Here is a 110,929-nt window from a genome sequence, read left to right on the forward strand (position 1 = left end):
ACCCAGGCATCGTCGACTTTGGTCTGCGCCGACACCTGGAAGGCCAGGCCGAGCAGGGACAGTGCACATACGGTGCGTTTGAGGTGATTCAGAACGGGATGCATCAGCAGACCTCCATAACAGTAAGCAAATCTTCCGTGCACTCTTGGGCTGTCAGCGAAGTGGACAGGCCCAGGCGCAACTCACCACGCGAGTCGTAGACGTAGCTGGTGGACGTATGGGAGATGGTGTAGGTGTCGCCGGCGGGGACTTTCTCGTAGAACACGTCGAATTCCTTGGCGGTGGCCTTGGTTTCCTCAAGTGTGCCGTACAGCGCGACGAAGCTCGGATCGAAGGCTTTGACGTAGGCGTCGAGGATCTGCGGCGTGTCGCGCTCAGGGTCAAGGGTGATGAACACCACTTGCAGGCGGTCGCCGTCGCGGCCCATGAGTTTCTTGATCTGCGCGGCGCGGGCCAGGGTGGTGGGGCAAACGGCCGGGCATTGGGTGAAGCCGAAGAAGATCATCGGCATCATCCCGCGAAAGCTCGACAGCGACATGGTTTCGCCTTCGGGGTTCTTCAGCTTGAAGGTGCGTCCGAGGATCTTGTCGCTCAGATCCTTGCCGTACTTGTACGACAGTTGGCCACGTGTGTCGCAACCGGCGAGCAGGCCGAGCCCGAGCACGCCCATTCCCGCAAGTACCTTGCGGCGAGTCAACAAAGCCGTCATCTAATACCGCCTTTTGCAGCCCGCGAGTCGGCAGGACTGGCGGGGGGTTAACCGTAAAAGCGCCGCATGATAGCAAACTGAGGCTGATCGCCGGCTGCCGATCGCCGCGCGGTGCGGGATCGGACGACAAAAGGTGTAAGAAGAAATGACGAATAAGCGATGCGTTCGCCGCGACCAAACTTGATTTAAATAGTATGACGATTGGAGGCGAGCGCAGAAACACGTACTCTTGCCGCTGCGCTGCAAAGACCAAAACAACAACAGGAGTCTGTAATGCAACCGATTCGTCTCGGCCTGGTGGGCTACGGCAAGATCGCCCAGGATCAACACGTCCCCGCCATCCTCGCCAACCCGGCGTTCCAGTTGGTGGCGGTCGCTACCCAAGGCAAACCTTGCGTCGGCGTGGAAAACTTCCAGTCGCTGGGCGAACTGCTCGAAAACGGCCCGACTGTCGACGCAATTGCGTTCTGCACGCCGCCACAGGGGCGCTTCGCACTGGTGCAACAGGCGTTGGCGGCCGGCAAGCACGTGCTGGTGGAAAAACCGCCCTGTGCGACATTGGGCGAGGCTATGGCCCTGGTCGATCAAGTCGCCGATCAAGGCGTCAGCGCTTTGTTCGCCTGGCATTCACGCTACGCACCGGGCATCGCCGCCGCCCGTGACTGGTTGGCCAGCCGCACCCTGCAAAGCGTTCGGATCGACTGGAAGGAAGACGTACGCAAGTGGCATCCGGGTCAAGCGTGGATCTGGCAGCCGGGCGGCCTCGGCGTCTTCGACCCGGGCATCAACGCGCTGTCGATCGTCACCCACTTGCTGGCGCTGCCGCTGTTTGTCGAAGCCGCCGAACTGCGCGTGCCGAGCAACTGCCAGTCGCCGATTGCTGCCTCGATCAAAATGTCCGATGCGCAGCAGTTGGACGTTCGCGCCGAGTTCGATTTCGACCATGGCCACGACGAACTGTGGAGCATCGAAATCCGCTGCGTCGAAGGCGTCCTGCGTCTGGACAATGGCGGCGCGGTGCTAAGCATCGACGGCGTGAAGCAAAGCGTGTCGGAGGAGGGCGAGTACGCAGCGGTCTACCGCCACTTCCAGCAATTGATCGGCGACAAGGCCAGCGACCTCGACCTGCAACCATTGCGCCTGGTAGCGGACAGTTTCTTTGTCGGCAGCCGGGCGTTGGTTGAGCCGTTTTACGATTGAAGTGGATTGTCCGGTTTGAGTGGACGGTGTAACCCTTTTCAAGCGATTTATCCCTTTGCTGTGCGTCAGTAATCTGTACCCAACTTGAACGCAACAACAAAACTCCAAACTTGAAAAGGGACGCACACCATGACCACTCCAACCTACAACCGCCTGAACAAAGACGACGCTATCGTGCTGCTGGTTGACCACCAGACCGGTCTGATCTCGCTGGTGCAGGACTTCTCGCCGAACGAGTTCAAGAACAACGTGCTGGCGCTGGCGGATCTGGCCAAGTTCTTTGACCTGCCAACCATCCTCACCACCAGCTTCGAACAAGGCCCGAACGGCCCGCTGGTACCGGAGTTGAAAGAGATGTTCCCGGACGCGCCGTACATCGCTCGCCCAGGTCAGATCAACGCTTGGGACAACGAAGACTTCGTCAAGGCAATCAAGGCCACCGGGCGCAAGCAGATCATCATTGCCGGTGTCGTAACGGATGTCTGTGTAGCGTTCCCGACCCTGTCGGCGCTGGCGGAAGGTTTTGATGTGTTTGTGGTGACTGATGCGTCCGGCACCTTCAACACCACTGTTCAGCAAGCCGCGTGGAGCCGCATGACTCAGGCTGGCGCGCAGATGATGAACTGGTTCTCGGTGGCCTGTGAGCTGCACCGCGACTGGCGCAACGATATTGAAGGTCTGGGTAACCTGCTGTCGCAGCGTATTCCCAACTACCGCAACCTGATGAACAGCTACTCGGCGCTGACGCAGCAGAAGTAAGCCTCCCATCCAAAGCTAAAGCCTGCCTCGAAAGCAGGCTTTTGCGTTTTCTACAGAACGCCGTTCGTCCATTGCCGGGCACTTGTCACGCGCCGGCATTTCACACGTTCAGGTACCTATCGCTGAATCACATCGGAGACCGACATGGACATTGATGAAAACGCACCGGGCAACCAGTCGCAACAAGCCGTGACGCGCACCACCGACAACGAGACGGGGCACGATCCCAAGCGGGAAAATCCCGAGGTGCCTTTGCCGCCGGACGATGAGGCACCGGTCGAGGAAGATATGTCAGATGTGGATGCGGCCAACTCGGTGTCAACCGAACATCCGCCGTCACGCTGATCGAGCGATTTAATCGATGCCTCCCACTCTGGAATTAGAGTGAGAGGCTCTCCCGCGCACCCTTATGCAGTTCAGTCACCGACATCGTGAAAACCAGTATCGACCGGCCAGGGTTGGAATATCCGTGCGCTAAATCCCCGGTGGGAGCGAGCCTGCTCGCGAAGACGGCGACACATCCAGCATCTTTGCCGACTGACCCAGCGCTTTCGCGAGCAGGCTCGCTCCCACAATGTTCCGTGTTGTCCATTGATTTGGTTGCGCCACAAAACCCTGTGGGAGCGGGCTTGCCCGCGAAGACGGCGGCACATCCAGCATCTTCGCCGACTGACCCAGCGCTTTCGCGAGCAGGCTAGCTCCCACAATGTTCCGTGTTGACCAATTATTTGGTGGTGCCACAAATCCCCGGTGGGAGCGAGCCTGCTCGCGAAGGCGGCGGCACATTCAGCATTTTCATTGACTGGTCTACCGCTATCGCGAGCAGGCTCACTCCTACAGTTGATTGTGATTCATCTGGTCTCAGTAAGGGCTCGCGGTCGGGCGCACGATCAGTTCGCTGACGTCGACATCCGCCGGTTGTTCGACGGCATACGCAATCGCGCGGGCGATGGCTTCGGCGGGGATGGCGATCTTGCGGAATGACTTCATCTCGGCGCGGCCGCCTTCATCGGAAATGCTCTCGGCCAGTTCCGATTCGGTCACGCCCGGTGCGATGACGGTGACGCGGATATCGCCGCCCACTTCCTGGCGCAAGCCTTCGGAAATCGCCCGTACGGCGTATTTGGTCGCGCAGTACACCGCCGCAGTAGGGCTGACCGCGTAAGCGCCGATCGAGGCGATGTTGATGATCTGCCCGGCGCGCTGGCGCTGCATCAAGGGCAGGCTGGCGGCGATGCCGTGGAGTACGCCACGGATGTTGACGTCGATCATGCGGTTCCACTCATCGACCTTCAGCGCATCCAGCCGTGACAACGGCATGACCCCGGCGTTGTTGACCAGCACATCGACGCGGCCGTAATGCTCGACGGCGAAATCAACGAAGCGCTGCACATCCTGCTGATCGGTGACGTCCAGTGCGCGGAACTGCGCGTGGCCACCTGCGCCATTGATCTCTTCGGCAATCACTGCCAGACGCTCGGTACGCCGAGCCCCCAACACCACTTTGGCGCCACGTTCGGCGAGCAGGCGTGCGCTGGCTTCGCCGATGCCGCTGCTGGCGCCGGTAATCACGATCACTTTGTCTTGAATGTTCAGCATGATGTCGTCCTCTTCTGTGTGCCCGTGAGTGGGCCTGGAAGAAGATTAAGTGCGGTGGCTCATGGGCTATTAATCGATTCCTCCACGGGATTTGCCCAATTCTGCTGCATCGCTTTTCGACAGGTTTTCAGGCCCCGCGTGGCGCATCGCGGTAGGCACTAGGAGTGACCCCGACTTCACGGCGGAACACCTGGGAAAAGTGGCTGGGACTGGAGTAGCCGACTTCCAGGCCAATGTCGATCACGCTGCGTGCGGTCTCCAGCAACAGATGACGCGCGCGGCTCATGCGCAGGCGGATGAAGTATTGCGAGGGCGATAAACCGGTGGCGCGTTTGAAGGTGCGGCTGAAGTGGTAGTCGCTCAGCTCGGCGATGGCGGCCAGATGACTGAGACTGAAATCCTCCGCCAGATGCGCATTCATGGCTTCGATCACCCGGCGCAGTTTGTAGGCGGGCAGGGCGTTGTCGCGGCGCGGGTTGCTGTCGGGGTCGAGATAATGACGCAGCAAATGGATCGCCAACGCCTGGGCCAGGCTGTGCACCAGCAGTGCACTGGGATGGCGCTGTTCGGTCAGTTCGACGCGCAGTTGCTCAAGAATGAAGCTGACCTGCTCGTCACGCGCACCCGACACGTCGACAAACGTCACTGCACCGGCCTGTTCGCCGAAGGCTTCGCGCGCCGCGTGTTCGATCAAGCCCAGACCAAGATAAAGGTGCATGACTTCGAAGACCTCGCAACCTTCGGTCTGCCAGCGCATTTCGTAGGGTTCCCGGGTGTTGGTCAGGAAAAAATCGCCCGCCGTGACCTGGCTCGCCTGCCACTCTCCGCCCAACGAACGTTCTTCGACCCGGGCAGTGCCGGCCAGTACCAGCACTAGCAGCGGTTCCGCCACGCACGGCACGCGGATCGGCTCAAGCAGGGTTTGATGGTGGAACAGCTGCACCACGGCATCCTTGATCTGCGGTCGCGGCGTGGTCGTTTCCGCAACACCGGGCAGATGCTCCGGCATGGCCTCGGCGGCGATGCGCGCGGGCTGGCTGATTGTCGGTGTAGCAGGGCTGGCAGAGGGCACAGGACGCTCCATCAAAAGCTTCGGCTGCGAATGATTTTGAAGGTTAGGGCGGGCGAACGAGAAACTCCAGCGCAAAACTCCGACAGTCCCGGCAATCGCCCGAAAGCCCGGCGGCGGCCAGTGCGCGACAGTGAAGCCGTGTTCACGACCGCGCCATCAGGCGCAACACCGATTCGCTATCGAGGAGTTAAAACCATGACTGATTTCAACCACACCCTGCCCCAAGAAGTCGCCGGCAAAGTTGCACTGGTCACTGGCGCGGCCAGTGGCATCGGCAAGGCGATTGCGCTGATGCTGCACGCTCGCGGCGCCAAGGTAGTTGCCGAAGACCTCAATCCGGCTGTCGAAGCACTGGCTCGTCCCGATCTGGTGCCGCTGGTGGCGGACATCACCGAGGACGGCGCCGCCGAACGTGCTGTCGGCCTTGCCGTCGAGCAGTTCGGGCGTCTGGATATTCTGGTCAACAACGCCGGGATCATCATCAACAAAGCCGTGATCGACATGAGCCGCGACGACTGGGAAAAGATCCAGGCAGTGAATGCCACGGCAGCCTTCCTGCACTGTCGCGAAGCGGTGAAAGCGATGATCCCGAACAAGTCCGGTGCGATCGTCAATATCGCTTCCTATGCGTCGTACTTTGCGTTTCCGACCATTGCCGCTTACACCGCCTCGAAAGGTGCGCTGGCGCAACTGACCCGTACGCTGGCCCTGGAAGTCATCGAGCACGGCATTCGCGTCAACGCCATCGGCGTCGGCGATGTGGTGACCAATATCCTTAATGATGTGGTCGAGGACGGCCCTGGCTTCCTCGCACAGCACGGCGAAGCAGCGCCAATCGGTCGGGCGGCGCAGCCGGAAGAGATCGCCGAGATCGTGACCTTTCTGGCCTCCGACCGCGCCAGTTTCATGGTCGGCTCGGTGGTCATGGCCGATGGCGGCATGACGGTAACGGCAGGCTGATAGCAGTGCGGCAAACCATGGGCACGTAAGATGATGTGCTCATGGTTTACCCCGATCTGACCGACGCAGAATCAGGCAAACCTGCAGCATCTTTGATCTAGTCGCCGCTGGGTAAAACTGGCTAATCTTCCTTCGCAGTTGACCCACCTTCGTCTGCTTTCGAGGCCCTTTGCATGGATAACCACGACGCTTCCATCCTCCACGACACGGCGGTGTATCGCGCCGAGCTGGTGCGCTTGCTGACCCAGCGCTTTGATGCGCCGGGCACCTACGAAACCGCGATTGCGCCGCTGCACGTGATCCGTCTCGATGGGCCGTCCGAGCTGATCCATGTCGTGCACCGCCCGGCGCTGTGCCTGATCGTGCAGGGGCGCAAGGAAGTCGGGCTGGGCGACGAACGTTTCCTCTACGACCCGTTGAATTACCTGGTGGTGTCGGTGACGTTGCCGGTGTCGGGAAGGGTGATTGAAGCCTCACCCGAGGCGCCGTATTTTTGCGTACGGCTGGATTTCGATCCGGCGCAACTGACGCAACTGATTGCCGAGTCGCCGCTGACCGGCATGCCACAGGACGCCGGGCGCGGCATGTTTCTCGACAAGATCGACGTGACATTGCTCGATACCATGCTGCGTCTGGTGCGCCTGCTGGATAACCCGCGCGACATCGGCATGCTCGCACCGATGGTGTTGCGTGAGCTGTATTACCGCCTGCTGCGCGGCCAGCACGGGCATCTGCTGTATGAAATCGCCGTCAGCGATTCGCAGACCCATCGGGTCACGCGGGCCATCGACTGGCTGAACAAGAATTTCACTGAACCGCTGCGCATCGACGCGCTGGCGCAGGTGGCCAATCTGAGCAATTCGGCGCTGCATCACCGCTTCAAAGCCGTCACCGCCATGAGCCCGCTGCAATATCAAAAACAGCTGCGCCTGCAAGAGGCGCGGCGGCTGATCATCAATGAAGGGCTGGACGTCTCCAGCGCCTGCTACCGCGTCGGCTACGAAAGCGCTTCGCAGTTCAGCCGCGAATACAACCGCCAGTTCGGCTGCCCGCCGTCCAAGGAACTCAGCCGCCTGCGCCAGACCGGTTGACGCCCTGTTTAGCGCGCGGGTTCCGCCCATTCCTCACGAAACCCCAGCAGAAAATCCACAAATGCCCGCACCCGTTGCGGCACATAGCGGCCGTGCGGGTAGAGCAGGGTGTAGGGGCGCGAACGTCCGGCGTACGGCTGCAGCACTTCAATCAGGCGGCCATCGGCGAGTTCCTGCTCGACGATGAACCGGTAAGTCTGAAACAGCCCGGCGCCGTGCTTGGCCAGCGTCACACCGCCGAGCACATCGTCGGAGCAGGAATAGCCACCGTCGGAAATCACTTCCAGGTCTCGGCCGTTTTCCTGAAACAGCCAGGAAATCCGCCGCCCGCTGCTGGGCAATTCGAACTGGATGCACTCATGCGCAATGAGATCGTCGAGGGTCTGCGGCGTGCCGGCTCTATGCAGATATTCGGGGGCGGCGACCACCACCAGGGCGGCGTCTTCCAGCAGGCGCGCGATCAGGGTCGAGTCCGGTTGCGCGCGTACGCGTATCGCCAGGTCGTAGCCTTCTTCAACGAAGTCGATATTGCGATTGCCCAAGTGCACGTCGACCGTGACCTCGGGGTACAACGCACGAAATTTCGGCAGCAGCGGCAGGATGCGGTGATGCCCGTAGGTGGTTGGCAGGCTGATGCGCAGTCGACCCGACGGCGAAGTCTGTGCGCCCATGACTTCCTGCTGCGCTTCGACCAGTTGCGTCAACGCCTGGCTGCACTGTTCGAAGAAGCTCCGTCCGGCGTCGGTGAGGCGGATGCTGCGCGTAGTGCGGGCGAACAGTCGCGAACCCAGGCGTTGCTCCAGACGCAGAATCGACCGGCTCACCGCAGCGGGCGTGACCCCGGCCAGTTGCGCGGCGGCGGTGAAGCTGCCGGCTTCGGCGGCCAGGCAGAACAGTTCGATACTGCCTAACTGCAAATCTTCAAAATGGCGTTTCATTGTGGCTCGCACCGAGGATCGACGGACGTTCATCCTCTGTGTACCACAACCAACGACGCCGCCGGTATCCACCGGCGGCGTTGCAGGGTTTCGATCAATGGCCGGCGCTCTGGCCACCGTCGACATGCAGGATCTCGCCAGTGACGAAATTCGCCCCGTCGAGGTAGAGGATCGCTTGCACGATGTCGTCGATTTCCCCCATGTGGCCGACCGGGTGCAGGCTGCCCAGCGCCTGATGGGTTTCCTCGGCGTGCATCGGCGTTTTGATGATGCCCGGCGATACCGCGTTGACCCGAATGCCACGCTTGGCGTACTCGATCGCCAGGGATTTGGTCGCGGCGTTGATGCCACCCTTGGTCAGCGACGCCAAAACCGAAGGCACGCCGTCGATTGCATGATCGACCAGGCTGGTGGTGACGCTGACGACGTGGCCGCTGCCGTGTTTTTCCATCTCGGCGATGGCCAGTTGCGAGATGTAGAAGAAGCCGCTCATGTTGGTCGCCACGACCTGGGCATAGTCCGCCTGGCTGTAAGCGGTGAACGGCTTGGCCAGAAAGATCCCGGCATTGTTGACCAGCGTATCGACGCGACCGAAGCGGGCAACGGCGGCACGAATCACGCGCTCGGCGGTTTGCGGATCGGCAATGTCGCCGGCAACGGTCAGGACATCCGGGTCACTCGACTCTTTGATCGAGCGCGAGGTGGCGACCACTTGATGGCCAAGGGCGCGAAAGCCTTCGACCAGACCTGCACCAATGCCTTGCGAGGCGCCGGTGATGACAACTACTTTTTTCGATGTGCTCATGATGATTTCCTCTGTCGCTGGCCCGTCAGGATGGCGGGTGGCTGTTGGAGAGGACTTTAGGAAGTTGCGCGGAGTTGATAAATGGGGGCTGAGGTACATCATTTGTACTTCGGTGTATCTAATCAGAGCGGGCCTCGAATGATTGTCCGGTTTGAGTGGACGGTGAAACGCTTTTCAGCTGATTTATCCCTTTGCTGTGCGTCAGTAATCTGTACCCAACTTGAACGCAACAACAAAACTCAAAACTTGAAAAGGGACGCACACCATGACCACTCCAACCTACAACCGCCTGAACAAAGACGACGCTATCGTGCTGCTGGTTGACCACCAGACCGGTCTGATCTCGCTGGTGCAGGACTTCTCGCCGAACGAGTTCAAGAACAACGTGCTGGCGCTGGCGGATCTGGCCAAGTTCTTCGACCTGCCAACCATCCTCACCACCAGCTTCGAACAAGGCCCGAACGGCCCGCTGGTACCAGAGCTGAAAGAAATGTTCCCGGACGCGCCGTACATCGCTCGCCCAGGTCAGATCAACGCTTGGGACAACGAAGATTTCGTCAAGGCAATCAAGGCCACCGGGCGCAAGCAGATCATCATTGCCGGTGTCGTGACGGATGTGTGTGTAGCGTTCCCGACCCTGTCGGCGCTGGCGGAAGGTTTTGATGTGTTCGTAGTGACTGATGCGTCCGGCACCTTCAACACGACCGTGCAGCAAGCCGCGTGGAGCCGCATGACTCAGGCTGGCGCGCAGATGATGAACTGGTTCTCGGTGGCCTGCGAACTGCACCGCGACTGGCGCAACGACATCGAAGGCCTGGGCAATCTGCTGTCGCAGCGGATTCCCAACTACCGCAACCTGATGAACAGCTACTCGGCGCTGACGCAGCAGAAGTAAGTTCACCACCCACGAAAAAGCCTGCTTTCAACAGCAGGCTTTTTGTTTTTCCGACGGCTGCGGCCAACTTGGTTGCTGTGTAGATTGCCACACCGCTTTCGCGAGCAGGCTCGCTCCCACAGTTGACCGTGTTCCCTCAGGAGAAATGCAATTTCCTGTGGGAGCGAGCCTGCTCGCGAAGACGGCGGCACAGTCACCCGAGCAATTCACTGATCCACTGCATCTCTTGCTTCAGCGCAAGAATTTTGTCCTCCGGCAGCGCTTGTTGCGCTCTCGTAAACTGCCCCAACGTCTTCTGCCGCTGCTTCAGCCTGCGTTGCCATTTGTGCAGAAATGCCGAGCCGCGCGCCTGCAGATGCAGCGGTCCGAAAAACAGTTCCCTGGCGTTGTAAGTAAGCGGTTCAATGGCTGGCTCGGCAACGATGATTTCATAGTCGAAACGGTTTTCGTGCAGCACTTCTTCGCAAACGATCCGGTAACTGTTATCCATCAACCACTGGCGCAGCGCTTGCTCGCCGCCGTTGGGCTGCAGGATCAATCGTTCGTGGCCGCTGAGATGGGCTTTACCACTGTCGAAAATATCGCGAATGGTTTCGCCACCCATGCCGCACAGGGTGATGGCGCTGATGGCGTCGTCAGGTTTGATTGCCGCCAGACCATCGGCCAGGCGCACGCTGATCTGGCCGAGCAGGTCGTTGTCATTGACAGTGCGTTGCGCCGCGTGGAACGGCGTCAACGCGACCTCGCCAGCGACCGCTGCTGTTATCAGGCCCCGGCGCAGCAAGGCCACCGGCAGGTAAGCATGATCGGAGCCGATATCGGCCAGTCTCGCGCCGAGCGGCACATGGGCGGCGACGCGCTCAAGACGCATGGACAATGTCTGTTGGTTCAACGCAAACCCCTGTTCACCCTGCGGTGGAAAAAGGGGTGCGACTCTGGCGAGCAACGCTGGCGCTGTCAATTACGTGATGGAATTACTCGAACCATCGGCAGCACGGCGCTGCCGATGGGCGCTTGCGCTTAGCCGGCGAGCGTTGCGTTGTCGATGACGAAGCGGTATTTCACATCGCCCTTGAGCATACGCTCGTAGGACTCGTTGATCTGATCGGCGCGGATCAACTCGATGTCGGAGACGATGCCGTGCTCGGCGCAGAAATCCAGCATTTCCTGGGTTTCAGGGATGCCGCCGATCATTGAACCGGCAATGGCGCGCCGCTTGGTGATCAGGTTGAACACGTTCGGCGACGGATGCGGCGAGGCAGGCGCACCGACCAGGGTCAACGCGCCGTCGCGCTTGAGCAGGACGAGGAAGGCGTCGAGATCGTGCGGGGCTGCGACGGTATTGAGGATGAAGTCGAAACTCTTGGTGTGTGCCGCCATTTCTTCAGCATTGCGTGACACCACCACTTCGTCCGCGCCCAGTGCCTTGGCCGCTTCACGCTTGGATTCGGAAGTGGTGAATGCGACCACGTGGGCGCCCATGGCGTGGGCCAGTTTGATGCCCATGTGGCCCAGGCCGCCGATGCCGACCACGCCGACTTTCTTGCCGGGGCCAGCGTGCCACTGGCGCAGCGGCGAGTAGGTGGTAATGCCGGCGCAGAGCAGCGGCGCGACGGCGGCCAGTTGCGCCTCGGGATGACGGATGCGCAACACATAGCGCTCGTGCACGACGATGTTTTGCGAATAGCCGCCGAGGGTCCAGCCCGGTGCGTCCGGGGTCGGGAAATTGTAGGTGCCGATCATGCCGTCGCAGTAATTTTCCAGGCCGGATTCGCAGTCATCGCAGTGCTGACAGCTGTCGACGATGCAGCCGACACCGACCAGATCGCCGACCTTGTAGTTTTTGACGTGATCGCCGACCGCCGAGACGCGGCCGACGATTTCGTGGCCGGGGACGCAAGGGAATTGCGTGCCGGCCCATTCGGCGCGCACCTGATGCAGGTCGGAATGGCAGACGCCGCAGAAGGCGATATCGATCTGTACGTCGTGCGCGGCTGGCGCACGGCGTTTGATCTGCATGGGCTCAAGGGGTTTGTCGCCAGCGTGGGCGCCATAGGCTTGTACGAGCATGTGAGCATCCTCCATGGGTTGTCGGACGCCCATTGTTGCGCCTGGGTCGGAGCGCGAAGTAGTGCATTTCTGTGAAATGCTTGCCTGATTCTGCTGTTGATTGCGCAACCGACAGGCAGCCGTATGGCGACGGCTGCCTGTTCAGGCTCAACGCGGATTGGGCTGGTCGTCCATCTCGGCGTTATCGGTTTCCTGACGTACGCGCTCCGGATCCAGCCCGGTACTGTCATCGTCCAGCGGGATTTCGCCTTCGTTGTCGGGCAGTTCGTCGATGCCGCGTTCCTTCATCGGATCGACCTCGGTACGCCCCGGACTCAGCGGGTCGGGCGTGGTTGGGAGCGGATCGTCACCTTGCTTGCCTTGATCGTTATTCATCTCACACCTCGTCATGGCCGTTTTCTACGGCTTGTGCAGATTGGAGGTGCGGGTGATTTTCGCCGTTCGATTTTTTTGCCTGCCTTCGGTCGCCTCGCAAAAAAGCGGAATTTCTCCGACGCGCGCCGCTCCATAAACCAACAGCCAGAGGCGAGGACGCAATGATGAGCAGCTCATTCAAAGTCGGCGATGCGGTGCGCTGGAATTCCGAGGCGGGCGAGATCCACGGCAAAGTGGTCAAGGTGCACACCCGCGACACCGAGTTCATGGGCCGCCACCGGCCAGCCTCGAAAGACGCGCCGCAGTACGAGGTCAAGAGCGACAAGACCGGCCACCTGGCCATGCATCACGGCGACGCGCTGAAGCACGCTTAGAAACGTGCCAGTCGGTAGGCGTCGGCATTCGGCAACTCGCCGGCCGCGCCTGAGACCATCTGCCCGATCATCTCCGCCGTCACCGCCGCCTGCGTCAGGCCCAGATGCTGATGACCGAAGGCAAGCAAGACCTTGCCGGCGCAAACCTGATCAATCACTGGCAGCGAATCCGGCAGCGACGGGCGAAAGCCCATCCACGGTGTGGCGCCATCAGCGTTCAGGTCCTTGCGAAACAGGCCTTGGCTCAGGCGCTGCAACTGCCAGGCGCGCGCCATGTTCGCCGGCCGCTCCAGTCCGGCGAATTCGACCGTGCCGGCCAGGCGCAGCCCATCGCGCATCGGCGTCATGATGAATTTGCGTTCCAGCGAGGTGACGGGGAAGGGCAGGCGATCATGCTCGTTGGGCAGCATCAGGTGATAGCCACGTTCGGTGTCCAACGGTACTTGCTTGCCAGTCAGCGCGGCGGTGAGTTTCGCCGAATGCGCACCGCAGGCCAGTAACACGCGGCTGGCCGTTACGCCGCCATTGCCGGTCATCAACAAGACACCGTTTTCCTGCACGTAGCCGCCCTGAACCTGCTGTTTGAGAAAACTCACGCCGCTGCTGCGCGCCGACTCGACCAGCGCACACACCACGCGATAAGGGTCAAGGAAATGCCCGGTTCGCGGGAAAAACAGTCCGCCCCGAATCTGTTCGCTGAGCTGCGGCGCCGTTTCGCGGATCGCCCCCGCTTGCCAATAGTCCACCGGCACCTGCTGCTGATGCAGTCGCGCCTGCAAGGCTTCGATGGCCTGCCGGGATTCAGGTTTTTCGAAGACCAGTAACGAGCCGTCAACCTTGAGCAGATCAGTGCGCTGGATATCGCTGAGCAAGCGCTGCCACGCGTCGAGGCTGCTTTCGTTGAGCGCGCGCAAGCCGGCGACGGTTTTCTGAAAAGGCTCAGGCCGCAGATTCAGCAGCAAGCGGGTGAACCACGGCAGGGCGCGCGGCAGGTATTTCCAGTCCAGGCGTAGCGGCCCCATCGGGTCCATCAACATGGCCGGCAAGCGCTTGAGGATCGACACGTCAGCGATCGGAAAGACTTGCTCGGTGGCCAGATGCCCGGCGTTGCCGAACGAAGCGCCATGCCCCGGTTCCTGCTGATCGATGACCACCACCCGCAGGCCCTGGCGCGCCAGACGCAGTGCGCAAGCGACGCCGATGATTCCCGCGCCGACCACGGCGATGTCGTGCGAAGGGTTATTCGCCATGGTGTGTCGCTTCCCGTTGGCCATCGAGCAAGCGCCGAAGGTTGAGCGAATTGGTCTGTTGCAGCGCCGTCGGCAGCAAGCTGTCGGGGAAATCCTGATAGCACACCGGCCGCAGGAAACGCAGGATCGCCGCAGTGCCCACCGAGGTGCTGCGCGCATCCGAGGTTGCCGGGTAAGGCCCGCCATGCACCATTGCATCGCAGACTTCCACGCCGGTCGGCCAGCCATTGACCAGCAAGCGCCCGGCCTTGCGCTCGAGGGTTGGCAGCAACGCGCGCGCCAGTGCAAGGTCGGCGTCGTCCATGTGCAAGGTCGCGGTCAGTTGACCTTCCAGATGTTCGCAGACCTGACGAATTTCCTCGTCACTGCTGCATTGCACCACTAGCGATGTCGCGCCGAACACCTCAGCCTGCAAATGCTGATCGGCGAGGAAATCCGCCGCGTCGGTGCTGAAGAGATACGCCTGGCACTGATTTGGGCCGCTGCCAACTTGGCCAACCGCTACCGCACGCGCACGGGGATTGTCTTGCAGAGCAGTCACGCCTGCTTGATAGGCGCCGAAGATGCCGGGCGTGAGCATGGTTTGCGCCGCGCTGCGCGGGATCAGTTCCGCTACCGCGCCGAGAAACCCGTCGAGCGCCGGGCCTTTGCGGGCAATCAACAATCCCGGGTTGGTGCAGAACTGCCCGGCGCCCAGTGTCAGCGACGCGACAAATCCTTCGGCCAACGCCTGCGCCCGATTTTCCAGCGCGGCAGGAAACAGCACTACCGGGTTGATCGAGCTCATTTCCGCATACACCGGAATCGGCTCCGGCCGCACTTGCGCGGCTTTCATCAAGGCCAGCCCACCAGCCCGCGAGCCGGTGAAACCAGCGGCTTTGATGCGCCAATCACTGACCAATGCGATGCCGACTTCGTACCCCGAATCGAACAACAAGGAAAACACGCCTTCGGGCAGAGCGCAGGCCCTGACCGCTTGCGCCACTGCGCGGCCGACCAGTTCGCTGGTGCCGGGATGCGCGCTGTGCGCCTTGACGATCACCGGGCAACCAGCCGCCAATGCCGCAGCGGTGTCGCCACCGGCCACGGAAAATGCCAGGGGAAAGTTGCTCGCACCAAACACCGCGACCGGCCCCAGGGCAATCTGTCGTTGCCGCAGGTCGGAGCGCGGCAGTGGCTGGCGTTGCGGTTGCGCATTGTCGACGCGCACATCCAGCCATTCACCCGCGCGCACCGTACGGGCGAACAGGCGCAATTGCGAGCAGGTGCGGCCACGCTCGCCTTGAAGGCGTGCAGGTGACAGACCAGTTTCGGCGTGGGCGCGTTCGATCAGTTCATCGCCAAGGTTTTCGATGTGCTCGGCAATGCTTTCGAGAAATGCCGCACGGCTGCTCAGGCTGGTTTCGCGATATTCGTCTTGTGCTGCCCAGGCCAGGGCGCAGGCCTGTTCCACTTGTTCGGCTGACGCCCCGGCATACTGTGGTTCAAGTGCCTGGTTGGTCGCCGGATCAATCGCGCGAAAGGCTGGACGATTACCGGTCACGGCTTGCTGGCCGATCAGCATGTTGCCCGTCAGAGTCATGGTGTCTTCCTGTGAAATGAGCGAGGCCTGCCGCGAATCGTGATGACTCGCAGCAGGTGGTGGTCAGGCGAAGTTCTGTTCGGCAGACCAGTTCTCGTACCAGTGACGGAACAGCGAATACTGCTTCTCGGCATAGCGCCGTTGCGAGTCGCTCAGCACGTCTGTTTCGTTGAAGTGCAGGGTGTATTCCTTGTCGCCGTTGAGCACCATCAAGTGCTTGTAATACAGCACCAGATCACAGCCTTCGTCGAACGATGACAGCACTGCCAATGCCGATTCCAGCTCCCGTGCCTGACGCCGGGCCTTGGCATCGCCTTGCGCGGCCTGCTTGCTCAGCGCCACCAGTTGCAGCACTTCGCGAGGAAGGGCGTTGCCGATGCCGGTGATGGCGCCGGTGGCGTTGCAGTTGACGAAACCGTGGACGACTTGCGTATCGACGCCGACCATCAGCGTCACGTCGTCATCCTTGGAGGTGATGTTCTCGGCCGCGTAGCGCAGGTCCGCGCCCCCACCAAATTCCTTGAAGCCGATCAGGTTCGGGTATTCACGGCGCAGTTCGAAAAACAGATCGGCGCGGGTGGCGAAGCCGTAGTAAGGGCTGTTGTAAATCACCGCCGGCAAGTTCGGTGCGGCTTGCAGGATCGCGGCGAAGTGGGCCTTTTGCGCCGTCGCCGAAGCACCACGGGACAGCACGCGCGGAATGACCATCAAGCCTTGCGCGCCGACTTTCGCCGCATGCGCTGCGTGGGAAACCGCTTCACGGGTATTCACCGCACCAGTGCCGACGATGGTCGGCACCCCGGTGGCGACCAGGCGCGCCACACCTTCCTGACGCTCGGCTTCAGTCAGCAGCGGCCAGTCGCCCATCGAGCCGCAATAGACCACGGCGCTCATGCCGATATCAATCAGCTCGCGTCCCTTGCTCACCAGCGCATCGAAGTCCGGTTTGCGCTGGGCGGTGCACGGGGTCATCAGGGCCGGCATGCAACCGGTGAAGATGTTGTCGCTCATGGTTCAACTCCTTGGCATTTCGTTTGATTCGAGGTGAAAAATCGGCGTGGCGGTTCAGATGCCCCACGCGAACGGGTCGGTTTCGTCGATCAGCAAGGTGCTGTCGGCGGTCATGTAGGCGCGGCCGGTGATGAACGGGCGAATGCGTTCACCTTCCCATTCGAAGCGGCCTTCGAACTGGCTGCCGGTGATGCTCGCCTGTATCCACGGTGCGCCCGATTGAAGCTTGTCGTCGGCTGCCAGGCAGGCAAGTTTGGCGCTGGTGCCGGTGCCGCACGGTGAGCGGTCGTAGGCTTTGCCGGGACACATGACGAAGTTGCGGCTGTCGGCCTGATCGTCATCGGCGAACAATTCGATGTGGTCGATGACCGCACTGTCTTCGCCGAAGATGCCCTGATCTTCCAGCGCCTTGAGCATGGCCCAGGTGTACGCGGTCAGGTGTTCGACGTTGTCCATGGTCAGGGTCTGGCCATGCTCGGAAACCAGAAAAAACCAGTTGCCGCCGTAGGCGATATCACCGACTACGCGACCAAAACCGGGCACGTCCACTGGTACCTGTTTGCGATAACGGTAAGCGGGCACGTTGCCCAGAGTGACCGAGCCATCGTCGTGCAGCGTCGCGCTGACTTGCCCCACCGGTGTGTCGATCTTGTGCACGCCCGGCTGGATTTTCCCCAGATGCTGCAACGAATTGATCAGGCCAATGGTGCCGTGGCCGCACATGCCCAGGTAGCCGGCGTTGTTGAAGAAGATCACCCCGCAAGTGGCGTCCGCCGATACCGGTGGGCAATAGAGCGCGCCGACCAGCACGTCGTTGCCGCGTGGCTCGAGCAGACAGGCGCGCCGCCACTGATCGTGCTGGCTGCGCAGGGCATCGCGTTTCTCGGCCATGTCGTTGCCGGACAACTCGGGAAAGCCGCTCATCACCAGTCGTGTCGGCTCGCCGCCGGTGTGGGAATCGATGACGTGTACTCGTTTCATGGAGAGATCCCGTTGGATGATTTCAGTAGGCGCCGGCAGGGCGGGCGGTGACGGTGGACGAGGGCGCAGGGCTTTCGCTTTCTTCGTCCTCTTCGTCCAGGCGCAGCAGATGGGCAGGCACGCCGGTTGCTGCACCCCAGTAGTAAATGCCGGTGGCGCAAGCGGCGACGACGATCGTGTCGAACGGATGCGCGAGGATGCCCAGGCCACCGAAGGTGCCGAGTTTCGACAGCGCGATGGTCACCGCGTAGAAGGCGATCAGCCACGCCGATGAACTCACCTGACGCGCCAGGCTCAGGTGAGCGGTGGGCACAAAGCGGCCACAGAACAGGTAGATGACAAACATCAGGATTTGCAGGCCGAGCAGCCACGACACGGTGTTCCAGCCCGACCAGTAAACGATCAGCGCGGCGATGATGAACGACACCGGCCCAAGCAGGCCCATGCTCTTGACCCGGAACGGGCGCGGCATGTCCGGCGCATTGCGCCGCAACGCCGCAACCGACACCGGCGCCACCGCATAGCTCAACACCAGCGCGGCGGAGACCACGTTGATCAGCGCTTCCCACGACGGGAATGGCAGGGTCCAGAACACCGACAGGGCGAAAGTCAGCCACAGCGCCGGACGCGGGATGCCGGACTTTTCATCGATGTGGGTGAAGACCTTGAAGAAGGTGCCGGTCTGCGCCCAGCCGTAGATCACTCGCGGCGTGGCGTTCATGTAGATGTTGCCGCAGCCGCTCGGCGAGATCACCGCATCGGCGACCACCAGATACGCCAGCCAGCCCACACCGAGCGCCAGGGCGATGTCGCGATAGGGCAGGGCGAATTCCTTGCTGATACCGGCCCAGCCGTTGGCGAGCATTTCCGTCGGGATGCTGCCGAGAAAGGCCATTTGCAGCAGCACGTAGATCAGGGTCGACAGCAGTACCGAGAGAATCAGCGCGATGGGAATGGTGCGCTGTGGATTCTTCACTTCGCTGGCGACGGAAATGATCGGCGTCAGGCCCAGATAGGCAAAGATGATCCCCCCCGCAGAGACGGCCATCTCCACGCCGGACAGGCCGAATGGAGCGAATCCCTGAACCTGGAAGTTCTCCGGTTTGAAGAAGGTGAACAGCACGCCGATCACCAGCAGCGGCACGATGAATTTGAACACGCTGACCAGATTGTTGGCCTTGGCGAACGTCTTCACGCTGCGGTAGTTGAGCAGGAAAAACACGCAGAGCAGGCCGAACTGCACCAGCCAGCCGAGGATCGTCGGATCGCCACTGCCAGCCTTGGTCAGACCGGGAAACCATGCCGCCGCGTATTGGCGCGAGGCGACCACTTCGATCGCCACCAGACTGGAAAACGCAATCAGCGTAATGAAGCCCATCAGGTAGCCGAGCAGCGGGCCGTGGGAATAAACCGGGTAGCGCACCACGCCGCCAGCACGGGGCAATGCCGCGCCCAGTTCGCAGTAGACGATGCCCAGCAGCAACACGGCGAAACCGCCCAGCAACCAGGAAAAAATCCCCGCCGGACCGGCAATCGCCGAGACATGGCTGGCGGCGAACAACCAGCCGGAGCCGAAGATCGCGCCGAGTCCGATAAAGGTGAGGTCGATCAATGAAAGCTGTTTTTTGAACTTGCCTTGGCCTGACATGGCATCGCCTTCTTGTGAGTTATTGGATAGGCAGTTGTGTCACGGGGACGAGCAGACTTTGCACCGCCCGGCAGTGGCGGCGATTGATGTTTTATGCCGGGATCGATGACGAATTCAGCACAATGGCACCGATGAATGCGCGGCCTCGACAGGGTCGCGACGTTGCTGCAATCTGCTGGCGAGTGACATTTGCGGTGGTTCAATTCGAGGGGAAGTCTTTGATGCAGTCAGCGTTTTCGATCCTGTGCCAAGGCACTGACGGCTTGCGTGCGCAGACCCTCGAAGAGATGGTCGCCGGTGCAGCGCAGCTGTTGCCAATACTCGATGTGATCCCCAATGCGGCGATCTTCATCAAGGATCTGCAAGCGCGTTATGTGCTGGCCAACCGTACGCTGGTGCAGCGTTGTGGCTTGAAGGACCTGCGCCCGTTGCTCGGCAAAACCAGTGCGCAGGTGTTCCCGGCGCAGTTGGGGCCGGGTTACACCGAGCAGGATCGCAAAGTGCTGGAGGAAGGTTTCGTGTTGGAGGATCAGCTCGAACTGCACCTGTATGGCAGTCGCGAACCGGGCTGGTGCCTGACCCACAAGAGGCCGATCTATAACCGTGAAGGTCTGATCATTGGCTTGGTGGGGATCTCGGTGGATCTGCAGTCAGCCAGCGAAACCCACCCGGCGTTCGAGCGCCTGGCGGCTGTCGATGAATACATTCGCGGCAACTTCAACCGGCGGGTGACGCTGAGTGAACTGACGCGGATCGCCGGGATTTCCGTGGCGCAACTGGAGCGCTATTGCAAACGCGTTTTCCACCTGACACCACGGCAGATGATTCAGAAAGTCCGCCTGGAACACGCGCATCGATTGCTGCACAGCGACTTGCCGATTACCGAGGTTGCGCTGCAATGCGGCTACACCGATCACAGCGCTTTCACCCGTCAGTTCAAGGCCTCGACCGGGTTTACACCACGCGAATACCGGCAAGCCACCGGGCATTAGACCAACACGGCCAGCCAGGCCGAGAGCAGCAGAAGAAGGGCCAGTGCCGCGTTCATGCGCTTGAACGCCTGCGGTGAGCTGAGCAAGCGCGCGCTGCCAACGCCGAGCAATGCCCAGAGCGTCATGCACGGCAACGACACCAGCAGAAACGCCAGCGACAACACCAACAGGCGCAACGTCTTGTCGCCGCCGCCGACGAATACGCTGACCACCGCCACGGCCATCATCCATACCTTGGGGTTGACCAGTTGCAGCAGCGCCGCGCCGAATACGCTCAAGCTTTGTTCATGCGATTTCGGGTCCAGGGATGGCGGCGGGCTGCGAAAGATCTGCCACGCCAGCCAGCTCAACCAGAGCACGCCAGCCCAAGCCATGGCTTGCTGCACGCGCGGAAAGCGCAACAGGGTTTCGCCAGCACCGAGACCGACCACCAGCACGATCAACGCGGCCGCCGCACACGCGCCAAAAATGATCGGCAACGTGGCAATCAATCCGCGCCGCGAACTGTGGCTCAGCACCAGAATATTGGTCGGCCCCGGAGTGATCGAGGCGACGAAAGCAAACAGCAGAAAGGGCAGTAAAGAAGCCATGGTGCAAATTCCTGAAAGTCGAAACAGGACACCATGATCGTCAGCGGGCGGGCCTCAGTCTGGAAGATTTGAGCAGCGTTTGCGGTAGTCCGCCGGGGTCAATTGATAGGCGCGGCGGAACCAGCGACCGAGATGACTCTGATCGGCAAAACCGAGCACGCTGGCCACCTGCGCTGGCGTCTCGCCGCGCGCGAGCAATTGCCGCGCCTTGGCCAGGCGCAACTGGATCAGATAGGCGTGGGGTGCCAGACCGAAAGCGGCCTTGAACGCGCGGGTCAGGCGAAAACGATCGACACCACAGGCTTGCGCTAGGTCGTCGAGGCCGATGTCTTCATAGGTGTGGGCATGCAGATAGTCCCGCGCAACCTGGGCAACCAGTGGCAGGCGCGGATCGAAGTGCTGACGCTTGCGCCAGTCGAGGTGGCGGGTGAGGGACGCCAGCAGGCCATCCAGCGCAGTCTGCCGGACGATGCGCAGATCGCCGTCATGTAACGCGTGGAAGGCTTGCACGATCGCAGTCGACAGGCGCGGATCGTGGCTCAGGGTGTCGGCAAAGCCTGGCTGACTGTCGGCGGGCGCGTCTTCGAACAGCGCGTGCAGTTCGCGCTCCAGCCAGTGCGGATCCAGATACAGCATCGAATAGGTAAAGCCGTCCTCGGTCGGCGCATGGCCATCGTGGATTTCTCCCGGCTCGAGCAGAAACACATGCCCCGGCGTACTGCGATGACGCACCCGGCGACAGTTGAATTGCTGGACGCCTTGCTCGGTAACGCCGACGAGAAAGCTGTCATGCCAGTGCGGATCGTAGGCATGCCCACGGAAATGCGCACGAATCGACTCGATCCCGGTATCGACATCCTGGGAGAGAGAGATCCAGTTGCGTTTGTCCATGGGAGGATTCCATAGGGCGGTTGAGCAGGGGCGTTTCTAAAATACCGCGTGGGGGAGAAGAGTGTTTAGAAGATTTGTGCAGGGGCGCAGGGGGATCGAGTCAGGCAATGTGCCTTGGATGGGAGGGGGACCAGAAAACACAGACGAAAAAAAACCGCCTTCGCGGGGCGGTTTTTCAATCCTCGGTTTGGAGCCGAGGCCATGTGCTTCACTAGCCACACCAACATGTCCGCGCATGGTATTAAGTTTCTCCCGTCAGTGCAACGTAGGTTTAGCGTGATGTGGGAGGTTTTTTCGGAGCGGCCAGCGCATGCAACTGAATTCAGATCTGTCAATAAACATTGTCAGAAATACGATTTTACAAAGGTTCAGGCGTAGCCGCAGGATAACCTTGGTTACTCGGGTTTTCTCTTCTGATTTCTGCGTTAAGATGCCCACGCTCATCTTGTTGGTAGAGCAGTGAGGTTTGGCTGGGGGGCGCAAAAGGTTTCACGCCCTCTGACGCGGATTCGCACCCGCGCCGGAATGTTGTCTCGGAGGGATTTCAACCGGCCGCCTCACTAGCCACACCAGCATGTAGGCTGAAGGCACGCATGGTCCGGTAAGTTTGCTGGAGGTTTGGCCGCCAGCCCTGGAGGCCAAAACGTATGAAGCTTTTGCTGCGTACGCTGAGCCTTGTATGGAGATTGTTGAAAGCTTTGCGCTTTTACGAGTTCCTGCGAGATCACTTTGACGACTTGAAATAAGGGTCGTCTGAGTGGGAAAGACCCGTTTCGGTTTCGATCGATTCGGGTCTTTTTTTGCTTGCGTAAAGCTGTCAGAAATACGATTTGTCAGTTTTGTGCTTTAGACTTTGTAGGGCGTTTCGTCTGGACGCGTAAGCACCAGCTTAACGGTTAGGTAAGCAGCTGCTTTTACTCAACTCATCATTGATTGCGTCAATAACAACCATTAAGTCAATGAAGTTCTCATATCCACGGTGCGGCGTAAGATCGGTTCCATACCCAACCACTGCAACTCGGAGCACATCATCATGAAACGCCAGACTATCCTCGGTATCGCTTTCTCGGTTTTTGCACTGAACGCCTTCGCCGCCACCGAAACCGACCCACTGTTCAGCGACGCGGTGGCCGCTACTCAAACTGATCGTCTGTTCAGCGACGCAGTAGCCGCCACCGAAACCGACCCGCTATTCAGCGACGCAGTTGCCGCCACCGAAACCGATCCACTGTTCAGCGATGCAGTAGCCTCTGATGGCTCCGATCATCTGCAAGGCAATCGGGTTGCCGAAGGTGGCGCAGACCGTCTGCTCGAACGTCGCACCGCTTGAGCGCAACCATGAGCATCGATAGCGAATGCCGCCTAAACCACAGGCGGCATTCGTTCTGTTCATGCATTAGAACTCTGCTCTAAACCGCAGTCGGCAACACAGCCTTGTCCCGATCGCGGCCCTTGAACGTCGCCCAGAAACACAGCAGCACCGCCACGGAAAAACCGGCTGGAAATAGCCAGATACTTCTCCAGTCATGGCCCGCACTCGAAGTGAAGTGGTCAGTAATCCGTCCCGCAATCCAGAAGCCAATCAACATGCCCAACCCGTACGTGGCCAAAGTGATCAGACCTTGCGCCGAACTGCGGAAGCGTTCCGGTGCTTTTGCATCGGTGTAGATCTGCCCGGACACGAAGAAGAAGTCATAGCACACGCCGTGCAGGGCAATGCCGATCAGCAGCATGAATGCCTGATCGTCGTTATTGCCGAAGGCAAACAGCACGTAACGCAACGCCCAGGCAGCCATGCCGACCAGCAGGGCGATCTTGATGCCGAAACGATGGATGAACAGCGGCAACAGCAACATGAACAGCACTTCCGACACCTGACCGATGGCCATCTTCGCTGTCGGGTTGGTCACGCCGATCTCCGCGAGAAACGGGTTGGCGTTCTGGTAATAGAAGGCCAGCGGAATGCAGATCAGGATCGAGGCGAGAAAGAACACCAGATAGCTGCGATCCTTGAGCAAACCCCACGCATCGACGCCGAGCATCTGCTTGAGGCTTGATGAGCCCGCTGCGCTTTTCAGCGGCGCAGTGTTCGGCAGACTGAAGCTGTAAAGCCCCAACAACAGCGACGCGACGGCGGACATCAGGAACGTATTGCGCAAGCCTCCCGCCGCGATGCTTTGTTGCGAGTCCCAGGCGAACACGAAGCTGATCACCACACCGGCGACAATCCAGCCCACTGTGCCCCATACGCGAATGCGCGAGAACTCTAGCGCCGGGTCTTTGATCTGGCGGAACGCCACGGCGTTCACCAGCGCCAATGTCGGCATGTAGACCATCATGTAGGCGAGCACATAGGGATAAAACGCGCTGAAGTCTGCGGCGCGATAGAGCTGATAGAGCAGCACCGCGCCCAGCAGATGCAGCACCGCCAGAATGCGTTCGGCATTGAAAAACCGGTCGGCAATCAAGCCAATGACAAACGGCGCCAGAATCGCACCCCATGATTGCGTGGCGAAGGCCATGCCGACCTGGCCGCCGCTGGCAGCGAGCGTGGTGGCCAGAAAAGTGCCGAGGGTGACGAACCAGCCGCCCCAGATAAAGAACTGCAAAAACATCATCACGCTCAGTCGCGCATTCATTACGTTCATTTCAGATCACCGTATTGTTTTTATGTCGGTAACGCGGATGAATCAGTCGTCGGTCAGGCCGAGCAGGCGCCGGTTGGAAGCGGCATCGGCGCTGACCCCGGCGAAATCGTCGAAGGCCTTGGCGGTCTTGCGGATCATGTGTCGCTCGATGAACGCCGCGCCTTGCGCCGCGCCCTGTGCAGAGTCTTTCAGGCAGCATTCCCACTCCAGCACGGCCCAGCCGTTGAAGTCGTATTGGCACAATTTGCTGAAGATCGATTTGAAATCGATCTGGCCGTCGCCCAGCGAGCGGAAGCGCCCGGGACGCTCGACCCAGCCCTGATAGCCGCCGTAGACGCCGGAGCGCGCATCGGGGCGGAACTCGGCATCCTTGACGTGGAACATGCGGATGCGTTGGTGGTAACGGTCGATGAAGCCGAGGTAATCCATTTGCTGCAGCAGCAGGTGGCTCGGGTCATAGAGAATTGCGGCGCGGGGGTGATGATTCACCGCCTCAAGAAACTGCTCGAACGACGCGCCGTCATGCAAGTCTTCGCCGGGATGGATTTCGTAGCACAGATCAACGCCAGCCTCTTCGAAGCAATCGAGGATCGGCAGCCAGCGCTTGCCCAGTTCGGCGAAACCTTGCTCGACCAAACCGGCCGGACGTTGCGGCCATGGATAGACGTAGGGCCAGAGCAGTGCGCCGGAGAAGGTCGCATGGGCCTTGAGTCCGAGACGCTGGCTGGCACGGGCCGCTAGTTTCAACTGCTCGATGGCCCACTCGGTGCGCTCCTGCGGCTTGCCGCGCAGCGCTGGCGGGGCGAAGTCGTCGAACAGACTGTCGAACGCCGGATGCACAGCGACCAATTGTCCTTGCAGGTGCGTCGACAACTCGCTGATCACTACACCCGCGCGGGCGCAGACGGCGATGAGTTCGTCGCAGTAATCCTGGCTCTCAGCGGCGCGCTGCAAATCGATGAAACGCGTGCCGAGGGTCGGTACCTGAATGGCTTTATAGCCTTGCGAGGCTGCCCACTCGGCGATGTTGGCGAGGGAGTCGAAAGGCGCTTCGTCGGCGATGAATTGCGCGAGGAAAATCCCCGGACCTTTCAGGCCAGTCAAATTTTGCTGATCACTGTTCATTGTGCTGGGCTCCTGTCAGTGGGCCGGGTATCTCGCTCCACTTTTCATTGCCAAGGTGATTGGCGATGGCGGTTTCAATGAAGGCCATGCCGCGCAGGCCGGTCTCGATGCCCGGTATGCCCGGGGCCTGATGGCCTTCGACGCCTTGAACAATCGCCTCGGCGAGATCGCCGTACAGGTTGGCCATCGCTTCCAGATAACCCTCGGGATGCCCGGCGGGCAGGCGCATGCGCTGACTGGCAGCGTCACACAACCACGGCTGACCGACTCCGGATCGCAGAATACGCATCGGTTCATTCAACGGTCGATGAATCAGACTGGCCGGCTCTTCCTGACGCCATTCCAGCCCACCCTTGTCACCGTAGACGCGGATCTTCAGCGGGTTTTCCTCACCGGCGCAGACCTGACTGGCGAGCAATACACCACTGGCGCCGTCGCGCATTTTGAACAGCATCGCCACATCGTCATCCAGTTGCCGACCCTCGACATGCGAGCCGAGCATCGCGCTGATGAATTGAATCGACTGGCCGGTGACGAACTCGGCGAGGGAAAACGCATGGGTGCCGATGTCGCCGATGCAGCCGCCGATCCCGGATTGCGTCGGGTCGTCGCGCCAGCCGGCCTGCTTGTTGCCTTGCCCGGCGACATCGGTGCTGAGCCAGCCTTGCGGGTACTCGACGAGGACTTTGCGCACGCGCCCGAGCACGCCGCTGGCGACCATTTCGCGGGCCTGCCAGACCATCGCGTAACCGAGGTAGGTGTGCGCCAGCCCGTAAATTCGCTGGCTGTTGATGACCACCGAGTGCAGCGCCTGCACCTCGGCGAGGTTCAGCGCCGCGGGTTTCTCGCTGAACACATGAAAACCGGCGCTCAATGCCTCACGGGCAATTGGTGCGTGCAGATGATTGGGAGTGACGATGACCAGCAGTTGCATGCGCTGCTCGGCGGGCAGTGCGGCCTCGCGGGCGAGCAGGGTTTGCCAGTCGCCGTAACAACGCTCAGCCGCGACACCCAAGGCCGCAGCTGTGCGCTGATTATTCTCCGAGTCGCGGCTGAATGCGCCGCAGACCAGTTCGAAGCGTCCGTCGAGGCCGGCGGCTTGCCGGTGGGCACGGGCAATGAATGAACCTTCACCGCCTCCAACAAAACCCATTCTTATTTTTGCGGCAGCGTACATGGCAGTCGTCTCGGTAGCTGGATGCAATGTTGATGAGCGATGTAACCGGTTACATCGTGGGCGAAATCTAGGCTTGAATTAGCCGAGTGTCAAATGCCAGCGGATGATCGACAGCGTTTCGATCGCTCGTCGCCTGCGGTAAGCTCCGCGCCTGATCGGCATGAATCAACGAGGTGTTTTTGTCCAATATTCGCGAAGTGGCTCGGCTGGCCGGGGTTTCCGTGGCGACGGTTTCGAGGACTTTGAAATCGCCCGAGCGTGTGCTCGCGCCAACCCGTGAGCGCGTCATGGCCGCCGTGGAGCAGGCCGGCTATCGGCCGAACCTGATGGCCGTGCAGTTTCGTTCGCGGCGCACCGGCAATCTGGTGATTCTGGTGCCGACCATCGCCAACACCTTTTTCGCCCGGGTCATCAGCGGCGCGCAGCAAGCGGCGCAGGCAGCCGGTTATCGCCTGCTGCTGTGCGACACCCAGGGCCGGGAAGAGCTGGAGCGACAATTCGCCGAGCTGGTGTACGCCTATCAGGCCGACGGGGTGATCCAGTTGCGCGCCTACGATCCTTTCGAAAACGCCCCGGCCGACGCCGATGTGCCGCCGATCGTGAACGCCTGCGAAGTGCTCAAGGCCGGGCGTTATCCAACCATCAGCCTGGACAACGTCGCCGCCGCCAAAGACATGACCGACCACCTGATCGCCCTGGGACACCGACGCATCGGCCTGATCAAGGGCTCGAAAAACAGCCCGCTGACCCTGGATCGACTGGCGGGTTACGAAGCGGCATTGCGCGAAGCCGGGATTGCCATCGATGAAGCACTGATCTGCCATGGCAATTTCAGCCTCGAGGCCGGTTTTGCCGGCGCGCAAAAGATGCTCGCATTGGCCGAGCGACCGAGTGCGCTGTTCTGTGAAAACGATGAAATGGCCATTGGTGCACTCAAGCGCATCCGGCAGGCTGGGCTGCGTGTGCCCGAGGATATTTCAGTGGTGGGTTTCGATGACATTCCCATGGCTGCGTTCTGCGATCCGCCGCTGACCACCATCTCGCAACCGGCTGAGGCCTTCGGGGCCAAGGCGGTCGAGATGTTGATTGCCCTGATCGAAAAGCGGCCGCTGGCAGAAAGGCATGTCGTCCTGCCGTTCGAGCTGACGCCACGCAGCAGCACGGCCCGCATCGACAACTCGGGCAAGCGCTAACCGGATCACGCCGCTGGCGGCTTCGCCAGCGCGATCCCCGCCGCGCCCAACCGCTTCAACACTTCAAACAACAAATCGCTCTTGGTCAGCCCGACAATCCTCGGGCTGCCCACATAGCCGGTGACCGTGAGGGTTATGCCGTCCGGGGACAACTTGCTGAAACGCACGAATGGCGCCGGTTTATCGAGAATGGTTTCGTTCTCGTGATACGCATCCAGCAGCAGTTGTTTGACCTGCTCAGGATCGATATCCAACGGAAACACCAGCTCCAGCGATGCCACGCCCTGAGCGCTGCCGCCGAGGGTAACGTTGCGCAGGTTCTGCGAGATCAGCTGCGAGTTGGGCACGATCACAATCGAGCGGTCGCTGAGCTGGATTTCCGTGGCGCGCACGTTGATCCGGCGGATGTCGCCCTCGACGCCGCTGATGCTGATCAGGTCGCCGACCTTGACCGGGCGCTCGGTGAGCAGAATCAGGCCGGAGACGAAGTTCTTGACGATCTCCTGCAAGCCAAAGCCGATACCGACGGATAGCGCACTGACGATCCACGCCAGATTGGTCCACTGCACGCCCAGCGACGACAGCGTCAGCAGAATCACGAAGGCGTAGCCGATATTGGAGAACAGCGTGCTCAGCGACGCGCACATGCCCGGGTCCATGTCGGTCTTGGGCAGGAATTCGTTGTCGAGCCAGCGGCTCAATGTACGGATCAGCCAGATGCCGATCAGCAGCGCCAGCAGCGCATTGAGCAGGTGCCCGGGGACGATATTCAGCTTGCGCAAACCGGCGCCGCCAAGAATCGACATGATGTTGGTGACCAGTTGGCCGAGCGTGGTGCCGATGCCGCCGACAAACAACGAAATCAGCGCCATCAGCATCAGGCCGGCGCGGCTGACGCCGGACAACAGGATCGACGTTTGCTCAAGGCGTCGATCGCTGACCCCGAGCAATTGCTTGAGCGCCTGGCCGCTCGCGTGTTTCGGTGAAAACAGGTGTTCACAGGCGTCCTTGACCAACTGAATGAGCAAATAGAAACCCGACAGCACGACGTAGCTCCACACCAGTTCATAACTGATGAACCGCGCCAGCGAAACATAGCCGGCAAGCAGGGCAATGGCCGTGACAAACATCGAGACGCTGGCGACGCTGTAGATCAGCCCGGCGAACACGCTGTTCGTCGCCGAAGCGTCGTTGGCGGCGACCAAGGCCTTGCGCACTTTGCCCACGCGCACCAGCATCGTGCCGATGATCGCCAGCACCACCATGGAAATCACGCCGCGCCCGGCCATCACGATGTGGCTGCTCATGCCTGTGGCATTGGCGACTTGCACCAGCGTCACCAACACCAGCAACGCGCAGGCGAGGATTCGCGGATAAGGCTTGAGGGCCAGCGCCACTGGATCAGCAATTGCCGGCAGGCGCCACGACGGGTGCTCGGTGGACAGCAATGCACGGCTGAGCCCGGTGATCAGCACGCAGGCATAGACGACTTTTTCGAACTCTTCGGAGAAGGTTTCCAGCACCGGCGGCAGGGCGTCGTGGCGGGTGCAGGCGTAGAACAGCAGCTTCAGGGCGATGGCGGTGGTGATGAAGGTCGCTATGGCTGAGGCGAAGGCCAAGGCACTGCGGCGCAGTCGGCCCTCCGCCACGCGATGAATGCAGAACCAGGTCAGCCCGCGCTCAGCCAGACGTCGGCCGAAGGTCCAGATCAGCAGCGCCAGCAGCACCAGTACGCAGGTGTAAAACCGCTCGCCCGGCGCCCAGACCGTGGCCCATACGTCAGCCACCTGCTCGACGAACAGTCGCAGGCGCTGGCGGTCGTCCTCGCTTGGATTGATCAGTGGCGCCCAGAACTGCGGACTCAACACACTGCGCGTGCTCAGGGTCAGTTCGCTTTCCAGTAGCGTGCGGCGGATGCCGGCGATTTGCGTGATCAGGTCGGCGGCATTCTGTTTCAGTGCGGCGAGGCTTTTCAGGGTGCCGTCGACCTTGCTTTTCTGTTCCGCCAGCGCAGCCCGTTGCGCGACGATATCGGCTTGCTCGGCAGCCACCTCAGCGTCTGGAGCGGTGCCGAGCACGCCCAGTTGCACCGCCAGTTGCGCCTGTTGCGGCAACAGCGCTGCCGACAACCGATCGACATCGAGAATGAACGCCTGCACCCGATCCTGCGGGCCTTCGAGCTGGTTGTAATTGTTCGCTGCCGAGATCTGCTGCTTGAGCCCGTCGAGGCGTTGTTGCAGGGCTTGCAGATCGCTTTGCGAAATCACAGGTAGCGGCGCTGCGCCTGAGTTCGCCGGCGCGGCAAGGTCCGCTGCCCACGGCGCAGCGCTGCCCGGCATCAGCAGCAGCAACAGAACCAAAAACAACGACTTGAATGAACAGCGCATGGGGGCGGCGGGCTCGAGTGGATCACACAGTCTATGAGGGTAGGTGATCGTGCCGAACAGGGCGGAAAACTTTCACTGGAAGAGGCGGGTATACGCTCATCCAGTCCAGCGGAATGATCCGCACAGCGAGCGGTCAACCGGCAATAACAGCTTCGAGAGCGTGCCATGTCCATCGCCAAGGAAACGATTGAATACCTGCGCCAACATTCGCTGATCATCACCACCGCCGAATCCTGCACGGCCGGGGAAATCGTCATGTTGCTGTCGGAAGTGCCCGGCAGCGGCGAGCTGATCGAATGCGGCTACGTGGTCTATTCGCCGCAAGCCAAGCAGCGCTTGCTCCACGTGAGCCCGGCGACCATGGAAACCTTCAATCTGACCAGCGTGGAAGTTGCCAGTGAAATGGCCATTGGTGCGTTGCGCGACAGCACGGCCAACGTCGCGGTCGCCACCACCGGCATTCTCGGACCCGATGATATGGACGGCATCAAGGCCGGTACGGTGTGTTTCGCCTGGGCATTCCAGTTCGATGACCAACATTTTCTGTTCAGCACCCGGCAATGGTTTCCCGGATCGCGCAGTGAAGTGCAGACCCTGGCCTGTGAGTTCGCCTTGCAGCAGTTGCCGGCCTATCACCGTCGCGCCTTGCGCGGCGAAGGAGGGTGGCGCCGATGAAGCCTGACGCTGAGCATCCCGATCTGCGCAGTCGGCAGTTCCCGGTGCAGGAGGACATGGCCTATCAACTGAAGGTCTGGCGCTTCGAGCGCATCGGTTGGTATCTGCTGGTGCTGTGCATGCTGCTGGGTCTGTTGGGGCTGTTTTCCCGGGGCGTGCTCAGTTCGCAGGACGCCCGCAGCGACGATGGCAAAGTCCAGGTCGAGTACGAGATGTTCCACCGCAACGGCTCGACCAACCCGCTGAAACTCAGCGTGCACGCGACACCTGAAGCTATCGTCGAATTGGACATCGGCGGCGAGATGCTCGATGGCTTCAGCATCGAAACCATGCAACCGGCGCCAGTGCGTATGCGCAGTTCAGCGCAGGGCATGCGTTTGTGGTTGCAGGCGGATGCGCAGGGCCAGGCAACGCTTTATCTGACCCTGCGCGGTGACGGACTGGGCCTGTTTCGCAGCCATATCGGCGCGCCGGGCTCGAGCGAAGTGAAGCTCATTCAATTCATTTATCCATAGGTGACCCATGGACTCGGTGTTGCGCGCACTCGCGATGTATCTGGCACTGATGGTGCTGTTCAAAATTGCCGGTCGGCGTTCGTTGGCCGAGCTGACGACGTTTGATTTCGTCTTGCTGATGATCATCGGTGAAGCCACCCAGCAAGCGCTGCTTGGTGATGATTTTTCCCTGACCAATGCGTTTCTGGTGATCATCACCCTGATCGCCATCGACGTTGGGTTCTCTTTGCTCAAGCAGCGTTCCAGCTGGATCTCGCGGCTGATCGATGGTGAACCAACGATCATTGTCGAGAACGGCAAGCTGTTGCAGCGGCGTCTGCGCCATGCGCGGCTGGTCGAGGCGGATGTCATGGAGGCGGCGCGCTCCAGTCAGGGCATTGAAACCATCGACCAGATCAAGTTCGCGATCATCGAGCGCAACGGCAAGATTTCCGTGATCCGCCAGGATGCGGAAGGCGGCTGAGCCTTTGGCGCCGCGCACGCGCAATTTTTTTGAACGCTGAAAAAGCCCCGCAGCCCAATGCTTACAAGTCATCGGAGGATTGCGAAATGAACGAGGCAGCGAGTTACTTCTCCATCGCCGTGGCGGTGATCATTCTGCTGGTCGACCTGTGGGCGATTGTCAGTGTGTTTCGCAGCAACAAGAGCGTCGGCGTCAAAGCCGCCTGGGCGATCGGTTTGATTGTGTTCCCGGTGCTCGGCCTGATCGTATGGGGCATCGCTGGCCCGCGCGGCGTCAAGGAAGGGCCTTCGTCGCCGGAGCACAGTAAGGGCTGAGAGCCCGATGCAGTCCTGCAATGAATTTGCGCACATCCCGGAAGAAGGTAAACGATGCTAGGTCAAGCTTGAACCGGGTAGCAATACCACTGCTGAAAGGAGATTGTCATGAAGAAAATCTGCGTATGTCTGGGGTTCTGCTCAATGTTTCTGTTGAGCGGCTGCTTCGATTCCAACGATGCACCCAACAAGGACGGTGACAAAAGCAAACCGTCGGTGCAGATGCAGACCGAGAAGCCCGAGGAGGACAAGTAGCTGCTGGCGAGTAATCCCTGTGGGAGCGAGCCTGCTCGCGAAGGCGTCAGGTTAGACAACTCTGTGCTGACTGATGCTCCGTCTTCGCGGGCAGGCTCGCTCCCACATTGGTTCAGTCGTGTGAATATACGTACTCCAGCCACACCCAATACATCAGCGCCACAGCACTGATCCCGCCTCCGAGAAAACACACCGCCACCCAGCCAGAGTGCGCATAGGTATACGTCGCCGCGATGGCGCCCAGACCACTGCCCACCGAGTAAAAGCACATATACGCACCGACCAGTCGGCTCTGCGCATCGGGCCGTGCGGCGAAGATCAGGCTTTGGTTGGTGACGTGCACCGCTTGCACGGCGAAGTCGAGGAGGATCACTCCGACGGCCATCGCCAGCAGCGAACTGTCGACAAATGCGATGGGTAGCCAGGACAGCGTCAGCAGCGCCAGGGCGATGCCGGTGGTGCGATTGCCCAAGCCGCGATCGGCCAGGCGCCCAGCCCGTGCGGCGGCGAGCGCGCCCGCCACTCCGGCCAGTCCGAACAGGCCGATCTGCGTGTGGGACAACGACAGGGGCGGGGCGCTGAGCGGCAGCACCATCGACGTCCACAACACACTGAACGCGGCGAAAATCAGCAGGGCGAAGATGCCTCTGATGCGCAATACCCGCTCAGTCAAAAAAAGTTGGAACATCGAGCGCAGCAGTTGCCGATAGCTGCCCTGTGCGGGCGGTTTTGCCGAGGCGGGCAGGGTGCGCCAAAGCACCAAAGCCATACCGACCATCGTGACTGCCGAGACAAAATACACGCCGCGCCATCCGGCCAGATCAGCCACTACGCCGGAAACGAAACGCGCCAGCAAAATGCCCAGTACCACGCCACTGGTGACGGTGCCCACCGCGGCGCCGCGTTGCTCCGGGCGAGCAAGGCTGGCGGTGCAGGCGACCACCACTTGCACCACCACCGCCAGCAGACCCACCAGCATCATGGCGCCGAGCAACACTCCCCAGCTCTCGGACAGGCCCACGGCACACAGCGCCGTTGCAGACAAAAGCAGTTGGCTCACGATGAGTTTCTTGCGATCGAGCAGATCACCCAGCGGCACAATGAACAGCAGCCCGACCGCATACCCGGCTTGCGTGGCCGTGACCACAACGCCGATTGCACCGGGTGAAACGCCGAGGCTGGCGGCCATCGATTCCAACAATGGCTGTGCGAAATAAACATTGGCCACTGCCATCGCGCAGGTGATTGCAAAGAGAAAAGTCTGCAAACGACTCAGCCCGGGCGTTGCGCTGTCAGCTGCGGCTTGCGCATTGATCAGGGTTTGCGTCTGACACGGCATCCTTGCTTCCTCGTAGTGTGGTTTTGAATTGAAACCGATACGTTGATCTTTATTCATTCGGGTTGTTAAATGCAACCACATTCAATAGCCGATCCATCAGGAATCACATGGCCCGACAACAAACATTGGCGCAGAGCGAATGCCCGGTGGCCCGAACACTCGAAGCCATTGGCGATCGCTGGGCCTTGATGATCATTCGCGATGCGTTCGATGACGTGCGCCGTTTCAGTGAATTCCAGAAACGTCTGGGCCTGGCCAAGAACATCCTCACGGTCAAACTGAAAATGCTCGTCGAGCTCGGCGTGTTGCAGATTCAGCCCGCGTCCGATGGCAGCGCCTACAAGGAATACGTGCTCACCGACATGGGCCGCGCGGTGTTCCCCATCGTCGTCAGCCTGCGGCAGTGGGGCGAGCGTTTTCTGTTTGTCGAGGGGGAGGAGCACTCGATCCTGCTCGACAACGAACGGGCCGAGCCCGTCGAGACTATCGTCGTGCGCTCCAGGGCGGGCGCGGTGCTGGCCCCGGCGGACTGTCACCGAAAAGTGGTGACGCGCCGGTAAGGAAGCCGAGCAGATAGTCGTGGCGAGTATTCACAGCCGCGCTATCTCCATGGCATGAAAAGTCGAGCCGGCATTCGCAGGGTTTTTGATCTAGGCTGTTTTCGATCCTCGATCAGCAGCGGTGCGCCGTTGCCAGATTGGTTTAATCAACGCGGTTGCCGGAGTGCCTGATGAGTCTTTCGCCTTTCCACCTCGCCATCCCGGTTTACGATCTTGCCGCTTGCCGCCGTTTTTACGGTGAAGTGTTCGGCCTGGAGGAGGGCCGATCCAGCGCGCAATGGGTCGACTTCAACTTCTACGGCCACCAGTTGGTCATCCACGAACAGCCGAAAACGGCTGCCCAGGAAAGCGTTAATAGCAACCCGGTAGACGGTCACGACGTACCGGTCCCGCACTTCGGTGTCATTTTAGAGTGGCAGCAATGGGAAGCACTGGCCGAGCGACTGAAGTCATTCGGCACGCGATTCGTGATCGAGCCCTACATTCGATTCAAGGGGCAGGTCGGCGAACAGGCGACCATGTTTCTGCTCGACCCCTGCGGCAATGCGCTGGAATTCAAGGCGTTCAAGGACATGGACCAGGTGTTTGCCAAGTAATCACAGCGTAGTGGTCTGACCGTTGCGATCGCGTTCATAAACCTTGTTGGCCTGCAGCTTTTCCTTCAGCCAGCGCTCGGCCGTGCCCAGGGGCCGTTGGCGTGCCCATAACAGGTCGACGCCGATTTGCCAGTCGGTATGCGGGTACGCCGACAGCTGCAACTCGACCAGTTCGCCATTGCCCAGTTCACGCTGGATCAGCTGGCGCGGCAGGGTCGCCCAGCCGAGGCCGGCGCGGACCATTTCCAGCAGGGCCAGATAGCTTTCCGCTTGCCACAGTTGCGTCGAACGCAGGTATTCACTGCTCGGCAGTTTGCTGGCGTGCGCACTGAACGCCAGGCGCCGATGCACGTGCAAATCGTCGAACGTGACGATGTCCAGTTTCGCGAGCGGATGATCGGGATGACAGACGTGCAGCATGATCAGTTTGCCCAGTTGCTGGAACGCCAGTTCCCGGGGATAGCCCGGCTGCGAAAACGCCACGCCCAGCACCGCCTCGCCACTGCTGACCAGTTCGCTGACATCGCCGTAGACCGGGTGACGAATGATCAGATCGACAAACGGGAAGGCCTGCTCGAACGCTTGCAGCACCGGCATGATCGGGCCGTACGGCGTTTCAATCGCCAGGGTCAGGCTCGGTTCGACGCTATCGGAAAGGCAATCGGCGTGGGCCTCGAAGGTCATGCAGCGCTCCAGTACCGCCTCTGCCTGGACCAGCAATTTATGCCCGCTGGCGGTGAGGGCAGGGCTGCGATTGCTGCGGTCGAACAACTCGACGCCAAGGTCGGTTTCCAGATTGGCGATCGCCGCGCTGATGGTCGATTGCGTCTTGCCCAGCTTGCGCCCGGCGGCGGAGAACGAGCCGCTTTTCACCACCTGGACGAACATCAGCAACTGATCGAGTGAGAAGCGCACGCGGTGTACTCCGAGGTTGAGCGAGACGGCGATTGTGCCGCGTCTTTGCCATCGAAAAAAGCGATGGTTGCCAATTTGTTTCATCGTTAAAAACATTCAAGGATGACCCCGCGTCTTCGAACGCCGGGGCCGATTCTTTCTGTGCATCTGTCCCTGAGCGCCCGCGATTACAACCAACGCTGCCCCTTCAGGAGCTTGTGCCATGACTACACAACGCGTTCACCCGGTCGATGAGGTGTTGCCCCTGCGGCAGCTTTTCACCTTCGGTCTGCAGCATGTTCTGGTGATGTACGCGGGAGCGGTGGCGGTGCCGCTGATTCTCGGCAGTGCGATGGGGCTGACGTCGGCTCAGGTGGTTTTACTGATCAACGCCAACCTGCTGACGTCCGGTGTGGCGACGCTGATTCAGACCCTCGGCTTCTGGAAGTTCGGCGCGCGTTTACCGTTGATTCAGGGCTGCTCGTTCATTGCGCTGGCGCCGATGATCATGATCGGCAAGGAGTTCGGCCTCAGCCAGATCTTCGGGGCGGTGATCGCCGCCGGCTTCCTGACCATCGCACTGGCGCCGGTGTTCAGCCGCTTGCTGCGATTCTTTCCGCCCGTGGTGATTGGCAGCCTGATCACCATCATCGGTATTTCACTGATGCCGGCGGCGGCAATCTGGCTGGGTGGCGGCAATCCCGATTCGCCTGACTTCGGTCGCCCGGCCAATCTGCTGCTGGGTCTGGCCACGGTCAGTGTGACGCTGGTGATTTATGCGAAATTCAGCGGCTTCATCGGTAACCTCAGTGTGCTCATCGGCTTGTTTGTCGGCAGCCTGATCGCTGCCGCCTGCGGCATGACGCACTTCAATCGGGTCAGCGAGGCGGCGTGGTTCGAGTTGAGCGCGCCAATGGCGTTCGGTGCGCCGGAATTTTCTCTGGTACCGATTCTGATCATGACCCTGGCGATGCTGGTGATCATGGCCGAGACCACTGGCAACTGCCTGGCCATTGGCAAACTGGTCGGCAAACCCACCACCCAGCAAACCCTTGGCAACGCGTTCCGCGCCGACGGCTTGTCGACCATGCTCGGTGGCTTGTTCAACAGTTTTCCCTATAACGCCTTCACGCAAAACACCGGCCTGATTGCGCTTTCCAGCATCAAGAGCCGCTTCGTCGTTGCGGCCGCTGGCGCGATCATGGTGTTGATGGGCTTGTTCCCCAAGCTCGGCGCGCTGATTGCGGCGGTGCCGACGCCAGTGCTGGGCGGCTGCGCGATCGTCATGTTCGGCATGACCACGGTGGCGGGCATTCAGGAACTGTCACGGGTGCAGTTCGAGGGCACACGCAACGCCATTATTGTTGCGGTGTCGGTCAGCGTCGGCGTCCTGCCAATGTCGTTTCCGGCCCTGTTCGAACATGTCGGCCCGACGCTGAAACTGGTGCTCGACAGCGGCATTTTCCTCGGTGCGATCACCGCCATTCTGCTCAACCTCTTGCTCAACAAACAAAAACCATCGACCGACGCCGTCGGCGCTTCCACGGCCGAACTGACCGACTGACTTTTGTCTTTTCTCACTGCCCAGGAGTTACCCATGAATCAATTCACTCAGCTTGTCCCGGCCGGCGTCAGCGATCTGGACCTGGCATTGCTGCGCCAGACCATCGCCCTGTCGCAGGCGTCGAAGCAACGGGGCCGGCACCCGTTTGCGGCGCTGGTGGCGGACCGCTTCGGCAAGGTCATTGCCGAAGCGGGCAACAATTCGATGCCGCCGGAGGGTGATCCCACCCAGCATGCCGAACTGGTCGCGGTCGCTGCGGCGGCGAAGCGGTTGTCACCCCCGGAGCTGGAGGCGTGCACGCTGTACACCAGCGCCGAACCTTGCTGCATGTGCGCGGGCGCGGTGTATTGGACCGGTGTCGGGCGAGTGGTGTATGCGTTGTCGGAGCATGCTTTGCTCGGATTGACCGGCGATCATCCGGAGAACCCGACGTTCTCGTTGCCGTGTCGCGAGGTGTTTGCCAGAGGGCAGCGCACGGTGAGCGTTTTCGGGCCGATGCTGGAGGAAGAGGCGGCTGAGCCGCATAAAGGGTTCTGGTCTTAGTTGTTATTGATCGTTCCCACGCAGAGCGTGAGGAACGATCAGTTTCGCGCGGTCAGGTACTGGTCACTTCACCGGGACGATAACCGCACATTCCCCAGCGGAATGCCCCCCATGGTCTGTTGTGGGTCGCCTGGCTGACGTGCAAGCTCAGCCAGGCGACCCGATTTGCCTAAGCCTCCGTCCAGTCCAGCGCTGCCGTCTCGCGCCACTTCACCTCCGTAATCCCATAGCGCTCGGCCTGGGGTTTGGAAACCACTTTCAACGGTGGTTTACCCGGTTTCGGAATCGGCGCAATACCGGCGTCACAGCTCGCCCAATGCCAAGCGTCGGCGTTGCGCATACTCTTGGCGCGGATGACGAATGATTTTGGCTGGTCGTGATGTTTGTATTCGATGACGAAAATATCGGTGCTACGCATGAGTTCCTCCTTACGCTCATACGTAAATGATTTTGTCCGACAAGAAAAATTCAAAGGATTTTCTGGCCAGATGATCATCGTCACTCAGCGCTCTGAAACGCGGTTCTTCATGAAGCCGCGCAGGTTCATCAGGAACAGGCAAAGCTGCAGAACGATCAGCGCGTAAGCCCCGGCATGGACGCCCCAGATCACCCACAGCAAATTGCTCAGACTGAAACAAACGAAGCCGCTCATGCGCCGTTGCGGTCGTTGCGAACCGATCAGCCAGGCGGCCAGAACGGTGACCAGCATCGCCGGCCATTGCACCCAATCCAGATATGCCAACACTCCATCCTCTGCTCAGATTTGCTTGATGCAGAAAGGGTACACAGCAACCGAAGTATGGTCACCGCCCGCACGGTTCTGCGTAGCAATGGCGGTGAAAAAGGTTTCGCCCGGCAGAAGCCGGGCGAAGATTTCAGGCGCGCAATCAGTAATCCCAAATCGCAGGTATCCAACGGAAAGCAGCACCATTGATCGCGACCCTACCCACCGAAGGGAAGGCCAGATGCGTGGCGACAAACAGCTCGCCGCTGGCGGCGGCTTCCTTGAGCATGCGCACGCGCACTTCCACCGATTTGGTCGGATCGTGTTCGAAACCGTTGTGCCAGTCAGGGTGATCGAACGCCACCGGGAACAACGCGTCACCGGCAAAGGTCAGGCGCTCGCCACCGGAGTTGACGTAGACCACGCAGTGCCCTGGCGTATGACCACCGGTGAGTTTTGCAACTACGCCCGGTGCAACCTGACATTCGTCTTCGAATATGTGCAACTTGCTTTCATAGTGGTTGATGAACGCGTTGGCGGTGCTGCGCAGGACGTCTGGTACTGGTGCGGGCATGTCGGTGCTGGTGAAGTCTGGCGTGGACCAGAAATTCACTTCGGCAGCGGTAACGTGGATGCGCACGTCGTGGCGCAGACGGCTCTTCACCGAGTCGACCAGTAGGCCGCCGATATGGTCCATGTGCATGTGCGTGATGACGATATCAGTGATGTCGGCGAGGTCCACCCCGGCAGCGGCCAGGCGCTTGGGGAACTGCCCGGCGCGCGGGAAACCGGGGAATTGGCCACCGAGGCCGGCGTCGACGAGGATGACTTGTTCGCCGCTACGCACCACCAGCACGTTGAGCGCCCAGTCGAAGGCGTCAGGGCCCAGATACATTTCCTTGAACCAGGCGGCACGGTCGGCGGGGTCGGCATTGGTTGACATGGTCTGGGTCGGCAACGGCAACACGCCGTCGCTGATCACCATCACGTCAATGTCGCCCAGGCGCAGGGCGTAGCGCGACGGCACCAGTTCTTCGCTTTGCGTTTGCAGGGCCACCGCGCGGTTGGCGGTGAAGGAATCCAGATGCAGGGTCATGGTGTTCTCCTTGTTCTCAGGGCTAAAGCGGAGGGTGAAATCAGGCTACAGGGATCAGCGGATCGGCGGCCGCGAGGGCGGCGCGACGTTCGGCGGCGGGCGGGTAGATCCACACCGTGTTGATCTGCGTCTTCAGCTCTTTGGCTTCGGCCTTCACCAGTTTCAGCTGACGATCCCAGCCTTCGGTGTACACCGCGCCCCAGGCGCCCAGATCCAGGCAAGTCACGTACTTGGGCTGGCGATACATTGTCGGAGCGACGCCGAGGATATCGGCGGCGGCGTTGTTGCCGGCGTAGCGACCCAGGCTGATCGCATGCTGGCAAGACATCGCGGCATAGTTGCCGAGGTCGTCAGTGGCGGCGCGAGCGACATCACCGGCGGCAAAGACGTGATCGATGCCGTGCACCTTGAGGTTGCCATCGACATGCAAGCGGCCCTGGCCATCGCGTTCGGCGTCGAGTTGTTCGGTGAGCGGGCTGGCGCGGAAACCTACGGTCCAGATCACGGTGTGGCTTTCGATGTGGCGGCCATCGGCGAGGGTGACGCCATTGGCATCCACAGCGGCAACGCTGGCATCGACGATCCATTCGATACCCAGGTCATTGGACGCCTCGATGATCGACGGGCGAATGCCATCGCCCATGGTCGCAGCGATGTCCTTGCTGCGATCGACAATGATCACGCGCAGGTCTTGATCCTCACCGAGAATCGCGCGCAGGCGCGCCGGCATTTCCGTCGCAGTTTCAATCCCGGTGAAACCGCCACCGGCGACCACCACGGTGTTGCGCGCAACGCTGGGCGGTTGGTTGCCGAGGGCGATGAGATGGCGTTCCAGACGCGCCGAGGATTCGATCTGATCGACATCGAACGCATGCTCCTTGAGGCCAACCACCGGAGGCCGAGCGAGCTGGCTGCCGCTGGCGAGAACCAGCCGATCGTAGGCCAGTTCACCCGGACGCCCGGCCTCGTCGCGGTAACCGATTCGGCGCGCCCGGGCGTCGATGCTTTCAGCGGTGCCTTTGACGAAGCGCACACCCACCGCATCGAACAGCGCGTCGAGCGGCGCGTACATGCTGTGCACGTCCGGCTCGTAGAAGCGCGGGCGAATACGCAATTCCGCTTGCGGGGCGAGCAGCGTGATCTCGACATCCTGACGGGCATGCATATCCAGCAAACGCGCAGCGCTCAGCGCACTCCACAGCCCGCCGAACCCTGCACCGATCACCAATAATTGCTGTTTCATAATGTGCTCCCTGACGCTGATGGATGGATGACACCCGAGTCCGATGCGGACTCTGGCGTGACGATCACTGGCCGCCGTAACTGCTTGCCGTACTGCCTGGCGCTCAATCGCCCGCTGTGTAGAGCCATGCTAGGGCGGGGAGGCTACGAGCGCAGTTGTCCATCGGTGTGCGTGGGGTACGCATGGGTGGAAGGGGGGTATACGAAGGTATGGGGAAAAAGGATCAACCCAGCGCTTTTTCCAGGCAGGCGAGCAAACGTTCAGCCTGAAATGGCTTGGCCAGACACGCGATGACCCCGGGTACGCTGTTGGGCATTTTGCCCGCATGCGCCGACACAAAAATCACCGGCATCCGCCAGCCTTGCGCCCGCAGTGCATCCAGCATCTGCAAACCACCCATGCCCGGCATCTGAATATCGGAAATCAAACAATCAGTCTGCGCCGGCCCGTCCGAGTCAAGGTAGTCCGCTGGCGCCGCATAGCAGAACACCTGATACCCCGACGCTCGCAGCAGGCTGCTCAGCGATGTGCGCATTGCCTCGTCGTCGTCCACTACCGCAATGACATGCGTCTTGTACATAAAGCTCCCGGGCCGGGCGGCCGAGCTGGTGACTCCTGTCGTTCTTGCACCATACGCTGATGGCCAGCGGGCAAAACTATACGTAGGTATAGCGGTTCAGCCATCGCGGCTGAAGCGACTGCGGTAGTCGCGCGGGGAGATCGACAGGTGGCGCTGGAAGCAGGCGCGCAGGCGTTCTTCATCGTTGAAGCCGCAGAGGCGGGCGATTCGTTCGATTTTGTGCGGGGAGTTTTCCAGCAGGCGTTTGGCCGCTTCGAGCCGGAACAGCTCGAGCGCTTTCGACGGTGTGCGCCCGGTGCGCGCTTTATAGACCCGCGTGAAGTTGCGCAGGCTCATTGCGGCTTGCTCGGCGAGGCGCTCCACCGTCAGATTCGGGTCGCCGAGGCGCTCCATGAGCCAAAGGTGCAGATCATCGAACATCGCAGCGTCCTGCGCCTGCGATTGCAGCAGCGTGCTGTATTGCGCCTGGCCGCCGGGGCGTTTGATGTACACCACCAATTCCCGCGCGACTTGCAACGTCACTTCACGGCCGTAATCGGCCTCTACCAGCGCCAGCGCCAGATCGATCCCGGCGGTGACTCCGGCCGAGGTCCAGACCTTGCCTTGCTGAATGAAGATCGCGTCGGCATCTACCTCGACCGCTGGAAAGCGATCGCGCAAAGCGTCGCACATCGCCCAGTGAGTGGCAGCGCGGCGGGCGTCGAGCAATCCGGCCTGAGCCAGCAGAAACGCACCACTGCACACCGAGACCACGCGGCGGGCGAGGTGAGCATGGTCCTGCAGCCAGTCGCTCAGTTCGCGGTGCTCCTCAAGGGTCTGGCAGATGTCAGGGGCGCCGGGCACGACCAGCGTGTCCGGCGCGGTGGTGTCGAGCGTGGTTAACGCTTGGGTGTCGATGGCCAGCCCTTCGACGGTCGGGATCAAGCCGCCGCTGAGGCTGGCGGTGTGCAGTTGATAACCGGGCTGCCCGCGCTCGACCAAGGCTTTGCTCGCCGCCCAGAACACGGTCTGCGCACCGCTGAGATCGAGCAGGCTCAGCCGTGGGTAGGCGATAAACACCACGTCGCGCGGGGCCGTTGTAAAAGCGGGATGAGTGGACATCGCGGGCCTGCCTGTTTGCAGCGCTAGAGGCGGGACTGCCTCAGCCTGGCCGATTTTCAGGGGTTTCTGGCCGGCCGGCAATGGTGCTGACTGTTAGCCTGATTGCTGACCGTCCGGCCGGTGTCTGGCTGCGGTGGCCATCCTGAACTAGATTTATTGACCAGCCCAATGCGTGCTGCGATCTCGCCGAGGAGACACAATGACCTTGTGGTCGCATTCCAGCCCTGCGCAAAGTCCCGATGTGCTCGGCGAACCAGTGGTGTACGTGGTCGATGACGATGCCTCGATGCGCCAGGCGCTCGACAGCTTGCTGCGCTCGATCGGCTTGCAGGTGCGAACCTTCGACAGCGCCGGAGATTTTCTCGCGCAAGCGCAACGTGAGGTACCCGGTTGCCTGGTGCTCGACGTGCGCCTGCGCGGCGAAAGTGGCCTGACGTTTCAGGAACAGATGGAAAAAAATGGCTTGCGCATCCCTGTGGTGTTCATGACCGGCCACGGCGACATCGCCATGAGCGTCAAGGCGATGAAGGCCGGCGCGGTGGATTTTCTGGCCAAGCCGTTCCGTGATCAGGACATGCTCGACGCCGTGGCCAGTGCGTTGGCTCGCGACCGTGCGCGGCTAGCAGCCGAACACTCCGGCGCCGTTTTGTGTCGGGCTTACCAAACCCTGACCGCACGTGAGCGCGAAGTGCTTGGCTTCGTCATTGCCGGGCTGATGAACAAACAGATTGCCGGACAGCTCAACCTCAGCGAGGTCACGGTCAAGGTCCACCGTGGCCAGGTCATGCGCAAAATGGCCGCACGTTCAGTGGCCGATCTGGTGCGTATCGCAGAAGCGCTGGGCATCGAGCCTGTCCAGCGCAACCCCTGAGCGCTGGCGACGTGCAACTCACCGTGCGGCAAAAAACCTGAGCAGTGTTGACGCAGATGGCCAGCAGAAAACAGATTTTGTGGGACGACGGCGAGCGGGTGCTGTCCCGTGAGCGCGGTTCGAATGATGGCAGCCTACTGGCGGTGCGTCCGGCGATGGGCCAGCCATTGCCGAGCACCCTGGAGCGTCTGGCGCATGAATACAGCCTCAGGGACGACCTCAATCCTGCCTGGGCGTTGCAGCCGACAGCTTTCGAGCGTACGGGCACCCGAGTTCGTCTGCTGTTCGACGATCCGGGTGGCGAGCCGTTGTCGCGATTGCTGGTCGCTCCGCTGGATATCGAAACCTGTCTGGAATTGGCCACGAACATCGCCAAGGCACTGGGCCATATGCATCAGTGTGGTCTGGTGCACAAAGACCTGAAACCGCAGCATGTCTTTGTCCATTGCCATGACGGGCAGGCGCGGCTGACCGGCTTCGGCCTGGCCACGCGCTTGCCACGGGAACGGCAAGCGCCCACGCCACCGGAATCTATCGCCGGCACGCTGGCTTACATGGCGCCGGAGCAAACCGGGCGGATGAATCGTTCGATCGATTCGCGTAGTGATCTGTATGCCTTTGGCGTGACGCTGTACCAGATGCTCACCGGCTCGCTGCCGTTCAGTGCCAGTGAACCGATGGAGTGGGTGCATTGCCATATCGCGCGGCTGCCAATGCCCGTGTGTGAACGGGTGGCGACGGTGCCGCCGATGTTCTCGCGAGTGGTCATGAAACTGCTGGCGAAAACTGCCGAGGAGCGCTATCAGAGCGCAGTCGGTGTCGAGCATGACTTGCGCCGTTGCCTCGATGACTGGCGCCGTATGCGGCAGATCGAGACGTTCACGTTGGACGAGCAGGGCGCCTGCGAGCGCTTGCTGATTCCGGAAAAACTCTACGGCCGCGAACACGAAGTGCAAACGTTGATCGATGCCTTCGCCAATGTGGTGCAGACAGGCGCGCCGACACTGGTGCTGGTATCCGGCTATTCCGGCATCGGCAAATCGTCGGTGGTCAGTGAACTGCACAAGGTGCTGGTGCCGTCGCGTGGCTTGTTCGCCGCCGGCAAGTTCGACCAGTACCAGCGCGACGTGCCTTATTCGACTCTGGTTCAGGCCTTTCAGGGGCTGGTGCGGACGCTGTTGGGCAAGCGCACCGACGTACTGGCGGGCTGGCGCGAAGCACTGTTGCGGGCACTGGAAGCGAATGCGCGGTTGATCACCGATCTGATCCCCGAACTCAAGCTGATCATCGGCGAGCCGCCGCCCGTGCCTGAGTTGGAGCCGCAACAGGCGCAGCAGCGGTTCCTTCAGGTCTTGCAGCGTTTTATCGGCGTGTTCGCTCAGTCCGAGCATCCGTTGGCGCTGTTCCTTGACGACCTGCAATGGCTCGACGCGGCCACCCTTGATCTGCTCGAAGATTTGCTCAGTCGCGCAGAGACCCCTCATCTGCTGCTGGTCGGTGCTTATCGCGACAACGAGGTAGATGGCGATCACCCACTCAGCCGCACACTCAAGACCCTGCATCACGCCGGCGTACACATTGACGAAATTCGTCTGGCGCCACTGGCTGGCGCGCACATCGAACAACTGATCAGCGAGTCACTGCGCTGCCCGCCGGCGAGCATTGTCGCGCTGGCGCGGCTGGTGCTGGACAAGACCGCTGGCAATCCGTTCTTCGTCATCCAGTTTCTGCACGCCCTGGCCGAGGAGAAGCTGCTGACATACGAGCCTGCGTGCCAGCGCTGGCGGTGGGATGTGCACCTGATCAACGGCAAGGGCTACACCGACAATGTCGTCGATTTGATGGTCGGCAAACTGGCGCGGCTGCCCCAGGAAACCCGCCAGGCGCTGCAACAACTGGCCTGCCTGGGCAACGTCGCGCGTCTCAACACGCTGGCCACAGTCCTTGATGTGCCGGTGCCTCACGTTCACTCCGCATTGTGGCCGGCGGTGCGGCTTGAGTTGGTCGAGCGTCAGGACGGTGCCTACAGGTTTGTGCATGATCGCATCCATGAGGCGGCGTATTCGCTGATCGCTGAAACCGAACGGGCGCAAATGCACTTGCGCATCGGCCGGCTGCTGGCACTGCAAACCCAGGGTGAGCGGCGCGAGGAGGCGATCTTCGAGATTGTCGGCCAGCTCAATCGCGGTGCGCATCTGATCAGCCTGCGTGCCGAGCGCGAGCAACTGGCCGAGTTCAACCTGCTCGCCGGCCAGCGAGCGAAGGCCTCGACCGCTTATACCTCAGCACTGACCTATCTGGGCGCCGGCGCAGAACTGTTGGGCGAGCAGGGTTATGACAGTCGGCATGAACTGGGTTTCGCTCTGGAGCTGAACCGTGCCGAGTGCGAATTTCTCACCGGCCAACTGCAGCTTGCCGACTCGCGCCTGGCGACATTGGCCGAGCGCGCCGTGACCACCGTCGAGCGCGCGGCGGTGGCGTGCCTGCAGATGGATGTCTACTTGCTGCTTGATCGCAGTGACCGGGCGGTGACGGTGTGTCTGGCCTTTCTGCGTCAGGTCGGCATCGATTGGCCAGCGCGTCCGGACGATATTCAGGTGCGCGACGAATATCAGCAGGTCTGGACCAGCCTGCGCGGGCGCAGTATCGAGCAGATGATCGACTTGCCGCTGATGGAGGATCCTGCCGCGCGGGCCACCCTCGATGCGCTGGGCAAACTCTTCGCGCCGGCGGTGCAGTCGGATCTGAACCTCGCCAGCCTGACCATTTGCAAAGCGATCAGCCTGAGCCTGCAATATGGCAACTGCGACGCCTCCTGCCTGCTCTATGCCAACTTCGGGCGCGTGTCGGGGCCGCGTTTTGGCGACTATGCCGCTGGTTATCGATTTGGCCGTCTGGGCTGCGATCTGGTTGATCGGCGCGGGCTCACGCGTTATGAGGCGAGCACCTGGTTGTGCTTCTCGATCTTCGTGGTGCGCTGGATGCGGCCAGTGCGCGAGTGCCGCGAACTGTTGCGCCGTGCGCTCAACGCGGCCCATCGCAGCGGCGATCTGCCGTATGCCGCGTTCGCCGGAAACAGCCTGATTTCCGATCTGTTGTTTATCGGCGAGCCGCTGGCCGAGGTGCAGGCGCAAGCGGAATCAGGGCTGGTCTATGCACAAAAGGTCGGTTTCGGTCTGGTGGCGGATTTCATGCGCTGCCAGTTGACGCTGATCCGCATGCTGCGCGGGCAGACGCCGACGTTCGGCTGTTTCGACGATGACGGGTTCGATGAAACAGCTGTCGAGGCGCATCTGGCCGGTTCGGCGGATCTGGCGCTGGCGCGCGGCAAGTACTGGGTACGCAAGTTGCAGGCGCGCTATCTGGCCGGGGATTACGCGGCGGCCGCTGAGTGCGCGGCCCAGGCGCAGGGACTTTTGTGGGTGGTTTCGGCGTTTTTCGAGGAGGCCGAATACCATTTCTACGCGGCGTTGACCTTGGCGGCCCACGGCGAAACTGACGCCGGTGCTTTGCAGCGTCTGGGTCAACATCATGAACAGTTGCAGACGTGGGCGCGCTTGTGTGCAGAGACCTTCGCCAGTCAGGTGGCGCTGGTCGGCGCGGAAATGGCGCGCGTCACCGGACAGTTGCTCGAAGCCGAATTGCAGTACGAGCAAGCCATTCAATTGGCTCAGGACAATGGTTTGCTCCATATCGAAGCGCTGGCCAACGAACTGGCCGCACGGTTCTACGGCGCTCGCGGGCTGGTCAGGATATCCCGGGTTTACCTGCGCGACGCACGCTACGCCTATCTGCGTTGGGGGGCTGCTGGCAAGGTGCGGGAGCTGGAGCGACGTCATCGTTTTCTGCGTGCCGAAGAGGCGCAACCGAATCCGGTCACCACGCTCATTACGCCAGTTGAACATCTCGACCTGGCAACGGTGCTCAAGGTCTCTCAAGCAGTCTCCGGCGAGATCGTCCTGGACCGTTTGATCGAAACGGTGATGCGCACCGCGATCGAACAGGCCGGGGCCGAGCATGGCCTGCTCATTTTGTTGAACGCCGACATTCCCTATGTCGCTGCGCGAACCCGTATCGGCGACGGTGCCACGCAGCTGTGCAACGCGCCGCTGCACACGGTGGCGCTGGCAGAGTCAGTGCTCTACCAGACGCTGCGCACCGGCGAAAACCTGTGCCTGGACGACGCGGTTGCCGATCCGCTGTTCGCCGCTGATCCATACGTTCAGCAACGAGGCGCGCGCTCGATCCTGTGCCTGGCATTGATGAATCAGGCGCGGGTCGCCGGGGCGCTGTATCTGGAAAACAACCTGTCCGCCGGGGTGTTCAGCCCGACGCGTCTCGCCGTGTTGCGCCTGGTGGCGTCGCAGGCAGCGATCTCGCTGGACAACGCGCGCCTGTACCGCGACCTCGCCGAGCGAGAAGCGAAGATCCGTCGGCTGGTCGACGCCAACATCATCGGCATCATCGTCTGGGGCGTGGAAGGGGAAATCATCGAGGCCAATGACGCGTTCCTGCGCATGGTCGGTTACACCCGTGATGAGTTGCTTTCGGGCAGTGTCCATTGGCGTGACATGACCCCGCCGGCGATACGCGCTAACAGCGATATTGCACTGGCAACGGCGATCCACACTGGCCGGGCCCAGCCATTCGAAAAGGAGTACATCCGCAAGGACGGCAGTCGGCTGCCGGTGATTGTCGGTCTGGCTGCCTTCGAAGCGAGTCAGCAACAGGGCCTGGCCTTTGTGCTGGATATCAGCGAACGCAAGCTGGCTGAAGAGCAAGTGCGCGAAGGCGAGCGTCGTTATCGTCAGGTGCAAACGGAACTGGCCCACGCCAATCGTGTGGCAACCATGGGTCAGTTGGCCGCATCGATTGCCCACGAAGTCAATCAGCCGATCGCCGCCACGGTGACCCATGCTAATGCCGCGTTGCGCTGGCTCGGTGCAAAGCCACCAAATATCAACGAGGTCGAGCAGGGCCTGCGGCATATCATTCTCGACGGCAACCGCGCCGCCGACGTACTCGGGCGCATCCGCGCGCTGATTCACAAAACGCCACCGCAGCGTCAGCCTGTCAGCCTCAATCTGCTGATTGAAGAAATGGTCGGTTTCAGCCGGGGCGAAGCGCTCAAGCACGGCGCCGAAGTCAGCGTTGAGCTGGCGGCAGATTTGCCTTTCGTAGTGGCGGACCGGGTCGAACTGCAACAGGTGTTGCTCAACCTGATCATCAACAGCCTCGAAGCCATGACGATCATGGCAGAGGGGCAGCGACGTCTGCTGATTCGCAGTGAGGCGCTGGGCGATAACGTGCACATCAGCGTCAGCGATTCGGGGCCGGGCTTTGCCTGCGAGCGGGCGGAGCAAGTGTTCACGGCGTTCTTCACAACCAAATCCACCGGGCTGGGCATGGGCCTGTCGATTTGCCGCACGATCATTGAAGGACATGGCGGCAAATTGTGGGCCGAGCGCAATGAGCCGAGGGGGGCGCGGGTGGTGTTTGGCTTGCCGCGTTGTGAATGAACATGATCAACAGCCAGGCTACCCGGGCATTGAGCCCGGATGTTTCTGTCGGTGAGTTCAGGCCACCGGAATAGGATTTTCCAGCAGCGACAGGTTGAACTGCTCGATCAACCCGTGCTCGTTCGCGCCCTGGTTGGCTCGCAGCGGCAGCACTCGGTCGACCAGCACTTCGGTGGTGGCGGTTTCCAGCTTGATCAGGGTTTCCTCGATGAACTCGTCCAGCGGCATGGCGCGCTCGTCGCCGCTCTTGTGGATCAGGTCGGTATCGACCCAAGGTGGCGCGATTTCCAGGACCTTGACGCTGGTGTCGCGCAGCATGAAACGTTGCGACAGCGAGTAGGAATGGATCGCCGCTTTGGTCGCCGAATACAGCGCCGTGGTCGCCAGCGGCAGGTAGGCCAGCACCGAGCTGTTGTTGATGATGTAGGCCTCGGGCTGGCGCTTGAGGTGTTCGACGAACGCCGCGCTGACGCGCACCGGGCCGAGCAGGTTGGTCTGCAACAGACCGACGGCCTGTTCATCGTCGTAGTCGCCGGAACCCGCGTTGTCGAAGGGCATGATCCCGGCGTTGTTGATGATTACGTTCAACGACGGATGGCGGCGGATGACTTCGGCGGCGACGTCGTTGATCTGCTGCGCATCGTTGATGTCCAGCTGCACGGTATCGATGCCCGGGTTGGCCTGGGCAATCTCTGCCAGCAGGGCCTGGCGACGGCCAGCGATGATGACCTTGTTGCCGCGCTGATGCAGGGCCTCGGCCAGTGCGCGGCCGATGCCGGAAGTGCCGCCGGTGATGAAGATCGTGTTGGCTTCAAGTTTCATGAGCTGCGTCCCGCAAGTGGATTGATTGGCATGTGAACCATGATGGAGAAAACCTGCTCCGACCTGAATGACGTATGTGGTAGTGTTTCAGGACATTCAACAAACGGAGCGCGACCATGCATCGAGTCGGCTATCTGCTCACGGAAGGTTTTCAGGTCATGGCGCTGGCGACCCAGTCGGTGTTCGAGTTCGCCAACATCGTCACCGGCAAAGCCGTGTACAAGGTGCAGAACTTTTCCCAGGCCGGCGGCATCGTCAGCTCCTCGCTGGGCTTGCACGTCGATACGTTGCCGCTGACGCAAGCGGGGCTGGCCGACAGTTGGCTGGTGGCGGGAACGCTGACACCGATGACGCCGCCCGATGCTGACGTGCTGCACAGCGTGCGCGGGCTCGCCGACGGCGCACGCCGCGTGGCCGGCATCTGCACCGGCTCGTTCGTACTGGCGCAGGCCGGTGTACTGGATAATCGCCGCGTGACCACGCACTGGGCGTTCGCCCCGGCGCTGCGCAGGATGCATCCCTCGGTGAATGTCGAGGACGACCGGATCTTTATTATCGACGGCCCGGTGTGGACGTCGGCGGGCATGACCGCTGGTGTCGACATGGCGTTGGGCATGGTTGAAAAAGATCTGGGCAGCGACATTGCGCGCTCGGTGGCCCATCGGCTGGTGATGCATCAGCGCCGCTCGGGCGGGCAGTCGCAGCACTCGGAATTGCTGTCGCTGTCACCCAAATCCGATCGCATTCAGAGTGCGCTGGATTACGCGCGCAAGCACCTCAATCGCCCGCTGAGTGTCGAAGAACTGGCCGAGGTGGTGCACCTGAGTCCGCGGCAATTCACCCGGGTGTTTACCGCCGAAACCGGCCAGTCTCCAGCCAAGGCGATAGAGAGCCTAAGGCTGGAAGCAGCGCGTTTGCTGATCGAGCAAAGCAGTCACAGTCTGGATGTGGTCGCCAGAGAAACCGGGTTTCGTGACCGCCGGCACATGCGCGAGGTGTTCATGCGCGGGTTTGGCGTGCCGCCGCAGGCGGTGCGGCGCGATTCGCGGCGGATGGTATGACGTGACCAGGGTCTACGAAAAAATGTTGACCCCCATTCTGCCGATCAGGAATACGAGCAGGATCAGGAAAAAAACTCTGATGAAACTGCTTCCATAACGTAATGCCAAAAAGACACCGGTCAGTGCACCGGCCATATTGCATAAAGCAACTATGCCGCCAATCGCCCACAAGACATTACCGGAGGGGATAAAAAATATGAGCGCAGCGCTGAACGTCCCCAGGTTGACCAGTTTTGCAGAGGCTGATGCATTGAGGAAATCAAAGCCAAAGACCTTGACGAAGATAAACAGCAGCAGGCTGCCACTGCCCGGGCCGAAGACACCATCGTAGAAACCGATCAGGCTGCCAAAGAAAACTCCAAGGCAAATGTCTTTCGTTCCGAAGTGGCGGTCTTTGCCTGCCAAACCAAGTTTTTTTTCCATAAACGTGTAGATAGCCATGACTATCAATATGAAAAAGACAACGATCTCCATCAATCTTTTAGGAACAAGGGATACCGAGAGAGCTCCGAGAAAAGAAAATAAAAAAGCGGCGAGCATGGTCGGAAGCATTAAATTCCAGCGAATTTTTATGCGCTTCAGGTAACCCGATATTGATGAAATATTGCCTGCCAGAACGGCCAGTTTGTTGGTGCCGAAAATGGTGGCAAGGCTGTACTGGGGTAGAGCATGTAGAAGTGCCGGCACCTGTACCAGGCCCCCGCCACCGACCGCAGCGTCTATCAGGCCACCACAAAACGCGAAGAAACCCAATGCAAGAACAGCGTGTTCAACATCCATGCGATAGATCCCTGCGGAACGTCATTTGGCCGGAAGGTTCATGAGTCGCTCGTGGTTTGGTTTAAATATCGTCAAAACATGCCGATCATTCTCCAAGCTCACATTATGAGAGTTCATCGGCATGCTTCGTTAATCCATAGAGATCAACAGGTCATAATCCGATGCATGGCGGAGAATGCATTGCCGACTCTTTCATTGTAATTGAGCATGATGCCCTTCAGTCGCGCAGGCTTGAATTCCAGACCTACCGTCTGACCGTAAGCTTGCGCGGCCGCCAAGGCATGCAATCCGTGTTTGTTCTCAACTTCTCCGGAGTGCCCCATTACGTAGCCTTTGGCGTTACGCAGGTTTTGCGTGTTTGTCCTCAAGAACGGATTGGCCGCGAGGAGTTTTGCTTCAATATATTGAGCGATGAAATTGTATTCACGACCGTTCCACAGTTCAGATGAGATTGAAACCATCATCGCATCCATAATTGAAGATTTGTGTTCCTGCGAGTTTAGTGCCGTTTTATGCTTGGCGACCCCGGTGTTGTATAGGAAGTCCGCGAAGTCATTGCATTCAGCAATTTTGAATTGTTCTTCAACCCAGGCTGACGCACCAAAAGCTGCAGTCATGTAGTTGTACATTCCGTCATGGCCCTGATGTCCAAGACCGAAATCATCTTTCGCCACTTCATGCATATGCGCCATGACATTGTGGTAACCCTCACGTCTGTCGGCAGATACCGATATCGCATCCGCCGACAGGCGCATGATGATTTTTGCCGAGACAAGGCTGGTGGTTTTATGGGTTTCATTCCACCCATTGAAAAAGCTCAATACCGACGAGTCTATTACTGGCTTTTCGAGGAACGCCCTGAATGCGCTTTCAGCCGCCAGTTGCGCGTCTTGCGTGATGGAATGATTGAGTACCTCAAGCATGGCGTCCTGTATCTCAGCAACGTTGCCGACGCAGGCCAGCAACGGTTGACGCCGTTGGTTTTCTTCTAAGGTACGTCCGGGAATTTTCAAGTTGCGTATGTGCTTGGGCAGGGCCTGGATAAATGTCTCGCCAAATTCTTGCATGGATTTATGTTCAAGCGGTTCCAAACGACTCTGTGGCGATGCTGAGCTCATGATGTGTCCTTCTCCCTAAAGACCTATGAAATGTTTGGTTTTAACGCACTTTCTTGCCTTGCAGCGGCGAAATTAGCCCGATTTGTTGGCCTGCGACAAGTGACTTATACTGACCAAATCATTCATTTTTAATGAGCGTTTACATGGAGTTTTCGCAACTGGTCATGTTCAAGGCAGTAGCCGATCTGGGCAGTATCGTCCGTGCCTCGGAGCGATTGCACTGCGTGCCGTCCAACATCACCAACCGCATCAAGCTTCTGGAACGTGAGCTTGGAGTTGACCTGTTTATAAGGAAAGGCAGAGGATTGATCATCAGCCCTTCAGGTCGGCTTTTTCTCGGCTATACCAACAAAATCCTGTCTTTGTGCGAAGAATCGCAACGAGCGCTTGATCCGTCGTCAGCTCCTTCGGGAGAACTCAGGATTGGTGCCATAGAATCATCCGCTACCGGCCGGTTACCCAAAGTGCTATCCAGGTTTCATCAACTTTATCCGGCTGTACAAATGCAATTCAGCACTGGCGATTGGTCACAATTATCCGCAGAAGTGGTCAACTACACGTTGGACGGGGCAATAATTGCCGTCAGGCCAGAACATCCGGACATCGAGAGTCTGGAGATCTATGAAGAGGATCTAGTGGTGATTGCCTCGCCGTCCGCGGGGGTGATAAACCAGCCAGAGGACCTGCGCGGTGTGGATTTATTCATGTGGCCTGAAGGATGTCCCTACAGAAAGGCTTTGGTAACCTGGCTGGAACGGTACAAAGTTTTCAATCCGATAACAAGCATAGCCAGTTATGGCACCATCCTTGGCTGCGTAAGTTCAGGCGCCGGGATATCGTTGGTGCCCAGAGGCATGTTTGAACAGTTCCGCCAGCTCGGCGGTATTCAAGGATTCTTCTTCAATGACTTAAAGCCTGTGCAGAATTATTTTATCTGGAACAGGCACGTTGAATCTAATCGCGCAAAAGACAAGTTTGCCGATTTGCTTAAGGAAGAGTTCAAGGTTTGAGAAGTGGTCGGCAGTTGGCCCTATCCTGCAAAGTTCGCCTGCACTCGTCATTCAGCACAAGGGACCGAGCGCTTACAGAGATCACTGATAGGCTCTCGCAACCATGGTCATTGGATTGAAATAAATGAATCTGGAAGCGCAACTGCGGGATCTGATTGCTGAAGATCCCGTCCGCATGCACATCTTGCGCATCGTCAGGGTTCTCAACTTGCCGGACTGCTGGGTTGCCGCAGGTTTTGTGCGCAGCCTGGTTTGGGATCATCTGCATCAGCGCCAACCTTCGCCGTTGCCCGAGGACATTGATGTCATATGGTTTGACAGAACACGTCCCGGTGATCAAACGGATTTGGCCGTGGAGGTCGAGCTTGCAGCACTGTGCAGTGACTTGAAGTGGTCGGTGAAAAACCAGGCACGCATGCACCAGCGGAACGCCGATGCGCCTTATGGGGCGGCTGCGGATGCAATGACGTTCTGGCCGGAAACTGCTACGGCAGTAGGTGTCAGGCTTGATCGGCATGGTGCGATAGAGGTTTCGGCGCCGTTGGGGCTGGAGGATTTGTTTGCGCTGAAAGTGCGGCCAACCGCCCGATTTGAAAGTGATAAATACGTGGTGTTTCTGGAGCGCCTGCAGTCGAAGAGATGGCTCGAGATCTGGCCGAAATTGACGCTCGTAACGCAGGGTTGATGCCGCCCCGATTGATCGTTTAAACCGATAAGGAAATCTTTATGCATCCCGACCTTTCGTAGAGCGCTCGGGTTTTTGATTGAGGCTTTGAAGTACCAGGGACAACTAGCGGCACACGACCGAGGAGCAAAATGGAGATTGACCCGCTGCTTAAGAAGCGACAGTTGAATGTGCAGGAGCAGAATGCTGTGACTGCCCATCGCCTGATCCCCTTGTAGGAGTGAGCCTGTTCGCGATGACGCCAGCCCATTGACCGCCACATAAACAGAAAACCCTTAGCCCGTTTAAACAGTAAATCAAGCATTAAGCAAACGGCTACAACGCCTTGCGCCATTCCCTACGACTACGCCAGAATCCGCCGGCTTGTGCGTCTAGGTCGCGGGTTCTATCGTCTGTCGGTCGCTGAAAAACAGTGATCGGGTTTGGTAGCCCGCCATAACTAGTCGCATCGCGCACCGTTCGCAGACCGGCTTCAGGTCGCTGCTCAATGGTGGCCATGCGCAGGACACCTTCGGGTGTGCCGGTTCCTAGTTACCGGTCTACCAACCCGCGTATGGCCGCCACCTTCGTTTGGTAGCGAATGTGAAGGCTCCTTTTAGCTAACTAGGAGTTTCACCATGTTCAAAGTCACACCCAATCCCCCAACCACCGACCCCGCATCCCCCTACGAATCAAGTGCATCGAAAAAACTACACGAAGCCGCCGAACGCGCCCTCGATCACTACCTCGGCCCGGCAGACATCCTGGCCAGCACCAACACCCCGGAACAGATGTTCCTCGCCAACCCGAAATACGACACCGAATCCCTGCTGGCCAACGCCAGCGAATCCCTCGGCTCGGCCACCACCATGCTCTACGACTTCGCCGCGCTGCTCGACAACCCGCGCCGCAAAACCCTGCTAGGCATCGCCCAGGTCGTCATGCTCGGCGAAATCGCGGTCAATCAGGCTTTGGACAAAGTCGAAATAGCCAAATAACCCGCAATGCGACGAGCGCAAAACCTCGTCGCAACACCCGGGCGCACCACGGCTGGCACACGGCCACGGCTTGCACCACCCGGGCTCGACTGTCACCCTTCGGGCCGTTCTTCAAGGATCAGAACAAGGAATCAAGGATTGAGTGGTTACGTTCCAAACCCGCCGAAAAACTACCGCTACGAACAAGCCAAACCCGTCGACCTGCACGCCCAGCACTGGGCCGAATATGAGAAGCACGGGAAAGAGCCCGCGCGCGAGCCTGAGAAGATAGGCATTGCGTTGAGGATCGGGGTTTTCTTTGATGGCACTGGCAACAATGCGAACAACTCTGCTGCGGGGTTGTTGTGTGGTGCTCAGCATCCGATTGCGCCTGAGGATATTCCTCCCAGTTGTCAGCCCTATATGGGAGATCCGGACAGCAGTTATGGCTCTGGCGCGACGAATATCAAAAAACTTGCCGATCTGTATTACGAGGCTCCGATTGCTGATGGAGAAGGGCCTATAAAACAGGTGTCACGCCCGTTATATATCGAAGGCATCGGTACTCAATCCAACGAGAAAGACAGTATCGTCGGTCAAAGCACGGGACGTGGAGAGACGGGAGTAGCCGGTAGGGTGCAGACTTCGTTTACGTTCATCAAACAGGTTGTTGAAGACGCCCTGCAAGAAAATCCGAACAGTGAAATTGCCTCGCTAACTTTTGACACTTTTGGATTCAGTCGAGGTGCAGCGGCGGCACGTCATTTCTGCAATGAAATTGTACGAGGCAAGCAGGGGCCGTTAAGGGATCTGCTTAGCACTTACGCCCATAATTTCAGCCGCACCTTTCTAGATCAATATGGCAGCAGTATCCGAATGGGCTTCATCGGTCTATTCGACACCGTGCCGTCTATTGCCGGTTTCACTAATTTCGGTAGAGTGCAAAGCCCCATTGCTCCGGGCATTAAACTGTATCTCGACCCTCGCTTCTTCAAGGATGTTGTCCACTTGGTGGCGCGCGATGAATGTCGTGCCAATTTCGCCCTCAGCAATGTCAATCCCGATTATCCAGAATATGTTTTTCCGGGCGTGCATTCGGATATCGGTGGTAGCTATCTCGACGAAGTCGAGGAATGCGTATTGGTCAGTCCCATGCAGAGACTTGATGTATGGAGCAACACTGACGTTCAATCAACTTCGATCTATCAGGACGCCGCGATGGTGAAAAAACAATGGGTCGCCAAAGGATGGCCTGCAGATCTGTTGGAAATCGTAACGCCCCCCGCGCTTGCTTTGCCGCCCGATCCGCAAGATCGTTTCGGGCCTAAACACAAACGTGTATACGCTGGGCTTCAGCTCAAACGCCCGGTCAGTGGCAAACTCTCAAGGGTTTATTTGAGAGTCATGTATCAATTGGCCAAAGAAAAAGGTGTTCCTCTCCACGATATTCCCGAACGACCCGAGTACGCCGTTCCCCAGGAGCTGCAACCGCTTTGTGAAAGATTCATCGCCGGTGACTTCAGCACCACAGCTGAAGAGGAGAAATTGCTGCAATTGAAATACATCCACACATCTGCCAACTGGAATCACCCGCAAGGAAGGCGGGACGGCAGCGGCCTGAAAGCTGTTTATATCAATTCACCAACGGAAAATGGCATTCGCATGCAGCATCCTCATGTAGCTGACTGGAAGCTTTGGTAATGAGAATATTCTTGGCTCTACTGGGCGTTTTGGCCTTTACCGGCTGTCACGCGACAGGCTCCAATTCAGGTGAAAACGATCCCAAATATCCTTGGTGGGAACTGGCGTTTATCAAGCCCAATTTCATGAACGTTTGGGTCGAAGACAGCTCAGTGGAAGACATCAACGGTCGAACGTTTCTGCGAGCCGGGGGAGGAAACGCCAGCGGCGCTGAACCAAATGACGACAAAGAATCCGCGCGCGGTTGGGTAGGTGTGGGAGGTACGGGGAAACCGGTTATTGGCGCAGATCTGCCCAAGCGAATTTTCGTCCGTTGGCAGTCTATACCCGAGCAAAAAACCTACCGGGCTTGGGTGGATTTTCCTGAGGAAGCCAGACGAGTAATGGTGACATCTACCCATCAGCGCTGCGCCGAAACTCCCGACAGGACAGCGCGCTTCATGGCTTCTGTGTATTTGGGACTCGCACCAGGTGGCATAGTCCAGGTCTGGGTCAGAGATCAGTGTCGACGCCCGATCAAAGTCGCCCGCACCCAAGCAGAGTTGGAACCGCTGGGGCCGGAGTTGGGCAAGAACGGTGGTCAGTATGCCTATCCCGTGAGTGAAAAGGCCAAACGATACATTGATAAGTTCGGCATCCCGTACGGTAGCTGGTAAATGACGTGGATGGAGCAGCATCTACTTTTCAGGCGCCAGACCGTTTCAATTTCACTGGGTCGAATTAGCGGGGCGGCGTCTTGAGAATAGAAAAGGCCGACCGTTTCGATGATGTCGACTACGGCGCAGGCTATGAGTATCGAGGTTTCAATTACCTGATTCTGGATGGTGTCGATGAGTTTCTCGTCAGAATTTACGATGACCAACCCGGTGGCGCGACGGTTGTGCGCCCTGCCATGACCACAAGCACCAGACTCAGGAGGCTGGCGGAATTCTTACGAACGGAGCTGGAGGTAACTGCGATTTATCTCTACAAGGGTGAAATAGGAAGCTATGTCCAGGTAGACCTCGAGAGCCTGCAATTCTGCTGATCCGGTATCGAGCCGGGGGCGATAAGCAGGACTCGCCAACCAAGAGTCCCGCCACCACACCCCCTCAAACCTCAGCCTTCACCCCAACCTTCACCGGCGCTTTGCGATACGTCAGCAAAACAATCCCGCTCACCACAATCACGCCACCGATGATCTGTCCTCTGCTGAGCATCTGATCCAGCACAATCCAGCCCATCAACAACGTCGCCAATGGCTCAATGTTCATCACCGGGGCGTTGCGTGACATGTCCAGTCGGGGCACGGAAATGAACAACACAATGAAGCCGGTCCCATAGAGCACGACGAGCGTGGCAAGGGCCAGCCAGCCGGTTGAGGTGGCGGGGAGGTTGAGTCCGCCGGGGAGGGCGCCGGTCAGGCCGGCCAGGTTGACGCTGCTGAACACGATGAAGATGGTCAGCAGGCTGCGCACCGAGCCGCGCACTTGCGACAGTTTGTGGTCGGTGATCCACAGCGCGCAGGCGAAGACGCTGGCAGCACAGAAGGCGAGTGCGACGCCCAGTAGCCATTCCGGGCCGACGCTGGCGCTGTCTGATAGACGTCCGGGGACGTCCAGCACGAACACCAATCCCACGAGAATCAAGCCCATCAACATCGCGGTGCGCGCGCTTGGTCGTGGGCCGCCCAGCGCCCAGGTCAGCAAGGCGAGCAGGATCGGAAATACGTTGGCCACCAGCAGCGCCAGGGCGACCGGCACCCGTGCTACGGCGGAATACAGACACAGACTCTGCGCAGTGATCAGCAGGCCCAACAACAGTTGCCAACGCCACGCGCCCGTCGGCAGGCGCAGGCTTTGCCGCTGCCACAGGACGAGAATGGCCAGCACCAGCAAGGTCCCGCCCGAGCGCATCAGAATCGCCAGCAACACGCCCGCGCCATCATCAAAAGCGACCCGTGCCGCGACGTGGTTGCCGGCGAACGCACAGCCCATGCACAACAGAATGATCACGGCGAGATAACGAGGGAAGGGCGGGGGGACGGTTGGCGCAAACTCAGGACGGGACATGGCAGATCTCAAAAATGATAGCCACTCGGGGTGGCTCAGTTTTTTATTATGTTGTCGTACAACTGCCCGATTTGTACCGTAATCGAGCAGACGCGGCAAGCTCGAAAGGCCTGAAAATCCGCTTAGGCGTGATGCTGGTTGAGTTTCAGAGGTCGTATAACTTGCTTGCTAGGCACGAGCATCAAGTCGAGTTGCCCACCCATCCTCACGAGCCTGACCGACCAGAAAATCCACAAAAGCCCGGGTTTTTGCTGGCAATAGTTTTTGGCTGGAAAAGTACAAATAAATCTGCCCCGCATTGACATACCAATCGGGCAAAACCCTTTCCAGCGTACCGTCCTGCAGATAAGGCAAAACATCCGGAACTGCCAACAGCGCAACCCCCAACCCCAGTCGCGCGCACTGACACAGCGCTTGCGGATCGTTGACCAACAGGCGCGGCGCCAACTCCAGCGGTGCCCGTTGCCCGTCGGGGCCTTGCAGCATCCAGCTGCGCACCTTGCCGGTCTGTACCGAGCGCATGGCCAGATGATCCAGCGTCGCCAGCTCTTCGATGTGCCGGATGCGCTTGTGTGCCGAGAGGTATTCCTTCGATGCCACCAGAATCAGATGCGCCGGGGCGATGGCTCTGGCGACCACACCTTGCGCGAGTTCGATGCCGCCGCCGATAGCCGCATCAAATCCATCCGCGATGAGATCGACCTGGCGATTGTCGACGTGCCATTCAGGGGTCACGGCGGGGTATTGCTTGAGAAACTCGGGCATCAGCGGCAACAGAAAATCCCTGGCGAAACCGGGTGCTGCGCTCAGACGCAAAAGCCCTGAAGGCTCTCCGGCATTGCCGGCCACGTCGGCAATCGCCGCTTGAACACTTTCCAATCCCGAACCGACGTTGGCCAGAAAGCGTTCTCCCGCTTCGGTCAGCGTGAGTTTGCGCGTGCTGCGCTGAAACAAGCGTACGCCGAGGTTTGCCTCCAGCTGCGCGACATTGCGACTGACCGCCGCGGGTGTCAGGCCCAGGCGGCGCCCCGCCGCAGAGAAGCTTCCTGCCTCGGCGCTGCGCACGAATGAGAGCAAATTACCCAACGTTTCCATCCGCGCACCTTCAACTAATGATTGAAAGTGATTCTAGTTGTCTTCCACTACTGGTGGAAGATCAAAAAGCGTCTCATAGCCTCATCAACTTCAACCACCCAGAGGCTCGACCATGAACACATCCACGCTTCCACTGACCGGCAAAATCGCCATCGTTACCGGTGGCTCACGCAGCATCGGCGCAGCCATCGCCAAACGGCTCGCGGCAGATGGCGCAACCGTCGCTATCACCTACAACGCATCGCCAGATCGCGCCGCAGCGGTCGTGCAGGAAATCGTTGCGGCGGGCGGCCAGGCTGTGGCGCTGGCGGCCGATGCGGGCAACCCCGAGGCTGTACGTGCTGCGATTGCCGAGGTTGCACAGCGTTTTGGCAAGATCGACATTCTGGTCAACAACGCTGGTATCAGCCTGCTCGGTGCCCCCGAGGACATCGTCTTTGAGGACTTTCAACGCATCCTTGCGGTGAACGTGACCGGCGTCTTCGTCGCCACTCAGCAAGCGCTCAAACACATGGGGCAGGGCGGCCGCATCATTCACATCGGCAGCTCGATGGTGCAATACGCTGCGTTCGCTACCGCCTCCGTCTACACCCTGAGCAAAGGTGCGCTGACCGGTTTCAGTCGTGGACTGGTGCGCGATCTGGGGCCGCGCGGCATCACTGTGAACACCGTCCATCCCGGCCCGACCGACAGCGACATGAACCCGGCCGACGGGCCTATTGCGGACTTCCTACGCCCGAACATCGCCATGGGGCGGTACGGAGAGGGCAAGGATGTCGCCAGTGCGGTGGCGTACCTGGCCAGTGCAGAGGCAGGGTTTGTCACCGGCGCAGAATTAATCGTCGACGGCGGCTTCACAGCGTAAGGAGAGCATCATGATTATCAGCATCATTGGTACTGGCTCCATCGGCACCGCCATCGCTCGGTTGCTCGTCAACGCAGGCCTGCCGGTCAGCCTGGCCAACAGCCGCGGGCCGCAGAGCCTTGCCGGTTTGGTCGACGAATTGGGTCCACTCGCACAAGCGGTGACGGCTCAGCAAGCAAGCCAGGCGGACATCGTTTTTCTGGCGGTGAACTGGTCGAAAATCCCTGACGCGGTGCGCGATCTCGGGCCTTGGGATGGGCGCATCGTGATCGATGCCAACAACCCCATTGAAGCGCCGCTGTTCAAGCCTTTCGATCTGGGCGGCCAGCCGTCTTCGCAAGTGGTGGCGCAGATGCTGCCCGGTGCGCACGTGGTCAAGGCCTTCAACCACCTGCTCGCGGCTCTGCTGAGCGATCCCACCGCCGAGGGCGGCAAGCGTGTGCTGTTTTATTCCGGTGAAGATGCCGCGAGCAAAACCCAAGTTGCAGAGCTGATTGATCAATTGGGTTTTTACGGCATCGATCTCGGCGGTGTGCAGCAGGGAATGCTTGCGCAGTTTCCGGGCGGACCGCTGCCAGCCTTGAACCTGGTCAAACATGGTTAATCGCTGAGCCCGGGCAACCGGGCTTCACACACAAATCGAGGAATCAAAAATGGCTGGCTCAGATTCGCGAAATACTGATGAAGTTGAAAACTACGACGCCTTGCTACGGGCCAATCTGCAGCGGGTGTTCAACCAACGCGATGCACAAAGGCGCTTGGCGGCGGTGCAGGAGCTTTTTGCAGAAGCACCGACGATGTATGAACCGGCTGGCATCGTCACCGGGCAAGCGGCGATTTCGGCAGTGGCCGGTGCGTTGCTGGATCAGTTCGGGCCGGACTTCGCTTTTGTTGCGGAGGGAACTGCAGTTGGGCATCACGGCTTGGGTTATCTGCGCTGGCACGCCGGCCCGGGCGATGGGCCGGTCATCGTCAGCGGCGTCGATGTGGCAGAAATCAGCGAAGGGAAAATCGTGCGGTTGTGGGTGTTGCTGGATGCGCCCCAAGGCTGAGCTGTCCGGCAGGGCGGCAGATCGGGTTCCATTGCCGCCTGTCGCCGACTGTCAATCAGATCGATATCCCGCATTGACATATCGAAGAATCTCGATATCCTCGGCGAATGGAACTGATCGAAATCTTCAAAGCCCTCTCGAACCCGACGCGCCTCAAGATCCTTGAAGGCCTGAAGGATCCCGTGAAGAACTTCCCCCCGCAGGATGAGGGTGACGTTCTTGTTGAGGGTGTCTGCGTCAGCAGTATCCAGGAAGGTATCGGCCTGTCGCAGTCGACGGTGTCGAGTTATCTGGCCACGTTGCAGCGGGTGGGGCTGGTGGAAGTGCGGCGCATCGGTCAATGGACCTACTACAAACGCAATGAGGCAGCAATCAGCGCGCTTGCAGAGATCATAGGGAAAGAGCTGTAAATTTTTTTACTACAGGATATCGAGAATTCTCGATATCCCTCTTTATCGATACGAGGTTTTGCCATGAAAGCGATGATTCTGAAATCCTTCGGCGGTCCTGATTCGTTCGAACTCAGCGACGTGTCCAAACCGGTTCCGCAAGCGGGCCAAGTGCTGGTCCGAGTGCACGCCACTTCCATCAATCCGCTGGATTACCAGGTTCGGCGCGGTGACTATCCCGACCTGGTGCCGCTGCCAGCCATTACCGGTCACGACGTGTCGGGCGTGGTTGAATCCATCGGGCCGGGCGTCAGCGCTTTCGCGCCGGGCGACGAGGTCTGGTACACCCCGCAGATATTCGACGGGCAGGGCAGTTATGCCGAGTACCACGTCGCAGCCGAAAGCATCATCGCCAGGAAGCCTGCTTCTCTGAGCCACCTCGAGGCGGCCAGTCTGAGTCTGGTCGGCGGTACGGTTTGGGAAGCGCTGACCGTGCGCGCCGTGCTCCGCGTTGGCGAAAGCATTCTGATCCACGGCGGCGCCGGCGGGGTCGGCCATGTGGCGATTCAGGTGGCCAAAGCCATGGGCGCCAGGGTCTTTACGACCGTGCGCGAGGCCAACGCCGAGTTCGTCCGCAGCCTGGGTGCCGACGTGGTGATCGATTACACCCAAGAGGACTACGTCGAAGCGATCATGCGCGAAACCGCCGGGCATGGCGTTGATGTGGTGTTCGACACCATCGGCGGCGATACCCTGTCCCGCAGCGCCGACGTGCTCGCTCAGCTTGGCCGCGTGGTCTCGATCGTCGACATCGCGCAGCCACAAAACCTCGTCCAGGCCTGGGGCAAGAACGCCAGTTACCACTTCGTCTTCACCCGGCAGAATCGCGGCAAGCTCGATGAATTGAGCGCGTTGGTCGAGCGCGGCCAGTTGCGGCCACATGTGGGCGCCGTCTATTCGCTCGCCGACATCCCGCTCGCCCACGCTCGACTGGAGAGCGCCAACAACGGTCTGCTGGGAAAAATCGCCATCGCCGTCGAGCCTACGCTCATCGTCTGAATCCGCTCATTGATTTTGGAGAAGCATCATGGTTTATGAAATCGCAGTCCTGCCCGTTCACCCGCAACAGACTGAAGCCTTTCGACGGGCATTTGCCGAAGTCGAACCGTTGCTGACCCGCGCCAAGGGATACGGCGGCCACTTGCTGGCGCAAGGTATTGAAACCCCCGAGCAATTCAATTTGATCGTGCGCTGGCAGTCACTTGAGGACCACTCACCGGGGTTTGAGCAGAGTGAAGACCACCAGCGGTTCATGCTGGGGTTGGAGGATTATTTTTCGGCGGAACCGATGGTGTACCACATTGAGGGTGGTGCTTTTCCGGGTGGCGACTTTGGCGTATCGGACAGCGGAGCCAGCGTAGGCATCTGAGGGAGCGTGTGGCTGTTCGTCACAAGCGGCTGTGGCTGGTCGAGCACTGTTTGTGATGAATTGCCACTTTAATTCCGCTTTGGCCTGTTCGTGGGGCAGGGGTGGCAGGCAAAATGCGCCGTTTTCCATATGTCTCGTACTGCAACTCATCCAAGGAAGGCCACTTGAAAGTCACTCCCCACGCTTCCCTGCGCCCTGAAATCTGGCCAGCCGTTGTTTTATTGGTGCTGGCAAGCCTGATCACTACCGGCTGCACGCGCTCCCATACTCCAAAACCGGTGGAGCGCGATCCTTGTCTGGATGCCGGTCCAGCGCATACAACGGCCTACGCCAAATGCATGAGCGAGCGGGAAGAGCGCCAAGCTGAAGCGCTCAGAATACTGCTCAGTGATGATCCTGCTGACAATCCGCAACGGCAAGTGGCCGTGCCAGGCGACAGCGATTTCCAACCGTCTGATTTTCCTGACGACCCAATGCCAGCGAGTTTTCGCATGCCTTCCGACCTGAATCTCAAGGATACCCGGGCATTTCCTTACAAGGCTCGCATCAGCTGGAAATACGTGTCGGATCGCTTCCTGCCGAGTTCAAAGGAATCCGCGCGGATGATGCAGGTAGACCGCCTGATTAAGGCGGCCGTAACGGCGGATGGGTTCGCAAAGTGGGGGTGCACGGTCACCGGCGGAAAGCGTCAGGTGTGGGTTTTCTACACCCTGGACGACGCGGCCTTTGTCAGCCGTGTGCAGGCAGCTCTGGCGCAGACCGGGCCTTATCCGATCGAGTTCAGCAGCCGTAAACAGACGGATGTGAGTGCTGAGGTGCAGAATGCCGAGCAACCTCGACTCACGCCCAAACGATGCCTGGAGTGAAACAACCCTCGCTGCATAAGCTTCTGAAACGGATTTATCGCCATGCTTGAACGAAACAAACTGGTTCCTGAACTGATGGTCACCGAGCTGTCGAAGAGCTTGGCGTTCTGGGTGAACTGTCTGGGCTTCAAAGTCGCCTATCAACGCCTTGAAGACGGTTTCGCCTACCTCGATCTGAACGGCGCGCAAGTGATGCTGGAGCAATTCGATCCGCAGGCCGGCCAGTGGCTCACCGCGCCTCTGAGCAAGCCTTTTGGGCGCGGCATCAACCTGCAAATAGATGTAGTCGCGGTCGCACCTGTCCTCGAACGACTCGAACAAGCTGGTTTTCCACTCTTTCGAAACTGCCAGGACACCTGGTATCGCGCAGAAAGTGTTGAAACAGGGCAGCGGGAATTCATTGTGCAGGATCCGGACGGTTATCTCGTCAGGCTGGTTGAGCGATTAGGTGAGCGGCCGGTCTGGGCCGCGGAGTAGGTGAGGTCCGCGACACTTCAGCCCTGGATTTTCCTTCCGCGTTAGCCCAGCGCTTTGATGGTAGGCTGCATAACGTCAGCCGTACCTTCTGTACTCCTGAGTTTGCTTTTTTAGCTGTCTGCGCCGGTTCGCCTCATAGCGTTGATGGATTGCCTTTAGGACCACAGCCATGCGCCTGCCAGATTTCATTCTCGAAAACCTAGAGCCGATCCTGCAGGCCTGGGAAGATTTCGCCCGCACCATCGAGACACCAGGTGCGGAACTCGATAACGTCGCACTGCGCGATCACGCCGAGCAGATGTTGCGCGCCATCGTTATCGATCTGCGTAGCAAGCAGACCATCAGCGAGCAAATCGCCAAGGCCCAGGGTCATGCGCCGCGCGACGATGAAGAAACGGCTGCGGAAACCCACGCGGTGACGCGGCTGATGGCCGGTTTCACCATCGATCAGATGGTTTCCGAATACCGCGCGCTGCGCACCAGTGTGCTGAGCCAGTGGCTGCGTCAGGTCAAGGATGGCAAATCGGTGAATGTCGACGACATGACGCGCTTCCACGAAGCCATCGATCAGGCGCTCGCCGAGTCGATTGCCAGCTACTCGCGCGCCGTCGAGGCGTCGCGCAACGTGTTTCTGGGGATTCTCGGCCATGACTTGCGCACGCCACTGGGGGCGATTCTGCTTGGTGCGGATATGTTGCGTCGTACCGAAGCCACCGACCCGCGCACCAGCAAAGTGGCCAGGCAGATCTACGCCAGCGTGCAGCGCGCCAGCCAGATCGTTGGCGACCTGCTGGATCTGACGCGCTGCCAGATGGGGCCGGGTATTCCGGTGAAAAAATCCCTGATCGATCTCAGCCCTGTGTGCGAACGGGTGATCGAGGAAATCCGCGCCTTTCATCCGCAGGCCAACGTGCGGTTCGATGCAAAGGAAGCGGTGATGGGAGCGTTCGATGGCGCGAGGATGGAACAGGTCTTTTCCAACATCATCAGCAATGCGGTGACCCACGGCGACAATAAGTTTCCGGTCTCGGTCGAGTTGCAGGTCCGCGAGGATTGCGCGGTGTTCACCGTACATAACGGCGGTGAACCGATCCCGGAGGATGTATTGCCGTTCATCTTCAACCCGATGGGGCGGTTCTCGCAGCGCTCCGTGGTTGATCACGGGCCGGTTGCCGGGCTCGGTCTGGGCCTGTTCATCGCCTCGGAAATCGTCGCCTCGCATGCCGGCTCGATCGAGGTCAGCTCTGACCTGGAAGGCGGAACCGTGTTTCGCGTAAAGCTTCCGGTTAATGCAGAAAGCCCCGTCACCATCTAGGCCAATCGATGGAGGGCCGGCCCCGGCCCTCCAGCCTGATCACTCCTCCATCACCTCAACCAAACCGCGATCCTCACCGAGGAACCCGCCGCTCTGGTGTTGCCACAGCCGCGCATAGGTGCCGTTCTTCTCGAGCAATTGCGCGTGGGTGCCTTGCTCGATGATGCGGCCTTCGTCCATGACGATCAGCCGGTCCATCGCCGCAATGGTCGACAAGCGGTGGGCGATGGCGATCACGGTTTTGCCCTGCATCATTTCATCGAGGCTTTCCTGGATCGCCACTTCGACTTCCGAGTCCAGTGCGCTGGTGGCTTCGTCGAGCAACAGGATCGGTGCGTTCTTCAGCATCACCCGGGCGATGGCGATGCGTTGGCGCTGGCCGCCGGAGAGCTTGATACCGCGTTCGCCGACCAGCGTGTCGTAGCCGCTGTGGCCCTGTTTGTCGCTCAACTGGCTGATGAAACCATCGGCTTGGGCGTTCACCGCAGCGCGGTGGATGTCTTCGTCGGTGGCGTCCGGGCGTCCGTAGGCGATGTTGTCGCGGATCGAGCGGTGCAGCAGTGACGTGTCCTGGGTGACCATGCCGATCACGCTGCGCAGACTGTCCTGAGTCACCTCGGCGATGTTCTGCCCATCGATGCGGATCTCGCCGCGATCAACGTCGTAGAAGCGCAGCAGTAGGTTGATCAGCGTCGATTTACCTGCACCGGAGCGGCCGACCAGGCCGATTTTTTCGCCGGGGCGAATGTGCAGGGTCAAGCCGTCGAGCACCTGGCGTTCGCCGTTGTAGTTGAAGCTGACATTGTCGAAAACCACTTCGCCGCCGGCCGGCTCCAGCACTTTGGCATCCGGCGCGTCCTGGACTTTCGGGCCGCTGGTCAGGGTGGCCATGCCGTCCTGCACGGTGCCGATGTTTTCGAACAGCGACGTCATCTGCCACATGATCCAGTGCGACATGCCGTTGATGCGCAACGCCATGGCGGTGATCGCCGCAACAGCGCCGGTGCCGACTTCGCCCTGATGCCACAGCCACAGCGCGTAACCGCCGGCACCGATAATCAACGCGACCACCAGCGCCTGATTGACGATCTCGAACTGGCTGACCAGACGCATCTGGCGGAACCCGGTGAGCTTGAAATCTTCCATCGCCGCACGGGCAAAATGCGCTTCACGCTTGGAGTGAGAGAACAGTTTGACCGTGGTGATGTTGGTGTAGGCGTCGGCAATCCGCCCGGTCATCGACGAGCGCGCATCGGCCTGTTCCTGGCCGACCTTGCCCAGACGCGGGACGAAATACACCATCGCCAGCCCGAACAAAACGATCCACGCCAGGAACGGCAGCATCAACTTCAATGCAAAGCCACCAGCCAGCGCAATGATCGCGATGAAGTACACGCCAATGCCGGGGAGAATTTCGATCAAGGTGAACAACACCTCGCGCACCGACAACGCAGTCTGCATGACCTTGGTCGTGACCCGGCCGGAGAACTCGTCGGAGAAGAACGACAGACTTTGCCGCAGCATCAACCGGTGAAAGTCCCAGCGCAGGCGCAGCGGCAGATTGATCGCGAGGATCTGGTGCTGGACCATCGTGCGCAGCGCCACCAGCCCGATGCTGACCACCAGCACAATGCCGATGCCCCACAACACGCGGCTTTCCTCATCACCAGCAGCGCCGCCGGATTGCCAGGTCGAGAGCAGATCCACCACTTGCCCGAGGAACGAAAACAGCCATGCCTCGTAGATCGACACGCTGGCGCTGAGCAGGGCGAAGGCCAGAATGTAACCGCGCGCGCCCCGGGTGCAGGCCCACAAGAAACGCATCAGGCCGACTGGCGGTGGCGGCGCCTCGTCGGGCGGGAAGGGGTCGAGCCTTTCTTCAAACAGGCGAAGCATTGCGGTCTCCGAAGTGATCAGGGTGTGGGGATTCTGCCATCTATCGGCGGCGTTGAGGGTTTCACTGCCATCATCTGGATGCACCCCCGTGCCTTGTCTTGACCGCAGACCGGCGCAGAAGCTCAACACAATCCTGCCAAGCGCAACCTTTCGTCACTGATCCAGACCTGATGCTGCACGCTCATCAACCTGTTTGAACTCTCGCGCAAGCTGCTCCGTCATCTCCTATGTGGGGGCTCGAGGCAATGTTGCCGTGTAGCTCCGTTTTTGCGTTTTCAGTGAGAAGGCGAGGGGCGACATGAATACTTCAGACAGCAGGTCAGGGTATGAATCAGGTGATCCCAACGGCAAGCCTGAGCAAAGTTTTGATCATTTGAAGGACAACGTCAGCGAAGCACTGGGCGGTGCGCGGCAGCAGGCCGATGCGCAATTCGGCCAGTATCGCGACACGGCGGCCGAGCAGATCGAAGCCTTGGCGCAAGGGGCGAAAAGCTTTGTCTCGGAGCTGCAGGACAAGGACACGCTGGGCATGTCCGACTACCTGACCGACATGGCGGACTCCATGACCGGGCTGGCAGGCAATCTGCGTGGCAAGAGTGCCGAACAGTTGCTGCACGATGCAGCGGATCTGGCGCGCAGCAATCCGGGATTGTTCATCGCCGGCAGCATTGCCATCGGTTTCGGCCTGTCGCGGTTTCTCAAAGCAGGCACCTCTGCAGCAGCGACGGTCAGTGCCGAACACGATCCAGCGGCGGGCTCCACCTCGACGCCACCGCCAGCCGATTACGGCGCGAAGCGGCCCTATGAATCGTCAGTGCCGCCATCGGCCCACGCCAATCCGGGACTGGCCACCGGCATCACCCCGACCTCGCCCAGTGACAGCGATCACCCCTCTGATTTTGCCGCGGCTTCCGTACCGCACGCACCCGACGCCAAAGGAGAACTGTGATGAACAGAGATGAATCTGATCTGAGCGGGGCAAGGCCCCTCGGCCAAACGGATGACGCCTCCGTGGTCGGCCTGTTGCGACAACTGTCGCGCGAAGTCCCGGCCTTGTTCACCAAGGAACTGGCACTGGCAAAAGCCGAACTGCACGACAGCCTCAGCACGCTGAAGGCGGGCATCGCTGCGGTGGCCGGCGGCGCGATCGTGTTCCTCGCCGGCTTCATCATTCTGTTGATGTCGGCGGTGTACGGCCTGAGCATGTTCATGGCGCCATGGCTGGCCGCGCTGATCGTCGGCGTGGTGGTGATGATCATCGGCTTCGCCATGCTGCAATCCGGGAAAAAGCAATTCGAGCCATCTCACTTCAAACCTGATCGCACCCTCGACGCCTTGAACAAGGATCAGGAAGCGCTGCGGAGGAAAGTCTCATGAAAAGCGAACTGGATATCGAAGCGGAAAAAAGCCCGGAGCAGATCGAGCGCGAAATCGATGCGCAGCGCGCGAGCATCGGCAACATCGTCGATCAACTGGAGAGCAAGTTCACCCCCGGGCAGATGATCGATCAGGCCTGGGGGATGATGCAGAGCAACGGCTCGACGTTCTTCACCAATCTCGGCACCAGCGTGCGCAATAATCCGGTGCCAGCGGTGCTGACTTCCGTGGGGCTGCTCTGGTTGATGATCAGCCAGAATCGCCCACCCGTGCCGCAGCCGACCTATCGCAGCGGGCCGGATCAGGACAAGGCCGGCGAGTGGGCCGACGGTCTGGCCGACGGCATCGACAGTGCGCGCGCGCATTTGCACTCGACTACTGACTCGCTGAAGGACGGCTACCAGTCGCTGAAAGGCAAGGCCAGCCACCTTGGTGAAAACGTCGGTGCGGCGAAGGAAAACCTGAGCCATGCGATGCATGACGCCGGTGACCGGTTGTCGCGCAATTCGCAGGTGCTTGGCCAGCAGTTCAGTCACCTGCTCAAGGAGCAACCGCTGATGGTGGCTGCCGCTGGGGTCGCTTTGGGTGCCTTGCTCGGCGCGGCGTTGCCGACCACCTCCACTGAACAGCGCTACATGGGCCGCACCAGCGCTGGCATGGTCGACAAAGCCAAGCAAAAAGCTCAGGAAGGGTATGAAACCGTGCGTGACACCGTGACCCGAACCACTGAACAAACCGAAGTCGAAACCAAACCGGAACCGGCGCGGCCGTCTTCTTCGGATCTGTCGCAGGGTCTGGGTACATCCTGACGGGGAGAAACGAGGGAGGTCTGCAATGGGCCTCCCTTCGTCGTTGTACGACGGTCATTCGGTGCGCCGCTGTGGTGAGCCAGCCTGTAAAAACGTAGCCTTGACCCGGATCATTGTGGGAGCGAGCCTGCTCGCGAAAGCGGTGTGTCATTCAATGTGGATGTATCTGATCTGGCGCCTTCGCGAGCAGGCTCGCTCCCACAGGGATTTTGGTTGCGCTGAAGATTTTGGCCTTGCCCCGGACCATTGTGGAAGCGAGCCTGCTCGCGAAAGCACTGGGTCAGGCGATGATGAGGTTGAATGTGCCGACGCCTTCGCGGGCAAGCCCGCTCCCACAGGGATTTGGCTTGGATTGAAGAGTTGCGTTTGTCAGCGGTTGTATTTCAGTGCTTCGACAAACGCTGCAAACGCTGCCGAGCCTTGGCGCCGGTTCGGGTAGTACAGGTGATAGCCCTGAAACGTCGGGCACCACTCTTCCAGCACTTCTACCAGTCGCCCGTCGGCCAGATACGGCGCGACCAATTGCTCGGGCACGTACGCCACGCCGATGCCATCCACGGCGGCATTGAGCACGTGCATGATGCTGTTGAACACCAACTGCCCGTCGACCTTCACGCTGAAATCCTGACCCTTGTGCGCAAACTCCCAGGCGTAAATCGCGCCGGCCGGTTGATGGCGGATGTTGATGCAGGTGTGTTCCGTCAACTGATGGGGCGTGGCGGGGGCCGGGTGGCGGGCGAAGTAATCGGGCGAGGCCACCACGGCCAGGCGCCAGTCCGGGCCGATGCGTACGGCGATCATGTCTTTGCTGATTGATTCACCGAGACGAATACCAGCGTCGAAGCGCTCCTTGACAACATTGGTGAAACCATAATCGACGTAAAACTCCAAGGTGATGTCCGGATAGTCCTGCAAAAACTTTGCAAGCATCGGCCGAATGCACAACTCAATCTGATCGTCCGTGCAGGAAATCCGGATCGTACCGCTGGGCTTGTCACGCAATTCGCCAAGGGCTTCGAGCTCGGCGCTGATCTGCTCGAACAGCGGCGCAATCGAACGCATCAAGCGTTCGCCAGCCTCGGTCGGCGAGACATTGCGCGTCGTGCGAGCCAGCAAGCGGATACCCAGACGCTGCTCCAGCGCGCGGACCGTATGACTCAACGCAGAAGGCGTGACGCCGAGGCGAGCAGCGGCTTTGGTGAAGCTTTGATCCTGCGCCACCGCCAGAAAGGCCTGCAGGTCATTGACTTTGGCGTTGCTCATTGCTGAATTTTTCTCAAAAGCACATGAAGATTACCGCTACTAATCAAGTTAAGCCCGATCCGTCAAGCTTTGCAGCCTGAGTAGCGGGGCAGAAGTGCCTCGACCATTTGTTCTTCCAAACAGGTTTTTGCATGACGGCCCAAGCAATCGACAACCCGACAAACCAGCCCATGGGCGTGTCCACTGCCGGCGAGCAACCGGCGTACTGGAGCGGCGTGTTCGCCATGACCCTGTGTGTCTTCGCGCTGATCGCCTCCGAGTTCATGCCGGTCAGTCTGCTCACGCCCATGGCCACGGACTTGCACATCAGCGAAGGCCTGGCCGGCTACGGCATCGCCATCTCCGGCGCGTTCGCGGTGCTGACCAGCCTGACGATCACCAGGCTTGCCGGTTCGATGGATCGCAAGCGCCTGTTGCTGCTGTTGACGGCGCTGATGTGTGCGTCCGGGCTGGTGGTGGGCCTGGCGCCAAACTACACGGTTTACATGATCGGTCGCGCATTGATCGGCGTGGTGATTGGCGGCTTCTGGTCGATGTCGGCAGCGTTGGCCATGCGTCTGGTGCCCTCCGCCAGCGTGCCCAAGGCATTGGCAATTTTTAACGGCGGCAATGCTTTGGCTACGGTGGTCGCGGCGCCGCTGGGCAGTTATCTCGGCAGTGTGATTGGCTGGCGCGGGGCGTTTTTCTGCCTGATACCGGTGGCGTTGATTGCGCTGCTCTGGCAATGGATCAGCTTGCCCGCGCTCCCCGCCGCGCCACGCAAAGCCAGCGCAGCCAACGGCTTTGCGTTGTTCAAAAGCCGCCGGGTGGCATTCGGCATGCTCGGCGCAGGTCTGTTCTTCATGGGCCAGTTTGTGCTGTTCACTTACCTGCGACCGTTTCTGGAAACCGTGACCCGGGTCGATGTTTCGGTGCTGTCGATGATTTTACTGGTCATTGGTGTGGCCGGCTTTATCGGCACCGTGGTCATCGGTTCCGTGTTGAAGAAGGGGCTGTATCGCGTGGTGATCGCCATCCCGCTGTTGATGGCGATGATCGCAGTGGCGCTCATTGGGATGGGCAGTTCAGTGGTCGCGACGTTCGTGTTGCTGGGCGTGTGGGGATTGATCGCGACCGCCGCGCCGGTGGGCTGGTGGTCGTGGCTGGCGCGCACGCTGCCTGACGATGCCGAAGCCGGCGGTGGGCTGATGGTGGCGGTGGTGCAGTTGTCGATCGCTTCGGGGTCGACCGTCGGTGGTCTGCTGTTCGACGGCAGTGGCTATCGGCTGACCTTCTTCGCCAGCGCGGCATTGCTGGTGCTGGCGGCGCTGATGACGTGGCTGACGTCGCGGCAGAAAGCCTGACTCAGCTCTCGGTATTTTCCACTGAAGCCTGCGCGGCTTCGGCTTCCAGCTTCAGGCGATCAGCCTTGCAGATGTATTTGGGCTTTTTCGGCGCCAGTTTGGCGTTGGCCTTTTTGGCTTTTTCCTTGAACAACTGCTGCAGCTTCTTTTGACGATTCATGTTTTTTCGATCGCGGGTGGAGAGGGTGGGAATCCTGACGCAAGGCCGAGTGGTCAGCAAGGAGAAATCCACTAAGCTGAGCACATTCCCCCCAACTCAAGCCCCCCCAAACCGAAGGAATCGCACATGAGAAAAGCTCGCAGATTGATTGTCGCGCTGTCTTGCCTCGCGCTTGTAGTCGGCAGCACGACGGCACTGGCCGACCCCGGCAATGGCAAGGGCCAGGGCGGCCAGGGCAACGGCAAGGGCAAACCGCAGAACATGCAGGATCATGGTAAACAGGGTGGGGGCGGTCAGGGCAATGGCAATAAAGGCCAGCAACACTCTGGCAATGGCGGCGGTGCTCCGAGCATTGATCGCGGCAATATTCTCGGCATCGTCGACGGCTATCGCGGCGAATACTGGAATCCGGGGCCAGCGCTGCCGCCTGGCGTTCAGAAGAATCTGGCGCGGGGCAAACCGCTGCCACCAGGCATCGCCAAGAAGCTGGACGGGCGTCTGCTCGGCCATTTGCCTCATTACGACGGCTACGAATGGCAACAGGTTGGCACCGACCTGATCCTCGTCGCGCTGGCTACCGGGCTGATCTACGAGGTGCTCAACGGCGCGTTCGATTGATTCTGCAAAGAGGAGTGGCAGCACCTGCCGCTCCTTTTTTATTCATGCATAGCTGCATCAGATGCAGCAATGAACTGCATTCAGGTTGGGTTGTTCGTTGACTACTGAGCTTTCAGACTGAGCTCAACGCTTAACAAATCAATGGAGATGACCATGGCCAACGCAATTCGCTTCACCGCAACCGGCGCACCGGACGTCCTGCAACTGCACACTGTCAGCGAACAGACCCCCGGGGCTGGCGAGGTCTGGCTGGAGCAAGCGGCGGTGGGCGTTAATTACCTCGATGTCAGCCAGCGCAAAGGTGCAGTGCCGGTGGCGTTGCCTTCGGGGTTGGGTCTGGAAGGCGCGGGTCGGGTGGCAGCGGTCGGTGCCGGTGTGAGCAATGTCCGCGTCGGCGATCGAGTTGCTTATGCCACTGGCCCCTTGGGTGGTTACGCCTCGGCGCGGCTGTTTCCGGCGGAGCGTCTGGTGAAGATCCCCAATGAGTTGTCGTTCGAAGATGCGGCGGCGGTGTTGTTCAAAGGCATCACCGCGCAGTATCTGCTGAAGGCGACTTATCCGGTCGGGCCGGGCACGACAATGCTGGTTTACGGCGTCGCGGGAGGTCTGGGGGAAATCATGGTGCCATGGGCCAAACACCTTGGCGCAACGGTGATCGGTGTGGTGTCGAAGCAGGCCAGTGTCGACAAGGCTCGCGCGTCCGGTTGTGACGAAGTGTTGGTGTTCGATGCCGAAACCCTCGCCGCCGATGTGTTGCGTATCACCGAGGGGCGCAAGGTCGACGTGGTGTATGACCCGATTGGTCGGGTGTCTTTTCAGGCCTCGCTGGACAGCTTGCGCCCACGCGGATTGATGGTCTCGTTCGGCGCGCAGACCGGCGCGCCGGCGGCGGTGGAAATGGCCACGCTGAACGCCAAGGGCTCGCTGTTCCTGACCCGTCCGTCGCTGGCCGCGCACACCACCACGACAGCCGAATATCAGGAGCGCGCGCAAGACGTGCTGGCTGCGGTGTCCGCCGGTATCATCACGCCGCAAATTCGCGCGCGGTATTCATTGGCCGACGCGGCACAAGCGCATGCCGATCTTGAATCGGGGCGATCATCAGGGGCGATCATTCTAAAACCATGAATCTGGATGTTCTGAGCAACCCGCACAGCGATGAAATCGCTGCTTTCCTGGCCGTCGCCGCGCAAGGCTCGTTTGTCGCGGCGGGGCGTTTGTTGCAGCGTCATCCGACCATCGTTTCCAAGCGCCTCGCGGCGATGGAGAAGCGACTGGGCGTGCGGTTGGTGGAACGCTCGACGCGACACGTGCGTATCACCGAGGCCGGCCTGCAACTTGAACAACGCTTGCGCGCGGCCGTCGAGTTGATGAACGAAGCGCAGCAACAAGCGGTGCAGGGCGCCAGCGAAGTGCGCGGCACGTTGCGTCTGGCTTTGCCGGCGGCGATGGGGCGCTTGTGGCTGGGACCGCTGCTGCCGGAGTTTCTCAAGGCTCATCCGCATGTTTCGGTAATCGCCGATTACAGCGAAGGCCTGGTCGACATCATCGAGCAGGGTTTCGACGCGGCTATCCGCATCGGCGAGCTTGAGGACAATCGGCTGATTGCAAAAAAGCTCAGTGACCATCGGCGGATTCTTTGCGCATCACCGACGTACATCGAGGCCCATGGCATGCCGCAGACACCACAGGATCTGCTGCAGCACAATTGCCTGCGCTTCAGTGGGCTGGCGTCGTTCCCGCTGTGGCGCCTGCATCGCGGCAACGAGGTGCAGACCATCACGCCCCACGGCAACCTGACTGCCAGCGACAGCGAATCCCTGCTCGCCGCCGCCCGCGCCGACGCCGGCATACTCGGTGCCGGCGACTGGCTGATGAGCCGCGATCTGGCGGCAGGTCGGTTGATTCACGTGCTGCCCGACTGGCATCTGGATTCGGCGGGCGGCGTTTATCTGGTCAGACCGTCATCGCGGTTTCCAGCGGCGGCGGTGGTGGCGTTCAAGGAGTGGATTGAATCCACATTCGATCCGGCGCCACCTTGGGCGGTTTGATCACAACCTGCATCAAGACCGACACTGACCCTGTGGGAGCGAGCCTGCTCGCGAAAGCGGAGTGTCAGTCATAGATGATGTGGCTGACCTGACGCCTTCGCGAGCAGGCTCGCTCCCACAGGTTTCGTGGCTTGTTCAGGAATTGCCGGACATACGTATATCCAATGTGGAAGCGAGGGCCAGTTTGGGCGCGCAAAAAAAGCCCGGCATTGCCGCCGGGCTTCGGTGTCTTCAACACTTCAAGCGGCGATTTTGTTGGCCGCCATTTCCTTTTTGTGGCTCGCCTTCATGGCTTCCATTTGCGCGCCCAGTTCCTCGAGCTTGGCCTTGCCCAGAAGCTTCTGCGCTTTCGGGAACATTTCCTCTTCTTCCTCCTCGATGTGGTGCTCCAGCAGTTCCTTGACCACTTTGACCCGACCGGCAAATTCCGGGCTGCCTGGATCGGTTTCTTTCAGATCAGGCAGTACCAGCGAATCCACGGTGCGGTGCTCTTCCTTGGCTTCGTAATACATGATGTCTTCTTCCTTGCTGCCGGCTTCCTTGAACGCAGGGTAGAGAATCTCTTCTTCGAGGCGGGTGTGGATGGTGATTTCCATTTCCAGTTTGCCCAGTAACTCGACGCGTTTTTTCAGCGCACGGTCGGTGGACTCACTCAGTTGGCTGAGGATGGCTTTGACTTTTTCATGGTCGGCTTTGAGAAGGTCGATGGCATTCATTTTTTGAGGCCTCTGCTTTTCACGGATTGAACACAGCGTTCTTTTTCGCGCTGCTGTGTATTCAGGAAGAGGCTATCGCAGGACTCATGCCAACTCGCCGATCAAGCGCAACCCTTCTAAATCAAGGGCTGGCATCGAAGCAGGCACAATGCTTTCGTGCAGCCTGCAAGAAATCCGCGCGGCGGGCATTGCATATAACAAGCCCGGCAAAAGCCGGGCTGTGGTGATACTTCAGACGGGCCTGCACCCGTGGGTCACCGGTTAGCCTGGGAAGGCGAAATGCGACCGACATGCTTGGGTCCCGCCAACGCCCAGGCGATCAGGCCGAACAGCGGCACGAACACGATCAGTACGATCCACACGCCTTTACTACTGGATTTCCCTTCGCTTTTACGCACCCGATTGATGGCCCAAAGCTCGATCAGCACAAGAATGACCGCCAATACGATCCACACGGTTTCGATTTGCATAGGCTTAGCTCCTGATGGTCTGTGCGTTAGGCGACGATAGGGGCGTTGGGTTCATTCTTTTTGCCTGGGACAAGCGGACGCGGTGATACCCGGTTGCAAAATAAATGTCTGGTCGCCGCTGCGCCCTATATCCTCTGCGCCACACGTTTAGGCTGGAACAGGGAAAGGGCAATGGCATTCAGGGTGATGGTCGTCGGTGGTTACGGCAATTTCGGCAGTATCGTTTGTCGGCATCTGGCGCTCATGCCAGAGATTGAACTGCTGTTGTCGGGCCGCGATGCGCGCAAGTTGCAGGGCAAGGTCGCTGAGTTGCAAGCGCAATCAGGCCGTCCGTGCGAAGGCTGGTGCGGCGATGCAATGGGCGCAGGTTTTCAAGCGGCGTTGCGAGAGTTGAATGTTCAGTTGGTGGTGCACACCGGCGGGCCGTTTCAGGGGCAATCCTACGCAGTTGCTGAAAGCTGCATCGGCGCCGGTGTGAATTATTGCGATCTGGCTGACTGCCGCATCTTCGTCAACGGCATTGATGTGCTCGACGCCCGCGCCAGGGAGGCTGGTGTGGCCGTGCTCAGCGGTTGCAGTTCGGTGCCGACCTTGTCTTCGGCAATCATCGATCAGCAGCGCCAGCGCTTTGCGCGAATCGATTCGATCGAGCATGGCATTTCCTCCTCGGCGAAGATGCCGGGGCTGTCCACGGTCGAGGGCGTGCTCGCCTATGCCGGTAAGCCGATCAAGCAATTGAAGCACGGCCAGGTACACGAAGTGCCGGGCTGGCTCGATCTGACCGTGCGCACGATGCCACAACTGGGCACCCGGGTGCTGGCCAATGTCGATGTACCTGACATGGATATATTTGCCCGCCGCTATGGTGCGCACACACTGCGCTTCAAGGCTGGCGCTGGCCTGAAGCTCGGCGGTGTCGCCAATGCCTTGCTGGCGCAAGCCTTGCGCTTCGGTCTGGTGCGCGATCATGTGCGCTGGGCGGCGCGCCTGCATCGCCTGGGTACGTGGTTCGAACGTTTCGGTGATGGCAAGAGCGCGATGTACATCGATGTTCAGGGCATCGGGGTTGACGACCAGCCGCTGAGCATGACCGCGCAACTCACCGCGCTGAATGACAAAGGCCCGGAAATCCCCAGCTGCGCCGCCGTCGCCCTGGCAATCAAAATGGCGCGGGGTTATGCACCGCAACCTGGCGCGCGGCCGTGTGTTGGCGAAATCAGCGTCGATGAATATCTGGCGGCCATCAACGATCCGGCCAACTTGAGCCTGTCGGTTCAATTCTCCGATGGGCAGCGTTGAGATGCTCTATCTCTGCCTGAAGTACCTGCATGTAATCGCGGCGATTTTCCTCTTCGGTTTCGGCATGGGTTCCTACCTCTACCTGATCGCCGCCAGCCGCAGCGGCAACCCGCAAGTGATCGCCCATGTCGCACGAATGGTGGTGTGCTTTGATACGTGGATCACCACGCCGGCCGGGTTTGTGCAGGTCATTACCGGCTATCTGCTGATGCGGCTTTCCGGGCTTTCGATGAGCACTGAATGGCTGCTGACTTCGCTGATCATTTTCTTCTGCGTAGGCGCACTGTGGCTGCCTGTACTTGTATTGCAAAAGCGTCTGCAGAAGATGGCGCTGAGCGCGGGCGAGAGTGGCCTGCCTCTGGATGATCGCTTTGCTAGCACTTACCGCTGGTGGTTCTGGATGGGCATTGCCGGGTTCGCCGGGATGTTTGTCATCGTGCTGATGATGGTGACGAAGATGACGCCGGTGCAACTGGTCGGGTTAACCGTGGGCTTTTAGAAAGCGGCTTTCATGATCCGCTGTTGGCAGCAGACAAGTGTCGTACCTGCCGAACAGCCGATAGCGGTTCAGCGCGATTCGATCGTAAGCCCAGTCACGCAGGCGGCGCGGGAAAATCCGCAGCAGTTTCAGCGGCTGCCAGCGCCCTGGCAGTTGCCCGACCACTTCGAGAAACGCATCCGAGCGTTCCCAGAACTGCCGGTCGCGGATCACCGCCATGGTGTCGAACTCATCCAGGGGCAAACCGGCCCACGCCAGCAAGGCCTGGCCTTCGGGCGATTGCACGGTCGCCAGACGCACATGGCGCTGATGGTCATGGCGAATCAGAAAGCGCGCCCAGCCTTTGCACAGTTTGCACACGCCGTCGAACAGCACCACGGTTTCGCCTGGCTTGAGCAATGGCGCGGGGGTGGGGCGGGTTTTCATGGCAGGTATCGGCGGATGTCCTTGGCGGCGGTTGTCGCGATCATAACCTCGATCATTGGCCTACAGGAGTGGATCGCGGCGGTATTGGCCCGGCGATATGCCGTGCACGCGGCGGAAGGCAGCGCCAAACGCCGCGTCGGACAGGTAGCCCAGTGACGCGGCGACAGTGGCCACATTGTCCCGACCATTGCGCAAGCGGAACGCGGCTACGCGCATCCGCCAGCGCGTGGCGTATTCGACCGGTGCCAGACCCATGCGTGTCTTGAACAGCGCGGCGAAACCGGAGCGCGACATGCAGGCAATCTCGGCCATTTGCGTCAGTCGCCAAGGCTTCTGCGGAGCAGCGTGAACGGCGCGCAAGACGCCGGCAATCGCCGGTTCCCGTAGCCCGCCCAGCCAAGACAATTGTTCGGCATCCGCGCTGTTGATGTGATGGCGCAGCGCATGGATGAAGATCAGCCGCAGCAGATCGTTGCACATCGCCTGCGAGCCGGCCTGGTGTGATGGCCACTCGCGCTCCAGTTCATCCAGCAGCCAACCAAACGACGAGGCACCTGTGGCCTCGGCGCGAATGATCAGCGAGGTCGGCAGCACGTCGAGCAGTTCGGTTGCGCCGGGTCCCGATAGCGACACGCTGCCGCCCAGCAGCTCGACTTCCTCGCCGACGCCAAACGTCGCCGAGGCGCCGTCATGGGCAAAAACATCCGCGGCATTCACCGCCTCGACGTCGGCGCCGCTGGCCAGAATGAACGGCGTGCGCGACACCACAAAACAGTCGCCGGCCCGCAGCAACTGCGCCGGCAAGCCCTGCATGCGCAACCAGCATTCGCCTCGTCGCACCACGTTGAATTTCAGTTCGATGGGGTGAAATCGCAGCGCCCAGACGCCTCCCGCTTGCAAGCGAACCGAGCAGGCTGCTTGCAACTCGGAGAGTGCCAATACGGCAGAAAGCGGATCGCCAGCAGGATTTTGGATGATCACGACAGAAACCTGGATTTATCAGACTGGTTCGTCCCGAGAGCTTAGCCAAGAATGAAGACCTTCGATAGCTCACTCAGGATTAACGCTCATGGCTACGCTCCAACAACCTGTGCAATCACCGTTCAACGCCGCGAGCACAGCGGCTGAAGTCATGGCCGGCATCGATCTGCGCGGGCAGCTCGCGGTGGTCACCGGCGGCTATTCCGGCCTGGGTCTGCTGACGGTGAAAAGCCTCGCGGCGGCAGGAGCGCAGGTCATTGTGCCGGCCAGAGATACGGAGCGGGCAGAGGTGGCATTGGCGGGTGTTGAAGGTGTCCGCGTGATGCCCATGGACCTGATGCAGGCTGAATCGGTGGCGGCGTTCAGCCAAAGCGTGGTCAGCGCGGGTCAGCCAGTGTCATTGCTGATCAACTGCGCCGGAGTCATGGCCGCGCCGTTGCTGCGCGATGCCGATGGCCATGAAAGCCAGTTCGCGACCAATCACTTGGGCCACTATCGCCTGACCTGCGGCCTTTGGCCGGCGCTGGTCAAAGCTGGACAGGCGCGGGTGCTGTCAGTGTCATCGCGCGGGCACCAGATTGCCGGGATCGACTTTGACGACATTGATTTCCTGCAACGGCCGTATGACAAATGGGTCGCGTATGGTCAGTCGAAAACGGCCAATGCCTTGTTCGCCATGGCGCTCGATCGTCGCGGGCGCAGTCATGGCGTTCGTGCGTTCTCATTGCATCCGGGGCAGATTCTGACGGATCTGGCACGGCACCTCAGCACAGCGGAACTTGCCGCATTCGATGCGCTGGATGAGCAGGGCCGGCCACGGCTGGATGCCCACAACGGTCTGAAAACGCTGGAGCAGGGCGCCGCGACGGGATTGTGGTGTGCGACCAGTGCATTGCTTGCGGATTTGGGTGGCGTGTATTGCGAAGACTGCAATGTTGCGCCGATCAATCAACCTGAAGCGGGCCGCAAGGGCGTTGCGCAATGGGCGGCGGATGCTGAGCTGGCTGAGCGACTTTGGGCGGTTTCGGAGCAATGGACGGGGCTCACGGTGGCATAAATCGAGTCAAAGGACAAAAGCCCCTCACCCTAACCCTCTCCCGAAGGGAGAGGGGACTGACCGAGGTGTTTGGTAGAAATTCGCCGACCTGAAATACCGGGTCGAACTCAGTTCTTGAACAGCACCCAAATCGGCTCCCTCTCCCTCGGGAGAGGGCTGGGGTGAGGGGCTGCTCGATAGAGTTACTCTCCCAGCTTCGCCCAGAATTCCTCCGCCGAAGGGCTGATCGGCGCGGTCGGGCGAGTCAGGTGTATTTCCAGCGGAATATCCCAACTTTCATCCAGCGCCCTGACCAGGCGCCCGTCGGCCATTTCCTGTTCGGTCAGGCTTTTCGGCAGCCAGGCGACGCCTTTGCTTTCCAGCGCCATCGACATCAGCACTGCCGCCAGATGGCTGCTGAACAGCGGTTTCAAATGCAGATAATCGGCCTTGCCATGCAACCTGTGGGCGACGATTCGGCCCAGGCCGGATTCGTGGGTGTAGGCCAGATAGGGCAGGGTTTCAGGCGATGTGTCGAACTGGGCTGAAGCACTCGCTAGCGGCACGAGCACGTCTTCGCCGACCTTCTTGCCAATGAACTGATCAGGCGCCAGCAACGGCGGAACGTCGGGGTGGCGATGGCACAACAGAAATTGCACCTGACCATGAATCAGCATCTGTTCGCACACGGCCATGCTGTCGGAATGCAGGCGAACCGCGTCGATCGGCGCGCCACTTTCGGCGCTGCGCAACCAGCGTGGGAAGAAGGTGAATGACAGCGAGTGAGTGGCAGCAAACTGCAAGGTTTTCGCGGCCATGCCGGCCACTTCCTGGGCCTCGGAGCGCATGCGGTAAAGGCGTCTGGCCGCTTCCTGAGCGCTGGGCAAAATCTGCCTGCCGGCCTCGGTCAGCGTCGCGCCCTGCGGAGTGCGCACGAATAATTCCACGCCCATCCAGTTCTCCAGTGAACGCACCCGACGGCTGAATGCCGGCTGCGTCACATGGCGCGCTTCAGCGGCCCGGACAAAGCTGCCGTATTCGGCCAGCGCTGAAAAATCCTCAAGCCAAACCAGTTCCAAGGGCAATGCCTCCTGTGCATAGGGCGCGGCATTAATAGCATTGGGCGGGTGTCGTCGCAACGCATAACGTTGGCCCACCACAACAAGAGGAACCCGTCATGCGTATCGTCGATATCCGTGAAAAAACCGTCTCCATCGCTTCCCCGATCGCCAATGCCTACATCGACTTTTCGAAGATGACCTGCTCGGTCGTCGCGGTCATTACCGACGTGATCCGCGACGGCAAACCGGTCATCGGTTACGGCTTCAACTCCAACGGTCGCTACGGCCAGGGCGCGTTGATGCGCGACCGTTTTCTGGCGCGGATCACCGAGGCCGACCCTGAAACCCTGATCGATCACGAGAACAATAACCTCGATCCGTTCGCCATCTGGAAAACCCTGATGACCAACGAAAAACCGGGCGGGCATGGCGAGCGTTCAGTAGCGGTAGGCACCATCGATATGGCGGTGTGGGATGCGGTAGCGAAGATCGAAGGCAAGCCGCTGTATCGCCTGCTTGCCGATCGTTATCGCAACGGCGTCGCCGATGACAAGGTCTGGGTGTATGCGGCGGGTGGTTATTACTACCCGGGCAAGGACCAGACCAAGCTCAAGGCCGAAATGCAGAGCTATCTGGATCGTGGCTACGACGTGGTCAAGATGAAGATTGGCGCGGTGCCGCTGGACGAAGATATCCGCCGCATTGAGGCGGTGCTCGAAGTGGTGGGCGACGGCCAGCGCCTGGCGGTCGATGCCAACGGCCGCTTCGATCTGCAGACCGGTATCGCGTACGCCGAAGCGATCAAGAAGTACAACCTGTTCTGGTACGAAGAAGTCGGCGACCCGCTGGATTATGCGCTCCAGGCCGAGCTGGCCAATCATTACGAACTGCCGATGGCCACCGGCGAAAACCTGTTCTCTCACCAGGACGCCCGCAACCTGTTGCGCCACGGCGGCATGCGCCCTGACCGCGATTACCTGCAATTCGACTGCGCGCTGTCCTACGGTCTCGTCGAGTACATGCGCACCCTGAAAGTGATGGAAGAGCTGGGTTGGTCTTCGCGCCGCGTGGTGCCACATGGTGGTCACCAGATGTCGCTGAACATCGCCGCTGGTCTGCACCTGGGCGGCAACGAATCGTACCCGGACGTGTTCCAGCCATTCGGCGGGTTTGCCGATGGCATCCGCGTGGAGAACGGCTACGTCGGGCTGCCGGATATCCCGGGGGTAGGCTTCGAAGCCAAATCTGCGCTGTATGCCGTCATGCGCGAACTGGGCGAGGGCTGATTCGGTTTCATCTGCGGCCTCGTTTGCCGAGGCCGCACCCTCAGGCGTCATCCTCGACGCCAAAGCCACATGCCCACCACAACAATAAAATGAGGTGCTTCCGTGGAAACTTCAAAATCACGCTGGTACAGCCAGCTCTATGTGCAAGTGCTGATCGGCATCGTCATCGGTGCTGCCATCGGTTACTTCGTGCCCGACATCGGCGCCAAGCTGCAGCCGTTCGCCGACGGTTTCATCAAGCTGATCAAGATGCTCCTGGCGCCGATCATTTTCGGCACGGTGGTGGTCGGTATCGCCAAGATGGGCAGTATCAAGGAGGTCGGTCGCATCGGTGTGAAAGCGCTGATCTACTTCGAGATTCTTTCCACCATCGCTCTGGTGGTCGGCCTGATCGTAGTCAACGTGGTCAAGCCCGGTGCCGGCATGAACATCAACGCCGGTACCCTCGATGGCAGCGCTGTCAACAAATACAGCCAGGCGGCGAGCGAGCAGGGCGGTCTGGTCGAATTCTTCCTCAATATCATTCCGCACACCTTCCTCGGCGCTTTCTCCAATGGCGTCATGCTGCAAGTGATTCTGTTGTCGGTGCTGATGGGCGTCGCCTTGGTGCAAATGGGCGAAACCAGCAAACCGCTGATCAACACCATCGACCTGTTCCTGCAAGGCCTGTTCAAAATCGTGGCGATGGTCATGCGTCTGGCGCCGTTGGGCGCGGGGGCTGGCATGGCGTTCACTATCGGTAAGTACGGCATCGGCACCTTGCTGTCGCTGGGGCAGTTGCTGGTCGCGCTGTACATCACCACGCTGATTTTCATAGTCGTTGTATTGGGCGCGGTGGCGCGATGGTCGGGCATGCCGCTGATGCAGTTTCTGCGTTATTTCAAAGATGAAATCCTGATCACCCTGGGCACCTGTTCGACCGAAGCGGTGCTGCCGCGAATGATGGTCAAACTGGAAAAGCTCGGCTGCAAGAAATCCGTGGTCGGCATGGTCCTGCCCACGGGCTACACCTTCAACGCGGACGGCACCTGCATCTACCTGACCATGGCGGCGATCTTCATCGCCCAGGCGACCAACACGCCGCTGACCTTCATGGATCAGATGATTCTGCTCGGCGTATTTCTACTCACGTCCAAGGGCTCGGCCGGAGTGGCGGGAGCAGGTTTTGTGACACTCGCGGCCACCCTCACCACCATTCACTCGATACCTCTGGTGGGCCTGGTGTTGCTGCTGGGCATCGACCGCTTCCTCAACGAGGCGCGAGCCGTGACCAACCTGATCGGTAACGGCATCGGCACCATCGCCATCGCCAAATGGGACAAGTCGTTCGATGTCGAAGCGTGCGAGCGGGAAATCGCCGCCATGAAGCAGGACAAGGCAGCGCGCAAGTCGCTGCTTGTGCATAAGTGATTCGGGCAACGTGAGCGCTTGATTGGCCTGCCGACGCGTACAGGTTTCAAGTCAGTTCAAAGGTTATGGACTGGGGGCGGGACGATGAGAATTGGCGCACTGACGAAAACCAGTCGGTGCTGGCACGCCACCAATCCCCAGCCATGCCAAAAAACCTGTGGGAGCGAGCTTGCTCGCGAAGGGGCCAGAACGGTCAACACAGATGGCGACCGGCAGAGCGCTTTCGCGAGCAAGCCCGTTTCCACAGTAGGTTGCGCGATTGCTGTCACAACAGTTGGCGATGTTCTTTCGCACCGGACAGTACAAGCAGTGGATTGCAAAACGTTCGCTATGAACCGTCAGGCCGGACCTGAACCCTCTACGTACGTCTGGATGACCTCATCCCAAGGCGGCGTTGCAGGGAACAACTCAAGCAAAAACGCCGTGAACGCTTTGACATTCGGGCTACCGCGACGGCTCTCCGGCCACAACGCGGTAATGGCGAAGCGTTCGACGGTGAACTGTGGCAGCACCGGGACCAGTTCGCCCCGACGAACATACGCCGCCGCTACGTAGTGCGGCGAAATACCGATGCCGCCGCCGGCAGCCAGCACCGCCGCGACCGCATCGCTGGCATCAACGGTGAAGGCCGCGTCGGGTGCCAGTTCCAACTGTCTGTCACCGGCCAGATACGGCCAGCGCAAACTCTGCCCGGTGCTTTGATAGCGGAAATTCACGCACTCGTGCTCGGCGAGATCCTCGGCCGTAAGCGGAGTACCCTTGCGCTGCAAATAGTCCGGCGAGGCAAACGCACCGATTCGATGTGGTCCAAGCGGCCGAGAGATCAGACGTGAGTCGGCAAGATTGCCAACCCGAACCGCGACATCAATGCCTTGCTCGATGAGGTCGGCATACTGATCGCCGAGTCGTAGATCGATCGTCACCTTTGGATATTGCTCGCGAAATCTCGGCAGGGCCGGCGCGAGGATATTCAGTCCAATCGGCAACGGCGCGGTGACCTTCAATACGCCCGATGGCTCAGCGCGTGAAGCAACGGCGGCCTGATCGATGTCTTCGACTTCGCGCAGAATCCGCAGCGCCCGTTCGTATAGATCACGGCCCTCCGGGGTGAGTACCAGCGAGCGCGTGGTGCGAGTAAACAGCATCAGGCCGAAATGCTCTTCGAGCCGTTGCACGCTTTTGCTGATGGCCGACGGCGACACCGACAGTGCCCGAGCGGCAGCCGTGTAGCTGCCCAGCGAAGCCGCTCGTGCAAAGGCGATGAGCCCGGTTAAACGATCCAATCCAATTTGTGCCTTCATGGCACTAGTAAAGCGACTTCTGGCCCAATTATCAATGTGGCTTCCAAAACGTAGTCTTTGCCCATCGAACGCCATTCAGGTGTTCCAGACGGAGACTCAGCATGAACATCAGCCAAACCCTGCCTTCCACACTCACCGACAAAACCGTGGTCATTTTCGGCGGCACCTCCGGCATCGGCCTGGCCGCTGCGGTGCAAGCGAAAGCCGCTGGCGCCAAGGTCATCGTCATCGGCTCGAACGCTGCACGTGCCGAGCAGGCCGCCAGCGAGCACGGGCTCGATGGCTGGCGCGCGGCCGACGTGACCGATAGCCAGGCTCTCGATACTGCACTGGCCGATATCCTTCAGGTCGATCACCTCGTTCTGCTCGCCGGCACGTTTGTCGCTGGCACCGTGCGCGCGGCTGATCTCGATTATCTGCACCGCGCGTTCGACGAACGCATCTGGGCATCGATCAATGCGATTCGGGTCCTTGGCGACAGGCTGGCAAAAGACGGCTCGATCACGTTTATCTCCGGTTCTCTCGCTGATCGCCCGAATGCCTACGGCACCGCCGTACTCGCCGCCGCCTCGGCAGCCATGGAAGCACTGGCTCGCGGTCTGGCCCTTGAGTTGGCACCGGTGCGAGTCAACACGCTTTCGCCCGGCCCGATCAACACCCCGATTCTGGGCAAGGCACTGGGCGAGGGGCGGGATGCATTTGTCGCTTCTCTTGAGCAGGTGCTGCCCCTGCATCGCCTCGGCACAGCTGCAGAAGCGGGCGCGGCAGTGGTTTTCCTGATGAGCAACACCTTCATGAACGGCGCCGTGCTCAACATCGACGGCGGCGCACGCCTGGTTTGATCCTGCCCACCTTTTTGAGAGCCTGAACATGACATCGTTATTTGATTCCGTGCGCCTCGGCGCGCTCGATTTGCCCAACCGCATCCTGATGGCACCGATGACCCGCGCGCGCGGCACTCGCGAGCACGTCCCGACCGAGATGATGGTCGAGTATTACCGCCAGCGCGCCAGTGCCGGCCTGATCATTTCCGAAGCGATCGGCATCAGCCAGCAAGGTCTGGGCTGGCCGTATGCGACAGGCATTTGGTCGGCCGAACAGGTCGCCGGCTGGCGCAAGGTCACCGATGCCGTGCATGGCGCTGGCGGCCGGATCATCGCGCAGCTCTGGCACATGGGCCGGGTCGTGCACCCGAGTTTCCTTGGCGGCGGCCAGCCGGTTTCCGCATCGGTCACCACCGCGCCGGGACAGGCGCATACGTACGCCGGCAAGCAGCCGTATACACCGGCGCGTGCGTTGCCGCTGGAAGAAATTCCCGCACTGCTGGAAGACTTTCGTCAGGCCACTCGCAACGCAATCGAGGCGGGTTTCGATGGCGTGCAGATCCACGCCGCCAACGGCTATCTGCTCGACCAGTTCCTGCGCGACAGCGACAATTTTCGCACCGATGCGTACGGCGGCTCGATCAACAACCGTATCCGCTTGCTCAAGGAAGTGACCGAGGCGGTGGCCGAAGTCATCGGCGCCGACCGCACTGGCGTGCGCTTGACTCCAAGCAGCTACGAGCAGGGCATCCGCGACAGCGATCCCGAAGCGCTGTTCATCCGCGCCGCCGAAGTGCTGTCAGCGATTGGCATCGCTCATCTGGAAGTCCGCGAACCACCGCTGGACGGCACCTTCGGCAAGTCCGAACGCCCGCCACTGGCCGGGATGATTCGCGACGTGTTCAAAGGCGTGCTGATCCTCAATTCGGACTACGGTTTCGCCAGGGCACAAGCGCAACTGGATGCCGGGCTCGCCGATGCGATTGCGTTTGGACGGCCGTTTATAGCCAATCCGGATCTGCCGCTGAGATTCGCTCGGCAGTTGCCATTGGCGGAAAGCGAAATGAGCACTTGGTTCAGCCAGGGTTGGGAAGGGTATGGGGATTATCCGGCGGTGGATGGCGTTTGAATGTAGCGTCGGTGCCAGCCGCCGTGGCAGTGGATGCCCTGACGGGCTGGCCAGAACCCGGAAAAGCACGCTTAAGCCAGTCGCAAGAGACGGTTCACGCCGTTGATAGGAAAAAGTGAGGCCTGTGATCAGGCCTCATTTGCGTTTTACCAACTCACCTGCAACGTTTCAACGCCGCGCCGTGCGCGTACTCACATCCACCCAGACCGCCAACACCAGAATGCTGCCCTTGACGATCATCTGCCAGTAGCTATCCACGTCGAGCATCGACATGCCGTTATCCAGGCTGGTGATCACCAGTGCGCCGAGGAGGGCGCCGTAGACGGTGCCGGAGCCGCCGCGCATGGAGGTGCCGCCTATGAAGCAGGCGGCGATGGCGTCGAGTTCGCCCATGCTGCCGGCGGACGGTGAGCCGGCGGCGAGGCGTGCGGTGTTGACCACGCCGGCGAGGGCGCACATCACGCCCATGATGCCGAAGATCCACAGCTTGACCGCCTGCACATTGATGCCTGACAGGCGCGTCGCTTCCATGTTGCTGCCGACCGAATAGACCCGGCGGCCGAACACGGTCTGGCTGGTGACGTAGCTGAACACCCCGAGCAGAATTAGCAACAGCAGCACCGGCACGGGAATACCGTCATAACTGTTGAGGGTCTGAACAAAACCCGCCAGCACCGCGCCGATTACCAGCACGCGCACAACATCACGTACCAGCGAATGCGCCGCCAGGCCATGCAGGGCGCGATTGCGTCGTTGTTTCCAGGTCAGAAATACCGTCAGCACGAACAGCAGAATGCCCAGGCCGGTGCCGATCGCGTGGGGCAGATAACCCTGGCCGACATAGACCAGCTCCGGCGAAACCGGGGCGATGGTGGTGCCGCCGGTGATCCCCAGCAAAATCCCGCGAAACGCCAACATGCCGCCCAGGCCGACGATAAAGGACGGGATGCGCAAGTACGCCGCCATGTAGCCGTTGGCGAGGCCGATCATCAGGCCGCACAGGGCGACCAGACTCAGATTCGCCAGCAGCGGAATGTGATAGACCACGTCGAGTATCGCCGCGAGGCCGCCGAGCAGGCCGAGCAATGAACCCACCGACAAATCGATCTCGCCGCTGATGATCACCAGCACCATGCCGCAGGCCAGAATTCCGGTAATCGACATCTGCCGCAGCAGGTTGGAAAGGTTGCGCGGGGTGAGGAAGCCGCCCTCGGTCTGCCAGCTGAAGAACAGCCAGATCAGCACCACGGCAAATACCAGCGCGAGCATCTTGTAGCGGGTGAACAGTTGTTTGACCTGATTCATTTACGCGGTTTTCCGATCATTATTGTTATGGCTGCCCGGCTGGCTGAGGGCGGCGGCGAGTACCTGTTCCTGGGTCAGCTCATGGTTGACGAAGTCACCGCGCAACTGGCCTTCGCCGATCACCAATACGCGGTCGGACACGCCGAGCACTTCGGCCAGTTCCGATGAAACCATGATGATCGACACCCCCTCGGCGGCCAGCGCGCCCATCAACTTGTAGATCTCGTACTTGGCGCCGACATCCACGCCTCGGGTCGGCTCGTCGAGAATCAGTACGCGCGGTTTCGCCAGGAGCATCTTGGCAAGTACGGCTTTCTGCTGATTGCCGCCCGACAGGCTGGTGATCGGCAGGGACGGACTTGCGGTCTTCAGATGCAGACGGGAGATTTCCCGGTCGATGCAGCCCAGTTCGGCTTCGGCATCGATGCGGGTCATTTTCGAATAACTCTCGAGCACGGCGAGGGTGATGTTCTGGCCGACGCCGAGGTCAGGAATGATGCCTTGGCGCTTGCGATCTTCAGGCACCAGGCATAGGCCGGCGCGGATCGCTCTCAGCGGCGTGCGCGTGTCGATTGGCTGGCCGTCCAGCCAGACTTCGCCCTCGTGGCGGCCGGGGTAGGCGCCGAACAGTGCGGTGACCAGCTCGGTGCGGCCGGCCCCGACCAGCCCGGCAATGCCAAGAATCTCGCCGCGCTTGAGGCTGAAGGAGATGTCGTCGACCCGTTTGCGCTTGGGGTTGTCGACGTCGTAGCAGGTGATGTGGCGCGCCTCGAAAATCACCTCGCCAATCTCGTGCGGCTCGCTGGGGTAGAGGTTGCTCATTTCGCGGCCGACCATCTGCGTGATGATCTGTGGAATATCCATGTCAGCCATGGCGGTGGTGGCGATGTGTTTGCCGTCGCGGATCACCGAAATGGTGTCGCATACGGCGGCGACTTCATCGAGCTTGTGCGAGATGTAGACGCAGGCGACGCCCTTGGCTTTGAGGTCGCGGATGATGTCCAGCAGCACTTCGATTTCCGAGCGGCTCAGGGCCGAGGAGGGCTCGTCGAGAATCAGCAGGCGCGCCTGTTTGTTCAGGGCCTTGGCGATTTCCACCAGTTGCTGGTAGCCGCCGCCGTACTGCGAAACCGGCAGCGAAACATTCATGTTCGGCACCTTCAATTCACGCATCAAGGCTTCGGCGCGGTGAATCATCGCCGGGTAGTTCATGCGTCCGCCGGGCAGCGTCAGCTCATGGCCCATGAAGATGTTTTCGGCGACCGACAGGTCGGGAACCAACGTCAGTTCCTGATGGATGATGACGATGCCGGCGGCCTCGGTTTCGCTGATCGATTGCGCCCGGAGCGGTTGCCCGTCCCAGAGGATTTCACCGTCCCAGGTGCCATAGGGATAGACCGCCGAGAGGATCTTCATCAGCGTCGACTTGCCGGCGCCATTCTCGCCGCACAGGCCCACGCATTCACCGGGCCGGACCTTGATGTCGATGCCGTTGAGCGCTTTGACACCGCCGAAGGTTTTGACGATGCCGTTCATTTGCAGCAGATAGTCGGACATGGAAAAGGCTCGTATATCGAAGACTCACACACCACGAGACCTGTGGGAGCGAGCCTGCTCGCGAAAGCGTCAGTTCAAGCAATGCATCGCTGACTGATACACCGCTTTCGCGAGCAGGCTCGCTCCCACAGGTCTGATCAAGATTTACGACCGGATCACTGCCCGGCAATCTGCGCCTTGGTGTAGAAGCCGTCCTGTTCGAGCAAGTCGATGTTGTCCTTGGTCAACGGCGTTGGCGTGAGCAGGATGGTGTCGACCTTTTTGCTGCCGTTGTCGTACTGCGAGGTGTAGGCCGGTTTTTCGTTGCGTGCCAGTTGCACCGAGAGCTTCGCCGCTTCGGACGCAATGAGTTTCAGCGGTTTGTACACGGTCATGGTTTGCGTGCCGGCGATTACGCGTTTGACCGCTGCGAGGTCAGCGTCCTGGCCGGAAATCGGCACCTTGCCGGCCAGCTGCTGCGCGGCCAGTGCCTGGATGGCGCCGCCGGCGGTGGCGTCGTTGGAGGCGACGATGCCGTCGATTTTGTTGTTGTTACGGGTCAGGGCATTTTCGACAATGCTCAGCGCTTCGGTCGGGTTCCATTCCTTGACCCACTGCTGGCCGACGATCTTGATATCGCCCTTGTCGATGGCCGGTTGCAGCACCTTCATCTGGCCTTCACGGAGGATCTTGGCGTTGTTGTCGGTGGGCGCGCCACCGAGCAAGAAGTAATTGCCCTTGGGCGCCGCTTTCAGCACGCCGCCGGCCTGCATCTCGCCGACCTTTTCGTTATCGAAGGAGATATAGGCGTCGACATCGGCGTTGAGAATCAGCCGGTCGTAAGACACCACTTTGATCCCGGCTTTCTTCGCCTCGGCCACGGCGTTGGTCAGCACTGTCGCGTTGAACGGCACGATGACAATCACATCGACGCCGCGAGAGATAAGGTTTTCGATCTGCGAAATCTGCTTCTGCTCGTTGGCGTCCGCCGATTGCACGAAGACTTTGGCGTCCATTTTTTCCGCCGCCGCGACGAAGTAATCGCGGTCGCGCGACCAGCGTTCCAGACGCAGGTCATCAATGGAAAACCCGATTTTCGGGTGGGTAGCGTCAGCCATTACCGGCAGGGCCAACAACGCCAGGGCACTGGCCAACAGCGTACGTTTCAAGTTCTTCATGGTGGTGCGTCCTTTTATTTTTGTTGGAAAGACACGGCCTGACGATGAATCGGGCTGGTAGAACTGTAGAGAATCTGCCGACGCAGCAGGCACAGAATTGTCGTGCAATTGTCACAGCGTGGTTGCGTCGGCAGAGGGTCTCGGCGATCAGCGATAGAGATAGCGGTTGACGATGTTTTCGAGCATTTCCTGACGGCCACTGACGGCTTGCGGGTTCAGCTCGTTGGTGAACGCGTGCTCGGCCAGTGACTCAAGATTGAAGTCGCCCGCCATCACCGCTTGCCCGAACGGCTGACGCCAGCCGGCGTAGCGTTGGTCCTTGAGGGTTTGCAATTGATCGTTCTCAACCATCGCAGCGGCGTGTTCCAGCGACAAGGCCAGAACGTCCATGGCGCCGACGTGGCCGTGGAACAGGTCGATCTCGTCGAGGCTCTGCCGGCGCACCTTGGAGTCGAAATTGAAGCCGCCATTCTTGAATCCGCCGGCCTTGAGGATTTCATAGGTCGCCAGGGTCATTTCTTCGACGCTGTTGGGGAACTGGTCGGTGTCCCAGCCGTTCTGCGGATCGCCACGGTTGGCGTCGATGCTGCCGAAAATCCCCAGCGAGGCGGCAGTGGCAATTTCGTGATGAAAGCTGTGGCCGGCCAGGGTCGCGTGGTTGGCCTCGATGTTGACCTTGATTTCCTTCTCCAGGCCGTACTGCTGGAGGAAGCCGAACACCGTGGCGCTGTCGTAATCGTATTGGTGCTTGGTCGGCTCCTGCGGCTTAGGCTCGATCAGCAGGTCACCGGTGAAACCGATCTTGTGCTTGTGCTCGACCACCATGCGCATAAAGCGCCCGAGTTGTTCGCGCTCACGTTTCAGGTCGGTATTGAGCAGGGTTTCGTAGCCTTCGCGACCGCCCCATAACACGTAGTTGGAGCCCTTGAGGCGATGGGTTGCGTTCATCGCGCTGAACACTTGCGCGGCGGCGCAGGCGAACACTTCCGGATCGGGATTGCTCGCGGCACCGGCGGCAAAACGTGGATTGCTGAAGCAGTTGGCGGTGCCCCAGAGCAGCTTGATGCCGCTTTGTGCCTGATGCTGTTCGAGGCGATCGACCATTTGTGCGAAGTGTTCGCGGTACTCCTTCAGCGAATTGCCTTCGGGGGCGACGTCCGTGTCGTGAAAGCAGTAGTAATCGATGCCCAGTTTGCTGAAGAACTCGAAGGCGGCTTGAGCCTTGCCGATGGCCAGTTCCATCGGTTCGCCACTGCGTTGCCAGGGGCGCTTGAAGGTGCCGGCACCGAACACATCGGAGCCCGGCCAGACGAAGGTGTGCCAGTAGCAGGCGGCCATGCGCAGGTGTTCGCGCATGGGTTTGCCGAGGATCAGTTTGTCGGCATCGTAGTGACGAAAAGCGAGGGGCGAATCACTGTTCGGGCCTTCGTAGCGAACCGGCTCGATATTGGGGAAATACTGCATGGACCTTGTCCTTGTTGTTCTTGGCGGTGTCTCGATACTAGCAACGCCCCCGTGCCCGCTGATTATGAAAAGCCTCAACCGTGAGTGCGATTTTGCGTATTGAGCTTCAGCGCGCGCAGGCCTAGTCTGTGTCCATCGTCGCCGTGACATGGCGCCCGGAACAAAAACAATTTGAGGCCGCTTTCGCGAGCAGGCTCGCTCCCACATTTGATTCGTGTCGTGCACAAAACCGTGTGGGAGCGAGCCTGCTCGCGAATGGCTTTACGCAAAATCCGGATACTGAATGAAAAGCCTACCGCCCGTGCACCGCATCGCCCTGTTGTTCAACGGCAGCAAGATCTACGACCGTGGAATCATCAGCGGCATCGGCAACTACCTGAGCAGCACCCGCGCTTCCTGGGACCTGTTTCTGGAAGAGGACTTTCTTTGCCGCTTGAAGGGCATCGAGCGTTGGCAGGGTGACGGCATCATTGCCGACTTCGACGATCCGCTGATTGGCGAGGCGCTGGCCGACATTCATTTGCCGGTGGTGGCGGTCGGCGGTTCCTACGAGGATGCGCGCGCCTATCCGAAAGCGATCCCCTACGTTGCCACTGATAACAACGCACTGATCACTCTGGCTTATTCGCATCTGGTCGAGGCGGGGTTGCAGCGCTTCGCCTGTTTCAGTCTGCCGGAGGCGCAGGCCAATCGCTGGGCGCAGGAGCGGGAGAAAGCCTTTCGCAAACTGATGCAGCGCGACGGCCTGCACGCCGAGATCTATCGCGGCATGGGCACCAGCGCGCCGCTGTGGGACAGTGCCGTCGAGCAACTGATCGCCTGGCTGCACAGCCTGCCGAAACCGATCGGCATCATCGCCGTCAGCGACGCGCGCGCCCGGCAGTTGCTGCAAGCCTGCCTGACCGCCGGCATTGCCGTGCCCGAGCAGGTCGCGCTGATCGGCATCGACAACGACCCGCTGACCCGCAGCCTGACCCGCGTACCGCTGAGTTCGGTGATCCAGGGCACCGAAACCATGGGCCGCACCGCCGCGCAATTGCTGCACCAGATGCTCCACGGCATGCCGTCCACCGGTACGCAAATCCTGATTCCGCCTGATGCGGTCAATGTGCAGGTGTCGAGCCTGCACCAACCGCTGGGCAATCCGTACGTCATGCAAGCGCTGCTGTTCATCCGCCAATATGCCTGTCAGGGCATCAAGACCGCGCAAGTGGCGGCGTATGTCGGGGTGTCGCGCTCATCGCTGGAAGCGCATTTCCGCGCTGAGCGCGGTTGCAGCGTGCATGACGAGATTCTGCGTTTCAAACTGGCGGCGGCTACCAGCGGTTTGAAGAACACCGATGCGGCGATTGCCGACATTGCCCAGGCCTGCGGCTTCAAGTCTGCGCAATATCTGCACACGGTGTTCCGTCGCGAGTTCGGCTGCACGCCGCGTGAGTATCAGCAGGGCGGGGCGTAGCGCTGCGAAGACTTACGCCAGCGCAGCGGCACTGGCTCTGGAGCGCCAGGCGAACGTCAGCACCATCAGCAACCCCAGACCAGCCATCGCCGCGCCGGCCAGGGAAATCGCTGGATAACCCAGCCCGGCATTGATCACCGCGCCACCCAGCGCCGCGCCGATCGCGTTGCCGAAATTGAACGCACCGATGTTCACCGCCGAAGCCAGATTCGGCGCGTCCTTGGCCGCTTCCATCACGCGCATTTGCAGCGGTGGCACCAGGGCGAAACTGGCGATACCCCAGATCAGAATCGCCACGGCGGCCGGCAGCGGCCAGCGCATCAGCACAGTGAACGCCAGTAACACCACAATCAATGCGCTCAGCGACACGATCAGGGTGCGGTCGATAGAACGGTCGGCAGCCTTGCCACCCCACATGTTGCCCAGCGTCAAGCCGACGCCGAACAGCACCAGCATGGCAGTGATGAACGCGGCGGAGGCATGGGTCTCGCTGCTGAGGATCGGCGCGATGTAAGTGAATACGGTGAACATCGCACTTGAGCCGACCACGGTCAGGGCCAGCGCCGCCAACACCGGACCTCTGCCCAATACCCGTATTTCCGCCAGCGCACCCGCGCCTTGCTCTGCTTTCAGATTGGGCAGGGCGAACCACAAAGCGATCATGGTCAGCACACCGAGGCCAGTAATGCCCCAGAACGCCGTGCGCCAGCCAAACAGTTCACCAAACCAGGCTGCCAGCGGCACACCGCCGATAGTCGCCAACGTCAGGCCCATGAACATTGCCGCCACGGCGCCGGCACATTTTTCCGGCGCGACCACGCTGGCGGCGACCACAGAGCCCACTCCGAAGAATGCGCCGTGATTGAGCGAGGTGATCACTCGGGCGACCATCAGGCTGGAGTAATCGGTGGCCAGCGCCGACATCAGGTTACCCAGGGTGAAAATCGCCATCAGCCCGATCAGCAGATAGCGCCGGGGGATCTTGCCAGTGGTCAGGGTCATCAGCGGCGCGCCGAGCAGCACGCCCAAAGCGTAGGCACTGACCAGCAACCCCGCAGCGGGAATGGAAACGCCGAGATCGGCGGCAATGCCGGGCAACATGCCCATCGGCGCGAACTCGGTGACGCCGATGCCAAAGGCGCCGACAGCGAGTGCAACAAGTGGTGGATTGATACGCATGGAAAGTCTCCTCATCTATGCCGCCAATGCTACGATCCATGGTTTTCCGGCGGTAGATGGCGATTTTGGCAATCACCTTTGCGTAAGAGGCACGAATGGACTTCAACGGCAGGTCAGGGGAAATGAGCGTGTTCGTCACCGTGGCGCAGGAGGGCAGCCTCTCAGCAGCTGCGCGCGCGTTGGGGCTGACGCCTTCGGCGGTCAGTCGGATCATCGCCCGCGCCGAACAGCGACTCGGCACTCGTCTGTTGCTGCGCACCACCCGCGCGCTGACGTTTACCACCGAGGGCGAGGCCTTCCTGCGCGGTGCCCGGCGGATTCTGGCCGACATGGACGAAGTGGAAGGGGCCATCACCGATCAGGGCGTACCCAAGGGCCGCTTGCGTGTCAGTGCCGCCCTTGGCCATGGACGGCTGACCATTGTGCCGCTGGTCGCAGCCTTCACCGCCCGTTACCCGAACATCGTCGTCGACCTCAGCCTCGGCGACGAAGTCGTTGACATCCTCGCCGGCCAGGCGGACGTCGCCATACGCTTCGGCCATCTGCCCGACAGCCCGTTGACCGCACGCCGGCTCGGCCACACCGGCCAGGTCGTGGTCGCATCGTCCGATTACCTGAAACGCCACGGCACACCTCTCGAACCCGAAGACCTGCTCAAGCACAACTGCCTGCGCTTCAACTTCCGCCGCGCCGAAGCCAACTGGCCGTTCATCCGCGACGGCAAGGAGTTCTCGCTGAAAGTCAGCGGCAACATCGAATGCAGCAGCGGCGAAGCACTGGCTCAGTTCGCCAGACTCGGCGCCGGAATTGCGCGGATTGGCGAGTTCACCGTCAGGGAAGACTTGCAGCGCGGCGCGCTGATCCCGCTGCTGCAAGCGTTCAACCCGGGCGATGAGGAACCGATTCATGCGGTGTTCGTCGGCGGCGCGGCGATGCCGGTGCGGGTGCGCTTGTTTGTGGATTTTTTGCTGGAGCAGCATCGGATGTAGACGTGCTGTGCGGATTCTGCGGGTCGTCCATGACCCGCAGACTGGCGGCTAAATGGTCGGGATGGTGCCGCCGTCGATCACAAATTCACTCCCGGTGATCGACGCTGCTCGCGGCGATGCCAGGAACCCGATCAGCTCAGCCACTTCAACTGGCGTCGACGGGCGGCCGAGCGGGATACCGCCCAGGGCCTGCATGATGATGTCCTTGCCACCTTGATAGTCAGTGCCTGCCTCCTGCGCGAGTCGCTCGGCGAATGCCACCGACGCTTCGGTTTCAACCCAGCCCGGCGATACCCGCACGACGCGAACCCCCTTGGGTGACACTTCTTTCGACAGGCTTTTGCTGTAGGTTGACAGCGCAGCCTTGGCCGCCGCGTACGCCGTCGTTGATTCCGGCAGTGGCAGCCGACTCTGGATGGATGTGACATGGATCACCACGCCATTACGACGCTCGAGCATGTCCGGGAGCAGGGCGCGATCAAGGCGCACCGCCGGCAGCAGATTCAGGTTGAGCTCGCGTTGCCACTGTTCCTCGTCCAGCGCCGCAAAACCACCACCGGGGGCCGACGAGCCACCCAGGACATGGATCACTATGTCGACGCCGCCCAGTTGCTGTTCGACCGCAGCGATGAGTGCGTCACAACCTTCCCGTGTCGAAAGATCAGCCGCAACCAGCAGTGCGCCCGGCATTTCGACGTCCACTTGCCGAGCCGAGGTGATGACCTTTGCGTCCTCGGCCAGGAACCACTCGACCACTGCTTTGCCGATTCCCTTGGTACCGCCGGTGACGAGCACCCGCTTGCCAGTCAATCCTGAATTCAGCATGGCGAGATCTCCAGCGCGAGGAATTGATGGATTGCGTCGGAGATTTTTTTCTCGTCGGTGACCGTGAGATACGTTTGCACGACGTTGGAAAGTTGAAGGTTCATTGCCTGACTCCTGATTGATGGTCTGGAGTCATCTTGCTGCGCCACAGATAGTTTGTTCAACTGGGACAAACCTTAATGACCTATCCCGAAAATGAGGACAATCCATGGCCCAGGATCGCTTAGCCCTTAATGAACTGGATGCCGTTATAGCGGTGGCACGCAGGGGGTCGTTCCGCCAGGCTGCCATTGATCTCGACGTTTCGACCACCGCGCTGAGCAACACCATTGCGCAACTCGAAGCGCGCCTCGAATCGCGCCTGTTCAACCGCACCACCCGCAGCGTCGCCATCACCGAAGCGGGCAGGGTGTTTCTCGAGCAAGTGGGGCCAGCCTTGCACGACTTGCGCGCGGCACTGGATGCAGTGCGATCGCAGAATGCCGGACCCTCGGGAACGCTGCGCATCAATGCCTTCGCCAGCGCTGCGCGTTCGGCGCTGCTGCCACTGGTGATCGAGTTTTTGCAGCAGCATCCGAAAGTCCACATTGACCTTGTGACCGAAGGGCGCCTGGTGGATATCGTGGCTGACGGCTTCGATTTCGGCGTGCGCTCGGCAGGCCTGGTGCCCAGCGATGTGATTGTAGTGCCTGTCGGCCCGCCGCAACGGTACGCGGTGGTCGGTTCGCCGGGGTATTTTGCACAACACGGCAAACCGCGCTCGCCGTCCGATCTGCCCGGGCATCGATGCATCCGTGTGCGACTGCCGAACGGGGCGATTTTCCCTTGGTATTTCGAGCGCGACGGCGAAGTCATTCGTCTGGATGTGAACGGGCCGCTGACCCTGGATGAATCGAGCGTGGTCAAGGTGGCGGTGCAGGCGGATATGGGGCTGGGCTTTTTCATGGAGCAGGACGTTCGTGACGAAATCCGCAGCGGCGAGTTCGTGCAGGTACTCAAGGACTGGACCCCGCCCCGAGACAGGTTGTGCCTGTACTACCCGAACCGCCGCAATCCCTCTGCGGCCGCCAGGGCATTCATCGAACTTGCTCGCGCCAGGCAGGCTGATCAGGCTTGACCCGGCGCAGGGCTCAGGCGATCAAGCCCAGTGTCAGCCCCTTCAGAGTGGCGGCTGCACGGGTCGAGCATTGCAATTTGCGAAAGATGCTTTCCATGTGCGTGCGTACCGTGCTCGGACTGATAGCCAACAGTTGCGCGACTTGCTTGTTGCTGGCGCCACGGCTGATCTCCAGAAGAATGCGGCACTCACGGGCTGTCAGCAGCGAAGGCTTGGGTTGCCGCAGGCGGCGCTCGCCACTGGCGGCGGCAATGACCGCTTCGCAGACATCGTTATCGAACAGACCACGGCCAGCATCCTGTTTGAGTAGCGTGGCTGCTGCGGCTTCGTCGTGGGCTGCTCGCCATGGCCGGGCTTGCCTCAACGCTACCCAGGCGACCGAGGTGGCGAACAGCCGATGTTCGGCATTCAGTGCATCACCCGCCACGCCGCGAAAATAGCCGCTGCCATCGAGCCGTTCATACGCGTGGGTGGCTATCTCGGCGGCCGCGGTCAGTTCAGGAACCGGTCGGAGCGCCTGTTGCGTCCAGTAAGGCACCAGCCGCACTCGCTCTGCCGCACCGTAGGGCAGCGACCCTGGGCTATTCCATAGGTGATTGGAAACGGCTGCGCGGCCGAGACCGTAAATCAGCGCGGACTTGCCAATGTTTGCCAAAGTCGGCTCACTCAGCCCCCACAGGCGTGCCGCTTCCACGGCAACATGCGCGACCTGACGCGAATGCCCGGCCAGCCATGGCAACTTCAAGTCAATGACGTCTCCGACCAAAGTCAGCGAGACACGACGCTGCTCAGGCGCGGGTTCAACTTTTGTGCAAAGCGTTTCCAGATCCGCCAGCCAGGCCTTGGCATTGGCCACCAGCAACGACACCAGCGACGCTGGATAGCGCCGATCCGACTGCTCGTTGATCCAGCGCAACGCCGCGTCCAGGCCGTGAGCGCGAGTGAGAATATCCAGATCACCGGCCATGACCACCTGATAGGCCACCTCCGGGATATGTTCATGCGCCACGCCGAGCGGTCGGCCAGTGCCGTCGTAGGTTTCGAACACCCGACACAGGCCCGCTTCGACGGCGGTTCCGAGCTGGAGGGTTTTGGCGATTGCACCGGACACTTCACAGTGCACCACGGCCAGCGGGGTTGCCTGATGCACCGCGTTCATCTGCTCATTGCCCAAGGTCAGATCGAGCATTGCGCGGCGACCATCGACGTCGTCACCCAGCAGGTCGGCAAAGCCTTCGGCGTTGGCCGTGCACCCAGACCAGCGCAGCAAGGCAATCTGCTCTGCAACCTGCAGATGCTCACCGTCGCCGTGGCATGCCTGCGCGAGCATCCGCGCCAAAGCGGCAACGCGCCGGGAGTGACCGAGCGGTTGCCCCATGCTGAGGTCACCGACCTGGGCGATGGTTGCCAGTGCGCCGTCCAGTGAGATGTCCAGTTGCAAGCCACTATCCATGAAAAATGCCCCGGGGTCGGATAATTGACCGATGCCCACATCGCAGGCCGGCCAGCACACTCTGAACTCCCGAACAGGAGCTCATCCAATGAAAACAATCAAATCGAAATTCGCCACCGTCGCCTTTGCCCTGGTCAGTACCTTCATGGCCGGCGCCAGCCACGCGCAGGATACAACGCCTTCGGTGGTGATCGTACACGGCGCCTTCGCCGACGGTTCCGACTGGGCCAAAGTGGTGCCACTGCTGCAAGCCAAAGGCGTGGCCGTTACCGTTGTGCAAAATCCGCTCACCTCGCTGGCCGATGACGTTGCCGCCACGCGCCGCGCGCTGAACAACCAGCAGGGCAAGGTGGTGCTGGTCGGTCACTCCTGGGGCGGCACGGTGATCACCGAAGCCGGCAACGACCAGAAAGTCAGCGCGCTGGTGTATGTCGCCGCCTTCGCGCCAGACGCCGGGCAAACCAGTGGCGAACAGGGCAAAGGTGCGCCGACGCCGCCGGGCATCAGTCAGATCAAGGCCGACGGTAACGGCTTCCTCTATCTGACCGCTGAAGGCATGGCCAAGGATTTCGCTCAGGATCTGCCGGCCGCGCAGACCGCCGTCATGACCGCCACACAGGGGCCGATCAAGGCCTCGGCTTTCGAAGATAAAACCACCGTTTCGGCCTGGAAAACCAAGCCGTCCTGGTACCTGCTCGCTACCGAAGACCGGATGATTCATCCCGACGTCCAGCGGTCTGCCGCCAAGCGCATCAGTGCGACCCTCGCCGAGGTGAAGTCCAGCCATGTCCCGCAGCAGTCGCAGCCGGCGCAAGTCGCGGCGGTGATTCTCAAAGCCGTGCACGGCGTTGCTGAGCAGTGATCGCGGCATCGAAGGTGAGCGGGCATATGAACCCTCGAAGTGCTCACGACTATGATTTCATTGTCTGTGGTGCCGGCACGTCGGGCTGCGTGGTCGCTGCGCGGCTTGCCGATCAGTCAGGCGCACGGGTTCTGCTGATTGAAGCCGGCGAACGTTACTCAGGCCCCGAGGTGACCGAACCGGCGCAATGGCCGCTGAACCTCGGCTCCGCGCGCGACTGGGCATTCGAGGGGCAATCCGATCCACGCCTCAACGGTCGACGGCTCCCGCTGAGCATGGGCAAGGGGCTCGGTGGAGGTTCGAGCATCAACGTGATGGTCTGGTCGCGCGGCCATCGCGCCGATTGGGAGCATTTTGCTGCCGAGTCTGGCGACCCGGCCTGGGGCTACGCATCGGTTCTCGATTACTACCGCAGGATCGAAAACTGGCAAGGCAGCCCGGACGCCACTCGGCGTGGTTCAGGTGGGCCGGTACATGTCGAACAGCCGGCCACGCCTCAACCCCTTGCGTGGGCAACGCTGGAGGCGGCCAGCGATCTGGGCATCCCCCGATTCGACAGTCCCAATGGCGAGATGATGGAAGGCGCAGGAGGGATCGCTGTCACCGACCTGCGCATCAAACAGGGCAAGCGCGAATCGGTTTACGACGCCTACATCCAGCCACGGTTGCACTGTCCCGACCTGACGGTGCTGACCGGAGCCTTAGTGACTCGCGTGTTGCTGGTCGGCACCCGGGCCGTCGGTGTCGAAGTGTTGATCGCCGGCGAGCGGCGCTGCTTTCATGCCGCAGCTGAAGTCATCCTGTCCATGGGCGCGGTGCAATCACCGAAAGTGCTCATGCAGTCGGGCATCGGCCCGGCGGATGAGCTGCGAAAACACGGCATCGCACCGGTCGTTCATCTACCCGGTGTGGGCGAGAATTTGCAGGATCATCTGGCGTTCGCTTGCACGTGGGAGTATCGACAACCCCAGGCCGTCGCTGGCAGCGGATGCGAAACCACCTTGTACTGGAAAAGCGACAGCCGCCTGGAAGCCCCGGACCTGTTGCAGTGCCAGTTGGCATTCGCGGTACCGTCTCCGCCTGAGGTCGCCATCGAGCCGCCGGAGCATGGCTGGACCATGTTCGCCGGGCTGGCCAGACCGGCCAGTCGTGGGCGCTTGCGGTTGTCGGGTGCTGGGCCGCTGGATGCGCCGATCATTGAGCCGAACTCCCTGAGCGAGCCCGAGGACATGGCCGCAGCCCATGCGTCGATCGAACTGTGCCGCGCACTCGGCAACAGCCAGGCCTTCAATGCGCTGATCAAGCGCGAAGTCGTGCCCGGTCCCAGAGAGCGTCGCGCTATGGAGCAGTTCATCCGCAATTCGGCCGTGACCTACTGGCACCTGTCGTGCACGGCAAAAATGGGCCGCGATGCGCTGTCGGTGGTTGACCACCAATTACGCGTGTACGGGATCGACGGGCTGCGCGTTGCAGATGCCTCGATCATGCCGCGCATTACCGTTGGCAACACGATGGCGCCGTGTGTCGTTATTGGTGAGCGGGCGGCGGATATGCTTCTGGCTGCGTATGGGGTGACGATGGCGAACACAATGCCTTCAAGGTAATGACCGTGCGGGCGGGGCGGCAAATCCCGGCCTGCCGTCCAGATGTGACGATGAGTCGAGTCAGTCGATTCAATTCATCGGCACGGCGAACACGGCACTGGCGCGCGCAACCGTTCGCTCACCGACGTGCAGACTGACGCCAGCAAACGCCAGTTGGCGGCCCTTTCTGGAGTGCTCAAGGCGCACTTCGAGCCATTCGTTGATTTGCACTGCACCGAGATAATCCAGGGTCATGCTCGCGGTGATCAACGGCTGCGGTGGATCGCTGGAAAAGGCCATGGCGTAACCCATGCCCACGTCCGCCAGTGTCGCCAATACACCGCCATGCAAAGTGCCACGGCCGTTGGCGTGGCGGGAGTCGGTCAGTAAACCCAATTCCAAGTGCAGCCCCTGACCCCTGGCGTAGATCGGGCCGAGCAGATCCAGCAAAGGACTGCTGCGGGTGAACGGAGTAAAACCTTCGGGAATGGCTGTGGTGTTCATGTTCCCATCCTGATGCAGGCGACTGACCTGCATGATTGGGCGAGGAAACGCAGGAGGGGGCAAGCACTATGCGAACGGGGAATTTGCTGCAATAAGTGCGCGGAGCGTGGCACTGAAAATCAGTGCGACGACACAAACGGCGAAGCACTCGTCGGTGCCGGCAGCGCATAGGCCGTTTTCATCCACGCCACTTCCGCTAGCGGCGTGCGGCCGAAGAGGCGTTTGAAGTCGCGGCTGAATTGCGAGGCGCTTTCGTAACCGACCAGAAACGCAGATTTTGCCGCGGTCAGGTCGTTACGCAGCATCAGCAATCGCGCCTGGTGCAGCCGCGTCGACTTCAGATACTGCATCGGCGAGGAATCGGTAACCTTGCGAAAGTGCAGATGAAAATTCGGCACACTCATCTGCGCTTCTTCGGCCAGGGTTTCTACGTCGAGATGTTGGTGATAGCAACTGTGGATCTTGTGGATGGCGCGGGTCACTTTGCCGAACTGGCCTTGTTGGGCGATGGCGGCGCGCAGGGTGCCACCTTGTTCGCCGGTGAGGATACGGTAGTAGAGCTCGCGCAGCATCGCCGGGCCGAGGATTTGCGCGTCGGCATCGTTGCTCATCACTTCAAGAAAGCGCAGGGTCGATTGGCGTAGCGGTTCGTCGAGAGGCGAGGCGTACATGCCCATCGGTTGCGCTGTGGGAAATTCCCACCGCTCATCCACTTGCTGAATCAGCTCGCCGGCCAGGGCGAAATCCAGACGTACGTACACCGCGAGCATTGGCTCGGCTTCGCTGGCGTCGGTTTCCATGGTGAAAGGTACCGGCACTGACACCACCAGATAGTGCTGAGCGTCGTAGACGTAGATTTCATCGCCGAGATAGCCGCGTTTGCGCCCCTGACAGAGGATGACGATGCCCGGTTCATACAACACCGGCGTGCGAGTCAGCGGTCGGTTGGAACGCAGGAAACGCACATCGTCCAGCGGGCTCAGGTTGTAGCCCTCCAGCGGGGCGAGCTGGCTCATTAACTGGACCATGCGCGCTGTGATTGGGTCTTTGGGTTTCGGCATGGGCTGTGGGTTTCCTTGTGAAAAGGCGCGTTCGAACCTGTCTGGCTGATTGGCGGGGTGTCAGACAGAGCCCTCACCCTAGCCCTCTCCCAGAGGGAGAGGGGACTGACCGTGGTGCTTTCTGGTACTACGCCGACCTGTAATATTGTGCCGAACGCGGGGGTTGAATCCACCCGGATCGGCTCCCTCTCCCTCCGGGAGAGGGCTGGGGTGAGGGTGCTTTTGATCTTTCAGCCATCCGTCGAACGACTAAGCGCTGCCCATTGCTCAATACTCTCCGCCGTCTGCTGCAACTTGTCACGCACCAGCGCCAGCGCATCACTGCCCAATAGCAGGTGAGCCGGCGGATCTGGACTGTCGATGATGGTCAGCATGGCCCGTGCAGCTTTCAGCGGATCGCCCAGCTGCTGGCCGCTTTTCTCCTCCCGGGCCTTGCGCACCGGATCGAAGCTTGCGTCGTAGTCACTGATGCTACGCGGCGTGCGTTGCATCGAGCGGCCTGCCCAGTCGGTGCGAAATGACCCCGGCGCCACAGCGGTGACAAAAATATTGAAGGGTGCAAGCTCCTTGCTCAAGGTGTCGGAGATGCCCTCAAGCGCAAACTTGCTGCCGCAGTAATACGCGATCCCGGGCATGGTGATATGGCCCCCCATCGACGTGATATTAAGAACATGCCCCGCGCGGCGCTGGCGAAAATACGGGACGAACGCCTTGGCCACCGCCACCGCGCCGAACACGTTGACGTCGAACTGGCGGCGCATTTCCTGCAGCGACGACTCTTCAAAAATCCCCTCGTGGCCATAACCTGCGTTGTTGACCAGCACGTCCACCGGGCCGTGGCGATCCTCCACTGCCGCAACCACCCCATCGATGGCATCGAAATCGGTAACGTCCAGCACCACCCCATGAGCGCGTTCGGGCGACAGCGCTTCGAAGGCTGCCAGCGCTGATTCGCTGCGCACTGTGCCGATGATCTTATGGCCCTGGGCAAGTGCTTCCTTGGCCAGCGCTTGGCCAAAGCCGCTGCTGACACCGGTGATGAAAAGGGTCTTCATGGATCTGTACTCCAGCAGGCAATTGGAGAGGCCATGCTAGGGCGGATAACGCTGGCGGACGATGCCGAATCGGATCGAAGTATTGCCTGTTCCTATCAATTGAGTTTTCGATCAGGTCTTGCCTCAAAAGACGGAAAAGTCCTGCAGGTCTCAAACCCGCAGGACTTGTCCTGTCTCGGCAACACGCGCTTAAGCTGCGCGACGACCCGGTGTGCGGTCCGATCCATCAGCGGCCAGGGCCTCACCCAATGGGGTGCGGTCTGAACCGTCGGCAGCGATGGCCTGGCCTTGTGGGGTCTTGTCATAACCGTCCTCCGCCAGGCCTTTTTCCTCGAGGCGATTGCGGCCGTTTTCAGCCAGAGCCTGACCCTGCGGCGTACGTTCCGAGCCATCGGCAGCAACAGTCTGCTGTGGTTCGTTGACCTGGGTGAAGAAACGATCTTCCTGATTGCTCGGTACGGCGAATGCGCTGGCGCTGAGGGCGAAAGTGGCGACGGCGATCAGTTGGCTTACAGTTTTCATGGCGGTGACTCCGGTCAAGTTGAGATTGAGGTCCGGGTCGTTCAGATCCGTATCTGGTTAACCCGTTGCAGTGGTGTGTTCTGCATGGGTTCAGATTAGGGGGCAGGGCGGTGTCGGCGTTAGGCGGATACTGTTGGCGACTTGCCTGATTCTGCTCGCTGAAGATGATTTACAGGCTAGCGACCTTATGGCTTCACGGCGCCGCGAGCAATCAGGTTCCGCCAGTGAGATAGCTTTGCACTTGCCTGACTACATCCCGGGCGGTGCGGGTTACGCCGATCAATGTGGCAGAAGCGAGCCCCGTCCAGTCGCCATAACCCACCAGCCACAGTTCGGGCATCGCAACGCTTCGGCTTTCGTCCACAATCACTTTGCCATCCCGGCCTACAACGCCCAGGCTGTTCAGGTGGTCGAGCGCCGGAGCAAAACCCGTGCACCAGATGACAGCGTCCACCTTTGTCTCGATGCCCGATGACCACACAACCCCCGTCGAAGTAAAACGCGTGAACGGCCGTACTGCGTTCAGTACACCGCGTTCGCGAGCTTCCTTGACCGGCGGCACCATGACGATGTCGCCCAGCCCTCCAACGGGCTGTTGAGGCTCGACGCCATCCTGCTGCGCCTTCAGTCGAGCAGTAGCGCGTTCGAACAGGACGCGTCCATCCACCTCATCAGGTAAGAACGTTGGGGCCTGTTGCGTGACCCAGGTTGCCTGAGCCACTTTGGAGACCTCGGCGTAAATCTGGGCGCCGGAGTTGCCGCCACCGACGACAAGGACGGCTTTACCCGCAAACCCGTTCGGCCCGACGTAATGAGCGGAATGAAGCTGCCTGCCTGCAAACAACGCCTGGCCGGGATAGTCCGGTACGAACGGGCGGCTCCAGGTGCCTGTTGCACTGATAACCGCTTTGGCGTCCCAGTAATTGTCCTTTGAGATAACGCGCAACCCGCCTTCGATCTTCTCGACACCGGTCACCCGCGTGGAGCGGATGATGGGGAAGTCATACCGGCGCTCGTACTGAGTCAGGTATTCGACAACATCGTCCCGCCCGGGCGTCCCCTCGGATATGGCCGGCATCGGCCAGCCTGCAATCGAGCTCCATGCCGACGGCGAGAAGAGCCGCAGCGAATCCCAGCCATGCCGCCAGGCGCCTCCCGGTCCCGGCTCGGCATCGAGCAGCACGTAAGACAAGCCTGTGCGCTTCAAAAAATAAGCGACAGTCAGCGCGGATTGGCCACCACCAATGACCACAACATCAAGTGTCGAATTCTGACTCACCAGCATCCTCCCGGCGCAAAGGCCTCAACGAGTGAAAGATCGGGGTCGGGCCATACCGTTGCCCCGCACAGGCATCAAATGGAACGCTGGTTGACTCGTCTGGACAGCTCTTCGGCGGATTCCTTGCGCTCGGAATAACGGTCGACCAGGTAATCCTGACGATCGCGCAAGAGCAGCGTGAACTTCATCAATTCTTCCATCACGTCCACCAAGCGGTCGTAGTACGAAGAAGGCTTCATGCGACCCGCTTCATCGAACTCGGTGAACGCCTTGGCCACGGAAGACTGGTTCGGGATGGTGAACATCCGCATCCAGCGGCCAAGTACCCGCAACTGATTGACCACGTTGAAGGACTGCGAGCCGCCGCAGACCTGCATCACAGCAAGGGTTTTGCCTTGCGTAGGTCGTACAGCGCCCAGCGCCAGCGGAACCCAGTCGATCTGCGCTTTGAACACGGCACTCATGGAACCGTGACGCTCAGGAGAGCACCACACCTGACCCTCTGACCATTGCATCAGCTCGCGCAACTCCGCGACTTTGGGATGAGTGTCGGGGGCGTCATCAGGCAGCGGCAGACCCGCAGGGTCAAAAATCCTGGTTTCGGCGCCAAACTCATTCAGCAGGCGTGCCGCTTCTTGCGTGACCAGACGACTGAACGAGCGCTCTCGCGTCGATCCGTATAGCAGCAAAATGCGAGGTTTGTGGGGCGAAGGATTACGCGGAGACAGCTGCTCCAGCGTAGGAATGTCGATCAGGTCGGCGTGTACGTTTGGCAATGTGTCTTGCATATGAACTCCTGCGGCGGCACCTGGAGGGGGGGCGCCTCGGTTGATCTTCAAAGCGAACCGATGCGGTTCAGTTCAGCTTGCAGTTGGTCAGGGCTCATGGTCTTGAGCGGCAGTGCGAGAAACGCACTCACGCGTTCCTGGATTTTGGCCAGTGTGGTTGCGAACGCTGCGGTGATCTCGGCTTCCGACCCGCTAGCCTCAGACGGGTCGGCCAGACCCCAATGCGCCTTCAGGGCCGGGCCGAAAAAGATCGGGCATGCTTCTCCCGCAGCCCGATCACAGACGGTGATCACGATGTCCGGAGGCGAGCCCTCAAAAGCATCCGAAGCCTTGCTGCTCAAGCCCACTGTGGAAATACCCGCCGCCTCCAGCGTTTGCAGTGCCCGTTGATTCACCCGGCCACTGGGAAAGCTGCCTGAGCTGACAGCGTCTACGCCCTCGGGCGCCAAATGGTTGAAAAGCGCCTCGGACAGAATGCTGCGGCAGCTGTTGTGGGTGCACATGAACAAGATTTTCATCAGACGATTCCTTCATTCAGAAACTGAGGCGCAGTGCCAGGGTGGTTGATCCGGTGGGCATGAATCAGCTGCACATGGCCTGATTGATCGGTCGGTCGCTCATGCAGCACAGGCGCTTGGCCTCGGTTTCCAGCCATGGCTGATTGGCGTCTGCCACTGCCTTCAAAACTGCTGCCACCCACGCGGGCACATCAGGATTCAGTCGGTAGTACACCCATTGACCCTGGCGACGATCCAGCAGCAAACCGGCGGAGCGCAGCAGCGCCAAGTGGCGAGAAATCTTCGGCTGACTCAGGTCGAGCGCTGCCGTCAGCTCGCATACACACAACTCGCCTTCGCGCACGACAAGCAGGGAAATTTTGGCCCGGGTGTCATCGGCCAGACACTTGAACAAGGTGGTGGGGGTCATGGGTTCTGTCATACATCCTCCAGAAGCTTGTGTCTTGACCAAAACGAAGAGCCTGATGCGCTTGCGGATGTCGTGACGCGTAGGGTGAAAGGCGGCGGGATGATTGCCGAGCAATGGATACGGATAACCGAATATACGCATAGTCATATATCTGGTAAAGCGAATATAACAGGGGTTGAACCGTCGAGACTGATAGCGACGGACCGCGCGGATAGTGCCCGCGATTTGTCTGATTCCAACTGATTGAAAATAGCCATTGACTTAGAGCACGCTCAAACCTTTACGGTGATGACATGAATCCAGAACTGACAATTTCACAGTTGGCCAAGCGCCTTGATTTGAGCGCTCACACGATCCGCTATTACGAGCGCATCGGGCTGTTCGACCCGGTTGGGCGCGGTGGCAATGGCCACCGGGTGTACGCCGAGAAGGATGTGCTGTGGGCCGAGTTTCTGCTCCGGTTGAAGGCGACCGGAATGCCGATCCAGCAAATGCTGCGGTATGCCGAACTGCGCCGATCAGGCGACTCGACCCTGGCAGAACGCCGCGAGCTTCTCGAGCAGCATCGCCGGGACGTGCAAGCGCAGATCAGCCAGTTGAGCCAGTCCCTGGAGGTTCTGGATAACAAGATTCAGATCTATCACCAACTCGAGCAAAAGGAGCATCACCATGATCCGTAAACTTCCCGGTTTCAACCGCTTGCTGTCCGCCACATTGATTGGCGCAAGCGTGACCAGTGTGGCAGCGCCGGTGGAGATGACTGATCGTCGAGCGCGCGGAGAAGCCGCTCTGACGCAGATTACTGGCGGACCTGGTCAGGCAGTGGTTGATTCATTGAAGGATACTGCTCCAGAGCTTGCGGACTGGATTCTGAGTTTTGCCTACGGCGATGTCTTCGCCCGCCCCGGGCTCGATCACTGCACTCGTGAGCTGGCAACCGTTGCGGCACTGACCGCACTGGGCAATGCACAGCCACAACTGAAAGTGCATATCGGCGGCGCCCTGAACGTCGGGTGCACACCGGAGGCGGTGGTCGATGTGA

The 110,929-nt window shown here is 60.3% G+C and carries 115 protein-coding genes (2 of these 115 cut by a window edge); 58 read left to right on the forward strand and 57 right to left on the reverse strand.

Annotated features, from left to right (window positions below; all coding sequences use genetic code 11):
* Positions 1-104, reverse strand: the 5' end (the start) of a protein-coding gene (locus AB4N85_RS05680) for a copper chaperone PCu(A)C (RefSeq protein WP_252869213.1). Its footprint begins 376 nt before the window's first position; the window shows 104 of its 480 coding nt (coding positions 1-104); the start codon lies at positions 102-104; its stop codon lies off the left edge, out of view.
* A complete protein-coding gene (locus tag AB4N85_RS05685; protein ID WP_016774221.1) occupies positions 104-709 on the reverse strand; it encodes an SCO family protein in 606 nt (201 codons plus the stop codon). The genes AB4N85_RS05680 and AB4N85_RS05685 overlap by 1 nt, the downstream gene beginning before the upstream one ends.
* A gap of 273 nt (positions 710-982) precedes the next feature.
* Here AB4N85_RS05685 and AB4N85_RS05690 point away from each other — a divergent pair, with 273 nt between their 5' ends.
* The 3 genes from AB4N85_RS05690 to AB4N85_RS05700 all read left to right on the forward strand — a co-directional run bounded on the left by AB4N85_RS05690 (position 983) and on the right by AB4N85_RS05700 (position 3,013).
* Positions 983-1,909 carry a Gfo/Idh/MocA family protein gene (locus tag AB4N85_RS05690; RefSeq protein WP_252869214.1) on the forward strand — a complete coding sequence of 309 codons (927 nt, stop codon included), beginning with the start codon at positions 983-985 and terminating at the stop codon, positions 1,907-1,909.
* A gap of 129 nt (positions 1,910-2,038) precedes the next feature.
* Positions 2,039-2,668 (forward strand): isochorismate family cysteine hydrolase YcaC, encoded by a 630-nt coding sequence (gene ycaC, locus AB4N85_RS05695; RefSeq protein WP_016774235.1) that lies wholly within the window; start codon positions 2,039-2,041, stop codon positions 2,666-2,668.
* Between the two features lie 144 nt (positions 2,669-2,812).
* Positions 2,813-3,013, forward strand: coding sequence for a hypothetical protein (locus tag AB4N85_RS05700; RefSeq protein ID WP_016774226.1), 201 nt, complete (start codon positions 2,813-2,815; stop codon positions 3,011-3,013).
* Between the two features lie 516 nt (positions 3,014-3,529).
* On the opposite strand, the gene AB4N85_RS05705 is transcribed toward AB4N85_RS05700, so the two are convergent.
* Together AB4N85_RS05705 and AB4N85_RS05710 are read right to left on the reverse strand one after the other, a co-directional pair.
* A complete protein-coding gene (locus AB4N85_RS05705) occupies positions 3,530-4,267 on the reverse strand; it encodes an SDR family oxidoreductase (protein WP_252869215.1) in 738 nt (245 codons plus the stop codon).
* Between the two features lie 127 nt (positions 4,268-4,394).
* Complete coding sequence (locus tag AB4N85_RS05710) at positions 4,395-5,276, reverse strand: helix-turn-helix domain-containing protein (RefSeq protein ID WP_252869546.1); 882 nt, start codon at positions 5,274-5,276, stop codon at positions 4,395-4,397.
* A 258-nt stretch (positions 5,277-5,534) separates the two neighbouring features.
* Between AB4N85_RS05710 and AB4N85_RS05715 the strand changes: the two genes are divergently transcribed.
* Together AB4N85_RS05715 and AB4N85_RS05720 are read left to right on the forward strand one after the other, a co-directional pair.
* Positions 5,535-6,299 (forward strand): SDR family NAD(P)-dependent oxidoreductase, encoded by a 765-nt coding sequence (locus AB4N85_RS05715; RefSeq protein WP_252869216.1) that lies wholly within the window; start codon positions 5,535-5,537, stop codon positions 6,297-6,299.
* Positions 6,300-6,472: 173 nt separating this feature from the next.
* Positions 6,473-7,390 carry an AraC family transcriptional regulator gene (locus AB4N85_RS05720; RefSeq protein WP_095179591.1) on the forward strand — a complete coding sequence of 306 codons (918 nt, stop codon included), beginning with the start codon at positions 6,473-6,475 and terminating at the stop codon, positions 7,388-7,390.
* Positions 7,391-7,398: 8 nt separating this feature from the next.
* On the opposite strand, the gene AB4N85_RS05725 is transcribed toward AB4N85_RS05720, so the two are convergent.
* Positions 7,399-8,328: a LysR family transcriptional regulator gene (locus tag AB4N85_RS05725; RefSeq protein WP_236169551.1), complete on the reverse strand. Its 930-nt coding sequence runs from the start codon at positions 8,326-8,328 to the stop codon at positions 7,399-7,401.
* Between the two features lie 94 nt (positions 8,329-8,422).
* A complete protein-coding gene (locus AB4N85_RS05730; RefSeq protein WP_016774234.1) occupies positions 8,423-9,133 on the reverse strand; it encodes an SDR family NAD(P)-dependent oxidoreductase in 711 nt (236 codons plus the stop codon).
* A gap of 265 nt (positions 9,134-9,398) precedes the next feature.
* Between AB4N85_RS05730 and ycaC (AB4N85_RS05735) the strand changes: the two genes are divergently transcribed.
* Positions 9,399-10,028 carry an isochorismate family cysteine hydrolase YcaC gene (gene ycaC / locus AB4N85_RS05735; RefSeq protein ID WP_016774235.1) on the forward strand — a complete coding sequence of 210 codons (630 nt, stop codon included), beginning with the start codon at positions 9,399-9,401 and terminating at the stop codon, positions 10,026-10,028.
* A gap of 193 nt (positions 10,029-10,221) precedes the next feature.
* On the opposite strand, the gene AB4N85_RS05740 is transcribed toward ycaC (AB4N85_RS05735), so the two are convergent.
* The 3 genes from AB4N85_RS05740 to AB4N85_RS05750 form a co-directional block, all read right to left on the reverse strand.
* Positions 10,222-10,920 carry a tRNA (adenine(22)-N(1))-methyltransferase gene (locus tag AB4N85_RS05740; protein ID WP_290127819.1) on the reverse strand — a complete coding sequence of 233 codons (699 nt, stop codon included), beginning with the start codon at positions 10,918-10,920 and terminating at the stop codon, positions 10,222-10,224.
* A 128-nt stretch (positions 10,921-11,048) separates the two neighbouring features.
* Positions 11,049-12,098 (reverse strand): NAD(P)-dependent alcohol dehydrogenase, encoded by a 1,050-nt coding sequence (locus AB4N85_RS05745; protein WP_252869218.1) that lies wholly within the window; start codon positions 12,096-12,098, stop codon positions 11,049-11,051.
* A gap of 147 nt (positions 12,099-12,245) precedes the next feature.
* A complete protein-coding gene (locus AB4N85_RS05750; protein ID WP_056784730.1) occupies positions 12,246-12,473 on the reverse strand; it encodes a hypothetical protein in 228 nt (75 codons plus the stop codon).
* 164 nt (positions 12,474-12,637) lie between these two features.
* Between AB4N85_RS05750 and AB4N85_RS05755 the strand changes: the two genes are divergently transcribed.
* A complete protein-coding gene (locus tag AB4N85_RS05755) occupies positions 12,638-12,847 on the forward strand; it encodes a hypervirulence associated TUDOR domain-containing protein (protein ID WP_051600414.1) in 210 nt (69 codons plus the stop codon).
* Here AB4N85_RS05755 and AB4N85_RS05760 read toward each other — a convergent pair.
* The 5 genes from AB4N85_RS05760 to AB4N85_RS05780 form a co-directional block, all read right to left on the reverse strand.
* Positions 12,844-14,097 (reverse strand): NAD(P)/FAD-dependent oxidoreductase, encoded by a 1,254-nt coding sequence (locus AB4N85_RS05760; RefSeq protein ID WP_252869219.1) that lies wholly within the window; start codon positions 14,095-14,097, stop codon positions 12,844-12,846. The genes AB4N85_RS05755 and AB4N85_RS05760 overlap by 4 nt on opposite strands.
* Positions 14,087-15,679 carry an aldehyde dehydrogenase (NADP(+)) gene (locus AB4N85_RS05765; protein ID WP_252869220.1) on the reverse strand — a complete coding sequence of 531 codons (1,593 nt, stop codon included), beginning with the start codon at positions 15,677-15,679 and terminating at the stop codon, positions 14,087-14,089. The genes AB4N85_RS05760 and AB4N85_RS05765 overlap by 11 nt, the downstream gene beginning before the upstream one ends.
* A 63-nt stretch (positions 15,680-15,742) precedes the next feature.
* A complete protein-coding gene (locus tag AB4N85_RS05770) occupies positions 15,743-16,690 on the reverse strand; it encodes a dihydrodipicolinate synthase family protein (RefSeq protein WP_252869221.1) in 948 nt (315 codons plus the stop codon).
* A 54-nt stretch (positions 16,691-16,744) separates the two neighbouring features.
* Positions 16,745-17,671, reverse strand: a complete 927-nt coding sequence (locus AB4N85_RS05775; protein WP_252869222.1) for a 4-hydroxyproline epimerase — start codon at positions 17,669-17,671, stop codon at positions 16,745-16,747.
* A 22-nt stretch (positions 17,672-17,693) separates the two neighbouring features.
* The gene (locus AB4N85_RS05780; protein WP_252869223.1) at positions 17,694-19,319 is read right to left on the reverse strand and encodes an APC family permease; all 1,626 of its coding nucleotides are present in this window, start codon (positions 19,317-19,319) and stop codon (positions 17,694-17,696) included.
* A gap of 221 nt (positions 19,320-19,540) precedes the next feature.
* On the opposite strand from AB4N85_RS05780, the gene AB4N85_RS05785 reads away from it, so the two are divergent.
* On the forward strand, positions 19,541-20,311 hold the full coding sequence (locus AB4N85_RS05785) for an AraC family transcriptional regulator (RefSeq protein ID WP_150742712.1): 771 nt from the start codon (positions 19,541-19,543) through the stop codon (positions 20,309-20,311).
* Here the strand turns inward: AB4N85_RS05785 and AB4N85_RS05790 are convergent.
* Together AB4N85_RS05790 and AB4N85_RS05795 are read right to left on the reverse strand one after the other, a co-directional pair.
* Positions 20,308-20,901 (reverse strand): LysE family translocator, encoded by a 594-nt coding sequence (locus AB4N85_RS05790; protein ID WP_252869224.1) that lies wholly within the window; start codon positions 20,899-20,901, stop codon positions 20,308-20,310. The genes AB4N85_RS05785 and AB4N85_RS05790 overlap by 4 nt on opposite strands.
* A 54-nt stretch (positions 20,902-20,955) precedes the next feature.
* Positions 20,956-21,792 carry an AraC family transcriptional regulator gene (locus AB4N85_RS05795; RefSeq protein ID WP_252869225.1) on the reverse strand — a complete coding sequence of 279 codons (837 nt, stop codon included), beginning with the start codon at positions 21,790-21,792 and terminating at the stop codon, positions 20,956-20,958.
* Positions 21,793-22,825: 1,033 nt separating this feature from the next.
* On the opposite strand from AB4N85_RS05795, the gene AB4N85_RS05800 reads away from it, so the two are divergent.
* Positions 22,826-23,122: a hypothetical protein gene (locus AB4N85_RS05800; protein WP_042609596.1), complete on the forward strand. Its 297-nt coding sequence runs from the start codon at positions 22,826-22,828 to the stop codon at positions 23,120-23,122.
* Positions 23,123-23,201: 79 nt separating this feature from the next.
* Here the strand turns inward: AB4N85_RS05800 and AB4N85_RS05805 are convergent, their stop codons facing one another.
* The 3 genes from AB4N85_RS05805 to AB4N85_RS05815 are packed head-to-tail and all read right to left on the reverse strand — an operon-like array spanning position 23,202 to position 26,718.
* A complete protein-coding gene (locus tag AB4N85_RS05805) occupies positions 23,202-24,440 on the reverse strand; it encodes a nucleoside permease (protein WP_252869226.1) in 1,239 nt (412 codons plus the stop codon).
* Positions 24,441-24,482: 42 nt separating this feature from the next.
* Positions 24,483-25,565: a sugar phosphate isomerase/epimerase family protein gene (locus AB4N85_RS05810; RefSeq protein ID WP_130912831.1), complete on the reverse strand. Its 1,083-nt coding sequence runs from the start codon at positions 25,563-25,565 to the stop codon at positions 24,483-24,485.
* Positions 25,555-26,718 carry a Gfo/Idh/MocA family protein gene (locus AB4N85_RS05815; protein ID WP_252869227.1) on the reverse strand — a complete coding sequence of 388 codons (1,164 nt, stop codon included), beginning with the start codon at positions 26,716-26,718 and terminating at the stop codon, positions 25,555-25,557. The genes AB4N85_RS05810 and AB4N85_RS05815 overlap by 11 nt, the downstream gene beginning before the upstream one ends.
* 203 nt (positions 26,719-26,921) lie before the next feature.
* Here AB4N85_RS05815 and AB4N85_RS05820 point away from each other — a divergent pair, with 203 nt between their 5' ends.
* Positions 26,922-27,935, forward strand: coding sequence for a LacI family DNA-binding transcriptional regulator (locus AB4N85_RS05820; RefSeq protein ID WP_252869228.1), 1,014 nt, complete (start codon positions 26,922-26,924; stop codon positions 27,933-27,935).
* Positions 27,936-27,940: 5 nt separating this feature from the next.
* On the opposite strand, the gene AB4N85_RS05825 is transcribed toward AB4N85_RS05820, so the two are convergent.
* Entirely contained in the window at positions 27,941-30,322 is a 2,382-nt protein-coding gene (locus AB4N85_RS05825; RefSeq protein WP_236169561.1) for a DUF3772 domain-containing protein, read from the reverse strand.
* Positions 30,323-30,487: 165 nt separating this feature from the next.
* Between AB4N85_RS05825 and AB4N85_RS05830 the strand changes: the two genes are divergently transcribed.
* The 5 genes from AB4N85_RS05830 to AB4N85_RS05850 all read left to right on the forward strand — a co-directional run bounded on the left by AB4N85_RS05830 (position 30,488) and on the right by AB4N85_RS05850 (position 32,544).
* Entirely contained in the window at positions 30,488-30,997 is a 510-nt protein-coding gene (locus AB4N85_RS05830; protein WP_150635663.1) for a CinA family protein, read from the forward strand.
* Positions 30,994-31,512, forward strand: coding sequence for a hypothetical protein (locus AB4N85_RS05835; protein ID WP_252869229.1), 519 nt, complete (start codon positions 30,994-30,996; stop codon positions 31,510-31,512). Before AB4N85_RS05830 ends, AB4N85_RS05835 begins: the two co-directional genes overlap by 4 nt.
* Before the next feature lie 7 nt (positions 31,513-31,519).
* Positions 31,520-31,975, forward strand: coding sequence for a DUF421 domain-containing protein (locus AB4N85_RS05840; RefSeq protein WP_236169562.1), 456 nt, complete (start codon positions 31,520-31,522; stop codon positions 31,973-31,975).
* A gap of 86 nt (positions 31,976-32,061) precedes the next feature.
* Positions 32,062-32,289 carry a PLD nuclease N-terminal domain-containing protein gene (locus AB4N85_RS05845; RefSeq protein WP_024012535.1) on the forward strand — a complete coding sequence of 76 codons (228 nt, stop codon included), beginning with the start codon at positions 32,062-32,064 and terminating at the stop codon, positions 32,287-32,289.
* 108 nt (positions 32,290-32,397) lie between these two features.
* Positions 32,398-32,544, forward strand: a complete 147-nt coding sequence (locus AB4N85_RS05850; protein WP_460067324.1) for a hypothetical protein — start codon at positions 32,398-32,400, stop codon at positions 32,542-32,544.
* Between the two features lie 112 nt (positions 32,545-32,656).
* Here AB4N85_RS05850 and AB4N85_RS05855 read toward each other — a convergent pair whose 3' ends face one another.
* A complete protein-coding gene (locus AB4N85_RS05855; protein WP_460067327.1) occupies positions 32,657-33,883 on the reverse strand; it encodes an MFS transporter in 1,227 nt (408 codons plus the stop codon).
* A gap of 107 nt (positions 33,884-33,990) precedes the next feature.
* Here AB4N85_RS05855 and AB4N85_RS05860 point away from each other — a divergent pair, with 107 nt between their 5' ends.
* A complete protein-coding gene (locus AB4N85_RS05860) occupies positions 33,991-34,443 on the forward strand; it encodes a winged helix-turn-helix transcriptional regulator (protein ID WP_041480584.1) in 453 nt (150 codons plus the stop codon).
* Positions 34,444-34,613: 170 nt separating this feature from the next.
* Positions 34,614-35,039: a VOC family protein gene (locus AB4N85_RS05865; RefSeq protein WP_460067331.1), complete on the forward strand. Its 426-nt coding sequence runs from the start codon at positions 34,614-34,616 to the stop codon at positions 35,037-35,039.
* Here the strand turns inward: AB4N85_RS05865 and AB4N85_RS05870 are convergent, their stop codons facing one another.
* Positions 35,040-35,954 carry a LysR family transcriptional regulator gene (locus AB4N85_RS05870; protein ID WP_460067334.1) on the reverse strand — a complete coding sequence of 305 codons (915 nt, stop codon included), beginning with the start codon at positions 35,952-35,954 and terminating at the stop codon, positions 35,040-35,042. It abuts the gene before it with no gap.
* 202 nt (positions 35,955-36,156) lie between these two features.
* Between AB4N85_RS05870 and AB4N85_RS05875 the strand changes: the two genes are divergently transcribed.
* Complete coding sequence (locus AB4N85_RS05875; RefSeq protein WP_460067336.1) at positions 36,157-37,497, forward strand: nucleobase:cation symporter-2 family protein; 1,341 nt, start codon at positions 36,157-36,159, stop codon at positions 37,495-37,497.
* Positions 37,498-37,530: 33 nt separating this feature from the next.
* Complete coding sequence (locus AB4N85_RS05880) at positions 37,531-38,040, forward strand: nucleoside deaminase (protein WP_460067338.1); 510 nt, start codon at positions 37,531-37,533, stop codon at positions 38,038-38,040.
* A gap of 169 nt (positions 38,041-38,209) precedes the next feature.
* On the opposite strand, the gene AB4N85_RS05885 is transcribed toward AB4N85_RS05880, so the two are convergent.
* From AB4N85_RS05885 to AB4N85_RS05910, 6 genes are all read right to left on the reverse strand, one after another.
* A complete protein-coding gene (locus AB4N85_RS05885) occupies positions 38,210-38,458 on the reverse strand; it encodes a DUF6555 family protein (RefSeq protein WP_041480580.1) in 249 nt (82 codons plus the stop codon).
* A gap of 84 nt (positions 38,459-38,542) precedes the next feature.
* Entirely contained in the window at positions 38,543-38,749 is a 207-nt protein-coding gene (locus tag AB4N85_RS05890; protein ID WP_370593551.1) for a hypothetical protein, read from the reverse strand.
* Positions 38,750-38,927: 178 nt separating this feature from the next.
* Positions 38,928-39,860, reverse strand: coding sequence for an MBL fold metallo-hydrolase (locus AB4N85_RS05895; RefSeq protein WP_252869234.1), 933 nt, complete (start codon positions 39,858-39,860; stop codon positions 38,928-38,930).
* A gap of 40 nt (positions 39,861-39,900) precedes the next feature.
* Positions 39,901-41,103 carry an NAD(P)/FAD-dependent oxidoreductase gene (locus tag AB4N85_RS05900; RefSeq protein ID WP_095179611.1) on the reverse strand — a complete coding sequence of 401 codons (1,203 nt, stop codon included), beginning with the start codon at positions 41,101-41,103 and terminating at the stop codon, positions 39,901-39,903.
* A gap of 223 nt (positions 41,104-41,326) precedes the next feature.
* Entirely contained in the window at positions 41,327-41,683 is a 357-nt protein-coding gene (locus AB4N85_RS05905; RefSeq protein WP_056784799.1) for a response regulator transcription factor, read from the reverse strand.
* Positions 41,684-41,779: 96 nt separating this feature from the next.
* Complete coding sequence (locus tag AB4N85_RS05910) at positions 41,780-42,784, reverse strand: GlxA family transcriptional regulator (RefSeq protein WP_252869235.1); 1,005 nt, start codon at positions 42,782-42,784, stop codon at positions 41,780-41,782.
* Between the two features lie 199 nt (positions 42,785-42,983).
* On the opposite strand from AB4N85_RS05910, the gene AB4N85_RS05915 reads away from it, so the two are divergent.
* A complete protein-coding gene (locus AB4N85_RS05915) occupies positions 42,984-43,655 on the forward strand; it encodes a response regulator transcription factor (protein ID WP_056784803.1) in 672 nt (223 codons plus the stop codon).
* Between the two features lie 56 nt (positions 43,656-43,711).
* Complete coding sequence (locus AB4N85_RS05920; protein ID WP_252869236.1) at positions 43,712-49,174, forward strand: trifunctional serine/threonine-protein kinase/ATP-binding protein/sensor histidine kinase; 5,463 nt, start codon at positions 43,712-43,714, stop codon at positions 49,172-49,174.
* A gap of 57 nt (positions 49,175-49,231) precedes the next feature.
* Here AB4N85_RS05920 and AB4N85_RS05925 read toward each other — a convergent pair whose 3' ends face one another.
* Positions 49,232-49,996 carry an SDR family oxidoreductase gene (locus AB4N85_RS05925; RefSeq protein ID WP_095179612.1) on the reverse strand — a complete coding sequence of 255 codons (765 nt, stop codon included), beginning with the start codon at positions 49,994-49,996 and terminating at the stop codon, positions 49,232-49,234.
* Between the two features lie 116 nt (positions 49,997-50,112).
* Here AB4N85_RS05925 and AB4N85_RS05930 point away from each other — a divergent pair, with 116 nt between their 5' ends.
* On the forward strand, positions 50,113-51,057 hold the full coding sequence (locus AB4N85_RS05930; RefSeq protein WP_095179613.1) for a GlxA family transcriptional regulator: 945 nt from the start codon (positions 50,113-50,115) through the stop codon (positions 51,055-51,057).
* Positions 51,058-51,069: 12 nt separating this feature from the next.
* On the opposite strand, the gene AB4N85_RS05935 is transcribed toward AB4N85_RS05930, so the two are convergent.
* The gene (locus AB4N85_RS05935; protein WP_056784810.1) at positions 51,070-51,837 is read right to left on the reverse strand and encodes a sulfite exporter TauE/SafE family protein; all 768 of its coding nucleotides are present in this window, start codon (positions 51,835-51,837) and stop codon (positions 51,070-51,072) included.
* Between the two features lie 143 nt (positions 51,838-51,980).
* Positions 51,981-52,955, reverse strand: a complete 975-nt coding sequence (locus AB4N85_RS05940) for a hypothetical protein (RefSeq protein WP_095179614.1) — start codon at positions 52,953-52,955, stop codon at positions 51,981-51,983.
* Positions 52,956-53,098: 143 nt separating this feature from the next.
* Here AB4N85_RS05940 and AB4N85_RS05945 point away from each other — a divergent pair, with 143 nt between their 5' ends.
* The 6 genes from AB4N85_RS05945 to AB4N85_RS05970 all read left to right on the forward strand — a co-directional run bounded on the left by AB4N85_RS05945 (position 53,099) and on the right by AB4N85_RS05970 (position 58,334).
* Complete coding sequence (locus AB4N85_RS05945) at positions 53,099-53,965, forward strand: LysR family transcriptional regulator (protein ID WP_252887710.1); 867 nt, start codon at positions 53,099-53,101, stop codon at positions 53,963-53,965.
* 124 nt (positions 53,966-54,089) lie between these two features.
* Entirely contained in the window at positions 54,090-54,650 is a 561-nt protein-coding gene (locus AB4N85_RS05950; protein ID WP_460067348.1) for a nucleotidyltransferase family protein, read from the forward strand.
* A gap of 617 nt (positions 54,651-55,267) precedes the next feature.
* A complete protein-coding gene (locus tag AB4N85_RS05955) occupies positions 55,268-55,627 on the forward strand; it encodes a DUF6124 family protein (RefSeq protein ID WP_024012551.1) in 360 nt (119 codons plus the stop codon).
* A 138-nt stretch (positions 55,628-55,765) separates the two neighbouring features.
* The gene (locus tag AB4N85_RS05960) at positions 55,766-57,307 is read left to right on the forward strand and encodes a phospholipase effector Tle1 domain-containing protein (protein ID WP_056784821.1); all 1,542 of its coding nucleotides are present in this window, start codon (positions 55,766-55,768) and stop codon (positions 57,305-57,307) included.
* On the forward strand, positions 57,307-57,963 hold the full coding sequence (locus AB4N85_RS05965) for a DUF2931 family protein (protein WP_150635657.1): 657 nt from the start codon (positions 57,307-57,309) through the stop codon (positions 57,961-57,963). Before AB4N85_RS05960 ends, AB4N85_RS05965 begins: the two co-directional genes overlap by 1 nt.
* Before the next feature lie 80 nt (positions 57,964-58,043).
* Complete coding sequence (locus AB4N85_RS05970) at positions 58,044-58,334, forward strand: hypothetical protein (RefSeq protein ID WP_056784826.1); 291 nt, start codon at positions 58,044-58,046, stop codon at positions 58,332-58,334.
* A 64-nt stretch (positions 58,335-58,398) separates the two neighbouring features.
* Here the strand turns inward: AB4N85_RS05970 and AB4N85_RS05975 are convergent, their stop codons facing one another.
* Both AB4N85_RS05975 and AB4N85_RS05980 read right to left on the reverse strand, forming a co-directional pair.
* A complete protein-coding gene (locus tag AB4N85_RS05975; RefSeq protein ID WP_460067353.1) occupies positions 58,399-59,358 on the reverse strand; it encodes an EamA family transporter in 960 nt (319 codons plus the stop codon).
* 168 nt (positions 59,359-59,526) lie between these two features.
* On the reverse strand, positions 59,527-60,453 hold the full coding sequence (locus AB4N85_RS05980) for a LysR family transcriptional regulator (RefSeq protein ID WP_460067355.1): 927 nt from the start codon (positions 60,451-60,453) through the stop codon (positions 59,527-59,529).
* Positions 60,454-60,565: 112 nt separating this feature from the next.
* Here AB4N85_RS05980 and AB4N85_RS05985 point away from each other — a divergent pair, with 112 nt between their 5' ends.
* From AB4N85_RS05985 to AB4N85_RS06025, 9 genes are all read left to right on the forward strand, one after another.
* Positions 60,566-61,318 carry a 3-oxoacyl-ACP reductase family protein gene (locus AB4N85_RS05985; RefSeq protein ID WP_236169174.1) on the forward strand — a complete coding sequence of 251 codons (753 nt, stop codon included), beginning with the start codon at positions 60,566-60,568 and terminating at the stop codon, positions 61,316-61,318.
* Positions 61,319-61,325: 7 nt separating this feature from the next.
* Entirely contained in the window at positions 61,326-61,922 is a 597-nt protein-coding gene (locus AB4N85_RS05990; protein ID WP_460068324.1) for an NADPH-dependent F420 reductase, read from the forward strand.
* Between the two features lie 49 nt (positions 61,923-61,971).
* Positions 61,972-62,370 (forward strand): nuclear transport factor 2 family protein, encoded by a 399-nt coding sequence (locus AB4N85_RS05995; protein WP_305382713.1) that lies wholly within the window; start codon positions 61,972-61,974, stop codon positions 62,368-62,370.
* Positions 62,371-62,477: 107 nt separating this feature from the next.
* Entirely contained in the window at positions 62,478-62,780 is a 303-nt protein-coding gene (locus tag AB4N85_RS06000; protein ID WP_024012559.1) for an ArsR/SmtB family transcription factor, read from the forward strand.
* 63 nt (positions 62,781-62,843) lie between these two features.
* Positions 62,844-63,818, forward strand: a complete 975-nt coding sequence (locus tag AB4N85_RS06005; protein WP_095179625.1) for a zinc-dependent alcohol dehydrogenase family protein — start codon at positions 62,844-62,846, stop codon at positions 63,816-63,818.
* A gap of 28 nt (positions 63,819-63,846) precedes the next feature.
* Entirely contained in the window at positions 63,847-64,188 is a 342-nt protein-coding gene (locus AB4N85_RS06010) for an antibiotic biosynthesis monooxygenase family protein (protein WP_095179626.1), read from the forward strand.
* A gap of 164 nt (positions 64,189-64,352) precedes the next feature.
* Complete coding sequence (locus AB4N85_RS06015; protein ID WP_460067360.1) at positions 64,353-65,054, forward strand: DUF695 domain-containing protein; 702 nt, start codon at positions 64,353-64,355, stop codon at positions 65,052-65,054.
* A gap of 42 nt (positions 65,055-65,096) precedes the next feature.
* Positions 65,097-65,531 (forward strand): bleomycin resistance protein, encoded by a 435-nt coding sequence (locus AB4N85_RS06020; RefSeq protein ID WP_041480563.1) that lies wholly within the window; start codon positions 65,097-65,099, stop codon positions 65,529-65,531.
* Positions 65,532-65,700: 169 nt separating this feature from the next.
* Complete coding sequence (locus AB4N85_RS06025) at positions 65,701-66,846, forward strand: sensor histidine kinase (RefSeq protein ID WP_252869247.1); 1,146 nt, start codon at positions 65,701-65,703, stop codon at positions 66,844-66,846.
* Between the two features lie 39 nt (positions 66,847-66,885).
* Here the strand turns inward: AB4N85_RS06025 and AB4N85_RS06030 are convergent, their stop codons facing one another.
* The gene (locus AB4N85_RS06030) at positions 66,886-68,742 is read right to left on the reverse strand and encodes an ABC transporter ATP-binding protein (RefSeq protein ID WP_236169182.1); all 1,857 of its coding nucleotides are present in this window, start codon (positions 68,740-68,742) and stop codon (positions 66,886-66,888) included.
* Between the two features lie 298 nt (positions 68,743-69,040).
* On the opposite strand from AB4N85_RS06030, the gene AB4N85_RS06035 reads away from it, so the two are divergent.
* The 3 genes from AB4N85_RS06035 to AB4N85_RS06045 are packed head-to-tail and all read left to right on the forward strand — an operon-like array spanning position 69,041 to position 70,928.
* Positions 69,041-69,691, forward strand: coding sequence for a hypothetical protein (locus AB4N85_RS06035; protein ID WP_252869248.1), 651 nt, complete (start codon positions 69,041-69,043; stop codon positions 69,689-69,691).
* A complete protein-coding gene (locus tag AB4N85_RS06040) occupies positions 69,691-70,119 on the forward strand; it encodes a phage holin family protein (protein WP_252869249.1) in 429 nt (142 codons plus the stop codon). Before AB4N85_RS06035 ends, AB4N85_RS06040 begins: the two co-directional genes overlap by 1 nt.
* Positions 70,116-70,928 (forward strand): DUF3618 domain-containing protein, encoded by an 813-nt coding sequence (locus AB4N85_RS06045; protein WP_252869250.1) that lies wholly within the window; start codon positions 70,116-70,118, stop codon positions 70,926-70,928. Before AB4N85_RS06040 ends, AB4N85_RS06045 begins: the two co-directional genes overlap by 4 nt.
* A gap of 369 nt (positions 70,929-71,297) precedes the next feature.
* On the opposite strand, the gene AB4N85_RS06050 is transcribed toward AB4N85_RS06045, so the two are convergent.
* Positions 71,298-72,191, reverse strand: a complete 894-nt coding sequence (locus AB4N85_RS06050) for a LysR family transcriptional regulator (protein ID WP_252869251.1) — start codon at positions 72,189-72,191, stop codon at positions 71,298-71,300.
* 131 nt (positions 72,192-72,322) lie between these two features.
* Between AB4N85_RS06050 and AB4N85_RS06055 the strand changes: the two genes are divergently transcribed.
* A complete protein-coding gene (locus AB4N85_RS06055; RefSeq protein WP_435406351.1) occupies positions 72,323-73,534 on the forward strand; it encodes an MFS transporter in 1,212 nt (403 codons plus the stop codon).
* Between the two features lies 1 nt (position 73,535).
* Here AB4N85_RS06055 and AB4N85_RS06060 read toward each other — a convergent pair whose 3' ends face one another.
* Positions 73,536-73,694, reverse strand: a complete 159-nt coding sequence (locus tag AB4N85_RS06060) for a DUF2986 domain-containing protein (RefSeq protein WP_081932631.1) — start codon at positions 73,692-73,694, stop codon at positions 73,536-73,538.
* A gap of 126 nt (positions 73,695-73,820) precedes the next feature.
* Here AB4N85_RS06060 and AB4N85_RS06065 point away from each other — a divergent pair, with 126 nt between their 5' ends.
* From AB4N85_RS06065 to AB4N85_RS06075, 3 genes are all read left to right on the forward strand, one after another.
* Complete coding sequence (locus tag AB4N85_RS06065; RefSeq protein WP_056784860.1) at positions 73,821-74,312, forward strand: anti-virulence regulator CigR family protein; 492 nt, start codon at positions 73,821-73,823, stop codon at positions 74,310-74,312.
* Positions 74,313-74,465: 153 nt separating this feature from the next.
* The gene (locus tag AB4N85_RS06070; protein ID WP_252869252.1) at positions 74,466-75,440 is read left to right on the forward strand and encodes a quinone oxidoreductase family protein; all 975 of its coding nucleotides are present in this window, start codon (positions 74,466-74,468) and stop codon (positions 75,438-75,440) included.
* Positions 75,437-76,363: a LysR family transcriptional regulator gene (locus tag AB4N85_RS06075; protein ID WP_252869253.1), complete on the forward strand. Its 927-nt coding sequence runs from the start codon at positions 75,437-75,439 to the stop codon at positions 76,361-76,363. The genes AB4N85_RS06070 and AB4N85_RS06075 overlap by 4 nt, the downstream gene beginning before the upstream one ends.
* A 239-nt stretch (positions 76,364-76,602) precedes the next feature.
* Here the strand turns inward: AB4N85_RS06075 and AB4N85_RS06080 are convergent, their stop codons facing one another.
* Together AB4N85_RS06080 and AB4N85_RS06085 are read right to left on the reverse strand one after the other, a co-directional pair.
* The gene (locus AB4N85_RS06080) at positions 76,603-77,079 is read right to left on the reverse strand and encodes a hemerythrin domain-containing protein (RefSeq protein ID WP_016774305.1); all 477 of its coding nucleotides are present in this window, start codon (positions 77,077-77,079) and stop codon (positions 76,603-76,605) included.
* 254 nt (positions 77,080-77,333) lie between these two features.
* Entirely contained in the window at positions 77,334-77,549 is a 216-nt protein-coding gene (locus AB4N85_RS06085; protein WP_041480553.1) for a PLD nuclease N-terminal domain-containing protein, read from the reverse strand.
* Between the two features lie 171 nt (positions 77,550-77,720).
* Between AB4N85_RS06085 and AB4N85_RS06090 the strand changes: the two genes are divergently transcribed.
* Together AB4N85_RS06090 and AB4N85_RS06095 are read left to right on the forward strand one after the other, a co-directional pair.
* Positions 77,721-78,848 (forward strand): saccharopine dehydrogenase family protein, encoded by a 1,128-nt coding sequence (locus tag AB4N85_RS06090; RefSeq protein ID WP_460067370.1) that lies wholly within the window; start codon positions 77,721-77,723, stop codon positions 78,846-78,848.
* A 1-nt stretch (position 78,849) separates the two neighbouring features.
* Complete coding sequence (locus AB4N85_RS06095) at positions 78,850-79,347, forward strand: DUF2269 family protein (RefSeq protein ID WP_460067373.1); 498 nt, start codon at positions 78,850-78,852, stop codon at positions 79,345-79,347.
* Here AB4N85_RS06095 and AB4N85_RS06100 read toward each other — a convergent pair.
* Together AB4N85_RS06100 and AB4N85_RS06105 are read right to left on the reverse strand one after the other, a co-directional pair.
* Positions 79,330-79,782, reverse strand: a complete 453-nt coding sequence (locus tag AB4N85_RS06100; RefSeq protein ID WP_460068326.1) for a thiol-disulfide oxidoreductase DCC family protein — start codon at positions 79,780-79,782, stop codon at positions 79,330-79,332. The genes AB4N85_RS06095 and AB4N85_RS06100 overlap by 18 nt on opposite strands.
* Before the next feature lie 51 nt (positions 79,783-79,833).
* Positions 79,834-80,754 carry an AraC family transcriptional regulator gene (locus tag AB4N85_RS06105; protein ID WP_460067376.1) on the reverse strand — a complete coding sequence of 307 codons (921 nt, stop codon included), beginning with the start codon at positions 80,752-80,754 and terminating at the stop codon, positions 79,834-79,836.
* 88 nt (positions 80,755-80,842) lie between these two features.
* Here AB4N85_RS06105 and AB4N85_RS06110 point away from each other — a divergent pair, with 88 nt between their 5' ends.
* Positions 80,843-81,811, forward strand: a complete 969-nt coding sequence (locus tag AB4N85_RS06110; RefSeq protein WP_323621024.1) for an oxidoreductase — start codon at positions 80,843-80,845, stop codon at positions 81,809-81,811.
* Positions 81,812-81,993: 182 nt separating this feature from the next.
* On the opposite strand, the gene AB4N85_RS06115 is transcribed toward AB4N85_RS06110, so the two are convergent.
* Positions 81,994-82,869 carry a LysR family transcriptional regulator gene (locus AB4N85_RS06115; RefSeq protein WP_323621023.1) on the reverse strand — a complete coding sequence of 292 codons (876 nt, stop codon included), beginning with the start codon at positions 82,867-82,869 and terminating at the stop codon, positions 81,994-81,996.
* Positions 82,870-82,967: 98 nt separating this feature from the next.
* Here AB4N85_RS06115 and AB4N85_RS06120 point away from each other — a divergent pair, with 98 nt between their 5' ends.
* Positions 82,968-84,137: a mandelate racemase/muconate lactonizing enzyme family protein gene (locus AB4N85_RS06120; protein WP_252883610.1), complete on the forward strand. Its 1,170-nt coding sequence runs from the start codon at positions 82,968-82,970 to the stop codon at positions 84,135-84,137.
* Positions 84,138-84,239: 102 nt separating this feature from the next.
* Positions 84,240-85,547, forward strand: a complete 1,308-nt coding sequence (gene dctA, locus AB4N85_RS06125) for a C4-dicarboxylate transporter DctA (RefSeq protein ID WP_042610193.1) — start codon at positions 84,240-84,242, stop codon at positions 85,545-85,547.
* 338 nt (positions 85,548-85,885) lie between these two features.
* Here dctA and AB4N85_RS06130 read toward each other — a convergent pair whose 3' ends face one another.
* Positions 85,886-86,923, reverse strand: a complete 1,038-nt coding sequence (locus AB4N85_RS06130; RefSeq protein ID WP_236708157.1) for a LysR family transcriptional regulator — start codon at positions 86,921-86,923, stop codon at positions 85,886-85,888.
* 26 nt (positions 86,924-86,949) lie between these two features.
* Here AB4N85_RS06130 and AB4N85_RS06135 point away from each other — a divergent pair, with 26 nt between their 5' ends.
* Together AB4N85_RS06135 and AB4N85_RS06140 are read left to right on the forward strand one after the other, a co-directional pair.
* Positions 86,950-87,690: an SDR family oxidoreductase gene (locus AB4N85_RS06135; protein WP_056784894.1), complete on the forward strand. Its 741-nt coding sequence runs from the start codon at positions 86,950-86,952 to the stop codon at positions 87,688-87,690.
* 28 nt (positions 87,691-87,718) lie between these two features.
* Positions 87,719-88,801 (forward strand): alkene reductase, encoded by a 1,083-nt coding sequence (locus tag AB4N85_RS06140; protein WP_150635635.1) that lies wholly within the window; start codon positions 87,719-87,721, stop codon positions 88,799-88,801.
* Between the two features lie 168 nt (positions 88,802-88,969).
* Here AB4N85_RS06140 and AB4N85_RS06145 read toward each other — a convergent pair whose 3' ends face one another.
* From AB4N85_RS06145 to xylA, 4 genes are all read right to left on the reverse strand, one after another.
* Positions 88,970-90,106, reverse strand: a complete 1,137-nt coding sequence (locus AB4N85_RS06145) for a sugar ABC transporter permease (protein WP_252879917.1) — start codon at positions 90,104-90,106, stop codon at positions 88,970-88,972.
* Entirely contained in the window at positions 90,107-91,663 is a 1,557-nt protein-coding gene (xylG, locus tag AB4N85_RS06150; protein WP_460067383.1) for a D-xylose ABC transporter ATP-binding protein, read from the reverse strand.
* A gap of 155 nt (positions 91,664-91,818) precedes the next feature.
* Entirely contained in the window at positions 91,819-92,820 is a 1,002-nt protein-coding gene (gene xylF, locus AB4N85_RS06155; RefSeq protein ID WP_016774327.1) for a D-xylose ABC transporter substrate-binding protein, read from the reverse strand.
* A gap of 147 nt (positions 92,821-92,967) precedes the next feature.
* On the reverse strand, positions 92,968-94,284 hold the full coding sequence (xylA, locus tag AB4N85_RS06160) for a xylose isomerase (protein WP_252883616.1): 1,317 nt from the start codon (positions 94,282-94,284) through the stop codon (positions 92,968-92,970).
* Positions 94,285-94,567: 283 nt separating this feature from the next.
* Here xylA and AB4N85_RS06165 point away from each other — a divergent pair, with 283 nt between their 5' ends.
* Entirely contained in the window at positions 94,568-95,743 is a 1,176-nt protein-coding gene (locus AB4N85_RS06165) for a XylR family transcriptional regulator (RefSeq protein ID WP_016774329.1), read from the forward strand.
* Positions 95,744-95,755: 12 nt separating this feature from the next.
* Here the strand turns inward: AB4N85_RS06165 and AB4N85_RS06170 are convergent, their stop codons facing one another.
* Positions 95,756-96,922 carry an MFS transporter gene (locus AB4N85_RS06170; protein ID WP_460067387.1) on the reverse strand — a complete coding sequence of 389 codons (1,167 nt, stop codon included), beginning with the start codon at positions 96,920-96,922 and terminating at the stop codon, positions 95,756-95,758.
* Positions 96,923-97,017: 95 nt separating this feature from the next.
* Here AB4N85_RS06170 and AB4N85_RS06175 point away from each other — a divergent pair, with 95 nt between their 5' ends.
* Positions 97,018-97,911, forward strand: a complete 894-nt coding sequence (locus tag AB4N85_RS06175) for a LysR family transcriptional regulator (protein WP_252883617.1) — start codon at positions 97,018-97,020, stop codon at positions 97,909-97,911.
* A 48-nt stretch (positions 97,912-97,959) separates the two neighbouring features.
* Here AB4N85_RS06175 and AB4N85_RS06180 read toward each other — a convergent pair whose 3' ends face one another.
* The gene (locus AB4N85_RS06180; RefSeq protein WP_252883618.1) at positions 97,960-98,736 is read right to left on the reverse strand and encodes an SDR family oxidoreductase; all 777 of its coding nucleotides are present in this window, start codon (positions 98,734-98,736) and stop codon (positions 97,960-97,962) included.
* Positions 98,737-98,944: 208 nt separating this feature from the next.
* Here AB4N85_RS06180 and AB4N85_RS06185 point away from each other — a divergent pair, with 208 nt between their 5' ends.
* Positions 98,945-99,853: a LysR family transcriptional regulator gene (locus tag AB4N85_RS06185; RefSeq protein WP_460067392.1), complete on the forward strand. Its 909-nt coding sequence runs from the start codon at positions 98,945-98,947 to the stop codon at positions 99,851-99,853.
* A 13-nt stretch (positions 99,854-99,866) separates the two neighbouring features.
* On the opposite strand, the gene AB4N85_RS06190 is transcribed toward AB4N85_RS06185, so the two are convergent.
* The gene (locus tag AB4N85_RS06190) at positions 99,867-101,306 is read right to left on the reverse strand and encodes an HD domain-containing phosphohydrolase (protein ID WP_460067395.1); all 1,440 of its coding nucleotides are present in this window, start codon (positions 101,304-101,306) and stop codon (positions 99,867-99,869) included.
* Positions 101,307-101,394: 88 nt separating this feature from the next.
* On the opposite strand from AB4N85_RS06190, the gene AB4N85_RS06195 reads away from it, so the two are divergent.
* Together AB4N85_RS06195 and AB4N85_RS06200 are read left to right on the forward strand one after the other, a co-directional pair.
* Positions 101,395-102,168: an alpha/beta fold hydrolase gene (locus tag AB4N85_RS06195; protein WP_460067398.1), complete on the forward strand. Its 774-nt coding sequence runs from the start codon at positions 101,395-101,397 to the stop codon at positions 102,166-102,168.
* A gap of 26 nt (positions 102,169-102,194) precedes the next feature.
* The gene (locus tag AB4N85_RS06200) at positions 102,195-103,772 is read left to right on the forward strand and encodes a GMC family oxidoreductase (RefSeq protein WP_460067400.1); all 1,578 of its coding nucleotides are present in this window, start codon (positions 102,195-102,197) and stop codon (positions 103,770-103,772) included.
* A 69-nt stretch (positions 103,773-103,841) separates the two neighbouring features.
* On the opposite strand, the gene AB4N85_RS06205 is transcribed toward AB4N85_RS06200, so the two are convergent.
* The 8 genes from AB4N85_RS06205 to AB4N85_RS06240 form a co-directional block, all read right to left on the reverse strand.
* Positions 103,842-104,255 (reverse strand): PaaI family thioesterase, encoded by a 414-nt coding sequence (locus tag AB4N85_RS06205; protein ID WP_056784917.1) that lies wholly within the window; start codon positions 104,253-104,255, stop codon positions 103,842-103,844.
* 119 nt (positions 104,256-104,374) lie between these two features.
* A complete protein-coding gene (locus tag AB4N85_RS06210; RefSeq protein ID WP_252869267.1) occupies positions 104,375-105,316 on the reverse strand; it encodes an AraC family transcriptional regulator in 942 nt (313 codons plus the stop codon).
* 230 nt (positions 105,317-105,546) lie between these two features.
* On the reverse strand, positions 105,547-106,371 hold the full coding sequence (locus AB4N85_RS06215; protein ID WP_150635626.1) for an oxidoreductase: 825 nt from the start codon (positions 106,369-106,371) through the stop codon (positions 105,547-105,549).
* 189 nt (positions 106,372-106,560) lie between these two features.
* A complete protein-coding gene (locus AB4N85_RS06220; protein WP_252869268.1) occupies positions 106,561-106,893 on the reverse strand; it encodes a hypothetical protein in 333 nt (110 codons plus the stop codon).
* 211 nt (positions 106,894-107,104) lie between these two features.
* Positions 107,105-108,178 (reverse strand): ArsO family NAD(P)H-dependent flavin-containing monooxygenase, encoded by a 1,074-nt coding sequence (locus AB4N85_RS06225; protein WP_252869269.1) that lies wholly within the window; start codon positions 108,176-108,178, stop codon positions 107,105-107,107.
* 68 nt (positions 108,179-108,246) lie between these two features.
* The gene (gene arsH, locus AB4N85_RS06230; protein WP_150742658.1) at positions 108,247-108,960 is read right to left on the reverse strand and encodes an arsenical resistance protein ArsH; all 714 of its coding nucleotides are present in this window, start codon (positions 108,958-108,960) and stop codon (positions 108,247-108,249) included.
* 47 nt (positions 108,961-109,007) lie between these two features.
* Positions 109,008-109,478 carry an arsenate reductase ArsC gene (locus AB4N85_RS06235; protein WP_095179654.1) on the reverse strand — a complete coding sequence of 157 codons (471 nt, stop codon included), beginning with the start codon at positions 109,476-109,478 and terminating at the stop codon, positions 109,008-109,010.
* Between the two features lie 64 nt (positions 109,479-109,542).
* The gene (locus tag AB4N85_RS06240; RefSeq protein ID WP_150742657.1) at positions 109,543-109,899 is read right to left on the reverse strand and encodes a metalloregulator ArsR/SmtB family transcription factor; all 357 of its coding nucleotides are present in this window, start codon (positions 109,897-109,899) and stop codon (positions 109,543-109,545) included.
* A gap of 281 nt (positions 109,900-110,180) precedes the next feature.
* Between AB4N85_RS06240 and AB4N85_RS06245 the strand changes: the two genes are divergently transcribed.
* Together AB4N85_RS06245 and AB4N85_RS06250 are read left to right on the forward strand one after the other, a co-directional pair.
* The gene (locus AB4N85_RS06245) at positions 110,181-110,567 is read left to right on the forward strand and encodes a MerR family transcriptional regulator (protein ID WP_056784936.1); all 387 of its coding nucleotides are present in this window, start codon (positions 110,181-110,183) and stop codon (positions 110,565-110,567) included.
* 70 nt (positions 110,568-110,637) lie between these two features.
* Positions 110,638-110,929, forward strand: the 5' portion of a protein-coding gene (locus tag AB4N85_RS06250) for a carboxymuconolactone decarboxylase family protein (RefSeq protein WP_016774346.1). It continues 101 nt past the right edge of the window; the window shows 292 of its 393 coding nt (coding positions 1-292); it begins with the start codon at positions 110,638-110,640; the stop codon falls past the right edge of the window.

Source organism: Pseudomonas sp. H1_G08, assembly GCF_054681355.1.

Coding starts and splice junctions, on each gene's coding strand:
- AB4N85_RS05685 (WP_016774221.1), bottom strand. CDS start 709: ATGACGGCTTTGTTGACTCGCCGCAAGGTACTTGCGGGAATGGGCGTG.
- AB4N85_RS05690 (WP_252869214.1), top strand. CDS start 983: ATGCAACCGATTCGTCTCGGCCTGGTGGGCTACGGCAAGATCGCCCAG.
- ycaC (WP_016774235.1), top strand. CDS start 2,039: ATGACCACTCCAACCTACAACCGCCTGAACAAAGACGACGCTATCGTG.
- AB4N85_RS05700 (WP_016774226.1), top strand. CDS start 2,813: ATGGACATTGATGAAAACGCACCGGGCAACCAGTCGCAACAAGCCGTG.
- AB4N85_RS05705 (WP_252869215.1), bottom strand. CDS start 4,267: ATGCTGAACATTCAAGACAAAGTGATCGTGATTACCGGCGCCAGCAGC.
- AB4N85_RS05710 (WP_252869546.1), bottom strand. CDS start 5,276: ATGCCGGAGCATCTGCCCGGTGTTGCGGAAACGACCACGCCGCGACCG.
- AB4N85_RS05715 (WP_252869216.1), top strand. CDS start 5,535: ATGACTGATTTCAACCACACCCTGCCCCAAGAAGTCGCCGGCAAAGTT.
- AB4N85_RS05720 (WP_095179591.1), top strand. CDS start 6,473: ATGGATAACCACGACGCTTCCATCCTCCACGACACGGCGGTGTATCGC.
- AB4N85_RS05725 (WP_236169551.1), bottom strand. CDS start 8,328: ATGAAACGCCATTTTGAAGATTTGCAGTTAGGCAGTATCGAACTGTTC.
- AB4N85_RS05730 (WP_016774234.1), bottom strand. CDS start 9,133: ATGAGCACATCGAAAAAAGTAGTTGTCATCACCGGCGCCTCGCAAGGC.
- ycaC (WP_016774235.1), top strand. CDS start 9,399: ATGACCACTCCAACCTACAACCGCCTGAACAAAGACGACGCTATCGTG.
- AB4N85_RS05745 (WP_252869218.1), bottom strand. CDS start 12,098: ATGCTCGTACAAGCCTATGGCGCCCACGCTGGCGACAAACCCCTTGAG.
- AB4N85_RS05750 (WP_056784730.1), bottom strand. CDS start 12,473: ATGAATAACGATCAAGGCAAGCAAGGTGACGATCCGCTCCCAACCACG.
- AB4N85_RS05755 (WP_051600414.1), top strand. CDS start 12,638: ATGAGCAGCTCATTCAAAGTCGGCGATGCGGTGCGCTGGAATTCCGAG.
- AB4N85_RS05760 (WP_252869219.1), bottom strand. CDS start 14,097: ATGGCGAATAACCCTTCGCACGACATCGCCGTGGTCGGCGCGGGAATC.
- AB4N85_RS05765 (WP_252869220.1), bottom strand. CDS start 15,679: ATGACTCTGACGGGCAACATGCTGATCGGCCAGCAAGCCGTGACCGGT.
- AB4N85_RS05770 (WP_252869221.1), bottom strand. CDS start 16,690: ATGAGCGACAACATCTTCACCGGTTGCATGCCGGCCCTGATGACCCCG.
- AB4N85_RS05775 (WP_252869222.1), bottom strand. CDS start 17,671: ATGAAACGAGTACACGTCATCGATTCCCACACCGGCGGCGAGCCGACA.
- AB4N85_RS05780 (WP_252869223.1), bottom strand. CDS start 19,319: ATGTCAGGCCAAGGCAAGTTCAAAAAACAGCTTTCATTGATCGACCTC.
- AB4N85_RS05785 (WP_150742712.1), top strand. CDS start 19,541: ATGCAGTCAGCGTTTTCGATCCTGTGCCAAGGCACTGACGGCTTGCGT.
- AB4N85_RS05790 (WP_252869224.1), bottom strand. CDS start 20,901: ATGGCTTCTTTACTGCCCTTTCTGCTGTTTGCTTTCGTCGCCTCGATC.
- AB4N85_RS05795 (WP_252869225.1), bottom strand. CDS start 21,792: ATGGACAAACGCAACTGGATCTCTCTCTCCCAGGATGTCGATACCGGG.
- AB4N85_RS05800 (WP_042609596.1), top strand. CDS start 22,826: ATGAAACGCCAGACTATCCTCGGTATCGCTTTCTCGGTTTTTGCACTG.
- AB4N85_RS05805 (WP_252869226.1), bottom strand. CDS start 24,440: ATGAACGTAATGAATGCGCGACTGAGCGTGATGATGTTTTTGCAGTTC.
- AB4N85_RS05810 (WP_130912831.1), bottom strand. CDS start 25,565: ATGAACAGTGATCAGCAAAATTTGACTGGCCTGAAAGGTCCGGGGATT.
- AB4N85_RS05815 (WP_252869227.1), bottom strand. CDS start 26,718: ATGGGTTTTGTTGGAGGCGGTGAAGGTTCATTCATTGCCCGTGCCCAC.
- AB4N85_RS05825 (WP_236169561.1), bottom strand. CDS start 30,322: ATGCGCTGTTCATTCAAGTCGTTGTTTTTGGTTCTGTTGCTGCTGCTG.
- AB4N85_RS05830 (WP_150635663.1), top strand. CDS start 30,488: ATGTCCATCGCCAAGGAAACGATTGAATACCTGCGCCAACATTCGCTG.
- AB4N85_RS05835 (WP_252869229.1), top strand. CDS start 30,994: ATGAAGCCTGACGCTGAGCATCCCGATCTGCGCAGTCGGCAGTTCCCG.
- AB4N85_RS05840 (WP_236169562.1), top strand. CDS start 31,520: ATGGACTCGGTGTTGCGCGCACTCGCGATGTATCTGGCACTGATGGTG.
- AB4N85_RS05845 (WP_024012535.1), top strand. CDS start 32,062: ATGAACGAGGCAGCGAGTTACTTCTCCATCGCCGTGGCGGTGATCATT.
- AB4N85_RS05850 (WP_460067324.1), top strand. CDS start 32,398: ATGAAGAAAATCTGCGTATGTCTGGGGTTCTGCTCAATGTTTCTGTTG.
- AB4N85_RS05855 (WP_460067327.1), bottom strand. CDS start 33,883: ATGCCGTGTCAGACGCAAACCCTGATCAATGCGCAAGCCGCAGCTGAC.
- AB4N85_RS05860 (WP_041480584.1), top strand. CDS start 33,991: ATGGCCCGACAACAAACATTGGCGCAGAGCGAATGCCCGGTGGCCCGA.
- AB4N85_RS05865 (WP_460067331.1), top strand. CDS start 34,614: ATGAGTCTTTCGCCTTTCCACCTCGCCATCCCGGTTTACGATCTTGCC.
- AB4N85_RS05875 (WP_460067336.1), top strand. CDS start 36,157: ATGACTACACAACGCGTTCACCCGGTCGATGAGGTGTTGCCCCTGCGG.
- AB4N85_RS05880 (WP_460067338.1), top strand. CDS start 37,531: ATGAATCAATTCACTCAGCTTGTCCCGGCCGGCGTCAGCGATCTGGAC.
- AB4N85_RS05885 (WP_041480580.1), bottom strand. CDS start 38,458: ATGCGTAGCACCGATATTTTCGTCATCGAATACAAACATCACGACCAG.
- AB4N85_RS05890 (WP_370593551.1), bottom strand. CDS start 38,749: ATGCTGGTCACCGTTCTGGCCGCCTGGCTGATCGGTTCGCAACGACCG.
- AB4N85_RS05895 (WP_252869234.1), bottom strand. CDS start 39,860: ATGACCCTGCATCTGGATTCCTTCACCGCCAACCGCGCGGTGGCCCTG.
- AB4N85_RS05900 (WP_095179611.1), bottom strand. CDS start 41,103: ATGAAACAGCAATTATTGGTGATCGGTGCAGGGTTCGGCGGGCTGTGG.
- AB4N85_RS05905 (WP_056784799.1), bottom strand. CDS start 41,683: ATGTACAAGACGCATGTCATTGCGGTAGTGGACGACGACGAGGCAATG.
- AB4N85_RS05910 (WP_252869235.1), bottom strand. CDS start 42,784: ATGTCCACTCATCCCGCTTTTACAACGGCCCCGCGCGACGTGGTGTTT.
- AB4N85_RS05915 (WP_056784803.1), top strand. CDS start 42,984: ATGACCTTGTGGTCGCATTCCAGCCCTGCGCAAAGTCCCGATGTGCTC.
- AB4N85_RS05920 (WP_252869236.1), top strand. CDS start 43,712: ATGGCCAGCAGAAAACAGATTTTGTGGGACGACGGCGAGCGGGTGCTG.
- AB4N85_RS05925 (WP_095179612.1), bottom strand. CDS start 49,996: ATGAAACTTGAAGCCAACACGATCTTCATCACCGGCGGCACTTCCGGC.
- AB4N85_RS05930 (WP_095179613.1), top strand. CDS start 50,113: ATGCATCGAGTCGGCTATCTGCTCACGGAAGGTTTTCAGGTCATGGCG.
- AB4N85_RS05935 (WP_056784810.1), bottom strand. CDS start 51,837: ATGGATGTTGAACACGCTGTTCTTGCATTGGGTTTCTTCGCGTTTTGT.
- AB4N85_RS05940 (WP_095179614.1), bottom strand. CDS start 52,955: ATGAGCTCAGCATCGCCACAGAGTCGTTTGGAACCGCTTGAACATAAA.
- AB4N85_RS05945 (WP_252887710.1), top strand. CDS start 53,099: ATGGAGTTTTCGCAACTGGTCATGTTCAAGGCAGTAGCCGATCTGGGC.
- AB4N85_RS05950 (WP_460067348.1), top strand. CDS start 54,090: ATGAATCTGGAAGCGCAACTGCGGGATCTGATTGCTGAAGATCCCGTC.
- AB4N85_RS05955 (WP_024012551.1), top strand. CDS start 55,268: ATGTTCAAAGTCACACCCAATCCCCCAACCACCGACCCCGCATCCCCC.
- AB4N85_RS05965 (WP_150635657.1), top strand. CDS start 57,307: ATGAGAATATTCTTGGCTCTACTGGGCGTTTTGGCCTTTACCGGCTGT.
- AB4N85_RS05975 (WP_460067353.1), bottom strand. CDS start 59,358: ATGTCCCGTCCTGAGTTTGCGCCAACCGTCCCCCCGCCCTTCCCTCGT.
- AB4N85_RS05980 (WP_460067355.1), bottom strand. CDS start 60,453: ATGGAAACGTTGGGTAATTTGCTCTCATTCGTGCGCAGCGCCGAGGCA.
- AB4N85_RS05985 (WP_236169174.1), top strand. CDS start 60,566: ATGAACACATCCACGCTTCCACTGACCGGCAAAATCGCCATCGTTACC.
- AB4N85_RS05995 (WP_305382713.1), top strand. CDS start 61,972: ATGGCTGGCTCAGATTCGCGAAATACTGATGAAGTTGAAAACTACGAC.
- AB4N85_RS06000 (WP_024012559.1), top strand. CDS start 62,478: ATGGAACTGATCGAAATCTTCAAAGCCCTCTCGAACCCGACGCGCCTC.
- AB4N85_RS06005 (WP_095179625.1), top strand. CDS start 62,844: ATGAAAGCGATGATTCTGAAATCCTTCGGCGGTCCTGATTCGTTCGAA.
- AB4N85_RS06010 (WP_095179626.1), top strand. CDS start 63,847: ATGGTTTATGAAATCGCAGTCCTGCCCGTTCACCCGCAACAGACTGAA.
- AB4N85_RS06020 (WP_041480563.1), top strand. CDS start 65,097: ATGCTTGAACGAAACAAACTGGTTCCTGAACTGATGGTCACCGAGCTG.
- AB4N85_RS06025 (WP_252869247.1), top strand. CDS start 65,701: ATGCGCCTGCCAGATTTCATTCTCGAAAACCTAGAGCCGATCCTGCAG.
- AB4N85_RS06030 (WP_236169182.1), bottom strand. CDS start 68,742: ATGCTTCGCCTGTTTGAAGAAAGGCTCGACCCCTTCCCGCCCGACGAG.
- AB4N85_RS06035 (WP_252869248.1), top strand. CDS start 69,041: ATGAATACTTCAGACAGCAGGTCAGGGTATGAATCAGGTGATCCCAAC.
- AB4N85_RS06040 (WP_252869249.1), top strand. CDS start 69,691: ATGAACAGAGATGAATCTGATCTGAGCGGGGCAAGGCCCCTCGGCCAA.
- AB4N85_RS06045 (WP_252869250.1), top strand. CDS start 70,116: ATGAAAAGCGAACTGGATATCGAAGCGGAAAAAAGCCCGGAGCAGATC.
- AB4N85_RS06050 (WP_252869251.1), bottom strand. CDS start 72,191: ATGAGCAACGCCAAAGTCAATGACCTGCAGGCCTTTCTGGCGGTGGCG.
- AB4N85_RS06055 (WP_435406351.1), top strand. CDS start 72,323: ATGACGGCCCAAGCAATCGACAACCCGACAAACCAGCCCATGGGCGTG.
- AB4N85_RS06060 (WP_081932631.1), bottom strand. CDS start 73,694: ATGAATCGTCAAAAGAAGCTGCAGCAGTTGTTCAAGGAAAAAGCCAAA.
- AB4N85_RS06065 (WP_056784860.1), top strand. CDS start 73,821: ATGAGAAAAGCTCGCAGATTGATTGTCGCGCTGTCTTGCCTCGCGCTT.
- AB4N85_RS06070 (WP_252869252.1), top strand. CDS start 74,466: ATGGCCAACGCAATTCGCTTCACCGCAACCGGCGCACCGGACGTCCTG.
- AB4N85_RS06075 (WP_252869253.1), top strand. CDS start 75,437: ATGAATCTGGATGTTCTGAGCAACCCGCACAGCGATGAAATCGCTGCT.
- AB4N85_RS06080 (WP_016774305.1), bottom strand. CDS start 77,079: ATGAATGCCATCGACCTTCTCAAAGCCGACCATGAAAAAGTCAAAGCC.
- AB4N85_RS06085 (WP_041480553.1), bottom strand. CDS start 77,549: ATGCAAATCGAAACCGTGTGGATCGTATTGGCGGTCATTCTTGTGCTG.
- AB4N85_RS06090 (WP_460067370.1), top strand. CDS start 77,721: ATGGCATTCAGGGTGATGGTCGTCGGTGGTTACGGCAATTTCGGCAGT.
- AB4N85_RS06095 (WP_460067373.1), top strand. CDS start 78,850: ATGCTCTATCTCTGCCTGAAGTACCTGCATGTAATCGCGGCGATTTTC.
- AB4N85_RS06110 (WP_323621024.1), top strand. CDS start 80,843: ATGGCTACGCTCCAACAACCTGTGCAATCACCGTTCAACGCCGCGAGC.
- AB4N85_RS06120 (WP_252883610.1), top strand. CDS start 82,968: ATGCGTATCGTCGATATCCGTGAAAAAACCGTCTCCATCGCTTCCCCG.
- AB4N85_RS06130 (WP_236708157.1), bottom strand. CDS start 86,923: ATGGCGTTCGATGGGCAAAGACTACGTTTTGGAAGCCACATTGATAAT.
- AB4N85_RS06135 (WP_056784894.1), top strand. CDS start 86,950: ATGAACATCAGCCAAACCCTGCCTTCCACACTCACCGACAAAACCGTG.
- AB4N85_RS06140 (WP_150635635.1), top strand. CDS start 87,719: ATGACATCGTTATTTGATTCCGTGCGCCTCGGCGCGCTCGATTTGCCC.
- AB4N85_RS06145 (WP_252879917.1), bottom strand. CDS start 90,106: ATGAATCAGGTCAAACAACTGTTCACCCGCTACAAGATGCTCGCGCTG.
- xylG (WP_460067383.1), bottom strand. CDS start 91,663: ATGTCCGACTATCTGCTGCAAATGAACGGCATCGTCAAAACCTTCGGC.
- xylF (WP_016774327.1), bottom strand. CDS start 92,820: ATGAAGAACTTGAAACGTACGCTGTTGGCCAGTGCCCTGGCGTTGTTG.
- xylA (WP_252883616.1), bottom strand. CDS start 94,284: ATGCAGTATTTCCCCAATATCGAGCCGGTTCGCTACGAAGGCCCGAAC.
- AB4N85_RS06165 (WP_016774329.1), top strand. CDS start 94,568: ATGAAAAGCCTACCGCCCGTGCACCGCATCGCCCTGTTGTTCAACGGC.
- AB4N85_RS06170 (WP_460067387.1), bottom strand. CDS start 96,922: ATGCGTATCAATCCACCACTTGTTGCACTCGCTGTCGGCGCCTTTGGC.
- AB4N85_RS06175 (WP_252883617.1), top strand. CDS start 97,018: ATGGACTTCAACGGCAGGTCAGGGGAAATGAGCGTGTTCGTCACCGTG.
- AB4N85_RS06180 (WP_252883618.1), bottom strand. CDS start 98,736: ATGCTGAATTCAGGATTGACTGGCAAGCGGGTGCTCGTCACCGGCGGT.
- AB4N85_RS06185 (WP_460067392.1), top strand. CDS start 98,945: ATGGCCCAGGATCGCTTAGCCCTTAATGAACTGGATGCCGTTATAGCG.
- AB4N85_RS06190 (WP_460067395.1), bottom strand. CDS start 101,306: ATGGATAGTGGCTTGCAACTGGACATCTCACTGGACGGCGCACTGGCA.
- AB4N85_RS06195 (WP_460067398.1), top strand. CDS start 101,395: ATGAAAACAATCAAATCGAAATTCGCCACCGTCGCCTTTGCCCTGGTC.
- AB4N85_RS06200 (WP_460067400.1), top strand. CDS start 102,195: ATGAACCCTCGAAGTGCTCACGACTATGATTTCATTGTCTGTGGTGCC.
- AB4N85_RS06205 (WP_056784917.1), bottom strand. CDS start 104,255: ATGAACACCACAGCCATTCCCGAAGGTTTTACTCCGTTCACCCGCAGC.
- AB4N85_RS06210 (WP_252869267.1), bottom strand. CDS start 105,316: ATGCCGAAACCCAAAGACCCAATCACAGCGCGCATGGTCCAGTTAATG.
- AB4N85_RS06215 (WP_150635626.1), bottom strand. CDS start 106,371: ATGAAGACCCTTTTCATCACCGGTGTCAGCAGCGGCTTTGGCCAAGCG.
- AB4N85_RS06220 (WP_252869268.1), bottom strand. CDS start 106,893: ATGAAAACTGTAAGCCAACTGATCGCCGTCGCCACTTTCGCCCTCAGC.
- AB4N85_RS06225 (WP_252869269.1), bottom strand. CDS start 108,178: ATGCTGGTGAGTCAGAATTCGACACTTGATGTTGTGGTCATTGGTGGT.
- arsH (WP_150742658.1), bottom strand. CDS start 108,960: ATGCAAGACACATTGCCAAACGTACACGCCGACCTGATCGACATTCCT.
- AB4N85_RS06235 (WP_095179654.1), bottom strand. CDS start 109,478: ATGAAAATCTTGTTCATGTGCACCCACAACAGCTGCCGCAGCATTCTG.
- AB4N85_RS06240 (WP_150742657.1), bottom strand. CDS start 109,899: ATGACAGAACCCATGACCCCCACCACCTTGTTCAAGTGTCTGGCCGAT.
- AB4N85_RS06245 (WP_056784936.1), top strand. CDS start 110,181: ATGAATCCAGAACTGACAATTTCACAGTTGGCCAAGCGCCTTGATTTG.